Raw genomic sequence first — 99,147 nt, 5'->3', positions numbered from 1 at the left:
GGGGACTTATACTAAACCAATTTTTAGCTATATTTGAAAACAGGATTAGGATATAAATAACCTAACCCTGAAATTTTGAACTTACACACTTTTTAGGATAGTGTCCTTATGAGCGCACTTTTACGCTACCGAACAGAATCAACCTCTCGTGGTAATTTAGAAATTTTGTTTGTTATTTTTATTTTTTTAATAGAGTCTATTTTATTTTGAAGTACTTTGATCGCTGCGTTATTTTTTTCTGTTTCTTTTTGATTTCCTCTTGCATCTATAAAAAGACTACCATCATTTAATCCGTAGGTATTATCAATAATTTTTATATCTTCTACAAAATAATCTCCAATACCTTCACTAGAACGCCAAGCTTCATTTAATTGCTCATAAACATTCTTTTCCCATTGACTCGGATGCTTTACATCAATCCAAACCACATCTCTATACTCACTATCTATCAATGCTAAATCTGGAGTTGCAGCCCCATCAAAATGACCTGAACCGTCACGAATAGCCGCAATTGTTCCTAAAAAAAACAAGCGCTTTCGTCCTGCAATATGCTTAATATAAGGTCTAAATTCAACGGGCTTATTAACGGACCAATCAAATTCTTTTCGAGACTCTATAACTTTTAAAGGCATTGCCGAAACACCTGCATATCCTTGTTTTTTCGAAGCATGATCATAATAATACAATCGATCTGTCCCATCGGCTGGAACAAACACACTATAGGTTAAACTTGTGCGCTCATTACCAACGGGTTCCAATCCAAACCAATGATATAATCCACTATAAGCATCTATATTAGTGCCCGAAAAGTCAAAATCGGTTACAAATGGCTGTTGGTTTTGATCATCGGCTAAATTAGGGATCTTAACGGCTGTTTTCATATTCCAAGGTAAAGGGTCGCTAAATCCTCCTAAAAACTTTAACGATTCGGCTTGTAAACGAGACACTTTTTCTGCCACTGTATTTTGTCTTGTTAAATAGGGGTGGTTTTTCATCGCTTCAGGACTTATATATGTGCCTTTCCCTATTGTTATGCGTTCTATATAATCTTTAAAACTATGCGCACCACTTTCAATAACCATTACGCCTCCAAAAGAGGGATAAGGAAAGAAAAAGCCTTTCCATTTTATTAAACTCACCACTTCTACCCATTGTCCTGAATCGTTTTTCATATAAAAGGTATCACTAGGTTCCATATTGAATAATTGCAATATATTAAACCGTTGTACGACGGCATTGTAAGTATTACGACTAAATCTTAAAGACTCCCCTATCGAGAATGTTACAGGAATACGGTTATTTTTTGAAAATCGTGGAAATGGTGTAGTACTAGAAACAGCAAATACTTCTTCTATATTATCATTTATGCCTTGCCATACATATTTTTCTGAAGGCTGAATGGCCATCGTCCATTTGTTCTCATTTTCAACTCTAACTAAATGAGGTAGCGAAACATCTTTGGTTTCCCCTACACTCTCATTAGCCATAGAAAAAATATTCCGTAACGGTTGTATACGTTCGTTTTGCGTTAATGGCAATTCATTTATTTCTATTCTATTTAAAGTATTAAAAACATTATATGTTTTCATATAATCGTATAGCTTTAAATACCAACCTAAAACATATAAAATCACAAAAAAAAGAGACAACACCCCCAAAATTCTTAAACGTTTTCCTGATGACGGTGTTTTTCTAAATTTTCGAAAACCAAAAAATAAAACGGCAGTACTTAATAGGATTATAAAAATAAATTTTCTAACAAATAACAAAGCTGGTTGATAGTCGTCTCTTAAAAAGAAAAGCGTTATAATTATAACGAGCATTAATAATATAATGATTCGCTTTTGCTTGCTGCCTTTGTTCCAATAATTTTTTAACATCGTTTTACTATCTTTTTATAGAAATATATTTTTAATCTTTAGCCTCATACAACCTAGATAAATCAAGGTCTTACCAACGTTACTCAAAAGTAATAATTGCATAATTTTTACATATAGCCTTTATCTTTTAACCGCTCCCTAGCACTTTTTTTCTTTTGTGCTTCAGGCACTTTACTCGAGGCTTTCGCTTCTGATTTTGGCATATCACTCTGAGTTATATCGTCAATAAAACCCTTTCCTTTGTTTAAAGTATGATGTACCATATCTGATAACACTTCTGACTTATCGTCAATAATATTACTAGATTTTATTATAAACTGAGACAAATATGTTCCTGTAAGCGTTCCTACGATACCGGATACGAACATAGATATAACATTAATATGTATAGGAATTAAAAATTGAAATACGAGTATTACGATTAAAAATAGAGCAGTTATAAAAACAATTCTCAATATTAAATCTTGCTTATAAACAAAGCCTTTGGGGTCTTCTAATTTCATTTGAAGTGCTTTAGAATTAAATATTTTATTAAAAAAACGATATAATCCATTTCCCTTAGACTCTCTCCAATAGAGTAATATTCCAAACAGTATAGCTGCTATAAATACAATAAGGTCTAGTGTCATAATATTAATTTGTTTTTATTACTAAGTGCGTTTCCTATAAAATTAGTCTCCCATTTCTAAATATTGTTACTAATGATATTTATAACCCAATCTTTTAAAGAATCATCCCAAGTCTTGTACGTCTTATAAAACTGTTCCTTATCATACCAATACATAAACAAAACGTCCTTAGGAGCGACATTTACTAACAACTTCCATATTAAATCGTGATGCCTTACACTAATCGATGAGTGCGGTTTATGCAATGCCTCAAATAGTTTTGTATCTATAATATCTGTAATCTTATATTGGTTACTGGTTTCCTGCTTTTCTAGATAGCGCTCTACACTCATAACGCGCTTACGAGTATTTAAATTAATTTTATTCAAATAACTTTTAAACAACACATTATCAATCAATATTTTCTGAATAGGATGTTCTGTCTTTTCTAAAACTTTAGCAAATTCATATTTTTTAATACGTTCATATCTCGGTTGCCTTACAACTTCTTCCAAGTCATATTCTATAATATCGTGGCTTCTCAATTTATCCATTAATTCGTACTGAGAAATATGGTAAATCAAAACACCAGTAAGCGTATTTTTTATGGCTTCCTCATAATTTTTTTTAGTTTCGAAAACAACGATGGGCATAATAAAATCTCGCAACAAATATATACCTCCGAAAGCTTTAGTATAGAATGAATTTGTTGTATACTGAAGTTCATACAAATCTAAATCCCTATGTCGTAAATCGCCATAATTTTTAGCCAACTCTAATAATTGTTCTTGTAAACTTTCATCTATAAAATTATTCCCTTCTTTAAATTTCTCTATGAGATATAATTGTTGCTTTTGAATCTTATCCAAATCATTTATTAAATGAAAACGTATCGCTACTTTATCATATTTTAAAAGATCTAAGGGTTCATAAAACGCATCAATACTCTGATCAAAATCTAAACAAATAGCACAATCTCTGGTAATATCCTCAATTTTATTTCTATGCGTTTTAAACACATATTGCATCATTTCTCTATCAAAAGAATGAAATGGCTCATACAATGGCTTTCCTTTTTGTAATGGTGAAATAATAATACCATGTAGGTTCGCTTCTCCATTATTTAAATAATGAAGGTCTTCTTTTTCTGCTGCAATTTCAGGGCTCCACCCGATGCCATCTATAGAAAAGGTTTTCAGTTCTGTTTTTGTAAACCCTAGTTTTATCAAGCATTTATTATAACGTTCCACAAGCTTTCCGCTTATTGGAATTAATTCACTTCTGTATAGATTCGCTATTTTTAATTTTTGCATCGCCAATTATAAGTTGTCGTTTTCTAAAATATGGAATATTCACTCTTTAATATTGAATTTACCATTCAAAAAATATTTTTCATTATGCTTATTTATTAAATGCCGCTCTTGCCTTTAAATCTATATTCATTTGATTTATCTTTGCGTCTACTTTGCGTTTAAAATCTGTATCTGCAATGGTTGCCACTTGATCTAAATAACGCACGACTTCTTGCCTTCTAATCTCTGAAAAATTTAAACCTTTCATATTAGCCTTCATTAATTCCTGAAGCATATTAAATTTGGTCTTATAATTCTTTTTAAAATAAATTTCGGGGTTATCAAACCAATCATGTTCCAAATCAAAATCTGTTAAACGCATTGAGATTGCAGATTGTATGTTTCTAACGTCTCTAGAAGAGAAAAACGGAAATATTTTTTGTATTTCTTTGTATAAGTTGGCATAAAATAAATGATCCTTAGCCTTGTACACGCGTTCTACTTTTGAATATGCTTCAAGGACACTTGCTTCTGATGGTTTTTCGACTGCCTTTAAAATATCTCCTCTGTTTTTTGCCAAGCCTTGATCTTGTAAAAAAGCATATTTTTTTGGACTAACCATATTCACAAAATCTGGCAGTGTTTTATCTAATTTTTTCCACCATAAATAATCTTGATCCAAGAAATCGTGTGTTGTTCTTGCGCCATCGATTTTAAAGCGCCCTTGAACACGAGAAATGACAGCTTTATCTAGCGTTTCTGGTAGATTGGTAAATAAGCCAATAGTACTATTTCCATGATTAACGGCATAAGCCCCTTCTGTATAGCGTAAAAAAACACCTATTATTTCTTTAACCCCAGCAGAAACACCTTGTGTTGTGCGTTCTTGTAAATTATTTTCGGCATCATCTATTGGTGCGAATATTAATTTTGAAGACGTTTGCATTGGTTTCATCCATGCCACCATTTTCTCGGCAGAGCCTCCTTGAAAGGTACTTATTAATGTATCTGGCATAGGATGAAACAAAAAAGGAATCTCCAGGTTGTCGCAATGCGTTTTTAATCGAGTTGCAATGGCCGAAATTAACATACTTTTTCCTGTACCTGGAATTCCATATCCCATAAATACAGGCATAAAACCGCCTAATTCCTGAAAAGGGTTTTTCTTTGCTTCAAAATCATAGCTTAACATCCGTTCTGTTAAACGTCTCGCAAAATGCTTTGCGTCTCTATTTCCTACAATTTCTTCAAAATTTACCTTATTAAACACTATACTTTTTGCTGTTCCAGCGAATACATTATTCCAACCAGATATTGCAAATTCTGAATTTTCTAACTTATAGGAACGGTCCTCGATAGTTTCTACATATTCCAAACTCCCTTTGCGTAATAAAATTTCGGCTATTAAAGCCTCATAATACACTACTGTAAAATCGATAACATCTTTATCTGTATTTATAACCTCTGGATGACTCAAGTATTTATCAAAATAGAATAGACTACATGCCACGCCTTTTAATGGCGATAAGAACGAGACTTCTGGAAGGCCTGCAAATTTTTGCTTCATCACACTTAAATCCTCTGATGCAAAAGGCTTTAGATTATGTAAAATATGGTATGCTGTTGCAAATAACATAAATGCTGTTGCCGTATGTATTTTACTTTCAAATTCTCGTTTTCCATTAGAATTCAAAGTTGACTTACGTTCATTTAACGCAGACAAACCTGAGGCATCATAATAACTGTCCTTTATCCAAAGCCCTATGGTTAAGCCTTCTTGTACTGCATATAACGTTTGGTTTAAACGCATTGGTAAAGCTACAGAATCGGGTAACAAACGTTTTTTTAACGCCAGTACTGTTTTAGAAACTGAAGTCGTTGTACTTGTGCCTCTTCCCGAATTAGCTCTAGACAAGTACAGCAATATAGACTCCGCTTTAGCTTCTTTATCTTTATTTTTAGCTCGTTCCCCTTGTTCCCATTGTACACTTTTTAAATATCCACTAGCTGTCTCGCGAAGAAGATCTAATTCACTTTGTTTTATAGGAAAGGTTGAGTTATGTTCCATTTTTTATTACAGAATATTAATTTAAAGTTTATTAATTTTTAAATCCGAAATTTGAAAAGGTGGTTTAGCCAGCCCATTCATTATATTTGCGTTTTTGCTATATAATAATTGAATAATACGATGTGGTGCAAACACATAATTTTGTGTTAATACTGAATCCCATTTTTGCATAATTTGTTTTGAAAAATAGCCCCCTTCTTTAAACGCCCCTTTAGACGACACCTCATCTATTTTAAGAGATACTGCATAGGATTCAATAGGTATTTCCTTTTTAGATATACTTTCTAAAAGCGTCTGTGTCAATTCATTTTCGCTCTTTGCAAACACGTTGTGAACGGGTCCCAAATCAATACGTTTTAATTGCTTTGGTTTTACATTCTTTAATTTTCGATCGATGCCGTATGCCATTGTATCTAATGGCATTTTACGATCGGCCACTGTTTTTAAGACATCATAAATACTACTTTTTTCATTTAAAGGATCTTGACCTTCATAGTCGAAATACATAAAACAAATAAATGGCCTATTTAAGGACACATCGTAAAAACTCCAACTCGTTAAATAACCTGCTGATGTGTTTTCTACCGCTTTTATAATTTTACCTTGAACAAAACGGTTAAAAATATATTTATGTTCAACAGATGTATAATAAACGATAGATGCTGCCTGAAAAAGTTTATCTTTTCTTATAGCTTGCTTTTTTCGTAATAACTGATCTAAGAATTCTTCCTGTAACTCGCTTACATCTTTTAGCTTGTTTATATAATTATCGCGAAGGGACAAATCGTTATACAAATAACGAAACTCTAAATAGTTCGGAAATCCAGAATCTGTTAAATCCACTTTCATATTATCTTCCGCGTCATACATATACTTAATACGCATAGCTTCTATGGAATATAATAGTAAGTCACAATATTGTTTAAAGAAAATTAACTCTTGAGGGCTTCCTAATTTATTATACTGTACACTTACAATTAGCTCTTTTAATGCAAAATCTACTATTTTATGATAGAACACATATTGCTTTTTAGCATCTAAAGTAGCCGAATCTAAAGGTGTTACGATATGATTTATTGACATTCTCTATATAATAATTAAAGTAAATGGTTTCCCTTTCCTTCTATTGCTTTTAATTACAAAACAATCTCAAACCTGTTAAATATTTCTCACAAATGTTTCTTTTTTCAAAAACACAAATTAACTTAGTAAATCGCTATCTTCAGCTGTTGTCTTCTTAGGCGTAGACACCGTATCGTTTTCATTTTTATTTACCGCATAATAATCCTCAAAAAGCGCTTTCATATCGATACCATAACGTTCTGCAAAGTTCTTTTGAATAGCTTCATCTTTAGAACGAATTTCATGTAATGCTTCGGCATAACTTCCATAAACACCTTGCATAACTTTTTCGTGTACTGGAATATTATCCATCATTTCTTGTCGTGCCCTTGCACTTGCAGAATGCATAGATGCTAATGTTTCTCCTATATGCTCATCGGTTTTAACTCCTAAATGCTCTAGGATTGCAGCAAATTCTTGATCTGTTCTTGCTTTTAAAGCCACAACATAACCATCGTAATATTTAAGGCGTTCTTCTGTATCACTTTTTAGTTTAGCTCTATGTGTTTGTAAATTACTTCGCAAAGAGGTTAAAACTTTTATTGTTAAGTTGTGTTTATGCACGAAACTATCTTTTGAAGCTGCTAAAGTGGTGTAGGCATTTTTAAGGCCTTCTAATCCTTCAATTTTTTGTTCTAATCCTGTCATTTTACCAATAGCTTCCGAATACGCTGTAGATTGCTTATCGGCAATGTCTTCTAATTCTTGACGCGCTTGTTTTAACAAAGCATATTGTTCTTCTAACGTCGCTTCTACTTCCTTCTTCTTCTCTAGAGCTTTGGTATGATTTTTAGACGCCTCTACAATAGCACCTTTAAGCTTCTCCTCGACCTCCTTAATTTCTACTTCACGATTTTTCAATCGCGTTACGGCTGCTTGAGATTTATATGATAATTCACTTAACAACGTTTGTACATCTGCACTTTCTATACGCTCTTGAAACATTGATTTTGCCTTATTATCTGCACCAGACCTTACATTCTCAGCAACTTTCAATACATCTGTAGCGTTCGCTATTTTACTTTTTCTTCCCCAAAGATTGTTCCACCATGTGTTTGGCATTTGTTCTGCATCTTCTAATGCAATCTTAGCGCGTTCTAATGCCTTTTGAGCATCGTCTATAACTTTTTGTTCTGTTTCATTTAGTGCCGAGAAACGTTCAAAAAGAATACCAACCTCATCTTGATAATCTGTTAAATCTTTAATAGCATCTAAAAGAGAGGTTCTGTCTTTCTCTGCCATTTGTACAACGTCGTCTAAGGTTGCATTTAATATTTTCTGACGATTTTCAGGGTCCTTCTCTTGAGCAAGTTTAGATTTCATTGTATCTATAGCCTTTCCCCAATTTACATCTACTTTCTCTTTTTTTTCGTTAGCATTAGTTTCTAATAAATCAAAATCATCAGACATAATATATTTAATTTTAATGGTTGAACAGAATTAAGTTTAGCAATTTCGCTAAAAAATATTAGTTGTAAAATAGTTACACTCAATTTATAAGTACTCTCTTTTTATTAATTGTTACATTTTTTTCAAAGTGTTTTATTTCCTTTTGTATACTTATATAAAAGATTAAAAGTGCATTATTTAACAGTATACTTCTACCCTTTATATTAAAACAAACACGAATCAAATTGAACACATAAAGTTAAGATGAGCTGCTATTTTTACAAATGCGCTTAATTTTTAAATGAAAAAGAAATAATTTTCAAGCACTTATAAGTGCATAAAAATAAAAAAAGCAGATCTATAAGCCGGATTCTGTACTCTTTCGAGCCCTTATCATTTATCTACATGAACCATTACTGGCACACTTTAGCTGTCTACCCTCCAACAATCGCGCGTGCACGCTCAAACGTTGGTATACATGACATTGCACCTAATAGAGTTTACCTGGTTTCACTACAGCATTACCTGTACATACTTTCTGTTGCACTTTTCCTAGCCTTACGACTGGTGGCCATTAACCACTATATTGCACTACGGTGTCCGGACTTTCCTCATCTTAATAACTTATAAGACGCGATAAGGCGATCTGCTTCTTGGCAAAAGTAAGACAAAAAAAATCGCCTAGAAACAGTTTCTAAGCGATTTTTTAAAGTTAGTATTTAGCACTGTTTAATTAATTGGTATGAACGCCTGTATTTTATAAAATTCCTTACTTGTTCCTAAGTCTGTAGCCAAGTTTGGTCCTGCAGCAAATCGAAACCAAACCCCGTTGTTTAAGGTCGCCTTTACATAGCCTCCTAACCATTGGTATATATGGTCCTCATTTTCACCATTTTCTGTTCTAACTTGTGTAAAACTCTCATAGAATGCTCCAAAGGAAAAATGTTCGCTAACCTTATAACCTGGTACAATCCAATTTAATACCAGATCTCTCGTAGCATCTCCGTTCCCTTTTCTAAAAGACTTGTACCAAGCCAAGTAACTATCTAGCTCAAATCGTTTTGAATTATACAACACCAATACACTAGGTATAATAGCTTCTCCTATTGTTGTCTCTGTACTATTCGACATGAATTTACCATGACCGAATCCTAACGTAGGATTTACGTACCATTTATTCAATTTAAACCCTAATCCAACTCCTGTCTCTAAAAACAAATCGCTTCCTGTTAATCCTCCAAAACTAGGATTATTCCAAAATACACTATAAAAAGTCAAGTTTTTTTTATCGTCTAGTTCATAGTTTCCTAAAAAAACATTGGAAAAACCAGCCACACTATTGTGTATTGGCATTATAGCGAAACTTGTTTTTTTCTTTTCTTTTCCCTCACTATTAGAGTCTTGTGCATAAGTAAATTGTGCTATCAAAGCCAATGCAATAATTATTATTCTTTTCATAATCTTAATATTTAGTTTAATGGTTAATTATTTTTTAATTGTTTTAAACCCTTTAAAGTCAGGATTTCTTTTTTCTATAAAGGCTCTCATACCTTCTTTTTGATCTTGAGTAGCAAACAAACTATGAAATATACTTCGTTCGAATAGGAGGCCTTCTTTAAGTCCTATTTCTTCAGCTCTATCCACAATTTCTTTTACTCTTCGTGTTATTGGTTTACTATAACTAGAAATGGTTTTTGCTACTTTTAGGGTTTCCTCTAAAAGTGTTTCGGTTGAAAACACTCTAGATACTAAACCAGCTCTTTCGGCTTCAATAGCATCAATAAATTTCCCTGTTAGAATCATGTCCATTGCTTTTGCTCTACCAATAAGTTTTGTTAATCGTTGAGAACCTCCAATTCCAGGGATAACACCTAATTTTATTTCTGGTTGTCCAAATTTTGCATTTTCTCCAGCAAAAATTAGATCACACATCATAGCTAATTCGCAGCCTCCTCCAAGAGCATAACCAGATACTGCGGCTATTTTAGGCGTTTTTATATTTGCGAATTGCTCCCAGCCTGCAAAGAAGTCTTCAGCCATCATTTCCAGATAGGTTTTATTTATCATTTCTTTAATATCGGCTCCTGCTGCAAATGCTTTTTCATTGCCTGTAATTATAAAACAACCTATATTAGGATCTTTATCGAGCCTTTGCATAGTGTTTACCATATCGACCATTACAGCTGTATTTAAAGCATTTAGATCTTTGGGACGGTTAAGTTGTAGCACTACAACCCCTCCATAATGTTTTTCTATTATGTTCATCGTTATGTATTTGAAAAGTTAATTCTATTTAGGAATCCCAAATGGCTCCATAAGCAGGTATGCCGTGAATTTCCATACCATGTACCACCTGCCAGGTTAATTTTTTATTAGAAATACAGATTACGGCCTCTGCATTAAATTCTTTATAGGCTTTATAGGCTAATTTTACCATATCTGGCTTTCCGTGAGAATCGGTATTCCAAATAATAGCATTGGGTTGTACATCTAAAATTTCGTCTACCAAATCATCACCATACGTTTTTCTTGGGTTTCTGGTTGCCCAAACTAATCTTGAAGGCACTTCTTTTGATAATAAATGAGGAATACAAGGTCCTATACCACTTCCTGTTGCTATCCAAACAACACGTTTAAATAATTTCTCTATATTACCTACTCCCGCCGTTGGAATCCCTTTAACCCAAAGATGAGAAGGTAAATCATCTATTAAATTTCCCGTCCAGTCTCCTGCTCTAGATATAGTTAATCGAAACCCTTCCTTTCCTGGTGCTGGTACATTAGCAAAAGAATGCCATTCTCGCAATGGACTTCTGCTTATTGTTGTAGATGATCCTGCAAATGGCGTTACTCCATAATTAAAATTCACCAAAACAACATGTGAAGATGGATTTACAACCTCTACGGGTACTTTTTTAAGATGCAGCCAAGGAATTATAATACTTATTGTTATTAATAATAAGGCCCAAAACCCCATTGCAGATGTTAACGCTTCTCCATAACCTAATTCTCCTTTATGAAGTTTCACAAACACTAATGTTTGTACCCAAAATAAGGCCAATGCCATCCAACCTCCAAAGCGATGAGTTAATTCAAACCTATTATGAAACTTAGCTCTATTTTTAGGCAATGCCATAATCACCATTAAGACGAGTACTAGAATTATACTACTAGTTACTAATACTAATGCAGAGGAAACACCTTGTAAATTGTATAGCCATGCATAAAAAACCGAACCTACAAAAATGGCATACCAAATTGTTCCGGCTATATTTCCTCCCATATGAATACCTCCAAAGTGGTAAATTTTTGCTGCTGCCCACCTAATAGTTAATGGCCATGATGTTGGAATACTTGTTGCTATTTTAAACAATAGGTTAACAACATATTGCTGCCTAATTAAAATGGCTATTGTAATATTAACAATGGTAATATTCGCAATTATTTCCAATGCAATTCCGTCACTACGCCACCAATTCCCTGTTGTTAGCCCGTATATTAAAACCCCTATATTAACTATAGTTACTAATGTTATTAGCCTATTGTATTGCATTAAGGATGGTTTTTTCCATATGCGCTTATAATAAGGTTGCTTAGGAGGCATAACCACGTCTTCAAAATTAATATGCGCCCTTTCCTTTTCTTTCTTTTTTACTATATCTTTATTAATTACTTCCATCACATTTCTTTTTTTCTAGTTGTTTTTTTGCCAAATTCATTAAGAATCTCTTGTTTATTTTTCCTCTATTTGTTTTTGGCAACTCATTCAATGCGATAATCACTTCTGGAACACAATAGTAAGGCAAAGCTTTTAGCACTTTATCCTTAGCCTCTGCTTCTGATATTGTTTCTGGGCTTACAAAAGCAACTAGGGTTTTAGAGTCATATTTTAAAGCTACAGCTCGTTTACAGGTAGGAATAGTCTCCAAAACATTAGATATAGAATCTAATTCAACCCTAAAACCTTTAACCTTAACTTGATCATCCACACGTCCAAAATGTTCCAATTCTCCGTTTACAGTCCATCTTCCAAGATCGCGAGTTCGAAACATCTTATGGCCTTGTCCTAAAAATGGATCTGCGACATAACGTTCCCTATTTAAAGGGCCATTACCTATGTAACCTAAAGACACGCAATGACCGCCAGCCCACATTTCTCCGACTTCACCTATAGCGCAAGGTTTTTTATTTTTATCTAAAATATAAACGGTATTATTTGGTGTTGGCTTCCCTATGGTTAGCAATTCATCAGACGGGTAGTAACGCTGTGCTGTATTTACAATTGTTGTTTCTGTTGGGCCACATGAATTATAAAATGCGCAAAACATACTCCATTGATCGGCCAAATATTTAGGGCAAGGTTCTCCTGCTACTGCTGCAATTTTTATGTTTTTACATTTGTTTATATCTAATGTGCTAAGAATTGTTGGCGTTGCAATTATAACATCTACCTTTTCGGCAGTTTCTTGAATACTCTTACCGCGTATAACTAAACTAGCGCCATTGGCTAAACAGCCTAAGATTTCCCAAACAGCCATATCGAATGCAATACTTAAAATCTGTCCTACTTTTAATCCCGGTCGCATCCCTAGGTTTCCTGGAGCTGTTAAAAGTATATTACAAATATTGCGATGTGAAACTTGAACGCCATTAGCGATTCCTGTTGTTCCTGAAGTAAAAATAACAAAGGCTTTATCGGTATCTTCTATAGCTTCCTCAGGAGTAAACAAGACGCCTACACTCGTAGGAAATTTATAAGGTCGTTTTTTTACTTCGTCTATTAAAATACTTTGGCTAGAGTTTATTTGAGGGATTTGATCTTTAAATTTAGATTCTGTTAAAACAATTTTTATTGAGGCAATATCTATTATATGCTTCAATTGTTCTTCTGGTACGACACCTACATGCTGCGGAACATAAGCTGCTCCAACTTTTAAAATAGCAAAAATACCAATAACCATAGGAATAGAGCGTTGTAAAAACAAACCAACATTGTCTCCCCGTTTAACTCCATTTTTAACCAAAACCCCAGCCAATTTATTAGCCTGATAATTAAGTTCTTTATATGTTATGGTGTCTCCTAAATGCGATACTGCTATACTATCTGGCGTGCCTCTTGCATAGAATTCAAAGGAATGATGGATGCATCTAAATGGGAGTTCTACCTTAGGGCCAAAACCAAAGCGTTTAAAAAACACTTGCTCTTTAGGGGTTAAGGTCTGTAGCTGATTATTCAAATAATTGTTAATACTAGCTTTTACTTTAATTTTTTTTTCTGTTTTACTTTTTAAATAAGCATAATTGTCTTTTTGATCGTTATTTTTCATTTAGTATGAGGGAATTAAAATTATTACGTAGCAAAACTAGGTTCGAAAAAACTACTGTCCTGTTCGTTTAGTAACATTTAAATATTTTTTAAATGAGTACTTTGTAAGGTTTTATTAATTTTTAACTACTAAAATTAGTTTGAACTCTAGCTAGTTATTCTTAGATATCAATTATAAAAAAACACATTAAAACACTCGTTTTTAACCCTGTATCAGCATTTATATTAAATAACAATTCTGTTCTTTCAGTTATATATATGTTAATAACTCTTGATTAATTTAAATCTTAATAAGATTAAGTCTTATCGTATTTTTTTAACTTTGCTGCGTAGTAAATTCAGTAAATAACAATGGAACACTTTGTAGTATCGGCTCGTAAATACAGACCTCAAAATTTTAAGGATGTTGTTGGACAACAAGCGATCACAAATACGTTATTAAATGCTATTGAAAATAATCATTTAGCGCAAGCATTATTATTTACAGGACCTCGAGGTGTTGGAAAAACAAGTTGTGCCCGTATTTTAGCCAAAATGATAAACAGCGATGGCACAGAAACTAATGATGAAGATTACGCCTTTAATATTTTTGAATTAGATGCCGCCTCTAATAATTCGGTTGATGACATTAGAAACCTAACAGACCAGGTTCGCATCCCACCCCAAGTAGGAAAATATAAAGTTTATATTATAGATGAGGTACATATGTTATCTCAAGCTGCTTTTAATGCCTTTTTAAAAACATTAGAAGAACCCCCAAAACATTGTATTTTTATACTTGCAACTACAGAGAAACATAAAATAATTCCTACCATACTATCCCGTTGTCAAATTTTTGATTTTAAACGCATTACTGTTAAAGATGCTAAAGCGTATTTAAAATACATTGCTAAAGAGCAAGACATTACTGCTGATGATGATGCCTTGCATATTATAGCTCAAAAAGCAGATGGGGCAATGCGTGACGCTTTGTCTATTTTTGATCGTGTTGTCAGTTTTTCTGGAAACAACCTAACAAGGCAAGCCGTTACCGAAAATTTAAATGTATTAGATTACGAAACTTATTTTACAAGCACTGACTATATATTAGAGAATAAAATTCCTGAACTTCTCATTCAATTCAATGAAACCTTATCCAAAGGATTTGATGGTCATCATTATATTGCAGGTTTAGCCTCTCATTTTAGAGACCTTTTGGTTTGCAAGAATCCATCAACCATACCTTTATTAGAAGTTGGCGAACAAACTAAAGCAAAGTATTTAGAACAATCGAAAAAAGCATCGCAAGATTTTTTACTAAAAGGTATTGATCTCGCTAACGACTGTGATCTCAAATATAAAACCAGTAGAAATCAACGATTACTCGTTGAACTATGTTTAATGCAACTTTCCTCTATCACTTTTGATGGAGAAAAAAAAAATAGCAAACATTACATAATTCCACCGTCTTACTTTAGAAAAATAGGTATCACGCCTATCCCTGTTTCTAAACCTAAAAAAGACGCTAGCACTAATGCGTCTTCAATTGAAAAGGAACAAAAAAGCACTATCGTTTCTAAAGGGGGCGTAAATCCTGCTTTTCAAGCCGTAAAAACACCTCCAAAAATTGTTTTAAACAGAAGTAAAAGGCTTAGTTCCGGCCTCTCCTTAAGTAGTATTCGTGCAAAAAAAGAACACCAAATAAAACAAATGGATGTTGTGGTAGATGAAGAGAATCTGCCACGAGAACCTTTTTCTGAAGATGAACTTATAGAAGCTTGGAACACCTTTATAGAGCGTTTAAGAAAAGATGGAAAAATGAACCTTGCCTCGATTCTAGGCATTGACAGACCAAAATTAAAAGGCACCACAATACATATAGAGTTCCCTAACTCAACCAACAAAGTCGAGGTTGAGCGCCAACAATTTGATTTAATGCAGTTTTTACGTAAGACTTTAAGTAATTATGATATTAGTTTAAGCATTAGCATTAATGAAGAAATACAGAAAAAATTTGCTTATACTCCTGATGAAAAATATGAAAAACTAAAAGAGATAAACCCTAATATAGAACTCTTACGTAATCTTTTCGATTTAGATATTTAAATATGGCTTACAGAACATAAGATGAACAAATTACTAATCATATTATTAACTGCTACTATAGGATTGATTAGCTGTGATGGTAGTAAACGTGCTAAGAAAACAAACCCTGAACTTTTAAAAGCGCATCAGCTTTTAGATCGTTTTTCTGAATATGTGAAATATATACCAGATGGATATACTGAAAAAGTTACAGATACCATTTTAAATAATGGATTTAAAGTAAAAATAAAAACATATTCGGATATGGAATCCTCTGTATTACAAACCACAAAAAAAGAGACGATAACTCATAAGCATTTTTTTAGGACATTTATTTCTGAGGTCTCCATTTACAAAAACGAAACACTGCTTTTTAATGAGACCATAGACTCTCTTTTTTTAAAAAAACATACTATAGATGCTAAAAACATTGAAAAATCTATAATTAAAGAGGTCGCTGTAGATCATGAAAAATCCTTAGAAACTAATACAATATATTTAACTATTTCTAATTGCATTCCAAGAACAGCAAATTGTTCTCATCTCTATTTAATTATAGACCAAAACGGTAGCTATCAATTACAAAAAAATAATTATAATTATGCTAGGACTTAAATTACCAACAGATCCACGTTGGGTAAATATAGTAGAAAAAAACATAGAAGAGATTCTAACAGATCATGCTTTTTGTGAGCAAAAGGCCGCTAGTACAGCTATTTCTTTAATCGTTAGTTTTCCAGAGTATACAGATTTAGTACAAGAAATGATAGCCTTGGTTAAAGAAGAAATAAGTCATTTTAAAATGGTTCATGATAAAATTATAGAAAATGGCTGGACACTAGGTAGAGACCGTAAGGACAGCTATGTTTCACAGCTCATTACCTTTTTTCCAAAAGGCGGTAGTAGAACAACACAACTAGTACACAGGTTATTATATGCCGCTTTAATAGAAGCTAGAAGTTGTGAACGCTTTAGATTGCTTTCTGAAGAATTAGAAGATAAATCTTTAGCTGAGTTTTATAAAAATCTAATGGTTAGTGAAGCAAATCATTATACGATGTTCCTAGGCTTTGCTAGACAATATGGCGTAAGAGAAGAAGTAGATAAAAAATGGCAAGATTTATTAACTTTTGAGGCTGAGATTATGAAGGATTTAGGCAAATCTGAAACAGTACATGGTTAAGGTTTCATCTTAAATAAAAGCAATCATTTAAACACGCTATAATAATAATTTGTTTATATTTAATATTAATTATAACTAATTCACCCCCAAAAATGAAATATTTAACAATTATCCTACTTACAATCAGTGCCTTTTCAACAAAAAACCTCACTACAAACGACAATATAGACTTTCTTGTAGATGGTAGATGGAATGTAGAAATGATACAAAAGGGAGACCAAAAAACAAACATTCCTTTTAAAGAACAAGCTCTTTTTTATATGCAATTTAAAAGTAATGGCAAATATATTATGGCTTCTCCTAAAGGGAAAGAAACTTCAACTTGGAAATATATTAAGACCTCTAACAGCATAGCATTAAGTGATAAGGGAAATACTAAAATGAAGGTCATTTCTATTTCCAAAGATAAATTAGTCTTAAATACTTTATATCAAGATGCAAAAGTTACACTTACAATGCATCATTTGCCCAGGGACTAAAATAACGAGACAAAGTAAAAGTTAACATTATAATTCAAGATAATTTTATGTTTTATTACAAGAAATTATCTTGAATTTTTTTACAAATAATATTTTTAAATAAAACTTTGTATTGCCAATTCATAACTTTGTAAACCAAAGCCTAGGATAACACCTTTAGCATTGGGAGAAACATAAGATTGGTGTCTGAATGCCTCTCTAGAAAAAGTATTAGAGATATGAACTTCTATAACTGGAGTTTCAATTGCTTTAACAGCATCTCCTATTGCGACTGAAGTATGTGTATAAGCAGCAGCATTTAAAATAATACCATCATAATTAAAGCCTACCCCTTGTAATTTATCTATTATTTCTCCTTCTATATTGGATTGAAAATAATCTAAACTTATATTAGAATATTTTTCTTTTACTGTATTCAAAAATTCTGTAAAAGATAAGCTCCCATAAATGTTTGGTTCGCGTTTCCCTAATAAGTTTAAATTAGGGCCGTTAATAATAATTAATCGTCTCACAATACACAAATTATAATTTAATAAAAGTAAAACTATTGTTTAACCAAAAACACAAATAATAACCTTAAATAGCTTCAATTAAAATTGAAGCTATTTTTTTAGCTATAAATTTATTTACGACACGCGTTCTATTTTAGCTCCTATAGCTTGCAAACGTTCAACAATATGTTCATAACCTCTATCTATTTGTTCGATATTATGAATAGTTGATGTTCCTTTTGCAGATAATGCAGCTATTAATAATGAAATTCCAGCTCTAATATCTGGAGAAACCATAGTCGTTGCCTTTAACTGTGATTTAAAATCATAGCCCATTACTGTTGCTCTATGCGGATCGCAAAGAATAATTTTTGCCCCCATATCTATTAGTTTGTCTACAAAAAACAAACGGCTTTCAAACATTTTTTGATGTATCAATACTTCACCTCTTGCTTGTGTAGCAACCACTAATACAATACTCAATAAGTCTGGAGTAAAGCCTGGCCATGGCGCATCTGCTATAGTTAAAATAGAACCATCTATATAGTTTTGAATTTCATAGCCCTCGTTATGTTCTGGAATATAAATATCATCTCCTCTTTTTTCTAAAGTAATTCCCAATTTAGCAAATACATTTGGGATTTGACCTAAATCGTCCCAGCTTACATGTTTTATGGTTAGCTCACTTTTGGTCATTGCAGCTAAACCAATCCAACTTCCAATTTCAATCATATCAGGAAGCATTCGATGCGTTGTTCCTCCTAAATCCTTAACACCAACGATGGTTAATAGGTTAGATCCTACGCCAGAGATTTTAGCCCCCATTCGGTTTAGCATTTTACACAACTGTTGCAAATAAGGCTCACAAGCAGCATTATAAATTGTTGTTGTACCTTCGGCAAGTACCGCTGCCATAACAATATTAGCTGTTCCAGTTACAGAAGCTTCATCTAGAAGCATATCGACTCCTTTTAATCTTTCGGCTTCTACCCCATAAAAATAATCTTCACGATTATATCTAAATTTAGCACCTAGATTAATAAACCCTTCAAAATGAGTATCTAATCTCCTGCGTCCTATTTTATCTCCTCCTGGCTTAGGAATATAACCTTTACCAAAACGCGCTAAAAGAGGGCCTACAATCATAATAGAGCCTCTTAATCCTTTGCCTTCTTCTTTAAATTTTTCAGACTCCAAATAGTCTAAATCTAAATCATTAGCTTGAAAAGAATAAGCGCCTTTTTCTAATTTATTAATTTTTACACCTAAATTTCCTAAAAGCACAATTAACTTATTGATATCTATAATATCAGGAATATTATGTATTGTAACAATTTCTGGCGTTAAAAGTACAGCACATAATATTTGTAGTGCTTCATTTTTTGCACCTTGAGGTTGGATTTCGCCTTTTAATTTATGGCCTCCTTCAATTTTAAATGTTCCCATATACTATGTTAATAGCGCTTTTTATTACGATTGGAATTATTATTTTTTTTGTGTGGTCCTTTTTTAGCATTGGTATACTTTTTCTTAGCATTGCTACGCAATAAACTGGTAGAATCTCTAAGCTCTTCTTTAGCATCCTTTAAATTTATCTCTCCTTTGGACAGTTCATACAAATGATCGAATATCACATAATCTTCTACAGTATCCTTATTCCAATTGAGAAAACATTTTTTCATATGGTTTGCAATAGTATACGTTAACGCTTCTTTCATTTCCCCTTCCTCCCAAGTAATGGCAACATCGATCATTGTTTTTATGTTATTCCCATAAAAACGATATTTAGGGAAATTTTGAGGATATTCCAACACTTCTGGTCTCTCTTCCAAAGCTTCCTTTGAAGGCTTGTCGTAAGGACAGTCTGCATCTAATTCAAACTTAGACATTATAAACAATTGATCCCAAAGTTTATGTTGAAAGTCTGGAACATCGCGTAAATGCGGCTGTAAATTTCCCATTACCGCTATTATAGCCTTAGCGACTTTGTTTCGTTCTTCTTTGGTTTCGCGTGTTTTGGCAAAATTCACCATTTTCTGAACATGTCGTCCATATTCTGGAATAATTAAATGCTCGCGCTCTGTATTGTATTCTATATCGTATATCAAAATTAAAAGTGTAGAATTAATGTCTTATGCATTGAAGTCTCTATGCTTGCGCAAAATACAAAAAATTGTTTATAGTTTATGTTAATCTATAGTTATTAATAACTAATCGCTTAAAATAAACATAATAAACTAAAAAACAATACATTAAAGTGAGATTACCCCTTCTACTTTTTCAGTTACTTCTAAATATTTTTCAATCACGCCATCAGGATTCTTCATTGATACATTTATAGAAATGCTAGTATATTTTCCATTACTAGATTCTTTTGTTTTAATTACAGCACCTATATTATCGAATATCTCCTCAATTTTGGCAATTTCTTTTTTTTCAGATTTAACTATAAATTTGTATAAATATTCTGAAGGCCATAAAGAAGTCTCATACAACTGCTCTCTAAGTTTTTCATAAAATGCCTTGGGGTCTTGTTGCTTACTCATATACTTTATATTAGTCTGCAAAGATAGTATTTACTTTGCATTTTTTTTATACCATTTAAATTCCGAATTTTACAGTCAAAAATCTTACCAAAATTGAATACAAAGAAAATTGTCATAACCGGAGGTCCAGGAACAGGAAAGTCATCCCTAATTAATGAACTTATAAAAAAAGGATACACATGCTTTGAGGAAGTGTCGCGGCAGGTTACGTTAGAAGCCCGTAAAAAGGGAATAGATCAGTTGTTCTTAACCAAACCATTATTGTTTAGTGAATTACTTCTAAAAAGCAGAACACAACAACATATAGATGCGCAAAATAGTACTGCTGAATTTGTTTTTCTAGATCGTGGTATTCCTGATATTGTAGCTTATATGGATTATAGTGGTGATAATTATCCAAACTCATTTTCAGATGCATGCAATAAATACACCTATGATTGTGTATTCATTCTTGCGCCATGGCAAGAAATTTTCACAAATGATAGCGAACGCTATGAAAGCTTTGATCAAGCTGTAGAAATTCATAAAAGCCTATTAAAAACGTACACAAACTATAATTACGAGTTAATAGACGTCCCTTTTGATACTATAGAAGCACGTGCAGAACATATTTTAAATATAGCAAGAACACTATAAGTGCAACATCCTATAAACATACTGGAACGTTATTGGAATTTCACATCCTTTAAACCGCTTCAGGAAGAAATTATAAATGCTGTTTCTAATAACGAAGACACATTTGCTTTACTTCCTACTGGTGGCGGCAAATCTTTATGTTTCCAAATTCCAGCACTTTCAAAAAAAGGAATTTGTATTGTGATTTCGCCTTTGGTTGCTCTTATGAAAAATCAAGTACAATCATTACAAGACAAAGGCATAAAAGCAATGGCGCTAACGAGTGGTATTAGCTATTCTCAATTGGACACTCTTTTAGACAACTGTATTTATGGGAACTATAAATTTTTATACTTGTCTCCTGAACGCTTACAACAAGACATTGTACAAGATCGTATACGTCAAATGAATGTAAATTTAATTGCTGTAGACGAGGCACATTGTATTTCACAATGGGGTAATGATTTTAGACCTGCTTATAAAAACATTACGTTATTACGAGAAATTCAACCCAGCGTTAATGTTATAGCATTAACCGCCAGCGCTACACCCGAGGTTGTAAACGATATCGTAAAAGAATTAGATTTTATTCAACCCAAACTCTTTAAGCAATCTTTTAGTCGCTCTAATTTAGCCTATATGGTTTTTAATGAAGAAGACAAATACTATAGGATTGAAGCCATCTTAAAAAAAAACCCGCAATCCTCTATTATTTATGTTAGAAATAGAAAAGCAACATTAGACATCAGTCGGTTTTTAGAACGCAAAAAATTCTCTTCGACCTATTATCATGGCGGGCTATCGAATACAGAAAAGGACGAAAACCTAAGTCTTTGGATGACGAACCAAAAACAAGTAATGGTTGCCACCAATGCCTTTGGTATGGGAATAGATAAGCCTGATGTAAAAACAGTTATTCATATAAATTTACCAGATAGCATAGAAAGTTATTTTCAAGAAGCAGGAAGAGCGGGTAGAAATGGCAAAAAAGCTTTTGCTATTATTCTAAAAAATAAAAATGATGAACAGCTTGTACAAAATCAGTTTTTAAAAGTCTTACCAAGTATCACTTTTATAAAAACAATTTACAGGAAACTTAGTAGCTATTTTCAAGTCCCTTATGGTGAAGGGGTAGATCAAACTTATGACTTCAATTTTAATGACTTTTGCAAAACATACCAATTTAATACTATTGTAACCCATAATGCTTTACTTTTATTAGACCGCACAAGCGTTATTAACCTTTCCAAACAATTTAATAACAAAACCCTTGTTCAATTTACCGTTAGCAATACAGCATTATTTAATTATTTAGATACGCATCCAGAGATTAGCATACTCGTAAAATCTATTTTAAGAACCTATGGCGGCATTTTTGAGCAGGAAACAAAAATAAACACCAGTTTAATCGCTACCAAAACCGCTATAACAGAAGAAGCGCTACTTAATCTCTTAGTTCAACTAGAAAAAGCAGAGATTATTACATTAAAACACTCTAAAACAGATGCACAAATTACATATTTGCAGCCAAGAGAAGATGATAAAACAATTAATAGAATTAGTACTATAATAAAACAACAAAACAACTTACGTCAAAAACAAGTACAATCGGTTTTAGATTATGTGACCAACGATACTGTATGTAAAAGCGTTCAACTCCTGTCCTATTTTAAGGAAAAAAATAATGAGAATTGCGGAATTTGCTCTGTTTGTATAAAAACAACAAAACATTACGACTCCAGAACAATAAAAAGCTATATTATTAAAGCTCTTGAACATACCGACTTATCGTCTAGACAACTTTTTCAAAATTCAGCCTTCTCTGAAAAACAAATAAACGACACGTTAAAACTTTTGCTAGAACATAAGATTGTAAGTATAACCAAAACAAACACCTATAAATTAGCGCATATATAATGAGCTAATGTAGTCCAATAACGATTACAATTACTTCATTATTAAAAAATAATACCAATGAAAGATTTAAGAATAGTATTTATGGGCACTCCAGATTTTGCAGTGACCACTTTAAAAACACTTTTAGAACACGACTACAATATAGTAGGTGTTATTACAGCTCCAGACAAACCTGCTGGTCGTGGAAGAAAATTAAATGAATCTGCAGTAAAGACATTTGCAAAAGAAAAAGAATTAAATATTTTACAGCCTACCAATTTAAAAGATGAGGGTTTTCTAACGAAACTAAAAGCATTGAATGTGAATCTACAAATTGTAGTCGCATTTAGAATGTTACCAGAAGTGGTTTGGAAAATGCCAGAATATGGTACTTTTAACCTTCATGCTTCTTTATTGCCTAATTATCGTGGTGCTGCTCCTATAAACTGGGCCATTATAAATGGAGAAACAAAAACAGGAGTTTCCACATTTTTTATAGATGAAAAAATAGACACTGGCGCTATGATTCTTCAGGAAGAAATAGAGATAGAAGCTTCTGAAAATGCAGGAAGTCTACACGACAAGCTAATGAACATAGGAAGTATACTGGTTGTAAAAACTGTAAAACTAATAGAAAATAATACAGCTAAAACGACTGCTCAAGCTAACGATACTGATATTAAAACAGCTTATAAATTAAACAAAACAAACTGTAAGATAGACTGGAATGCATCAATAGATGCCATTTACAACAAAATTAGAGGATTAAGTCCCTATCCTGCAGCTTGGAGTGTATTATTAAATAATGAAACTCTAGATGTAAAAATATACTCAGCCGAAAAGGAATTAGAGTCACATAATTTAAGTATTGGAAGTATCCTTAGCACAAAAAAAGAAGTAAAAGTTGCCGTTAAAGAAGGTTTTATAAAAATAACAAATATAAAAATGCCTGGTAAACGAGCGATGGATATAAAATCACTTTTAAATGGTTATACTTTTAGAAATGATGCAAAAATGCTCTAAAGCCTTATTATTACTGATAATATAAAAAAAGCAAAAAAAAACACTTTCTTTATTAACAAATAATTAAAGTTATTAACAAATATCGCTATTTCCCTTGCTATTACTTGCATAGTAGCATAATCCGTATAAATTTGTAAAAGAATTTATGCAATTAATGTTTAACCAACTTTTTATTAATAATTAAAATTTAAATTATGAACAAAACAGATTTAATCGATGCAATGGCAGAACACGCAGGAATTACTAAGGCTGCTGCAAAGAAAGCTTTAGAATGTGCGTTAATTGAAATTGAAGGCGCTTTACAAAAAGGTAATAGAGTTTCATTAGTAGGATTTGGATCATGGTCAGTATCTAAAAGAGCTGCCAGAGATGGGAGAAATCCACAAACAGGAAAGACAATCAAAATCAAAGCTAAAAACGTTGTTAAGTTTAAAGCTGGTTCTGATTTAGCTAATGCTGTAAACTAATTTTCACATCATATAATTTACAAAAGTCTTCTGTAAAGGAGGCTTTTTTAGTTTATTCTTTAATAAAAATATTGTTTATTTAATAAATAAAGGTTACATTTAAGTATCAAACTCTCTCAAAAATGATTTTAATTAAACCAACAAAAGGAGACTTGTTAATCGCAGAACCTTCTATAATCGGAGATTTATCGTTTAATAGATCCGTTGTACTATTAACAGATCATACAGAGGAAGGCTCTATAGGTTTTATTCTTAACAAACCATTAGACTACACCATAAAAGAGCTCGTTCCTGAAATAAATGCTTCGTATAAAGTTTATAATGGCGGTCCTGTAGAGCAGGATAACTTATATTTTATTCATAAAGTGCCTCATCTTATTCCCAACAGCATAGAAATTTCTTTAGGAATTTTCTGGGGAGGCGATTTCAGCGAGGTTGCAAGTCTTATATCTGAAGGTAAAATAAATGAAAAAGACATCAAATTCTTTTTAGGTTACTCTGGATGGGAAATCAATCAATTAGAAAGTGAATTAAAATCTAACGCATGGGTTGTCACCAAAAATATTGACAAAAATGCCATAATAGAAAAGGATTACGAATACTTCTGGAAAGAAAAAATGGTTGAATTGGGTGGCGATTATAGTATCTGGTCTAATGCGCCTGAAAACCCAAACTACAACTAACTCAACCTGACTTTTACATTTAGTTTTTGTAATAATAACTTTGAAAAAGTATTGTTATATTCTTTCTTTCTATATTTTGTAATTGGCTGTATACCCACTATAACATTTGTAATGAATATCTCATCTGCTTTTTGAAGTTCAAAAGGAGATATCACCGACTCTTCTACAGTCCACTCTTGTAGTAACTCTATAATATTAAGAATTTGTTTACGCATAACACCATTTAAACACCCATCTGTTAATGGAGGGGTTTTGACCTTATTGTCTTTCACTATAAACACATTCCCGTTTAAAGCTTCTACGATATGTTTATTTGTATTTAATAGCAAACAATTATCCAAATCATTTTCTTTAGCGTAAACACTCCCTATTACATTAAGCGCTTTGTTATTTGTTTTTAAAGTAGATAACAAAGAAGGAGAAATATAAAAATCCTTAAACAGGTCTATTTCGTATTTATTCTCGTTTAACAGATAAAAATCATGCGCTAATGCTTTGGCGAAAATCAAAAAACTAACCCCTTCATTTTCTGGAAGGTACAATCCTCCAACATCACGATGAACCATCAATTTTATTCTTACCGATGATTTTAGTAAATTAGCTGCTTTTAACAATTTTAAAATTTCTTCTTCAAGAAACTCCATGGTAAAAGACATTGGAATTTCCATACGCATAATACGCATAGAGGCCATTAACCTAAAATAGTGATCTTCCCAAAACATAAGTTTTCCAAAAGATACTTTTACACTTTCAAAAAGGGCATCTCCATAAGCATACCCTCTATTATTTATATCTATAATACAAGTTTCTTCTTGTACTGTTCCATTAAAATTTACCATAAAAAAAGTCCTAAAATTTCTTTAGGACAAATATAAAATTTAAATTCTTTTTATGTTATTATGTAGACCCTAATACTTGTTTTAAATTCGAAATCATATTTTCCCATAACATTTTATTTTCCTCTGTTTCATCTTCTTCTGAAAAGTCTGTTATAATCAAGGATACATCCTTTGTTATTTCATCAACTTGAATACGCATTTCAAAATAATAAGACTCATTCTCTTCTGCGTCCCATCTAAATTTTACACGCTCTCCACTCTTTTTTGTAATTAATTTTGCTTGCTCCTCGGCGCCATCCCATATGAACTTAAATAACTCGCCTCTTGAATTAACATTATCTGCAAACCACTCAGATAATCCAGATGGTGTAGATATATATTGATATATTAATTGAGGTGAAGCATGTATGGGAAATTCTAATTCATATTTGGTTTTATCTTCCATGTAGTATGTATATTCTTTGTATTTATTTTGTTCAATATATACATTAATTTTTGGTAAAAAAAATTATTCGCCTAATCTTAAACGAAAGAAGAGTTTAAAGTTTCTATATTAAATTTTTACTGTAATAAATACAGGTTATAACTTATTTAAACCTATGTATTTCATCGTTGTTTATAGTCTAGTAATCTACAAATAAACAGTTAACCGATTAAACAAATCGCTTTATCTAAGCAGCAAAATAACTCTTAATAATATTTTACATTTTATTAGAATAAAAAATATTTTTTAGCAACTTGATTCTATTCTTTAAAAAAAACTCTTATTTACTTATAACGATCTTTATACCGAAAACAATAAAGCTATAAAAATTACCTGTGTTTTATTAACTTAGTTAGAAACTCTTAATTTTTTGTTTAAACTAAGCAGTTCTAATATTATAGGAAAGATTACAAATACTGCTTCGCAGTATAAACAGTCTATATTCATTTTTTTACACTTTAAAATTTAGTATTGCGCTATTTTTTAACGCATTAAAAATGTTACATAAAAAATACGGGAAATTCTTTTCTTTTTTATTTGCTCTATCTAAATTTGTTTATATATTTGCACTCTCAAAATTACGGCGAGGTAGCTCAGTTGGTTAGAGCGTCGGATTCATAACCCGGAGGTCGGGGGATCGTACCCCCCTCTCGCTACAAGTTAAAAAAGGTGTTTTATTTTTATTATAAAACACCTTTTTTTATGTCTTATAAAATTCAACCGTATAATGGATCAAGACTAATTGTTGGTCAATCCTAAAAGTTGTGTTTAAGCAAAAATTCTGGTTGATTTAAAGAGAAAGCACTCTGCATTTTCACTCCTCTAAAGCCTTTAATTTTAGCATTAAAAGGCTATATTAAAGCATTGATTCTTCGATTAATGAAATAGTTCAGTATTGCTCTATAATTTATAGTATTGGCTAAAGTACTGAATACTTTACATCCTGTTTGTTCTACATCTTTATACCAATCTATTAATTTAGTGTAAACTCTTTTAATGGAAGTAGCAGTATTGAAGATGTTTCTTAATTCTTGTGCCAGATCATATGCTCTTCGAATAGCCGAAGGACTATGGAATATTATAATGAGAACAGAAAAGAATCTTTCAGAGGGTATTCAGATTCTAATTTCATTTTACACAAGAACGACTCGTTATTCAATGGAACAATTACATCAAAATTTAATAATGGAGTAATAGCATGCCAACAAAATTTTATTAATGGATTACCAAATGGTAAGTGTATCAGCAGATTTGGTAATAAAAATGTAGAATATGAATTAGAATTTCTAAAAGGTAAGGAAATAGGAATTCATAAAAGATATTATCCAAACGGGAATATTCAATCAATTAAAAATTTTGACACAAATGAATATAAACAATGGGGTAAAAATAGAAACCTCGTTAAATAGAAATACTGCTGCCAACACGGAAAACCTTTACGTAGTTCTATAAAACATTCAAAAGTTCCTTTTACATAGGCTTTTACTTTGTTAAGACCAGCATTATTGAAGCTATAAAAAACATTTGAAAAATCTTTTATAGAAACATATTTTTGGATTACTTTAAGGAAAAGCAGCTTAGAAATAATTAATAAAGCTAGAAACTAATTTAATGTAAACCCTTATCTTTAAAAAGTGTAAACCATGTTCTTAACGAACATTAAAATGAAAACTCTCATACAAATAATAATCTGCATCAAATGATTTTGACAAATACAGTTTCCCTTGAACATTTTTTAACTATTTTGAGGGGAACTGTATATAACAAAGCCTCAACGGCATTAAAACATAGTTTAGCCAATCGTTGGCATTAATTAAAAATAGATGATTCATAACAAAATTATAGCGGTTGGGTTTTCTCCAGATTATTTAATCAATGAAAATATTTCAGAAGCTTCTTTTTCAGATAACTTCCGACTTGTTTCTAATAGATTGAATTATTTACCTGAGCCAAAAGATTTAATGATCGCTTTTTTTCTTTCATTTCCAAAGTCATTTAAAATTTTACTCAACACAAGAGAATTTATTGCTCAATTATTAGGATTGAAAACCGCTCCAAAATCAAAAAAGAGAACCCGAATTGAAAAGCTGCACAAGTTTGAAGGAAATGTAGGAGACAGCATAGCACTTTTTGAAGTGTTGGACAAGAATGACAAAGAATTATTAACAGGGCAGAATGATTCCCACTTAGATTTTAAACTTTCATTTATTGTTTATAAAAATAACGGCACAATTAATTTAGAAATGGCAACCACTGTAGTAATTAATAACAAGTTTGGCAATTTGTATTTTGGAATTATTAAACCATTTCATAGATTTTACTTGAAAAAAATTTTAAATAAAATGGAGTTAAGTTTAATTAACAAAAATTGGTAAGAATAACTAACGTCACAAACAGTTGTGGCAAAAAAGCAAATCAAATATATTTAATTTTTTTACTAAATTACTTCTATAGTCTTGATCATAGATAAGCTTAGATAGCAATAACTAAAGCCGCTATTAGCAAAATATAAAGGACGTTAATATCTTTTATTCAAAACGTTACCACACATTATAGCGAAGTGCTTTTCTGAAACAATTTAACTAAAAAAAGGCCTAAATCCTTCTTGAAAAAGGGGGTTTTACCCCTCAGTTATTATTTGCTACTCCCCTAATTTTGAATAATCAATTAAAACAAATACACAATCGATTGAATTAACCTGATTGTCAACTTGTAACTAATTTATATCCCTTACTGTATAAATTTATAATTGATTTAAAAACTTAAAGGAGTAACCCGAAAATCCTAATTTTATAAAGAGTAGGGAGAATTTAAATTATTTATTATGCCAAATTTAGTAGCAGAATTAAACAGTTTGGACTTCAATAATTATATTGGAGGACCATTACAAGCAGCGGTGCAAGCACAACATGCAGCGGCAATGTCACAAGTAAAATTTATTCAAGAAGTAGGGTTTAAGCCAGGTACAGGAACAAATCCATCTGAATTGCGATATGTAGATTTTAATTACAAAAAATCTATAGCAAATAGTGATTATGGAAAATCTCTAAAAAACCTAAAAGACGAAGGAAGGGTTGCCGAATCAGAAACCGCAATACCATCAACTATTGATGTTGCAAATAAGTTCTTGGAGAATGAGATTGCTATAAAAGTCCCTTTCCTTACTATGCTTACTATTCCGGCATTACGTATAGATGAAATGACCATAGATTTTAATGCAAAACTAACCTCTACAGAAACATCTAGTGTCTCTAGTGAATTTGCAGCAAGCGCCGAATTAGGAATTAACTATAAAATGGTTAATTTTAAAGCAAGCGCATCTTATAAAAGAACCTCTACAAGAGGAGTTAATGTAGAAAAAACCTATAATTTAGGCGTTAATGTAAAAGTTGTAAATGATGAAATTCCTGCTGGACTTGATAGAGTACTAACAATGCTTGAAGATAGTATTGCAAGTACAAATAGAGAGGTAGCAGCCTAACTTTAAACAACGAAAATTATGATAAAGTTAAATGATTACTTAGGAACATTAATCTCTAGCATAAATCAAGCGCGAGTAATGGCAGACATTGAGTCTGCCAAAGTCGCGAAAGCTTATGCTAATGACGAATTATTAAAACATTTTTCAATCCCAAGATTTAGAGCACAAGACATAGAATTGGATATCCCAATTGCAATAGATAGTTTGAATAAAAGCCCAGTAAAAGATTATCAACCTATTGATAATAAGTCATTCAATTCATATTCTTATAACACAATGAAAGATGTCGCAAAAGTTGCTTCTTTCACTAGAAAAACATCAAAATTACTCAATTCTGAAATAGCAAATAGTTCTAGAGAATTAGAACAAAATCTAAAAGCAAGCATTTCAAAAGAAGAAGCTTTTAAAAAGTATGAAGAAAAAATGAGTGATGTTTTTCTAAAAGCAATAGAATACGATAAACTAGAAGTTGAGAATGTCCCTAAAACTAAAGCGATATTTCAAAATTCGTTAAAAGAAAAATTATACAAAAGTATTCAAGCTAAAGAAGCAAAAAATCAATTAGAAGATGCTAATGTAGTAGTTGAGGCTTCAAAGTTACGGGAAATACCTAACGAAAATATTCTGCGAATTAAAATGAAACTATTTGAAGACGGTATGGAATGGTGCACTTCCGAAAATACTAATGGAGATTTAGAATCTCGTCTTTTACCTGAATAAATTATGAAAAAATCAGTTATTGAACCAGCAAATGTGCTTCAAGAAAAATTATTTGAAATTCCAGCTATTGTCACTTCTTTTGGAAAACAAGACAATTATATTTTAAAAACATGGCTTCATTGGTTAGAAGACCTAGAATCAATTTTTAAAAAATATAATTTTACTCAATGTGCAGAAATAGCAGGACATAGAGCTTCCATAATATCCAGCTATAGTTTACCTACTGAAAAACGCAAACAAAAACGCAAACAGATAAATCAAGCGGCTTTATTAAGTATTCAACCTGTACAACAAATTTTAAGTGATAAAAGTAATGAGCTAAACGAAAAACTAAATCAAGTAAGAACGCTTGTTAAACAAATACTTATACCCGCAAAAGATGCGGGTATGATAAATTATAATCCTAAAACTGATTTTACAGCATTTATGGAATCTCTACTTATTCAATTTAAATCGCATGAGCAAGTACGGCCTAGTATAAATAGTGCAATAGCATTAATTGGAAAATATGATGTAATAAGAATACTTGCTGAAGAAATAGAATTATAAAATAAAACAACAACAAAGCACTGAGCTAAAAACTTAATAAAACCACCTAATTTTAAACCAAAATGATTCTATGTGCATCATTATAAGCTTCTCTTGTTAACAATAGAAAATTCAGTTTTTCACTTTTCTCTTTAATAACTTTCAAAACAAACACTCATTTCTGTCGCTTTAAAAAGAAAACTTATCGATATTGAATCCATAAAAAGGCATTTGGAAAGTCTTGTATAGAACCGTATTTTTGAGTTGGTTTGATAAAAAACAGCTAAAAAAACAAACAACAATCGGAAAGATTAAAAACTAATATAAGATAAACCCTAATCCTTAGCTTGTGGAAACGATACCCCATCAACTAATATTACAGAAAATGATATACAAAATAGATACTATAGAGAAAAAAGAATATGAAAATGTAGTTAAACTTTGGGAAGCTTCAGTTCGGGCAACACATCACTTCCTAAAAGAAGAAGATATCGAATATTTTAAACCACTAATTTTAAATACTTATTTAAATACAGTTAAATTAAGATGTATAAGAGATAATAAAACAATAATTGGCTTTCTTGGAGTGGCTGACCAAAACTTAGAGATGTTATTTATTCACCCTGAATATAGAGGAAAAAGGATTGGAAAAACGCTTTTAAACTATTCAATTGACCAATTAGGTGTAACAAAAGTTGATGTAAACGAACAGAATGAACAAGCAGTCGGATTTTACAAACATTACGGATTTGAAACAATTAAGCGCTCCGAATTGGATGCTACAGGGAAACCTTATCCAACGCTACACATGGAATTAAAAAATAACCCTGAGTAAAAAAGTGAAATGTTTTGGAGTTGCTTTACTTAAAAGCATCTAATAAACAATCAACAAGGATAAAAACTAATGCCGTGTAAACCAAAATCCCTTAACTAGCATTTAAAATTAGAACTCAAAATTGAAACCCTCACTAAAAGTAACATATAAAATATTTCTTTCTATTTTTCTCACTGTATTAACTCAAATTGGTGGATTTGTTTATTTAGTAAGTTTAATAATTTCTAAAAAATGGAATACGAAATTAAAATTTAAGACTCTAATTGTTTTCATAAGCTTATATCTTGCTTCAACATTTTCAATCGTTCCGCAAATATCGCCGCTATTTAGGCGTGAAAAAATAACACATTGTAAAAAAATAAAACCAACAAATTATATGACTGTTTTATTAAACAAGGATTATGTAAAACCTAAACTGAACGAATTATTAAGCGAAACGGAAAAAGAACTATAACAAACAAACAAAAATCTGCGAGTGGTTACCGATTATTTGAGAACCTAATCAGATTGAAAAGTGTTAAAAAAATGGATATTTTCAATATGATTTTCCAAAATATTTAACTTTAGGAAAAATCAATAATGAATTAGTTTTTTCTGAAAAAGGAACAAAAAAATTAATATAAAAAATCTTAAAAAATGAGAGTTTAAGAAAGTTATTTATTGAACCACATTTAAGGATCAGAATGAATTTAATGAATAATAAAATAAGATATCATGGCTGTCGAGCAGTAAGACACGACGACCATATTCACATACAATTAAAACAAAAAACAACTATTTGAATGAATAGAATATTATTTGGAATCATTGCTTTTTTGCTAATTTCTTGCATTTCTAAAAAAGAGAACAATAATAAAATTTCTACTTTAAAGACAATTGAAATTGGTATCAATCATACAATAGAGACATTTATGATTTTAAGGTCTTTAGCTAAAAATGACATCCATTTTAAATACCGAAAAATAGATTATAAAAAGAAACCTTTAGTTTATCTCTCAAGACATTTTTTTAACGAAAGAAAGAAACATATTGCTGTAAACAAAACTCAAGAAATGATAAATGAGTTTGGCGTTGATGTTACAATACAAGGCCTTTTATATGCAGAAGAGCTTCCAAACACGAAATTAGTTTACAAAATAAAATCTCTAGATTGGAAAAAAATAAGCAAAAATTAATAAACTATTTAAAGACACTCAAAGACTTTTACATTAACGAAAATGTTTCTGATTTTATAGCACAAAATAAACCTTTTTATGATGGAGCTATAAAAGAGGCAGAATCTCATATTGATCAAAATTTAGTACAAACTATGGAAGCTTATTTCGGAAAACAAAATAACAAGTATAGAATTATTCTTTCTCCAAATCAGCCGTTTGGAATGGGGTTCGGCGCAGATGTAGAAAATAAAATGGAAAAATCCTATACCAAGTTCTTGCGCCAGCAACAGACATTGAATGGCAAGAAACAATTGAAAACTATTTTGAATTTGGTTATTCAGGGAAAAATACTGAAGAATATTACAGAGATTTAGTAGCTCATGAGTTTTGTCATTCCTTTATTACACCATTAATTGAACAAGAAGAATATAGAAAAAAAATAAACGAAACAGATTCTTTGTTTACACCAAATCTTGATTCAATTATGACTGAACAAGGTTATAATAATTGGTGGAGTTTCGTTAATGAACATCTAGTCAGATTGGGAGAAATTAGAATTTCTAAAGAAATGGGAATTGATAGTTTGGAAGAAATTATAATATTAACGATAATGGTTTTATTCTAATCCCAGATGCCGAACAATTGATTTTAGAATATGAAGCAAACCGTAACGTTTATCCGGCTTTTGACTTGTTTTTACCTCAATTAATTGAACAACTAAAAGATTATAATAAATCCGATATTGAACATAAAATAGCAACAGCTAACAAAAAACTGTAGCAAAAAAAGTAAACTATATTTAATTTCTTACTAAAATACTTCTATAATCTTGATCATAAATAAGTCCAGTTTTAGCAATTACTAAGGCTTGTTGCCCTCCTCCCTTAATTCGATCTGACCTCCTCCCTTAAATCGAACTACTCATAATTAGAAATTCTGAGTTATTTTCATTCTTTTTTATGTATTCATTGGGTGATATATCCCTCAATGAACTATGCGGTCTAAAAGAGTTATAATCTTCCCTCCAGATATCAAATTTTTCTTGTGCATCTTCAAAAAAAAGAAACCATATCTAATCCTTGTGGAGGCTACACCCTTTATTCGCATACGAAGCAAGGTATCATTACGTCCTTTACTTTGATAATAAAAAACACGTTTTGAAAGCATTATTACTTCACAGCAACGGTTAATAGGTATAGTATACTCATCGTTTGTTATCAACCATCTGTTGTTGCTTAGAAATTACCCTAAAGATCAAAAAGGTGATGTTATTAACTTTATCATAGCTGTTGCAAGTTTTAATTTTAGCAAACTAATGAATAAACTAAAACAAGCTATTTCTTGGATTCTATTTAAGGGAATAACAATAAGATGTTGGAAGCTAAACAGCTTTCTAAAAATTAATAGGCACTAAATTGAACTGATTTTGACTTTTTCAGGAGACCTATCAACATACTACTTTATAACAGCAACAAAAACAGTTAGTTAATAATGTTAGCCACTCATATTAAATTACAATTTATATAAAATATCAAAACATTATTCTAATTTAGAAATACTTAAGCTTATAAAAAAAGCTTAATATACCTTAATTCAAAATTACCTTTTTAATGATTTTTGCCCCTTTTGCGTTCTGAAAGGAAAAAAAATAGATTCCGCTTGAATATTTACTCATGTCTACATTATCCGCAACGGTAGTAATACTTCTCGTTTCTAAGTGTTTTCCCAACACATTATAAATCATTAAAATTGAATCTGCTTCTAAATTAGAGAGAGATACAATTCCTCCCGTAGGATTTGGGTAAATATCTATAGAATCAACAGGATCTAGTTTAGTTACAGATAGTGTAGTATCCCCTTCAATAATATGCAATGTCTGATTAGCAGGAATGTTCGTATACATATCTATTGTACCATCTAACCATGTTATTTTTAAATAATCTACAGTGCTTGCCGTCCCTAATCCAAACATTTTGGTATTAGAATTTTGCCCTAAATACCCTTCTCCACATAAAATATATCGATACTGCTTATCTCCATTTATTGAAATCTCTATGCGAGACCCAATACCATCTCTATTATTAGAAACTCCTTGTAATCTTACTTTCAAATAATTATTATCGTTAATGCTTTTGTTCTCCCATAAGAAATTATTTTCAGTATCATTCATTACAACAATATCTGGTAAACCATCATTATTAAAATCCCCTATAGCATCTGCGTAACTTTTCCTAGAATCATTATCAAAGCCCACTCCAAATGGAATAGTAAAACTATTCATTCCATTATTTTCATAAAAAGCTGAAGGCAATAGTCCTGTTACAGTACCATCCATATTACTACTTACATACAAATCCAAATCAGCATCGTTATCGGCGTCTAAAAAGACAGAGCCCCACGCAATTGTATTCATTTCTGTACCTGAAGCAGGAGCTAGATTAGAAAAAGTACCATTACCATTATTCTTTAAAAGATGGTTCCCTCCTGTAGTATTAGACACATAAATATCAAACCAACCGTCGTTATTATAGTCTCCAATTGTAGTAGACATAGCATCTATAGCAATACCTGCTCCACTAGAAACCGATACATCTGTAAAATGTCCCGTACCATCGTTTCGATATAATCTATTTATATTAAAAGACTTGTCGTTTGCAACATATATGTCTTGATCTCCATCGTTATCATAATCAAAAAATGCCGAACAAAAAGACAGCTGATTTCCTAAAAATACACCGGAAGACTCCGTAATGTTAACAAAAGTACCTCCATCATTTCTATATAAGTAATTGTACTGATTGAAAGTTTGATCATCCCGATTAGATATAAAGGCATCCAAGTCTCCATCATTATCAATATCTCCAAACGAGATACCGTAAGTATATAGATTTTCTGTAAAAAAGCCTATAGAGTTAGTAACATCTGTAAATGTCATATCTCCTTCATTTTCATAAAACTTGTTTAAACCAGAAAAACTTGTAGCTATAAAATCTTTATCGCCATCATTATCGTAATCTACCCATAACACTTGCTTTACAAGATAAGTATCATTAATTCCTAGATCAACTTTAGTAAATACGCCATTATTATTCTTAAAAAAATAAACTTCTTCTCCATTTGTGGTTGCATAAGTCAAGTCGTCCCAACCATCTCTATCAAAATCACAAAAAGAAACACCACCTCCATAAATAGAAGCTCCATAAGTATACCCTACTCCTTTAAGAGTAGCGCTTTCAGTAAAAGCCAATTGACCAAAACTGAACATTGAAATAACTAAAAATAGAAGTGTGTATATTTTTCTCATAGTATATAGGGTTTTAAAAAACCGTTAATATACTAATAATAAACAAATTAAAAAGAAAACAAGGGGAGATCGTTCATCATCGCATTTACTTTTATGCCTATTTGTTCTAATTTCTCTTCATCTTCATAATTTAGAATAGCTTCATCAATTAAATCAACAATGCCTTCCATATCATTTTCTTTTAACCCTCTTGTTGTAATTGCAGATGTTCCTATTCTAATACCTGAAGTTATAAATGGAGATTTATCATCAAAAGGCACCATGTTTTTATTCACAGTAATATCGGCTTTTACCAATGCCTTTTCCGCTTCTTTCCCCGTAATATTTTTATTTCTTAAATCAATAAGCATCATGTGGTTATCTGTTCCTCCAGAGATAATATCATAACCTCTTTCAACAAAGGCCTTAGCCATAGTTTCTGCGTTTTTCTTTACTTGTAGCATATAAAGCATAAACTCGTCTGTTAACGCTTCTCCAAAAGCAATTGCTTTTGCTGCAATAATATGTTCTAATGGCCCGCCTTGGTTGCCTGGAAACACTCCTGAATCTAGTAAAGACGACATCATACGTAGTTTTCCGCTTTTTAGCTTTAATCCAAAAGGGTTTTCAAAATCTTTTCCCATTAAAATTAACCCGCCTCTAGGGCCTCTTAAAGTCTTGTGTGTTGTCGTTGTTACAATATGACAATGTGGAATAGGATCATTTAATATTCCTTTTGCTATTAAGCCTGCTGGATGAGAAATATCTGCCAATAATAACGCATTTACGCTATCTGCAATTGCTCTAAATTTCTCAAAATCAATATCTCTTGAATATGCAGATGCTCCAGCTATAATTAATTTTGGTTGTTCTTTAATTGCTATCTCTTGAATCTTATCATAATTTAAAACTCCTGTTTCCTTATCCACTCCATAAAATGCAGTCGTGTATAATTTTCCAGAAAAATTTACAGGAGAACCATGTGTTAGATGTCCACCGTGTGATAAATCAAAACCTAAAATTTTATCGCCAGGTTTTAAACAAGCATGATATACGGCTGTATTGGCTTGACTCCCTGAGTGTGGCTGCACATTAGCATAGGCTGCTCCAAATAAACTTTTAGCTCTATCAATGGCTATTTGTTCAACTTCATCCACAACTTCACACCCGCCATAATAACGCTTACCAGGATAACCTTCAGCATACTTATTAGTTAAAACAGACCCTGCAGCTTCCATAACCTGATCGCTTACAAAGTTCTCTGAAGCGATTAATTCTATACCTTCTAATTGGCGTTCTCTCTCTGCTTCTATTAATTCAAATATTTGTTCGTCGCGTTGCATAATTTTAATATGTAATTATATAATGAACTTCAAAAATAAGAAATAGAATTCGTTTATTATTCATTAAATCACATATTTACTTCTCGCTACCATTACTTTTAGACGGCTTATAAAAATGCTTCTATTTTTTATGCTTTTTATCACATTTAAATAAAAAAAATATGTTAGGTTTGATATAGAATATTGATTAATTAATAAATACAACTGTTATGCCTATAACTGCTAACAATCCAGATAGAAAATCCTGGCTACACGTCGATAAAAATTCTGATTTTCCAATTCAAAACATTCCTTTTGGAGTTTTTCTAACACGAGACGACATTATTACCATAGGGACAAGAATTGGTGATACTGCAATAGACTTAGGTGCGCTTCATCAATTAGGGTACTTTGAAAACATCCCATTAACAGATGACATCTTTCTTCAAGATACATTAAATGATTTTATTGCAGATGGCAGAAAAACATGGCGATTAGTTCGAAATAAAATTGCCGAGATTTTCGATGCAGAAAATCCCATTTTAAAGGATAATAAAAAGCATAAGGAAGTGGTTTTATTTCGTTTAGATGAAATCGAAATGCAACTTCCTGTTCAAATTGGTGACTATACCGATTTCTACTCAAGTATAGAACACGCTACCAATGTTGGTACAATGTTTAGAGATCCTGAAAATGCATTATTACCTAATTGGCTCCATATTCCTGTAGGGTATCATGGTAGAAGTTCTTCTATAATCCCTTCGGGGATCCCGGTACACAGACCACAAGGTCAAACACTACCTGCTGGCGCTACCGAACCTGTTTTTGGACCTTCAAAATTAGTAGATTTTGAATTAGAAATGGCTTTCATTACGACAGATGCGAATGACTTAGGCGAACCGATTCCAATTGAAGAAGCTGAAGAATACATCTTTGGATTAGTTTTATTTAATGATTGGAGTGCTAGAGATATTCAAAAATGGGAATACGTCCCTTTAGGGCCGTTTTTAGCCAAAAATTTCGCCTCTTCAATTTCACCATGGATAGTAACATTAGATGCCTTAGAACCCTATAGAACAGAAAGCCCAAAACCATTAAAGAAACAGTTAGATTATCTTAAACAAAAGGGCAAAAAAGCTTTTGATATTAATTTAGAAGTCGCAATACACCCCGAAAAAGCTAAGGAAACTATTGTAAGTCGTTCCAACTTTAAACATATGTATTGGAGCATGGCACAACAGCTAACACACCATACAGTAAATGGATGTCCTATAAATTCTGGAGATATGATGGGTAGCGGTACCATTTCAGGACCTACTCCAGATTCTTACGGTTCGATGCTAGAACTCTCATGGAGAGGAGAAAAACCTTTAAAAATGAATGATGGTTCTGAACGTAAATTTATTAATGATAATGATACCGTAATTATGAGAGGGTATTGTGAAAAAGATGGCACTCGAATAGGTTTTGGAGAAGTCTCCACAAAACTACTTCCTGTATTTAACGCCAAAAAGAAAAAATAAACAACATATTTATTTCCAAACAAATAAACCCTCAACTATAAAATTGAGGGTTATTTGTTTTGTTTTGGCATCATAATTGGTTTTATTCCCCCATAAATCATTATACTAAAAACGCCCGTTAACCATATCCCAAAGCAAATGAAAAAACTATTACTTACTATCTCTATAAGCTTTTCTATACTAACAGCATGTGTTAGTAAAAAGCACATAGAAAGACAACTACATTCAGGCAATTATGATCAAGCAATTGCTAATGCTTTAAAAAAATTACAAAACAATAAATTTAAAAAACGCAAACACGACTATATATACATGCTTCAAAATGCTTACAGTAAAGCTGTTGAAGAAGACTTTAGTACAATAAACCACCTTAAAAAAGATGGAAACCCCGAATATTATCAAGATATTTTTAATACATATTTAAATCTTGACTCTAGGCAAAAAGCTATAAAAGCCATACTCCCGTTACGAGTTGGAAATAAAAAAATCCTATTTAAGTTTAACGACTATACTAATTTTATTATAGAATATCGCACAAAAATATCCCAATACAAGTATGATATAGCTCTAAAGTTGATGAATAGTAAAGACAAGCTAAACAATAGAAGAGCCTACGATATCTTAGGTAATATTGAAGATATTAACCCTAACTACAAAAATGTAAGACAACTTTTAAATGTCGCACACCACCAAGGAACAGATTATATAATTGTATCTATAGAAAACCAAACCAATCAAATTGTTCCAAAACGTCTAGAGGAAGACTTATTAAACTTTGACACCTATGGTTTAAATGATTTTTGGACAGTTTATCACACGAATAGCACAAACGCGAAGTATGATTACGGAATGCAATTACAATTAAGACGTATTAATATATCTCCTGAACGTGTATATGAAACACAAATATTGAGAAAGAAAGAGGTGATAGATGGATGGAAATACGCTTACGATGCCAATGGTAATGTAGTAAAAGATAGTTTAGGTAATGACGTAAAATTAGATAATATTATAACCGTACAAGCACGTTTACTTAAGTTTAACCAGAAAAAATCAACACAAGTTATTGCCAAAGTGGTATACAATAATTTAAATACAAACCAAACATTAGAAAGTTTTCCCATAGACAGTGCGTTTATTTTTGAAAATAACTTCACAACGTTTACAGGTGATGAAAGAGCATTGACTACAGAAGATTTAAAAACTTTAGAAAATGAAGAAATCCCTTTCCCTTCTAATGAGCAAATGGTTTTTGATACGGGCGAAGATTTAAAACTTAAACTAAAAGCGATTATAAATTCTTATTCCTTTTAATATTAAAAACGAAAACTCCCGAGTACATTCGGGAGTTTTTTTATCTATATGTTAATTATTTTTAAGCGCGTAAAATTAAACAAAACTATTGAGATCGATCTCATTAATAGCGCCATGAGAAGCACTAGCAACTACAACACCATTTTTTATAACTAATATTTGTGGGGATTGATGCATGACCTGAAAAGTATAGCCAACTTCATTCGATACCGCTCTGTAACTCAACAAATCTAAGTAATACAAATCCAAATCTTTTTCTGTAAGTTCATAATTAGCAACGAACTGATTTATTACCATTTTACTAATCCCACATCTTGTGGAATGCTTGAAAATAACTTGTGTTTTCGTTTTTGATTTATTCGTAATAAATTTTAATTGTTGCAATTCACTCAAAGGTATCCAAGGTAATGTCTTCGTTTCCTTTGGTTCACTAGAACCACCAAATAGCTTATTTATTAATCCCATATACTTTTACTTTCATTTTATATTTTAATAAGTCGCTAAGAAATAAAAAACTTACAACCTGTCTAAAAGGCAGTGTGTTTTTGTTAAAATAAGACATTTTGTCTTATCTATTGCATTGGTAAAGTTATTGTTTTAATAGATTCGTAAACAAAAATTAAACACAAGTTATGAACTTTAACAATTATACCATAAAATCCCAGGAAGCAATACAACAAGCACAACAATTAGCACAAAGCTTAAAACACCAGTACATACAAGATGAACACATTTTTAAAGCCATTTTAGATATAGATGAGAATGTTTTACCCTTTCTTCTAAAAAAACTAAACGTAAATATAGTAATACTTCAACAAATACTGGATAAGCAATTGGAGAGTTTTCCTAAAGTTTCAGGCGGTAACCTTATGCTTTCTCCTGAAGCTAGCAAATCCTTAAATGAAGCAGCTATCATTGCGAAAAAAATGAATGATGATTTTGTATCTATTGAACATTTAATTCTTGCCATTTTTAAATCAAAAAGTAAAATAGCTCAAGTTTTAAAAGACCAAGGCGTCACAGAAAAAACGCTAAATGCAACTATAGAAGAGCTAAGAAAAGGAGACCGTGTAACCTCACAAAACCAAGAAGACACATACAACTCTCTTAACAAATACGCCAAAAATCTAAATCAATTGGCTAAAGACGGGAAGTTAGATCCAGTCATTGGTCGTGATGAAGAAATTAGAAGAATACTTCAAATTCTCTCCCGAAGAACAAAAAATAACCCCATATTAATTGGTGAACCTGGAACTGGTAAAACAGCCATTGCAGAAGGCTTAGCACATAGGATTATAGATGGTGATATTCCTGAAAATTTAAAAGACAAGCAAATATTTGCTTTAGATATGGGCGCCCTTATTGCTGGAGCTAAATTTAAAGGAGAATTTGAAGAACGACTTAAAGCCGTAATAAAAGAAGTAACAACTAGTGATGGCGATATTGTTTTGTTTATAGATGAAATCCACACCCTAGTAGGTGCTGGTGGCGGACAAGGAGCTATGGATGCCGCAAACATTTTAAAACCAGCATTAGCACGTGGAGAATTGAGAGCTATAGGTGCCACAACTTTAGATGAATATCAAAAATACTTCGAAAAAGATAAAGCGTTAGAACGTCGTTTTCAAAAAGTAATCGTAGATGAACCCGATACAGAAAGTGCCATTTCTATACTTAGAGGGATTAAAGAAAAGTACGAAACACATCATAAAGTACGTATTAAAGATGAAGCTATTATTGGAGCTGTAGAGTTATCAACAAGATACATTACAAATCGTTTTTTACCAGACAAAGCGATAGACCTTATGGATGAGGCAGCCTCAAAGCTTCGTATGGAAATTAATTCCAAACCAGAAGAGCTTGATGTTTTGGATAGAAAAGTTATGCAATTGGAAATTGAAATTGAAGCTATTAAACGCGAAAAAGACGAAAACAAATTAAAGTATTTACGCTCCGATTTAGCAAATATAAAAGAAGAACGCAATGCTATAAATGCCAAATGGAAGAGTCAAAAAGAAGTTGTAGATAACATACAGAATACAAAACAAGATATAGAAAATTTCAAATTGGAAGCTGAACGCGCTGAGCGTGAAGGAGATTATGGAAAAGTAGCAGAACTAAGATACGGAAAGATTAAAGAAGCCCAAGAGCAACTAGAAATTTTTCAAGAACAATTAGAAGCACAGGCAGAAACCTCTTTAATAAAAGAAGAAGTTACTTATGATGATATTGCAGAAGTTGTTGCTAAATGGACAGGGATTCCTGTTACAAAAATGCTTCAAAGCGAGCGTGAAAAATTATTAAAACTTGAAGATGAATTACACAAACGTGTTGTTGGTCAAGAAGAAGCTATTATAGCTGTAAGCGATGCCGTAAGACGCTCTAGAGCAGGATTACAAAATCCAGAAAAACCTATAGGAACCTTCTTGTTTCTAGGAACAACAGGAGTGGGTAAAACCGAACTTGCGAAAGCACTTGCCGAGTACTTGTTTGATGATGAAAGCGCTATGACAAGAATAGATATGAGTGAATATCAAGAACGTCATGCGGTAAGCAGATTAGTTGGAGCACCTCCAGGATACGTTGGATATGATGAAGGCGGACAATTAACCGAAGCTGTTAGACGTAAACCTTACTCTGTAGTGCTATTAGACGAAATTGAAAAAGCACATCCAGATACGTTTAATATTCTATTACAAGTGCTAGATGAAGGACACTTAACAGACAACAAAGGAAGAATTGCTGATTTTAAAAATACAATCATAATTATGACTTCAAATATGGGAAGTCAAATAATACAAGAACGCTTTGATGCTTTAAAAGATATCGATTCTGCAATAGAAGCTGCAAAAGTAGATGTTTTAGCGCTATTAAAGCAAACTGTTAGACCTGAATTCTTAAATAGAATAGACGACACCGTTATGTTTACACCGTTAAGCAAAGAAAATATTACGAATATTGTAGAATTACAATTAAAGAAAATCACAAAAATGATAGCGCAACAAGGCATTACATTTGATGCGACAACTGAAGCGATAAAATATCTTGCAAACAAAGGATACCATCCAGAATATGGAGCTCGCCCAGTGAAACGGGTCATTCAAAAAGAAGTCTTAAACTTACTGAGTAAGGAAATTCTAGCAGGCAAGGTAACGACAGATAGTATTATTTTACTAGATGCCTTCAATGATAAGTTAGTTTTTAGAAATGAAGAAAACTTAGTTTCAAAATAATTAAAAACTATTAGTATTACCTTAAAATCACAAAGTTATGTTAAAGCAAAATAAACCTAAAAATAGTACGTTTTCATAAATGATAGTTAGTTAGTTTGGTAAAAAGCAACGCAAGTCTACAAAAGAAGACAGCGTTGCTTTTTTAGGTGTACAGCTTACTTATACAATAACTAAACATTTGTATTAATAGAAACAGACGATGATCTTAAAATAAAGTGTTACTCATTTTTATTATACTCTCTAAATAGAATATTTTATTCAAATTAAAACAGGAACAACTAGATACTCTAATCTAAAAAACGATAATACCCACATTTTAAATAAGCGCCTTCTGGAAAACCAATTGGGTGGTCTGTATCATGTGCCGTTTTTTTTACAATTTCAAACTTACGCATAGCCTTCATTAATGCTTGTGAATTAATATCGAAAAATGTTTGAGCTACAACTCTTGAAGAACAAGATGCTAAAACCAACAGCCCTTTTTTAGCCGTTAATTGCATCCCTAAAGTAGCCAATTGTGCATACTTCTTCTTGGCAAGTTCTATTTCTGCTTGTTGTTTCGCAAAACTAGGCGGATCAATAACAACAACGTCAAACTTCTTATTTCGTTTTATTAATTTTTTAAGCGCCTCAAAAGCATCGCCAGCAATAGTATAATGATGGCCAGTATAATTATTCAGCTTTCCATTTTGCTTTGCTATTTGCAAAGCTTGCTTACTAATATCTAAGCTTGTAACTGCTTTTGCAGCATTCGCCAAAGCGTGTACAGAAAAACCTCCAGCATAACTAAATACATCTAAGACTGTTTTTCCTTTACTCCACGCCCCTACTTGCTTCCTATTATGTCTATGGTCTAAAAAATAACCTGTTTTATGCCCTTTTATAACATTTGCTGAAAAATGAACATCATGCTCAACAAATTGCACAACTTCATTACTTAAAACGCCATAAACTACCGCGCCATCTTTTAGTTTATGCGCTTTAGATTGCTGTAAATTACGACTTAATCGTATAACCACAGTTTTACACCCTGATGTTTTTTGTAAACTATGTAAAATGCTTTCCAAATAAGGCAACCATATTTCAGAATATAACTTCACAACTAATACGCTAGCATAAACATCTGCTATTAACCCTGGAAAGCCATCATTTTCTCCAAATAAAAACCGATAACTATTGGTATTTGTTGCCAACAATTCAAATCGTTTTGAATAAGCGGCTTCTATTTTATTATGAAAAAAAGCGGCATTAATTTGAACACTCTTATTCTCACTATGCAACATTTTTATTCTAATGGGAGACGCTGCATCAAACAAGCCCAAACCAATGACTTTGTTTTTGTTCTTTCCAAAAATAATAGCTAAATCTCCTGTTTTTGCATCAGTATTTAGTTTTATGATATTATTAGAAAACACCCACGGGTGGCCATTTACTACAAACTGCTCTCCTTTTGCATTAAGTTTAACAGCCAATCGTTTAGGAACGTATGTTGCGGATATTATACTAGAAAATGACATCATAATAATTAAATTTTATAAAGTCATCGCTTTAAATTTTATCTCAAGGGTCTTTTCGATAGACTTAATACGCTGTAATTCATTAGACAAAACTAAAGCTATAGATTCTCCCTTTTTTCCCGCTCTTGCTGTTCTACCCGATCGGTGTGTATAATACTCTATATGTTCTGGTAATTGGTGATGGATTACAAAGCCTAAATTATTAACATCTATACCTCTGGCCGAAACATCGGTAGAAATCAATATTTGCAAGTTTGTATTCTTAAAAGCTCTCATTACTTTATCGCGCTCTCTTTGTTGCATATCGCCTTCTAGAGCATCTACATTAAACCCTTCTTTTTGCAATAATTGCTTTAAGGCTTGCGCTCCCGCTTTAGTTCTACAAAATACAATACCACGTTCTTCTGCCCTATCTTCAAGCAAAGCAATTAATGTTTGTGGTTTACTAGCAATCGTTGTTTCTACAAAAAAATGTTTAATATTTTCATTTACTATTTTTTTTCTATTGACTTCAATTCTAGCAGCAGCATTAGAGATGTAACGCTTTACTATTGTTTTTAGCCCTTCTGGCATTGTTGCCGAAAATAACCATGTGTTTCTAGATTTAGATGTTGTTGCTTCTAATATTGTATTTAGATCTTGCTTAAACCCCATACTCAACATTTCATCGGCTTCATCTAGAATCAAAGTATTAACATGTTTAAGATTTATAACCCTTTTATCTAATAAATCTACTAAACGACCAGGCGTTGCTACAATAATATGTGTGGTTCGTTTTAAATTTTTAATTTGGATATCTATTTTTTCACCGCCATAAACACCTTCTACAAAAATTTTAGCCGCATTATATTTGGTAAACTTAAATAATTGCTTCTTTATTTGTTGTACCAATTCACGTGTAGGTGCTATAATAAGCCCCTGGACTTCATTTTTTTTAGTATCAACTTTATGTAATAGTGGTAAGCCGTAGGCTGCTGTTTTACCTGTTCCTGTTTGTGCCAAACCTATAAGATCGGTAGCAGCAGCTAGTAAAACCGGTATCGCTTGTGCTTGTATTTCGGTAGGCTCCTTTATATCCAGCTCCTTTAACGATTTTATGTAATTTTTATGAATTCCTAGGTCTCTAAATGTGCGCATTGATTATAATTTTAAAATCACTTATCTACAAGATAGGTATTGTAAATAAAATATCTGTGGTTGAACGCAATCGAAACCCCTTAAATAAAACAATCCATTGCAAAGCCTCGACTGCGCTCGACTTAGCAATGGTTTTATATATCATGTCTTTAATCTTCTGGTGGAAACCCGTGTATCTCTTCAAAAACACGATCAAAATTAGTACGCAAATAAGCGTTTAATTTCTTTTTATAATCATCTTTTAACCACTCTACAAAGTTAAAGGTACTTTTACTAATACATTTCGTATAGCGTTGGATACGGTAGTCGATATCGTCTTTTAATATCTTAGCCAACCCTAAAGCATCCCATAAATCTTCACTATTCTCGATACATATTTTAGCATGGTGTTGTATAGAGCGTTCCAAAATCACTTTTGAAGATTCTCCATTTCTTACAGACTCTATGTACATTTTTTTAACATCGAAATATACATTTTCACTCTTTGAGAATTCTGCCCGTAAATCTTCAGGCATTTCATATTTAAAATTGCTCTCTAAATCTTCGTCATTTAAAATCCCATCGAGATAGAAATTTGGTGACCTAAAAATTTTATGCCAATCTAAATCACTTCCCCAAGGACCAAAACGATGTAAGTTATTTCCTAAATCAATCACTGCAAATTTAGATTTATCTTTTAAAATACGTGATCCACGACCAATCATTTGGTAGTATAAAGTCAAGGACTTTGTTGCTCTATTTAAAATAATACAATCTACAGTAGGTTCATCAAAACCAGTTGTTAAAATACTCACAGAGGTTAAAATCGCATCTGGAGTTTCCTTAAACCATTTTAAAATAGCTTTACGTTCCTTTTTAGAATTATTATTATCTAAATGTGCTACAGGATAACCGGCACGTCTAAATGTATCATAAACATGTAATGACGTATTAATCCCATTATTAAATATTAGTGTTTTCTTGCCTTTACATCGTTCTTCATAAGCTTGAATAAGCTTTGTAAGCATGTCGGTATTAGTATAAAGATCTTCAGATGATTTTACTGTATAATCCCCATTAGCTCCTACTATAAGTGAAGTTAACCCAACATTATAGGAGTAAATTTCGGCACGTGCTAAAAATTCATTTTCAATAAGCGATTGTATAGTCTCTCCAACAATAAGCTCATTGTAATTATCTTTCATTGGTAAGTTTATATTACTACTCAATGGTGTAGCTGTAACCCCCAAAACAAAAGATTTCTCAAAAAACTTAAATAATTTGGTAAATGAGTTATAATGCGCTTCATCAATAATAACCAATCCTATATCTGAAATATCTAATTTATTATCGTTAAGACGGTTATTCAATGTTTCTACCATTGCCACAAAACAATTGAAATCTTTTTGATCTGATAAGTCAGCCTTACTATCTACAATTTTATTAGACACACCAAACTCTGTAAGCATATTAGAGGTTTGCTTGCACAGCTCTATCCGGTGAGTCATTACTAAAACTTGCTTCTTGTGAATCCTTAAATATTGTCTAACTATTTCAGAAAAAATAACTGTTTTACCACCACCTGTAGGCAATTGATACAGTAAATGATAATCTTTAGGCGCATCTTCAAAACACTTAAAAATCTTATCAATAGCTCCCTTTTGGTAACTATATAAACTTTTTCCTTCTTTACGTTCTTCTAATTCTAAAGTTGTAACTGGCATTCGTAAGTCTTTAATTTTGAGATTCGCAAAAATACAACGAATTAAAGGGTTACAACAAATAAATTCCTTATTTTTTTTTATCCGTACTTTTATCAAACATTATGATAAACAACACAGAAGATTTTCAGCAACAGTTTAACGGTTTTTATAATACTCCTCATTTATTTTTAAATAAAATTTATGGCATGCAACCGTTTTTACCCACAGTGCAAAAAACACCTGTTTTCCAAGGACATATCCCTAAAAACATAAGATTAGGGCAGCGTGTAGAACGCTTTGTTAGTTCTGAATTACGCCTATATAACAACATAAAAATCTTATCAGAAAATCCACAAATAAAAAGAGACAAAATTACTATTGGTGAATTTAGATTGTTTATTATTGAAAGACAAAATACCCATACATTTAGAAATTCAATTCAAATATTATTTATTCGCTCCGCATTATGGAAGCTCAGAAATAGAACATTGTGTAGGTCCTATGCGAAAGGATTCTTTAAATGAAAAATTAAAAAAATTAAAAAACAAACAATTACCACTACTCTATGCCCCAGAAACAAAATGCCTTTTAGATAAATTAAATTTAACTCCAAATGCTTTTAAACAAAACATCTATTTTAAAGCGCAACTTTTTATGCCATTAGGCAAAAATATTTCGCTTAAAATCTTAAATCCAGATTGTGTTTACGGGTTCTACTTTAACTATAAAGCATTAATACAATTCAAAGAACATAAATTTTACATCCCCAAAAAAACAGATTGGCTTCTAGATGTAACCCCGCATGTAAATTGGCTTACTTATGGCAACATTCTTCCTTTATTAAACCGTTTTGAACATGAAAACTATTCGCCATTGTTATGGATCAAAGCTCCAAATGGCTTAATACAAAAATATTTTGTTGTAAATTGGTAATACGCTTTAAAACGACATAAATAAAATAACTCCAAAGGGGCTTTCACAGCTTTAAAACTTACCTTAATTTTACATTTTCTAAGCCATACCCTATGTCCTCTTTATTACAATCTCAACTAATCCCAACACTTAAAACAAATTTTGGTTTCGATAGTTTTCGTGGTCAACAACAAGCTATTATTGAAAATGTATTAAACAAAAAGGATACATTAGTTATTATGCCTACAGGTGGTGGAAAATCTATTTGTTTTCAATTACCCGCTATTTTACTGAAAGGCATAACGCTAGTCATTTCCCCGCTCATTGCCTTAATGAAAGATCAAGTGGATGGATTAAATGCTAATGGTATAAAAGCATTCTTTTTTAATAGTAGCCAAGACCTAGAGGAACAGCAATACATTATTGAGAAAGTTATCAATACAGAATTAAAACTACTTTATGTTGCTCCTGAAAGTTTGGGCAGTTTGGAAAACATTTTAAACGAGAATTACATTAGCTGTATTGCTATAGATGAAGCACATTGTATTTCCTCATGGGGGCACGATTTTAGACCGTCATATCAACAATTAGGCTTTCTAAAAAAACAATTACCTAATACCCCTTTTATAGCCCTAACTGCTACAGCAGATAAAGCCACACGGCAAGACATAGTAAACCAATTAAAAATACCAAATGCAGATCAATTTATATCCTCTTTCGACAGAGAAAACATAACGCTAGAAGTACGTCCTGCAGATGGTCGAGTAAATCAAATTGTACAGTTTATTAAACAAAGACCTAACGAATCTGGTATTGTATATTGCCTAAGTAGAAAAAATACAGAGCAAATTGCCAAAAAACTCAACGAAAACGGAATTAACACAGATGCCTATCATGCTGGATTAAGCTTCGATGATCGTTCTAGAATACAAGAAGATTTTATTTTTGACAAAACACAGGTTGTCTGCGCTACCGTTGCTTTTGGTATGGGAATAGACAAATCCAATGTGCGTTGGGTAATCCATCATAATATGCCTAAAAACATAGAAGGTTACTATCAAGAAATTGGACGTTCTGGACGCGATGGGTTAAAAGCATATGCCTTATTATTTCATAGTTATGCAGATGTTATTCAGTTACGAAAGTTTGCCTCTGGCGCTTCTAATGAAGCGGTTCAAATTGCTAAGCTAGACCGAATGAAGCAATTTAGCGAAGCCACAACTTGTAGACGAAAAATACTCTTAAGTTACTTCGGGGAACTATTAGCTGAGAATTGTAATAACTGCGATGTTTGTAAAAACCCTCCAAAATTTTTCGACGGTACAACGATTGCTCAAAAAATACTTTCTACCATTACTCGTGTTAAAGAACAAGAAGCAACAGGAACCCTAATCGATATTTTAAGAGGTGCTAGAAATTCTAATATTTTAGAAAAAGGACTAGATAAGGTAAAAACCTTTGGTATTGGTAAAGATATTTCATGGAAAGACTGGCAACATTATATTGTTCAACTCATAAACCAAGGGGTTTGTGAAATTGCTTTTCACAAAAACAATAACCTACAACTCACAGCGTTTTCTAACAACGTACTATTTAAAGGATTAAAAGTTCACCTAACACATCCTGTAACGATTAAGGCACAAGAAATTAAAGCAATTAACAAACCAAAACGCGCTACTAATAATAGTTTATTTGAACGTTTACGCAAATTACGTTATCGCATTTCATTAGAAGAAAACATTCCTGCATACCTCATTTTTAATGATGCAACACTAAAAGAAATAGAGCGAGAAAGACCGATGAGTACAAGTGATTTTTTATCAATTTCTGGCGTTGGGCAACGTAAAGCGGAGGTGTATGGAGACGAATTTATCGCTGAAATTTTAGATTTTATAGGCTCCAAAATTAAAAAACCTAAAAAAACAGAAACACATTTATTAACCTACGAACTTTACAAACAAGGCTTATCTATAGAAGATATTTCTATTCAAAGACGATTAAAATCACCTACCATTTATTCTCATATAGCCAAATTATATTCTGATGGTAAAGCCATTAATATTTTTGATTTTATCTCAAAAAATGACGTAGAAGCTGTACATATGGCTAAGGTTGAGTTAGAAGGGAGTAAAACGTTAAAAGACTATTTCGAGTATTTTAATGAACAAATGGATTATTTTAAAATACGTTTGGCGTTAAGTGTTATTGAAAAAGAAGGTTTTTAATGAGTGTTCTACTTTAAGTTTTAGCCCTGGTTTTATTTACATTTCGTTAATAACTCCTTACAAAACCACTTCTATAAGGCTTTCAAATTTCTTATTTTGCACCCTTATAAATAATGTGTAAATTTTAAAGAATAGCGTGAAAGTCTGTATCGCTGAAAAGCCAAGTGTAGCCCGAGAAATAGCTTCTGTTTTAGGAGCCAATACAAAGCGTGATGGGTATTTTGAAGGGAATGGGTATGCTGTAACTTATACTTTTGGCCACTTATGCACACTCTTTGAACCTAAGGATTACAAAGCATATTGGAAAAGTTGGGACTTAAATAACTTACCAATGCTCCCCGAAAGGTTTCAAACCAAAGTGGTTAACAACGATGGGATAAAAAAACAATTTAACATTGTTAAACGTTTATTTGACCAAGCTAATTTAGTTATAAACTGTGGGGATGCCGGACAAGAAGGAGAACTTATACAACGCTGGGTTTTAAATCAAGCAAATTATAAAGGTGAAGTGAAACGGTTATGGATTTCATCCTTAACCACTGAAGCTATAAAAGAAGGCTTTCAAAATTTAAAACCTTCTAAAGATTATGACAACCTGTATTATGCAGGGTTCTCCAGAGCCATAGGCGATTGGTTATTAGGCATGAATGCGACCCGATTATATACGGTAAAACATGGCGGCTATAAGCAAGTATTATCTATAGGACGTGTACAAACTCCCACATTAGCAATGCTAGTAACACGCTTTAAAGATATTGAAAACTTTAAGCCACAACCGTATTGGGAATTACAAACATTGTATAGAGAAACTCTTTTTAGCTATGAAGAAGGACGCTTCTTAAAAATGGAAGACGGCGAAAAATTGGCCGCTATTGTAAAGGAGCATGATTTTGAAATTGTATCTATTGCTAAAAAGAAAGGTAACGAATACGCTCCTAAGCTATTCGATTTAACTGGATTACAAGTGTATTGCAATACCAAATTCGGGTTTTCTGCAGACGAAACTTTAAAAATTGTTCAAAAACTATACGAACAAAAAGTAGTGACCTACCCAAGAGTAGACACCACTTTTTTACCCAATGATATTTACCCAAAAGTCCCTAGTATTCTTCAGAAACTAACAAATTACATGACTTTAACCCAACCGCTTCTAGGCAAACCTATAAAAAAGTCTAAAAAAGTGTTTGATGATAAAAAAGTTACCGATCACCACGCTATCATCCCTACAGGTATTCAAATAAACTTGCAATACAATCAACAGCAAGTTTACGATATCATTACAAAGCGATTTATAGCCGTATTCTATGATGAATGTAAAGTCTCTAATACCACGGTAATAGGAAAAGCCGAATCGGTAAACTTTAAAACAACAGGTAAAGAAATCTTAGAGAAAGGATGGCGTATTGTTTTCGAAGATCCAAAGGCAAAAACTAAAGAAACAGGGTTATTACCACCTTTTGAAAAAGGTGAAAAAGGGCCTCATGAGCCTTCGTTTTTAGAAAAGAAAACAAGTCCTCCCAGTCAATATACAGAAGCCTCGCTCCTACGCGCAATGGAAACAGCTGGTAAACAAGTCGATGATGATGAAATGCGAGAGCTTATGAAAGAGAATGGTATTGGACGTCCCTCTACACGAGCCAATATTATTGAAACCTTATTTAAACGTAAATATATTAAACGAAATAAAAAACAAGTATTACCCACAACTATTGGCCTTCAGCTTATTGGAATTATTCAAAATCAGTTATTAAAATCGGCTGAACTTACAGGCTCTTGGGAAAAACAGTTAAAGGAAATTGAAAAAGGGAACTATAATGCAGGCCGTTTTATAAAAGAAATGAAGCGTATGGTTGACCATTTGGTTTATGAGGTCCGTAGTGAAACTAAAAAAGCGAATATCTCCCACGTTACTGCCAAACCCACTGTTTTAAAAAAAGCACCAAAGAAAAAAACATCTAACATCACGACCAATACCTGCCCCAAATGTAAACAAGGCCAGCTTGTAAAAGGGAAATCTGCTTATGGTTGTAGTCAATTTAAAGCAGGTTGCCATTTCGTATTACCCTTTAAATTTAATAGTAAAACAATTTCAGAAAAACAATACATCCGCTTGCTAGAAAAAGGGTCTACTGTAAATCTAAAAGGCTTTAAAACAGAAGAAGGAACAATAGAAGGCTTGATTCGTTTTGATGCTGATTTTAAACTGAAATTAGAACCTAAAAAAACGCCTCAAACCTCAAAAACCAACACCGTAGAGGTACTAACTTGCCCAAAGTGTAAAACAGGTACCCTTTTAAAAGGCAAAACTGCTTATGGGTGTTCCGCCTATAAAAGCGGATGTGATTTTAGGTATAGTTACGATGCTATTCGTGAAAAAGCAAAAGGCAAACCAATGTCTAAAGACATTGTTTACAGCATTATCAATGGAAAATAAAACACATCATCATTTTAAAATTTACAAGCCTTATGGCATGTTAAGTCAGTTTTCCAGTAATTCTACGCAACAACAGCGTAAAAAATTCTTGGGCGAACTTAAACAATTTCCAGAAGGTACAATGCCTATAGGTAGGCTTGATGAAAAAAGCGAAGGCTTACTACTTCTTACCACAAATGGCAAACTCAGTAATGCTATTAATAGCTCCAAATTTGAAAAGGAATACTATGCACAATTAGATGGAGACATTTCGGAAACAGCGGTACAAGAACTACAAAATGGTGTAGAAATAGGTTTTGATGGCAAAAAATACCAAACCAAACCTTGTAAAGTATTCAAATTAAAAACGCCTCCTAATCTCCCCGAACGCTGGAAAAAAATTAGAGATGAGAGACATGGGCCAACCACATGGATCTCTATAACTCTTACCGAGGGAAAGTTTAGGCAAGTTCGAAAAATGACTTCTGCCGTTGGTTTTCCTACATTACGACTCGTAAGAATTAGAGTTGGCAACATCTTTTTAGAAGAATTATTACCCGGAGAAGTTATTACTATACAATTACCACTCCCATTAAATTAAATCAACTTATTCCATATAATCGCTGTAACTTTACAAATAAATTATTTATCATTATGAATAATATCACACACTGGTTTTACGACTACTTTTTATCCTTAGGACTCTCCGAAATCACTTCAAAGTATTTAAATATGTTAGCTTTAATGCTAGCAATGCTTATAATTGTGTTTGTTGTAGATTTTATAGCAAGATACCTTTTACTTAATTTATTTAGTACTTTTGCTGAACGTACGAAATCAAATTTCGATGATCTATTAGTAAAAAATAAAGTCCCTAAAAATATAGGTCATATTATTCCATTAATTATCGCATTAGAATTTATACCAATAATATTCTCTGATTTCTTATATGTAGAAGGCATTATAGAAAAAATATTTAAAGCCTTTGGTATTGTTTTAGCACTTTGGATCGCTAGAAGCCTTCTAAATACATTAAAAGATTATTTTAAAACCGTGCCATCTTTAAAAGACAAACCGGTAGACAGTTACATACAAGTATTTATGATATTTGTATGGGTAGCAGGTTTCATTTTCGTATTTGCTATTATTGCCGAGATAGAATTTTTGAAACTTATCACTGGACTGGGCGCCATTTCCGCAGTTATCATTTTAGTTTTTAAAGATACCATACTTGGTTTTGTAGCTAGTATCCAAGTTTCTATTAATGATATCGTACGTATTGGAGACTGGGTAACCTTCGTGAAATATGGTGCAGATGGAGATGTTATAGAAATTAACCTTGCGACCGTTAAGGTTCAAAATTTTGACAATACAATCACCACAATTCCTACCTATGCACTAATTTCCGACTCCTTTAAAAACTGGAGGGGAATGACAAATTCTGATGGGAGACGTATAAAAAGAGCTTTAATTATAAAACAATCCAGCATCGATTATTTAACTTCAGATAAAGTAAATGCATTAAAAAAAATCGCATTAATTTCTGATTACCTGGAATTACGTCAAGAAAAAATAAAAAAGCATAATACAGAACATAATATTGACAAAACTCTACCTATAAATGGAAGACACTTAACTAATATTGGCGTTTTCAGAAAATATATTGATAGTTATGTTAATCAGCACACTGGAATTAATAAGGAAATGATGATAATGGTGAGACAACTAGCGCCAACAACACAAGGTATTCCCTTGGAGATTTATGCCTTTAGTAGTGATAAACGCTGGGCCAACTATGAATATATTATGGCGGACATTTTTGATCATATTATGGCTGCGGTTCCCTATTTTGATCTGGAGCTGTTTGAATTACCGAGCCATTTAACTGTAGTGGAATAACAGAATTATAATCCTACAACAACTAAAAAACCTCGATTACAATTATTGTAATCGAGGTTTTTTAATATTATATAGAAACTAAATTAGATTTTCTTAACACGAACGGCGTTTAAACCTTTCATCCCTTTTTCTAATTCAAATTGTACCTTGTCATTTTCTGCAATTTCATCAATTAACCCACTAACATGGCAGAAGTATTTTTCACTATCAAGTGCATCAATAATAAAACCAAATCCTTTTGAAGAATCGTAAAACGATACTTTTCCTTTGTGAATAGGATCAACTTCTTCTACATCGCTATCATCCTTTTTAGGCACGCCTAAAACGATATTCTTAGCTTTCACTTTGATTTTGTCTTCTGGGTTTGGTGGAGTATCTGTAAGATTCCCATTAAAATCCACATAAGCAAATTGAATACCTTGTTTCCCGTTTTCAGCAGCTTCTGCTTTACGAGCTTCCATTTTTTTCTTTTTGTCTTCTCGCTTTTTAAGGCGTTTCTTTTCTTTTTCTAATTTGTTAAATGTCTGTTGCGACTTTGCCATTCTATTTTTTTAATATTAATTTATTTAGACAGGTTATAAAATAATTTATAGCCCATTTTTACAAAAGTACGGATTTGTAATGATTTTTCGAAAGAATATGAAGAATTTACTAATTTTCCTCTTTTTCTTTTACAATAGTTATTGTTGCTTTCACTCCAGTCGCAAGATTCCATTGATTTGTTGAAATGGCATACCCTTTATCATCTAAAACCTGAAACTCCGCAGTATTTGGCCCGCTAGAGCCTTGATTAATCGCTTGAAAATCAATAACATTATCACCTTCTTCCAAACTCAAGAAAAAACCTTTAAAGCTTGTTTCTAAAAGCACTCTATCTTTTACAACATTTCCGTTAACATAAACTTTAATTAAATCCCCATCTGGATATTGATGGTCTCTATAAATAATATTAACCCGTTTCGATTTGGTGCTATATTCTCCTAAATATTGTGTTGTCGTATTTCCATTGTGCCGTCTTTCATTTTCTTCTTCGAATTGCAGACTTCTTTGAAGTTGTTTATTAAATAATTCGGCAGGATTTCTAAACTTGGTTTCATTTTCTATAGAAAAATCTTTACGCTTAGCTACGGGTAATTTTTCAGACTCAGATATAACTATATCATTTTCTACTGCTTTAGGACTGTCTTCTTCCTTAATAGACGGTTTAATAATAAGCTCATTATCTTCCTTTGGGTCCTCTGTATCTTCTGCTGGAATTGCTATAGATTTTCTTCCATTATCAATTTGTGCACTTATTCCAAGTACAAAAAAAAATGCTATGATTGAAAAAAAATGCAATTTCATATACGGCGTGATTGTTTTAGTTATCTAAAATAAACCAAAAACTATACCTAAATGCTAAAATTATTATAATCTCTTTAAAAATAAGCATTTTTTCGCAAAAAAAGAATCAAATATTAAAATAGCTTTATTAAATCAAAAGCAGTTCTTAATATTTAAAAATAAGTTCCCACTCTAAAACACCTGCAAACATATAAGCGTTGCAGGTGTTCTTTTTTTTATAATATTAATAGGCTAACAATTTCAATAATTCCCCTTCAAACTTATCTCTTGAAAGGTATTGATCTTCTAATTGGTTTATAAAAGGTATAGGGGTTTCCATACTCGCTACACGCTTAATTGGCGCATCTAGAAACTCAAAACAATGTTCCATTATTAATGCTGAAATATCACTTGCTATACCTCCAAATAAAGAATCTTCTTGTAAAATAATCGCTCGCCCTGTTTTTTTAACAGAATTATAAATCGTTTCGGTATCTAATGGTTGAAGAGAACGTAAATCAATTAGATCGGCGCTAATATCTGGATGCTTATCTAAGGTGTTTAATGCCCAGTGCACAGCTGCCCCATAAGCAATAACTGTAATAGCTTCTCCCGTTCTTAACAAGGCTGCTTTCCCTAACGGAATTGTAAAATAATCTGTAGGTATTTCTTGGCGAATGCTTCTGTATAACGCTTTATGTTCAAAAAACAATACAGGATTAGGATCGTTAATTGCAGTTGCTAATAATCCTTTAGCATCTTTTGGAAATGCGGGATACACTACTTTTAGTCCTGGTGTTTTTGTAAACCATGCTTCGTTGGTTTGCGAATGAAATGGCCCCGCAGCAACGCCTGCACCACAAGGCATACGTAATACAACATCGGCGTTTTGATTCCATCTGTAGTGTGATTTTGCTAAATAATTAACCACAGGGTTAAATCCAGAAGTCACAAAATCTGAAAATTGAAGCTCCACAACACTCTTTATTCCAGCAATAGATAGTCCCATTGCTGTTTCTATAATAGACGATTCACAAATGGGAGTATTACGGACTCTATCTTTACCAAATTGTGCTACAAAACCATCTGTAATTTTAAAGACCCCGCCGTATTCAGCCACATCTTGCCCCATTATAACCAGATCTTTATGCAGCTCCATAGACTGTTTCAAGCCCTCTGAAATGGCATCAATCATGCGGCGTTCTTTTCTATTGTCATTCGCTTTAAACTCACTATAAGAAAAAGGCTTGTATACATCATTTAACTCCTCTGTTTCTGAAGCTGTAATAGCGACTTCCGCATTGGCAACTCGTAATGCGTCATTAATTTCTGCTTTAATTGCTTTTCTATAGGTTTCGATAATTGCCTCTGTTAAAACACCTTCTTGTATTAAATAAGCCTTAAAATTATCTAAAGGGTCTTTTTTTGCCCACGCATCCATTAATTCTTGAGGGACATATTTAGTCCCACTAGCCTCTTCATGCCCACGCATTCTAAACGTTTTAAATTCTATTAGAATGGGGCGTGGAGTTGTTCTTATACTCGCTGCTAATTCAGAAACCTTAGCATACACTTCTATAATATTGTTTCCATCTATTATATGCGACTCCATACCATAACCTAAAGCTCTATCTGCTAAATCTTTACAATTATACTGTTCAGTCGTTGGGGTTGATAGTCCATAACCATTATTCTCAATACAGAACAACACTGGAAGTTGCCATACAGATGCGACATTTAAAGCTTCATGAAAATCGCCTTCGCTTGTTCCTCCTTCACCTGTAAAAACAGCTGTAGCTTGGTGCTTCTTTTTAAGCTTACTAGCTAAGGCTATCCCATCTGCTACACCTAATTGTGGTCCCAAATGCGAAATCATTCCTACAATATTATATTCTTGAGTTCCAAAGTGAAAAGAGCGGTCACGGCCTTTTGTAAACCCCGAAGCTTTTCCTTGCCATTGTCCAAACAAACGTTGCAATGGAATGTTACGTGTTGTAAAAACACCTAAGTTTCTATGCATAGGTAATATATATTCCTCTGCTTGCATAGCTAATGTTACACCTACCGAAATAGCTTCTTGACCAATACCAGAAAACCATTTACTGACCTTGCCTTGTCTAAGAAGAATAAGCATTTTTTCCTCGATCATACGTGGTTTTAACATGCTTTTATATAAATGTAGTAATGTCTCTGAATCTAATGTGTGTTTGGGGTACTTAATATTGCTTTTCATCAAGATTATTTAGTGTGTGAAAATGATTTGTCAAATATAGCATAATTGAATAATAATTATAAAAAGACCCTTAAAATTATCGATTATAATTTGTGCGATGTTTTCGTTACTTTTGTGGTACAAGATTTATTAAATATTTAGTACCATGAAGAGTATTCCTAGTGTTAATTTAAAAGACTTTCTCTCTGATGCCCCAGAAAGGAAGCAGAAGTTTATAGATGAAATAGGTAAAGCCTATCAGGAAATTGGGTTTGTAGCGCTAAAAGGTCATTTCTTAGATGACGCCCTAGTAGACAACCTATATAAAGAAATTAAAAACTTTTTTGACCTCCCTGTAGAAACTAAACGTAAATATGAAATCCCTGGTATTGGCGGACAACGTGGTTATGTTTCGTTTGGAAAGGAAAGTGCTAAAGGCAAAAAAGAAGGCGATTTAAAAGAATTCTGGCATTTTGGACAATATGTAGACGACAACCCTACTTTAGAAGCAAAATACCCTCCTAATGTAAACGTTTCTGAACTTCCTGCATTTAATGACGTTGGGAAAGAAGCCTATAAAATGTTAGAAAAAACGGCTAAATACGTCTTACGAGCTTTAGCATTACACCTACAATTAGAAGAAACTTACTTTGATAACTACATTCATAACGGAAATTCTATTTTAAGACCCATTCATTACCCACCTATTTTAGAGGAACCAAAAGCTGCTGAACGTGCCGCGGCTCATGGTGATATTAACTTAATCACACTATTAATGGGAGCGCAAGGACGCGGGTTACAAGTACAAAACCACGACGGTGAGTGGATTGATGCTATTGCAGAACCAGATGAATTAATGATTAATGTGGGGGATATGTTATCCAGACATAGTAACAACAAATTAAAATCAACAATACATAGAGTAATCAATCCGCCAAGAGAACTTTGGGGAACATCCCGTTACTCTATTCCTTTTTTCATGCATCCAGTAAGTGAAATGAAACTAGATGTTTTAGAAAGTTGTATTAGCGAAGATAGCCCTAAAGAATTTGAAGATATTACTGCTGGTCAATTCTTAAACCAACGTTTAATTGAACTCGGGTTAATTAAAAAATAATAAATCAGTATTAGCATTCAGCTGTGAGTTAAAAAAACTAACAGCTGAATGCTTTTATTCGTAATAACAATGGATTTACAAGACCAATTAAAAAAACTATTCCCCGACCATATTGAAAAAGAGGTCACAGCTGCTGAACCAAAATCTAATCTTTGGACACAGGACACTCCTATTATATGTAAATACGAAAAACGAAAAGGCAAACCTATAACTATTCTAGAAGGTTATACTGGAGCAACTCAAGATTTTAAAGCATTGGCTAAAGAATTAAAACAACAATTAAGTGTTGGTGGAAGCTTTAAGGAGGATAAAATTATTATTCAAGGCGATTACAGAGATAAGATAATGGAAATATTAAAATCGAAAGGGTTTAATGTAAAACGCGTTGGCGGGTAAGTTTAAATGGCACAAAATAGTTCCTTACATATTACCAATGGATCAAGTCTAACATCTTTCCTTAAAAAGCTAGAAATAAAAGGCGATATAATGACCTGGAATGAAATGTTATGTGAAGGGCCTGCTATAGAGGTTATAGATTCTGATATCTTTTTTGAAACACGAACAGCTTTTTTTAAAAACACTTACAATACCAATTATAAGGCTGGCGGATTTAAAACCGAAATACTTAAACTAAACACACTTGCCGATTATTCTGAAGTTATCCTATGGTTTGAATATGATTTGTTTTGCCACATCAATCTCATGGCTGCAATTAGCCTACTAAAACAAAAAAAAAACAAAACACCTTTATACCTCGTATGTAGCGGTCGAGAGGAAAATGAAAAAACGCTAAAAGGATTATCGGAATTAACAGCAAAACAGCTTAAAAGACATTATAAAAACAAAATAAAATTAACTGTAGACGATGTTGCACTTGCCCAAAAAATATGGCGTATTTATTGTAGTAATGATCACAATCTATTAAACTCTCTTATATTAAGAACGTCAAGTTTTAAATACTTAAGCAACTGTTTAAAAGCGCACTTAAGACGTTTCCCTGATGTAAGGAGTGGATTAAATACATTAGAGTACAATATATTAAAATTAATTAAAGAGCACGCTATAAAATCACGTCATCACCTATTGGGATACACTTTACACTACCAAGGGTATTATGGCTTTGGAGAGATACAATTAGAGCGAATGGTAAATACATTAGTCTTATTTTATAATGAAACAGAAACAACGTTAACCTTAAATAGAAATGGGCATTTGGCTTTAGAGCATCAAAAAAACTTTTTAAACGAATTACGATGTGATTTTTATTTTGGAGGTGTAAATAAAGCCGACTTCCTTTACCATAAAAAAGAAAACCAACTGATTAAAACAAATATAAATGCCGATTAAAAATTCTGAATTAATATTAAACCCAGATGGTAGTGTATACCATTTAAATTTGCGTCCCGAACATATAGCAGGCACTATAATAACTGTTGGAGATCCCGATCGATTAGATAGTGTAACGATGCATTTTGATACTGTCGATTTTAAAATACATAAAAGAGAATTCCATACACAAACTGGAACCTACAAAGGCAAGCGCTTAACCGTAATTTCTACAGGCATAGGCACAGACAATATTGATATTGTCTTGAATGAATTAGACGCATTGGTAAATATCAATTTAGAGACTCGAGAAATAAAAAAAGAACTCACATCGCTTGATATTGTTAGAATAGGAACTTCAGGTTCTATACAAAAAAACATTCCAATCAACTCCTTTTTAATTAGTGAATATGCTTCTGGGTTTGATAGCCTTTTACATTTTTACGATAGCCAACATATTCAATACAAAGCCATTTCTAATGCATTAATGGAACATACGCATTGGTCCTCTGATAAATCAAGTCCTTATGTCGTAAAATGTGATGCTGCTTTATTTTCTAAATTAAGTTCAGATAAAACATTGAAGGGGTTTACAGCTACTAATTCCGGGTTTTATGGCCCTCAAGGTAGAATCTTACGCTTACCTATACTAGACAACACCTTAAATGACAAATTAGCCAGTTTTAATTTTGAAAATAGACCCATCACTAATTTAGAAATGGAAACAGCTGGTATTTATGGATTATCAAATCTATTAGGACACAAAGCACTATCAATGAACGCTATTATAGCCAATAGAGCTACTGGAGAATTTAGTAGTAACCCTAAAGCAATAGTAGATGCCCTAATTATCTATACGTTAAATAAATTGGTAGAATAGACTATAATTATGAAAACAATTAAAATTGGAGGTGTTCCAGAACATTTTAACTTAGCCTGGTATTTAGGTTTAAAAAATGGCGAGTACAAAGCTAAAGACATAAATTTACGTTGGAAAGATTATTTTGGTGGTACAGGAGAAATGTGCAAAGGCTTGCGTAATGGAGACATTGATATGGCTGTTATTTTAACCGAAGGTATTATTAAAGATATCATTGAAGGAAATAAAAGTAAAATTGTACAAACCTTTGTAAAAACACCTTTAATTTGGGGAATACATGTTGATGAAAAATCGGATTATAAAACAATTCCGGAACTAAAAGGACGTAAAGCTGCCATAAGTAGGTATGGCTCCGGCTCGCATTTAATGGCTTATATAAATGCACAAAATAACGCCTGGGATTTAAATAAAGATCTCAATTTTGAGGTTATTAAAAACTTAGAAGGTGCTGTTGATGGTTTAACCCAAGGTAAGGCAGATTATTTTATGTGGGAAAAATTCACAACCAAACCCTTAGTCGATAATGGTACATTTAGACGCATCGGCAACTGCCCTTCCCCTTGGCCTTGCTTTGTTATAGCCGTAAGCGAGGCCTTTTTAAAAACCAATAGAGAAGCTGTTAAAACCATTTTAAATATTGTAAATACAACAACGGCTGACTTTAAAAACATTCCAAGTATTGATAAAATGATTGCCAATCGTTACGAACAAGAACTTAAAGACGTTCAAGAATGGTTACGTTTAACCGAATGGTCTCAAGAACTTATTGATGAGAAAACCATAAACCATGTTCAAAATCAATTGTTAGCTTTGGACATTATTTCTGAAAAATGGAACTATAAAGACTTAACTGAAATATTATAAAAGGCTTCAAGCGTATTACATAAAAAATGTACTACCAATTTATTTCTTTTTGAGCTTTCTCTTTCAAAATAGCATTAACCGCCTCAAAATGCTTGTTACCAAACCAATACCCTCTATTAGCACTTAACGGAGATGGGTGCCCCGAAGTTAAAATATGATGCTTAGAAGCCTCGATTAATTTGGCTTTCTTTTTAGCAAATCCTCCCCATAATAAAAAGATCACATTATCCTTATGATCGCTTATGGTTTTAATAACACAGTCTGTAAATGTCTCCCAGCCTTTTTTTTGATGACTCCCAGCATGGTGTGCACGAACCGTTAATGTTGCATTTAATAAAAGAATACCTTGTGTTGCCCAACGCTCTAAATTTCCGCTTTTAGGGTAAACAACACCTACACTCGCTTCAACTTCTTTAAAAATATTGATTAAAGATGGTGGATGTGAAACGTGTTCATTCACAGAAAAGCACAACCCATTAGCTTGGTCATAATTATGATAAGGATCTTGCCCAATAATAACCACCTTTAAATCATCAAAATGACATTTTTCAAAAGCATTAAAAATAAGTGCTTCAGGTGGAAAACATTTAGCTTGTAAATATTCTTCTTTAACGAAAGTCATTAAATTTTTAAAATAATGCTTATCAAATTCCTCTTGTAAATGTGTTTTCCAGCTCTTATGTAGCTCTATATTCATTATTATTTATTATTAGCTATTATTTTTCAATGTAAAATAATACTATCTTTAATAGTATTAAAATTTAATTTGTTTTTTGTTATTACCATTAATTCTAAATACATTTCAGCAATTGTAGAAATGTAAAAAAAGGAGCCCGCCTTTCGGGAAAAATTATGAAACTATTTAAATTTCCAACTGCTCAAACCATTTTATTAGTTATTGCCGGACTTGTAACACTTCTTACGTGGTTTGTCCCTTCTGGTAAATACGATACATTAGTTTACAATAAAGCGGACAATACATTTACTCAAATTAATGAAAAGACGAGTAAAACACTAGAGGCATCTCAAGCAACTTTAGACGCGCTTACCATTAAGATCCCATTAGAAAAATTTACTAGCGGCGATATATATAAAGCCATAAACATCCCTAATACTTACAAAAAACTAGAGGCCAAACCACAAGGATTTACCGATTTTATAAAATCGCCAATCCAAGGTATTATTGCGGCGTCAGACATTATTTTTTTGGTGCTTATAATTGGCGGGTTAATTGGAATTATAAACAGCACAGGCGCCTTTGATGCGGCCATTGCTTGGTTAGCAAATGTTCTTAAAGGATATGAATTTTTACTTATTATATTGGTAACTGTACTTATTGCAATTGGCGGCACAACCTTTGGTTTAGCAGAAGAAACGATTGCTTTTTATCCCATTTTAATTCCTGTATTCTTGGCTGCTAAATATGATGCCATGGTACCTCTAGCTTCAATTTACCTTGGGACTAGTATAGGAACCATGTGTTCTACAGTAAACCCTTTTAGTACCATAATCGCTAGTAATGCTTCTGGAATAAACTGGACAACAGGTCTAACCGGAAGACTAATTATGCTAGTATTATGCATGACCATTTCTATTATTTACATTATGCGCTATGCGAAACGTGTTAAAAACGATCCTACTAAATCGATTATTTATAATCAAAAAGAACAAATAGAATCGCTTTTTGGAAACTCAACAGCGACAACAATACAGTTTACAACGCGGTTACGCTTGGCTTTATTAATTTTTGCGCTGTGCTTTATTATAATGATTATTGGGGTTTCTTTATTAGATTGGTGGTTTGTTGAAATGACTGCTGTATTTCTAGTAGGAGCTATTTTAATAGGAATTATTACAAAAATAAAGGAATCCACATTTGTAGACATTTTTGTAAAAGGAGCTGGTGATTTATTAGGAGTCGCTTTAATTATTGGGATTGCTAGAGGGGTTTCTGTGATAATGGAAAACGGGTTAATAAGTGATACCATGTTGTATTATGCGAGTGACTTAACCCTTGGCATGCACAAGGGCATCTTTGCTAATATTATGGTTTTTATTTATGGTGGGCTTTCCTTTTTTATTCCCAGTTCTTCAGGAATGGCTGTATTAACAATGCCTATTATGTCTCCTTTAGCAGATACTGTTGGGATTGGGCGAGAAATTATAGTAAATGCCTATCAATATGGAATGGGTTTATTTGCCATAATAAACCCTACAGGTTTAATACTCGCTTCTCTGGCCATTGTAAAGGTTGGCTATGATAAATGGTTAAAATTTGTACTTCCGCTATTACTTATCTTAATAGTATTTACAATGTTAGTAATGACTATTTCTATTTATTTATAACTTAAAAAAACCAACCACTTCATTATTTTACCCATTCATTAAAATCTCCTTTTAAAAATAACATCCTTTTTTTGCAAAGTTATACTTTAAAATAATTTTGGCTGGTCGTCATCTGTATCATCGGTAACGTTACCTGCTTCACTTGTAATATTTACCTCGTCAACCACTTCTATATCTTCTGCATGAACTGCTTCTGGTGCTTCAAAAGGAATAGGCTCCAATAAATTAACTTGATTTAACCTTTCTTTGGTTAATTGATTTCCTAAAGCAGAAATTCCTTTAACAGCAATAAATGCTTCCATATTTATAGTTTCGTTATCTTTCCTCTCTTTCCCTCTTTCTTTAGCAAAAACAATCTCAGCCATAGGTTTCCAATCGGTAGAGACTATTTCTAATTGAGATTTTTCATGACCAGAAATAAACACATCTTCTTTATTTTCATTTTCTACTAAGAAACGTTTTACATAATACCGTTCTTTTTCTCCATCAAAATATATAGCAGAAATTGGTTTTTTAGGAACCCACTTTTCCATTACAATCATATCATTACCAAAGTGCGTCGTTACTTCTGGGATTATGGTTTTTACTATTCCTTTTTGGGTGATTATTAATATGCGATCTTCCCCTCTAAATTCTCCAAGCAACTCACCTCTTCCATCCACATTTAAACGTCGTACTGTTTCATCAAACCATATTTTACGCGGTTTTAGTGTAGACACACCTTTTTCTTTAAGCTCTATTTTTTTAATCGGGTATTTAGTTACCAAGTTTCCTTTTGAAGCTCTTCCTTTTATTAAAACATTAGCAAAATCAATATCCCATTTTAGCTTTTTCACACTACCAACTTGCCTCAAATATAAACTTATAACCTCTGCTTCTCCGTTCGGATTTGCAGAAAAATACCACAGTTTAGAGCTCTTGTTTCCGTTTGTTAAATCATAATGTTTATCTCTAGTTATTGCGGTAACAGCAAATCGTTTTATATAAGACGGCCCTTTGGCTGCATCCCTATAAATCATATTGTAGATAGTACGTTTATCTTTCTTTTTAAAAACGGCCACATGAATAATATGTTTTCCTATAAATGTTTTAGTTCCTACTTTTGTTATCATCATTTTACCATCTCCAGTAAAAGCAATAATATCATCGATGTCACTACAATCACAGACATATTCATCTCTACGTAATGAAGTTCCAATAAAACCTTCTTCTCGATTTACATAAAGCTTTGTATTTCTAATCACAACTTTTGTGGCATCAACATCTCCAAAAGCACTAATTTCCGTTTTACGTGCTCTTCCTTCACCATATTCTTTCTTTAAACGTGTAAAGTAGGCAATAGCATAATCGATAAGATTTGCTAAATGGTGTCTTACTTCTGCAATTTGTTCTTCCAAAGCATCAATTTTCTGTTGTGCTTTATCAATATCAAACTTAGAAATGCGTTTAATTCTAATCTCTGTTAAGCGGGTTATATCGTCTACAGTAACGGCTCGTTTTAAGTGTTTTATATGTGGCGCTAAGCCCTTGTCTATTGCTTGTATAACGCCTTCCCATGTCTCCTCCTCTTCTATATCTCTATAAATTCTATTCTCTATAAATATACGTTCCAAACTAGCAAAGTGCCATTGTTCTTCTAATTCCCCTAGTTTTATTTCTAACTCTTGCTTTAACAACTGAACCGTATTGTCTGTACTACGGCGTAACATCTCGGAAACCCCTATAAACAAAGGTTTATTATCTTCTATAACGCAACCTAAAGGGGAAATTGAAGACTCACAACTTGTAAAGGCATATAAAGCATCTATGGTTTTATCTGGCGACAAACCGGAAGGTAAATGCACTAATATTTCAACCTCTGCGGCTGTATTATCTTCTATTTTTTTTATTTTAATTTTACCTTTATCATTTGCTTTTAGAATAGAATCTATCAACGATGTTGTAGTTGTTGCAAAAGGAATTTCGGTAATAACCAATGTGTTCTTATCGCGTTGTGAAATTTTTGCCCTAACCCTTACTTTCCCACCTCGTAAGCCATCATTATAATTAGAGAAATCGGCTATCCCAGCTGTTGGGAAATCTGGTACTAAAGTAAAGCGTTTTCCTTGTAAATGTTTTACCGAAGCCTCTATAAGCTCTATAAAATTATGAGGTAATATTTTTGTTGACAAGCCTACGGCTATCCCTTCTCCGCCTTGTGCTAGTAATAAAGGAAACATTACTGGCAAATTCACGGGTTCTTTTCGACGCCCATCATAAGAAGCCTGCCATTCTGTGATTTTTGGATTATAAACAACATCTAATCCAAACTTAGAAATACGCGCTTCGATATAACGTGAAGCGGCAGCCCTATCTCCCGTTAAAATATTCCCCCAGTTTCCTTGGGTATCTATTAATAAATCTTTCTGACCTATTTGTACCATAGCATCTGCAATACTGGCATCTCCATGTGGGTGATATTGCATCGTATGACCAACAATGTTTGCGACCTTATTGTAACGCCCATCATCTAAATCTTTCATAGAATGCATAATACGGCGTTGCACAGGTTTAAAACCATCTTCAATCGCTGGTACTGCACGCTCTAAAATAACGTACGATGCATAATCTAAAAACCACTCCTTGTACATTCCAGTAATTCTGGTAATGGTTTCTTGTGGTTCTTGTGGTTCTAAGTTCTCGTTTGTTAAATTTTCTAAATCGTCGTTTTCTTCTGCCATATCGCTTTTATCATTCCCTTAAGGATAGGAAATCTATTCTTTATTTTTATGAAAGCTTATAATAATGTAGGTTATATAAAAGTAACCTAAATCATTTTAATTATTTATTGTCTTCAATTAAATCCATTTCAACCTTCAAGTTTTCTATAATAAACTCTTGCCTTGATGGTGTGTTTTTCCCCATATAGAATGCTAATAAGTCCTCTATAGACATTTGCTCATCTAGCATTACGGGATCCAACCGAATATCATCACCAATAAAGTACTTGAATTCATCTGGAGAAATTTCACCTAAACCTTTAAATCGTGTAATTTCTGGTTTTGGCTTTAACTTTTCTATTGCATGTATTCGTTCTTCTTCAGAATAGCAATAAATAGTTTCTTTCTTATTTCGAACTCTAAATAGCGGGGTTTGTAAAATATACAAATGCCCTTCTTTTATAACCTCAGGAAAAAATTGTAGAAAAAAGGTTATTAGTAATAATCGAATGTGCATCCCATCAACATCGGCATCGGTAGCAATCACGACATTATTATAACGTAAATCTTCTAAAGATTCTTCAATATTTAATGCCGCTTGTAATAAATTAAATTCTTCATTTTCGTAAACAATTTTTTTAGTCAGCCCATAACAATTAAGCGGCTTTCCTTTTAAACTAAATACGGCTTGTGTATTCACATCGCGAGATTTAGTTATACTACCTGATGCAGAATCTCCCTCTGTAATAAACAATGTAGATTCTAGGTTTCTAGGGTTTTTAGCATCTCCAAAATGTACACGACAATCTCTTAGCTTCTTATTATGCAGGCTTGCTTTTTTTGCTCTGTCTTTCGCTAGTTTACGTATCCCTGATAATTCTTTACGCTCGCGCTCTGCTTGTAATATTTTACGCTGAATTTTCTCTGCTGTATCTGCATTTTTATGCAAATAATTATCGAGATGTGTTTTTAAGAAATCGTTAATGTAGGTTCTTACAGTAGGGAGATCGCCTCCCATATCTGTAGATCCTAATTTTGTTTTTGTCTGACTTTCAAAAACAGGTTCCATCACTTTTATCGCAATGGCAGAAACTACAGATTTTCTAATATCTGATGCTTCATAATTCTTTCCATAAAACTCACGAATAGTCTTTACCAATGCTTCGCGAAAAGCAGCAAGGTGTGTTCCTCCTTGTGTTGTATTTTGACCATTTACAAAACTATTATATTCTTCGCTATATTGCGTTCTACTGTGTGTTATAGCAACTTCTATATCGCTTCCCCTTAAATGAATAATCGGATATAACAAGTCTGTTTCCACTATTTTCTCAGACAGTAAATCTTTTAATCCATTTTCACTATAAAATTTTTCTCCGTTAAAAATAATAGTCAGCCCTGGATTAAGGTAGACATAATTTTTAAGCATTTTAACAACATATTCACTTCTAAATTTATAATTTTTAAAAATGATTTCATCTGGAATAAAGGACACTTTTGTTCCCTTTCTCCGTGTTGTTTCTTCTAAAAACTCTTGATCAATAAGGTTTCCTTGCTCAAAATCTGCTGATGCACTTTTTCCTTCACGAGACGATTCTACTCTAAAATAAGAGGATAATGCATTTACGGCTTTAGTACCAACCCCATTTAATCCTACTGATTTTTTAAAGGCTTTGGAATCGTATTTTCCTCCGGTATTCATTTTAGAGACCACATCGACTACTTTCCCTAAAGGAATACCACGCCCATAATCCCTAACAATGACTTTACTTCCTTGTACTGAAATCTCTATCGTTTTTCCAGCCCCCATAACAAACTCATCAATAGAGTTATCGAGTACTTCTTTTAAAAGAATATAAATTCCATCATCTGGAGAAGACCCATCTCCCAATTTCCCAATATACATTCCTGGTCGCATACGAATATGTTCTTTCCAGTCTAGTGAGCGTATGTTATCTTCGGTATATTTGGTTTGTTCAGCCATAGAATTCAAATAAGATTTCGTGATTGGATGCTAATATAATATAACCTCTTATAAAATGAAATAGCACGCCCATAAAGTAATTAACAATAAAAGGTTAGCATTACATAAAACACTATTAAGCAACTTCTTAAACGCAGGTTTTATCTAACATTATTTGACACTCATTTTCCCACTTGCCCTTTGAATAGCGTCCATAAAAAGGAATAAAAATACGCTTAATTCTTTTATTATAATGGTTTCTAATTTGATATGAGCCTGTTATGATTTGTTATTAAAGAAAAAGAAAATAACTACCTAAAACGATTTAATTAAATAGCCTGAAAAAAGGCTTTATAAATGTATTCACCAATTTAGGATTACGAGACCTACAAATATTGTTACTACTTTATTTTTTATTTAATAGTGTTAGCTCCTACTTAAAACAGTTAATCTACAAGCTGTTTTAAATCTACAACCAAACCGCTCGTGTTATGAGGTTTGCATTTTCTCCCCATAGTTTGAAAACACAAAAACTACTTGCTCTGCAAATGGCTTTCCGTATTACTTTTCTTTGCCGTCGCTAGCAAATGCTTTCGATTTTTATTTCTTGCCATATCCTTACTCTTTCCACCATAAGCAAATGCTAGCGGTAGCTGTGACGTAAACTAGCTCCATCAGAGGTTTTAAATATCTCTCTTGACACTTTAGTATTTGGTCAACAAAATATCGAAGATGGTATTGATGATACAGAATTAGCCACTTTATTTAAAAAAACATAATCCCTTACCGACAAAGAAAAAGAAACTATTAAAAACCTTATTTCCGCTTTTATCTTTCAAAAAGATATACAAAAACAGCTTACATAAAAAAAGCCTCTACATCTCTGTAAAAGCTTTATATTCTTTATTTATTAATTACTCTTTACGGCACGGATTACAAATCCGTACTATCGGGTAATTTTATTTCTGGGTTGGCTTACTCGTAACGCTACTAAGCTAAGCTTAGCAGTAGCGACACGTAGTTACCGAGCGGGGAAGGAACATTAATCCTATCATCATCGAAAGAAATTGTTTTAATATTTAGCTCACCTAAATAATCTTTCTCACTAACTGTTATTTCTTCTATTACCCATATTCCAGATATCTTTTCTTGTAGTGTTTGACCACAACCTGTTAATAGTAAAAATAAAAATAATTTACTCACCGTCATCTGAAACCTTAACGTTTTCTTCTCTTTCATCTTTTATTTCAAATTTTGGTTTAGGCATTATTACTTTCCCAATTTCTTTCATTGATATGTTTTTATATTCCTCAATTCCTTTCTCTGTATATTCCCAATATATTTGATAGCCTAAATTGTTTATTTCCCAGCCTTCATCACCATTTCCACCAAATAAAATTATTGAGTTACACGCTTAGTTTCTGTTTGATGTTTTTATGAAATATAGGTTTTGCTATCACCATTCTTTCTATGGTTTTATGGAAAATACTTTTCTTGAATTGAGATCTGTTTATTCTAAAACAAAATTCATCAAAATAAGCTTGAATATGCCATTTACTTACATGAGTTGGTATAGCTCTTAACCAAGATTTAACTTGCATAATCACAATATGTAATTGTTTAAAATTAACTCCATTATTGCTATATATTTGTTCAATGCCATAAATCTCTTTTAAAGGCTCGTATCCTCTCCATTTATCTGTTACTATTTTAGCAGATGTGCTGATATGTTCTTCGAATATTGGTGTCAATGATTTTGAAGAATAGTCTTTGATTGACTTGATATAAACTCTCTTTACTTTATTGTTATCTGTTAATTCTACTGCTATCACTGCCTTTTTCTTTTTCGTATCATAACTTCTTCCTTGTTTTCCTTCTTCTTTTCCTCCAACAGTAAATTCATCTACATGAATTAATTTTTCTAAAGGATATTTTTTACTACTCTTCATAGCTTTACGTACTTTTTGCATAAAATACCAGGCGGTTCCTTGACGAATACTGAAGCGTTTTCCCATTTGAATACTTGATATGCTTTTACTACTTGTACTCATTTCAAAAACAACACAAAAGGCTTTTTGTAAACCAAATTTCACCTTATAAAAAAGGGGGTTTGCTGTGGCACTTTCTACATGATGACAGCCATAACAATGATAGTTATAGCCTGATTTCTCACAACCTCTAGTACCTCCGCATTTAATACAGGTAAAACCATCTTGCCATTTTATTTTTGCTAAATAAGCTTTACAAGATTCATCATTTGGTAGTTCTTTTATAAAGTTTAGTATATCTTGTCCTTCAAATTGTTCCATATCCCTTATATTAATGGTAATAAGATACGGAAATTAAATGACTAACTCAATAAAATTATATTGGCTAAATGAGAGATATCTTTAGCGTTTTTAAATTTATCAGGTAAATCACCATTTTTAATTGCAGAATCAATTGCGCCAAGAACATTCGTAAATAATATTGACCCGTGACTAGCGATATCATCACTATCATTCGCTTGATCAAAAACAGTATATGTATTATAAACCTCTGCTAATGCTGCCACTGCTAAGAACCCTTTAGCTGAGTTTCTCATTTTCGTAGGGTAGCCGTTTTCATAATTCAAAACTCTTTTATTTCTCTTTTTTGAACGATTACTTTCTTCTCCTCTTACATTCGTTCCTGTAATAATTCTTATCGCAAAATCATTATATGTTAAAATAGCTTTAGAGGCCGTTTTTTTACTTCCGAAATCAAATATTGCGTCTATTTGAGACTTTTTAGCGTCATTAATATCAACTTGGAATCCTACTCCTAACTCAGTATTATATCCAAAAACTTCTTGCCCCCAAGGATTATAAGAATTTTTACCTTTTAAATTGAAAAGATTAATTCTATCCCTATTAGGCCTTGACAGATTTTCAACCTTTATATAGGTTCTACCAAATCTAGATTCTACCATAGCTTCATCTTTAGATAAGTACTCTAATCCTTCTAATTCAATTCCATCAATAACTCTATTCTCTGCAAAAGCATAAGGCGAGTTATGCGGGTATTGAGGTGCAAGCGGGTCTAGACTTAAAAACCTTCCTACTCTAGGGTCGTGCATTCTAAACATAAAATCTATACTATTCCCTTCACCCTTAATCTCATCATCTTTTTCTTGTCCTTGGAACCCATAACGGTAGCTATCACTTGAACCATGCCTATTAGGCAGCAATTGGCCAAAAGGATAGTAATCAGTAAACTAAGAAGGACTATCATTTTCTTTGGTTACTACAGCCCTAACATTCCCTAAATGATCTGTTAACGGGTAATTGGTCGCTCCATTTTTAGAATACACCCCTAAATCGCTAGTTCTTCTCATTTCACTAAACTACAAAACGATACGTTATAATAGCATTCTTTTGTTTGTTTTTTTATTTATACACAAATACTAATTACCAAACATAATCTAGAAATAACAATACGTGGTCAAAGAATACAACTAGTTTACTATTCCTTAATATAAAAAAAAGCCAATGTTTTTTTAATGACATTGGCTTTAACTTTTATGAAATCTATGTTTATTCAGACCAATATTCAAGTTCTATTACTATAAAATTATCAGCACCCACCAGATCATCTTGTAGCGTTACTATTTTACTCGACGCTCCATCAAAATACCCATCATAAGCTCCAAATCTATAAGTTCCTGGCTCCAAATTAAATTCACTAATCGCTTGACTGTATTGGTCTGGATAAGTAATCTCCCCTGTTGCTTCATTTACCGCGTAATAGCCCGGCAATGTTTCTACAGTAACGGGCAATCCACTTTGCCAATCTACCAATTCTATTCTAACATTATAGAGCTTAAAAGTATTTTGTAAAGCTTCTGTTTTTTCTTGAATTGTTTGAACGAAAAAAATAATGGCATTTAAATGTCTTTTTATTTTATTTGTAAAAAGTAAGGCATCATCGGTACGCCCCTCTGCAACAGCTGTTTTTAAGGAAAGACTACGCGTTAATACCAAAGCAACTTTAGCTTCTATTTCCCTTGTCAAATCCTGCAACGCTTCTCCATCTATTTCAGAATTCATTTCTGCTGCTTGTCCTATTTCATAATAAATGTCATCATTATACGCTTCTATCATTTCCATTTTATCATTCATATTAGAAATGTATCCCTCCATATTAGGGTTAGGATTATCATTAACCCAATAATCAATAATAAACGTACGCAACACAGACTTCCCTTCCAAGGCGGTCGTTTCCAGTTCCGTTGCATATTCATAAATATCATCTAATGTACTATTAACTTGTTGTGAGTAATTTACAGAGCTAAACAACAAAGCTAAGGTTAATAATAAGTAATTAATTGTTTTCATAATAACGTGTTTTAAAATTAAGGTAAAGTTCTTTTTTTATAATATTCTATTGGTTATACTCTTATTATTTCTATGTTAAATAACTATTATACTTTCTTTTCTACCATTTGCTTTAACAATAGATTTCTTTTTATTAATAATCGTCTCATATAGCGCTTTAATACTAGCATATTAATTACCTTTCCTATAATTCCAAAAGGGGATTCAAAGTCAAAACGATCTATCATTAAAGTTCTTTTTGCGTTGCTTTTATCACAAAAGGATGTTTTAAAAATATGTTCGTGTTTAAAAGACAGGAAAGCGCCCGACACCATTTCGTCTACAAAATAATTAGGGTATTCAAATGCTGTTATCTGTGATGTTAATTTTTGCCTAACTCCAAAGTGAGTTGCCTCCCAAGTTACCCATTCATTAAAACCAATTAGCCCAGAGGTTTTTCCTGCAATCGCTTTTTCATTAGAATTTGCCATAGATTCCTTATGAAAATCTATGTTTCTAGACCAATCAAAACAGGTTTCAATATTGGCGTTTATTATCGTTTTAATTTCGATTAAAGGCATAATTATTTTAAATTTAAAGATAACTATTTAACCTTTAATTTAACATAAACCACTCTGAATTTATGGTTAATAATTACTACATCCTTTTACGTGAAATAGTTACATAATGATACCGTGCATAAAACATATTATTTCCTTCAAGTTTTTACAATATTCTTTTTTTGTATTTACAGATCGAGATAAGAATACTCCATCAAAAAGCACTAACAATGCCATTCATACTATAGAAAAACATTCTAGTCCCTAGAAATTCATTGTTAACAAACGTTGCTTCTACTTATAATACTATCGTTCATAAATTTAATACGATTGTAGTGTACATCGTATATCAACGTGATACTGCTTTTTGTTTTTTTTTGCAAATCGTAAACAATAATTAATAGTATGCGAATCACTTGAACTTAGAAAAAGTAAAAAACTATATTATAATTATATATCTTTGACTAAGCTAACCTTAATAAACTTTGAAGACGCTTCAAACGCCAATAGATTACCTTAAAGGTGTTGGACCAAATCGAGCTGATTTGCTCCGCAAAGAATTGGGTATCCATACTTATCAAGATTTAATAAACCTATTTCCTAATCGCTATCTAGACCGTACGAAGTATTATACGATTAATCAATTACAACGAAACGCTGCAGAAATACAGATTATTGGAAAAATCATAAAATTCCAAGAAGTAGCACAAAAAAGAGGGAAACGACTGGTCGCTACTTTTCAAGATGAAACAGGGACCATGGAATTGGTTTGGTTTAGAGGCCAAAAATGGATACGAGAAAGTTTAAAATTAAATACGTCCTATGTCATTTTTGGAAAGACAAACTGGTACAATGGAAAATTTAGCATGCCACATCCAGACACTGAATTGTTAACCGAACACCAAAAGAATTTACGGTCATCGATGCAGGCTATTTACCCTTCTACAGAAAAGCTATCTAATAAAGGAATAACCAATCGTGTAATGACAAAAATCATGCAAAACCTCTTCATAGAAACCAATGGGAGATTCGCAGAAACTCTGTCTGAAAACTTACGCTCAGAATTAAATTTGGTTTCTAAATCTGAAGCGCTTTTTAATATTCATTTTCCAAAAACAACAGTACTATTTTCTAAAGCTCAATTTCGACTAAAATTTGAAGAATTATTTTATATACAACTACAATTAATTTTAAAAAATCTAATTCATAAAACAAAAATAAAAGGCTTTCCTTTTAATAGTATTGGAACCCATTTTAATTCCTTTTATAAAAACAATCTTCCTTTCGAATTAACAAATGCTCAAAAAAGAGTACTCAAAGAAATAAGGCAAGATTTAGGTCAAAATGCTCAGATGAATCGCTTATTACAAGGTGATGTTGGTTCTGGTAAAACTATTGTTGCGCTAATGTCAATGTTAATGGCGATTGACAATGGTTTTCAAGCCTGTTTAATGGCTCCTACTGAAATTTTGTCAGTCCAACACTTTAACGAACTAAACAAACTATGCAAGTCACTGAAAATCAGCATTAAAATACTCACAGGATCAAGTAATACTTCAAGCAGAAAAGAAATCCATAAAATGCTTGAAAATGGAGATTTAGACATTCTAATTGGCACACATGCTTTGATTGAAGATAAGGTGAAATTTAAGAATTTAGGTCTTGCGGTTATAGATGAACAACATCGGTTTGGAGTTGCCCAACGTTCAAAACTGTGGAAAAAAAATAGTCTACCACCACATGTTTTAGTGATGACTGCCACTCCAATTCCACGCACCTTAGCAATGTCTGTTTATGGCGATTTAGACATCTCCATTATAGATGAATTACCTCCCGGCAGGAAGGCTATAAAAACAGTGCACAGATTTGATGCCAATCGTCTCAAAGTCTTCCGCTTTATTCGTGATGAAATTACTAAAGGACGACAAGTGTATATTGTATACCCTTTAATACAAGAAAGCAGTCAAATGGACTATAAGGATTTAATGGATGGTTATGAAAGTATTGCTCGAGATTTCCCTGCGCCAAAATATCAAATCTCAATAGTTCATGGCAAAATGAAACCTGCTGATAAAGAGTTTGAAATGCAACGTTTTATTAAAGGTGAAACTCAAATTATGGTCGCAACTACAGTCATTGAAGTTGGTGTAAATGTACCAAATGCTTCTGTAATGATTATTGAAAGTGCAGAGCGTTTTGGACTCTCGCAACTGCATCAATTAAGAGGTCGGGTTGGCCGCGGAGCCGAACAAAGTTTTTGTATTTTAATGACTAGCCATAAACTTTCGGAAAACAGTAAAACACGACTAGACACGATGGTACGCACTAATGACGGATTTGAAATTGCAGAGGTTGATCTTCGTTTACGTGGACCAGGAGATATTATGGGAACACAACAAAGTGGTGTTTTAAACTTACGTATAGCAGACATTATAAAGGATAATGACATTTTACAACATGCGCGCTTTCATGCTAAAGAGGTCTTAAAAAGCGACCCTTCTCTTAAACTACCGCAACATGCAGTTATCCTAGAAACCTATAGGCAAATGAGTAAGTATAAAAATATTTGGAATTATATTTCTTAAAACCCAATAAAAGATTTTAAAAATATAATTAGAATGCCTCTAAATGTTTAATTGAGACCGCGTTTAACAAATTTAGCACTGACTCCAGAAGTTTGGTGGTTTTAAATAAAAGTCAAATCTAAAAACAATAATACTTCCCTTTTTTTAGTCAAGTGGATATATTGAATCACAACTATAAAGTACACTATTCAAAAAAAAGAACAGGAATAGTATTTATAAACGCCTACTTCATTAAAAATTCCACTACCATTTGTTCGTTCAATAAAAGCTTATAATTTAAGAGTACCCCCCATTCTAAAACAGGTATAAATACCTAAAAAAGAATAAAAAAAAACCGTTAAGTTTGTGTTAAAGGCTTTTTATCATAAAATAAAACCTTTTAAAAACAGCAAGTTAAAGCAACTCTCCCTAAAAATGCTTTTCGTATTTCTAAGTAAAAAACCACGCTTAATCTTTATAAAAATGAATACTTATTCTACAACCAACTCCGTTAAAACAGGCATTGTTTTTCTAATGTTATTTTTAGGAACTACAATTTTTAGTGAAGCACAAACACAAACAAGAGATACTGTATATGTAAATATGGCAGCCATTAATCAGCCATTTATGTATAATCGTTTGGGTGCAGCACAACCTACAGGAACTATTTTTGCACTTGTGCGCGATTTAGACACATCAATTCCAAAAGAAATCCCTGCTAACATACTAGGAAAAGTAAGGTTAAAAAAAAGCAAACGCCCTAGACCCATTGTTTTAAGAGCCAATGTGGGCGATGTATTAAAAATAAAATTCACAAACCTTCTAGCTCCTTATGATAGTCTAGCACCTGTTGACGCATTCAATACCAATAAACCAGGTATTGTTACTCAAGCACAAGCAGCAGCTTTTGGGCCAAGCGGCCCAACGGCTAGTGTATATCCAAAAACTAGACATGCAGGCGTTCATATCCTTGGAACCGAAATGGCAGAAAGTATAAATGATGACGGTAGTTACGTTGGAATCAATAGTTCTAGTCTTGTTGCTCCAGGCAAGACAATAACTTATACATTAAACGTTCCTAAAGAAGGGGTTTATATGCTATATAGTACCGGAGCAACCGTTGCGCCTGGAGGGCAAAAAGGCGGACAATTAAGTAATGGTTTATTTGGTACACTAAATGTCCAACCCAAAGGGGCGGAATGGTATAGAAGTCAAGTTACAGAGGCCGATTTAAATTTAGCGATTACACATTATGAACAAATCCCAGCAGATGGTAATGGCCCGAATACCGTGCTAACAAAAAATGAAGTTCCCGACATATACGACACTAAAAGCACATTTCCTGTTATTGATTATGATGCCAAATACCCAGATAAAAGCCCAATCATAAAAATGTATCAAGAATTCCCAGAGAAACCAAATTACAAAGAACTAATACACACAGACTTAACAGCTATAATAACAGGACCTAATAAAGGTGATTTTATTGGAGAAAGCCCCTCTTTTTTAAAAGTACCTGCTTCCCCAAATAGAAGACACCCATATAGAGAGTTTGCAATTAATTACCATGAATCACCATGGACCGTACAAGCTTTTCCAGCGTCATATACCGATGATATAAATAGTGCTGGCCTTAATTTAAAAAATACACTAGCAACTGGTAATGATGCCTTTTCTATTAATTATGGTTCTGGTGGAATCGGTGCAGAAATTTACGCCAATAGAATTGGGGTTGGTCCTATGGCCGATTGTGATGATTGCGCTTATGAAGAATTCTTTTTAAGCTCATGGTCTGTTGGAGACCCTGCTATGGTAGTAGACATTCCTGCAAACGCAGCAAGCACTACAACTGTAAATAAGACACTTCAAAATCAATTTTTACACCAACAAGGAACTAGCAGTATTGATACAACATTAACACCAGAACAAGGCTTTAAAGCAACCAAAGCAATATATCCAGATGACCCTTCCAATGTATACCATAGCTATATGAATGATCATGTTAAATTTAGAATCACACATGCAGGAGCAGGTTTAACCCATGTCCATCATCAACACACACACCAATGGTTACACTCCCCCGACAATTCTAATGGGCATTATCTAGACAGTCAAACCATAAACCCTGGATCCTCATACACATTAGAAATGGTATATGGCGGCAGTGGTAATTTAAATAAAACGGTTGGAGATCAAATCTTTCATTGTCATTTCTACCCACATTTCGCTGCGGGTATGTGGGCATTATGGAGAGTACATGATGTTTTAGAACTCGGAACAAAAATGGATTCTACGGGTATCGCTGCAGCAAAGGCAAGAGCTTTACCCGATGGAGAAATTGATAAAGGGACCCCCATTCCAGGTTTGGTCCCAATACCGAAACGAGCCATGGCACCTGTACCGTCTAAAATACATATAAAAGAAGGTCAAATTATAGTAGACAACAGCTCCAAAAACCCAGGATATCCGTTTTTTATCCCTGGCCTTTCTGGCAGTAGAGCACCACATCCTCCTCTAGATTTTGCCGTTGGTGATATTTTCGATGAAAACGGTCAAAAAACAGGAACAGGCCCATTAGATGGGGGATTACCAAGAAATGTCGTTTACAAAGCTAAAGTTCCTTTTGAAAATCACACACAATATGATTGGACAAAAATAGTAGACAGCATTCAAATCATAGAACTACCAAATAATGGAACAGCAATTGAAAAAGTGGCTATGGCAGCACATGCAAAACGTAAGCACAGCACACTAACACCAGAAGGTAAAAAAGATTATTTTATACTTAATGGCTTACCTCCTGTTCCAGGTGCTCCATATGCAGACCCTTCAATTAACTTAGAAGGTCAAGCAGTTGGCACCAAAAGAACATACAAAGCCGCTAATATTCAATTAGATGTTGTATTAAACAAAAAAGGATGGCATTACCCTCAACAGCGTATTATCTCCTTATGGGGAGATGTTAATGCTAATATTGAAGGCATTAAACCACCAGAACCCTTTTATTTCAGAGCACAATCTAATGAATATGTAGAATATTGGCACACTAATTTAGTCCCAGAATATTATGAATTAGATGATTTTCAAGTCAGAACCCCTACCGATATTATTGGACAGCATATTCACTTAGTTAAGTTTGATGTGACCTCGTCTGACGGTGCGGCGAATGGATTTAATTATGAAGATGGAACACTCGCACCTGATTTAGTAAGAGAACGTATTAAAGCTATAAATGATGGCGGAAAACGCTACATCTATAAATATACTGATGGAAAATCTTTAGCCGATGTGAGTAATTATAGTGTGAATGACACCTTATTAAAACCTCATGCTCCTAACCCTATCTGGGGCCCCGCTCCAGAAGGTCAAAATTGGACTGGAGCACAAACAACCATTCAACGATGGTTTGCAGACCCCTTACTAAATGACAGAGGAGAAGATAGAACCTTAAGAACAGTCTTTACGCATGATCATTTCGGCCCATCAACACACCAACAAATTGGCCTTTATGCTGGTCTATTAATAGAACCACAAAATTCTACTTGGTATAATCCGGCTACAGGAAAACAATTGAGTAGAGCATACAATGGCATCACACGATCTGTAACTGTAGATGGTCAATCCTTACCCGTAAGTGATGGTGGTCCAACAAGCTGGCAAGCCAATATTGTATTAAATGACGATATAGAAGGTAGCTATAGAGAGTTTATGTTAGAATTTCAAGATACCCAACAGGCTTATTTACCGACTAGTAAAACGGCCTTAGATCCTTATCCTGAATTTCCTGAAAATTTCTCAGGTGCTGATTCTTTAGAATTTATTGCTGCTGTTGATAAATATAGAGGCTGGATGGATCCAGACCATGCCATACACAATAACAAATATCCAGAATTAATCTCATTTGGGTTTAGAGGGACTTATTCTATGAACTACAGAAACGAACCTCTTCCATTAAGAGCTGCACAAAATAATAACGGCAGTTATACTCAGGCCACTGGAGCGGCAGGTAATCTATCTAATGTGTTTAGTTCTAAAGTAAAACGTGCCGACAATGTATTTAACACCCAACCTGTTGGTGGTTCGTATATCCCAGGAAGTGACACCTTTACCTTTCCTATAAATGCTATAGGTCCCAATATGCAACCTACAGATCCTTACACACCTTTGTTTAGAGCTTATGAAAATGATAAAATACAAATAAGAACATTGGTAGGAGCGCATGTTACCTCTCATTTCTTTAACGTGCATGGTGTTAACTGGTTGTTTGAGCCTTCTGCAGAAAACTCAGGATTACGCTCTACTCAAAATATGAGTCTTTCTGAACATTTTGAAATGAATTTTAGGTTTCCTGTAACCAAAAGCCCAAAACCATTTACAGATTACTTATACCAAGCGAGTGCGGATGCTGCTGGATTACAAGCTGGTCTCTGGGGAATGATGCGAGCATATAGCACTAAGCAAGACAGCTTAATGCCACTACCTAATAATGATATTGAGAAATACCCAATAGCAAACAAACCTAAAAATTGCGGTTGCCCTACTGGAGCAGATACCCCTAAAAAAACTTTTTATGTTACCGCATTTTCAATAGATCAATTAGGCGATGGATATCTCACTTATAATAAGAAATTTGGGAATAAAGAGGATGATGCCATTGTTTTTATAGGTAGTGAAAAGAAATTGAGTGAAAAAAACATGAAAGCCTTATGGAAAGGAGAACCTATGGTATTAAGAGCCAATGCAGGGGATTGTATTAATATTAACTTAACCAACGCCATAACCAAAGGGTTTTCTACCAATCCCGGTGTTTATGATTACCAAAGCGCTAATAAAACAGGAGTTATTGTTGAGTTAGCTGCATCATCAGATATTGGTTTACATGCCGAATTACTATCATACGACGTTAGTAAGTACGACGGCGCCAATGTAGGGTTTAACACTCCACAAACAGTCGCTATAGGAGAAACGAAATCGTATGAATGGTATGCTGGAAAATGGGAAAACGACAGACCCGTTCCTGTTGAATTTGGCTCCGTAATCTTATCTTCTTCCGATCGCTTAGAGCAGTATGTAAAAGGGCTTTTTGGCGCTCTAATTATAGAACCCAAGGGCACAACTTGGAAAGTCGATGAAAACCTTAACCAATCGGCAAACATTTACGATGAAAACAAAAAATTACTATTTCGTGAATTTGTATTCCAATTCCAAGACAATATAACGGCCACTAGTAATGATTCTATAAACGGTGTTCCTAACGCTACCGTTAATTATGCTGTGAATTATAAATCGGAACCTTTACTTAACTTAAGAAAGGATATTGGGCTTACTCTAAACCAAAACAATATTGCGAATATCAATTCTATTTCTGCCAATGGGTGGGCTTACCCAGAAACCCCACATTTTATTGCAAAAGCAGGGACACCTCTACGATTACGGTTATTACACCCTGGTGGCCTTGGTGATGGAGAAACATTCACATTACATGGACACTCTTGGCAAGAAGAACCTTATAAATATGATTCTACAGTATTAGGTCACAATGAAATGTCGCAACAGTTTGGTTTTAGAGATCAATTAGGACCTCTTAATAGTTTTGACTTATTAATTAACAATGCTGGAGGCCAAAATACTATAAAAGGAGATTATTTATACAATGATATGGTGAACCTAGGATTCCAAGGTGGCGTTTGGGGAATTATGACAGTAAATAATGGCGTTTCACAAATCACAATAAATAAAATTGAGACCTCAGTTGAAGATATTACGCTGCGATTAAAATTTAAAATTACAATCCGTGGTAAAGTTAGCGTAAATCCTGTTAGTGGCCAATTGCCTGAAAAAATAACACTACTAACAAACAGCTACAGAAAGAGCTCATCTATAAACAGCGATGGAACATGGCATTTTACAACAAATTATAAAAATTTAAAAAACGGCTTTATACTAACTACGCCAGATGGAGGTGTTTTAAACTTAACTTCTGAGCATATTGAGGATCTTCTAAGTACACCATTAACAGAAGCCCCTAAGCTTCCACAAAAAAGCGTAGTAGCTCCAGCGCCTATAAAAGAAGAGACCAAACCACAACGTGTGGAAGGCAAAAAAGTAAAAATGAACTAATACCGCACCCTTAAATAATGCATATTAATTTGAATCCATTTAAATACATAGTCTTTTGCTGCTGCTTTTCCTTGTTAACAACAATACAAGGAAAGGCACAACAAGACTATCATAAATCTATTATAAAAGAAGGTATAAAAATAGATTTCACCATTTCTCATTTAGATATAAACAAACCTAATACTGAGTTTAGAGAAGGTGATGATGTTTTATTTCGCTTCAAAATAAAAGATACGATATCAAACAAACCACTAACAGGAGCTTTTCCCGCTGCTTGGATGGGAAAAATAAATCCAACTCTAAATGTAGAATGTGGCAAAAAAATAGTCTCGTATATTGAAGGGGGCTTTCAATATAGACCTGAATTAGACCTCAACAAATACTATGTTTTAACATTAAATCATGATAATACTATTAATGTTGTAGACCCATTGTTTGGTTATGGTGGCTCTCAACTCCTTACTCAAATACAATTAAAGGGCTCTGGTTACGATTGGGCAATAACTCAAAACCAATCCTTAGTTTGTGTATCTATTCCAGAAGCTAGTGAGGTTACTTTCATAAACACCTCAAATATGGCTATAGATGTCCATATTCCTATCCCAGGAATACCTAAAGAAATCGCTTTTCAAAACGACGAGCACTACTTATGGGTAACCTATGAATCATTAGGACATTTTGAATCTAAATCAGGGGTTTCCATAATAGACACCAATACCAAAACACTTTTAAAAAATATAGAGACAGGAAAAGGAATGCATGATATTGTTATGGATGAACAAAACCAATCGGTTTTCATCTCTAACAAAAGTGATGGAACTATTTCCATAATAGATTTACAAACCCTAAATAAAAGAAAAGATATCAATATTAACGGCACACCTGTTGCTATGGCTTTTTCTAAAAAAGCAAATGCTCTATATGTGATAAACAAAGAAGAATCAACAATATACGTTATAAGTAATGCTACAAATGAAATTATAGATAAAATCCCATGCGCTCATGGTATAAACAAAATTGAATTTGCTCCTGATAATAGATTGGCTTTCATTGCTAACCCAAAAGATAATACCGTATTAATTCTGGATAGTGCTTCAAATAGTATTATACAACGAGCCGATGTAGAAGACCATCCTGATGAAATAAGCTTTTCGGATGAATTAGCCTATATAAGACACTTAAAAAGCGATACTGTTTGGATGATTCCGTTGGATATTATTGGAACAAAAGATGAAGCGATTTCACTTATCGATTTTAGTGGAGGTCAAAATCCTCCTGCTCTAGGTAGTGAAATTTGTGGTGCAAAAGGTATTGTACAAGCTCCTGGCGCCAATGCTGTTCTCGTTTCAAACTATTTAGACCATTCTATTTATTATTATACAGAAGGTATGGCTGCGCCAAGTGGTCATTTTAGCACGTATGGAAAAAAACCTAAAGCAACACTAGCCGTAGACAAAAGTATAGAAGAAATCGCCCTAGGGACTTACCAAACCACAGCTAGATTAGGCACTCCAGGAGATTACGATATTAGTCTGTTTTTGGACACTCCTTCTTTTATGGAATGTTTTCCGTTTACTGTTTTAATAAATAAAGAAAAAGAAAAAGAACGGTTAACCCAACTCATTGGACCTTTAGCTATAAACTACTTAACTCCAAAATCATTAACCACTGTTGGAGAAGAAATAACCATAACCTTTGAACTCATCGATTCTAAAACCAAAGAGGTTGTAACCCATTTAAAAGATGTTAGGTTAATGTCTATGGACAGTTTTGGTAAAGGGGACAACATCCCTGTTAAAGAAACCAAAACAAAAGGCACCTACTCTACTGTTCTAAAACTTAAAGATGAAGGCGTACATTATATCTATGTAGCTTGTAATTCTAGAGGTTTAAACTTTAATAACCCGCAATTCTTAGTACTACACGCTTCAAAAAACTAAACTAATTAACTATGAAAACAATTAAGGATTCAATAATCACTTTAACATTCCTCTTCCTTTTACAAATTGCTTATACGCAATCCAAAAGTACCTGTTGTACTACTAAAGCAAAAATAGAGCCCTGCGAAAGTGCAGAAAACTTCTCGCTAGGAGCGATGAAAAACATTCCTAATGTCTCTCTTATAACACAAGAAGGAGAGCCTGTTAAATTTTACGACCTCATAAAAGACAAGGTTGTTGCTCTAAATTTCATTTTTACAAGCTGTAAAACGATTTGCCCGCCCATGGGAGCTAATTTTTCTAGTTTAAAAAAAAGAATGGAAAAGCGTGTTAAAAACTCAGAATTAGTCATGTTAACAATAAGTATAGACCCTGTAACAGATACCCCTGAACGCCTAAAAGCATGGAGTGAAAAATTTGAAGCAGGAGAAGGTTGGACATTACTTACAGGAAAAAGCAAGGATATTAATACACTTCTTAAAAAATTAGAAGTTTATACCGCCTTAAAAGAAGAGCACGCACCTCTTATTTTACTAGGAAAAGAAGGCTCCAACAAATGGATTAGAACAAACGGACTTGCCAATGTAAACGAACTAGCCTCTACTTTAGAAACATTCTTTGATAAAAAAGTAAGTCAGGTTGAATCGAAACCTAATAAAGACGAACAGTATTTCACTAATGTTGTTTTAACCGATCAATCTGGTAAAAACAAACGCTTATATAAAGATTTAATGGAAGATAAAATAGTAATTATAAATCCTTTTTTTTCTGAATGTACTGGTGTTTGCCCAATTATGAGTTCTAATTTAAAAAAAGTTCAAGAGCATTTAGGAGATAAATTAGGAAAAGAAGTGCACATATTATCATTAACAGTTGATTACAAAACAGACAGCAAAAAAGTATTAAATGCCTATGCTAAAAAATATGGCGCAAAAAATGGATGGCATTTTCTTACAGGAAACAAGGAAAACATCGAATTAGCCTTAAAAAAACTCGGAAAATATGTTGAGAATAGAGAGGCACATGATGCCATATTCTTAGTGGGAAACCTAAATACAAAATTATGGAAAAAAGTCAACGGTTTGGCTAATGTAAATGACATTATTAGTCAAATAGATAGCGTGATCAATGATTCTATTAACTAACCCCATTTATGAAAAAGACCTACTATACATATTTACTATTTTTATTAATACTATTTATAGCCTCTGCTAAACCTATATCCTATTTTAATGAGTTAACCGCTAGTCAAAAAATAGGAAAAAAAATATATACCAAAGGTATTGGATCCTCCAACATAAAGATAACCGCAAATATGTCTGGGGTAAAGGTTCCTGCTACGATTATGCCTTGTATGAATTGCCATAATCCAAAAGGCACTGGTAACCCTGAAGGCGGAATTACACCTTCTAATATTACCTGGAAGTCCTTAACCAAAAACTATAGTGTTAAGCGCCAAGACGGAAAAACACGTCCTCCATATACAGAAAAATCATTACGCAAAGTAATTACCACAGGCATAGATCCTGCAGGAAATACTTTACATTCTGCAATGCCTAAATACAACATGTCTAGACAAGATATAGAGCATCTTATTACGTATTTAAAAGTTATTGGTACAGATTATGATATTGGAATTTCTAAAAACAATATTAAAATAGGCTTTATGCTACCTGATGCTAAAAATTCAAAAAAGAATACAGTAATCAAAAATATAGCCAAAGCCTATACCAATGAAATCAATCAATCTGGAGGGATCTACAACAGAACAATCGAGCTTGAATTCATTTTAAAAAACACATCAAAAAAAGAAGATGATATTTTCTTATTAACTGGTTTTGATACGACTTACAAAACAACAAACCAGACAATGCCTTCACTACTTCTACATTCTAAAAATACAGTAACTAACAACTTAAACACTAGAAACACCTTTTACATATACCCTAGCCTCATTTCTCAAAGCCTCTCTTTAATTACATCAAAACATTTAAAACAAAACATTAATCCTCCAGTAATCTTATACAGTGACAATAAATTCCATAAACAAATTGCTCAAAATATGGAAACAAAACTAATGGTCGAATACAATTTAACTCCTTTCATTTCAGAAATAAACGAATCTAATCTTGACAATATCAGTAAAAACAACGCTATAAAAAACGATCAGCCACTCTATTTTATAGGCTCACATCAAATAGGACACAGCCTTTTAAAGGCATTAAATAATGCAAAAAAAACACCATCCATCTATTTAGCAGGCAGCATTTCGAGTCTCAATATTTTAAAAGCACCTCAACGTTTTAAAGATAAAATATTTATTAGTTACCCAACTTGGATTTCAGAAAGAACAGGTGCTGGAATTAAACGCTATAAACAATTAAAAGAAAAATACGGATTAAGTACACAATGGAAAAAAAGTCAACTAGACAGTCTTATTATGCTATTAATACTCGAAGAAACTTTAAAACGTTCAGGTCAAAACCTAAATAGAGAATTATTTATTAATGAATTAGAAAACGTTTATGATTTTTCAACAGGTCTCATTCAACCTATAACATTTACGCCAAGTAAACATATTGGAAGCACGACCATGTACATTACTAATTTCGATTCTAGCAGCAATCAAATGCAGTTAATTGCCACAACCAATAGCAATGAAAAACAATATGAATAGAACAGTAAAAATAGTAACATCAATTTCTAATCAGGAAGCATTATTACAACTTCCCGATACTGTTGAATTAGTAGAAATAAGAGCTGATTTAATGGATATTTCAACCTTGCCACTAAAACAAATTAACCAGCCTTTAATTTATACACTTAAAAGTATTGAAGAGGGTGGTTCTTATAAAGGAACAAGTAATGACAGAAAACAAAGGCTCATAAATGCCGTTAAAATATTTGATTTTATTGAATTAGAAGGAGAACGCGATCTTATTCCAGAAATATTAGATCATATTCCTATTGAAAAACGTAGAATTACTTACTACGGCTCCTATAAAGGCCCTAAAACATTAAAACAACAATTAGAAAAGTATATTCAAGTTAACGCAAGTCTATACAAGTTAGTTATTTATGCAAAAAACCATAAAGAAACAATAGCGACATCATGTTTAATACAATCGTTTAAAGAGATTCCGTTACTTTCCTATGCTGTTGGCCCTTTTTCAAAATGGTCTCAAATTATTGCGCCATATTTAGGAGCTCCCGAAGTTCCTTGCGCTCTAAACAAAGACACTAATACCTCTTTCTTTTATACTCCAGAGCAATTAATAGAGTCTTTTGGCTTACCTTCTGTTTATGATTTGAAAACTATTTTTGGTATTGTTGGCAATCCTATTTCTAATTCTATATCTCCAAAATTACACAATAACGCTTATCGTGAACTAAAGCTTCCTTACCTTTATTTACCCTTTCATGCAGAGCATTTTAAAGACTTTGTAAAAGCATTTCTTCAAAATAGTACTTTCCCCATTCCTATTAGCGGTTTAACCGTAGTTTCACCATTCAAACAAAAAGGGCATGCCTTTTCAAGGCAAATCAAGATTAATGCCTCTTCAAATTTAAAGGCCTGTAATGGGCTTATTAAAATAAAAAATAATTGGAAAAGTTTTAGTACAGATGCTTCTGGAGCATTAGAAGCATTACATACTATTGAAAATTGGACTAAAAAACGAATAGCAATAGTAGGATGTGGAGGAACAGGGCAAACCATTGCCACTGCGCTCAAAAAGCTTGAAATACCCCTTACCCTTGTCAATAGAACCTTGAAAAAAGGCAAAAACATAGCCAATGCGCTCAACTATCCATTTGTGCCGCTACAGCATTTTAAACCTCGCTTTTTTGATATTATCATACACACCACTCCATTAGGTAAAAATAAGGGAGAAATTCCCTTCGATTTAACTCAATTAACCCACACTAGTCTTGTCATAGATCATGTATATCCCAAAAAAGACAAAACAGAACTCGTTAAATATTGTGAGTTACTTAACATAAAAGTTATTGACGGCAAAGCTATTGCCAGAATACAAATAAATAAACAATTTAAAGCAATGACTGGATTAGAATATCCCAAAAACATCGCCATTGAAAATTTACACAAAATAAAAACAAATTAGATGCAAGCAACAAACTTAGCACATTCAAAAAAAGACGATATCATTTCTGAATTTTATCATGAATGGGGCACGAACATAAAAACGCTTATAGGAGAGTGGAAAAATGTAAATCCAAAGACAGGTCAGATCTCTCGCATACAAATCAAATCAATCAAAAATGAAATATACTTATACGCTTATGGAAAAGTAGACAAAGGTGAACAAGATTGGGGTAATGCCTTATGTGAATTATTTAGTGACAATGTTAGCTCCTCCCTTATTGAAGGTTTTATAGCAAATTACAATCTAGGCTTTATACAGATTAAAATTGTTGGTAATATTAAATATGGTGTTATGGTTATACAATCCTACAACACATTCAAAGATGGCAGCCCTCGTAACAATTACATTGCTCGCGAATTTTTTTGTAAAAACAATAATTAACGAAAAAACAATATGAAAATAGCCGAACAAAAAAGCACTATAGATTTTTCATACTATACCGGAGTATGGGTAAACTCTTATGAAAAAGCAAGAGTTTTTGCATCACTTACCATTAGAGAAAATAATGGAAAAGTAGAAATTTCACTTGAAAATTCTGAAACTGGTTTTTATAAAAAACCCTGGGGTTCTAGCCTGTTAAAACCACATGCTTACGCCCCAGATATGAATGACATTGTTGCCTTTCAAGCTCACTTTAACCTTGAAGATATAACTGCTTTTTTAGCGATAAATGAAAATAAAGGCCTGCTCATTATTGCTGGATATTTCAGTTTCAAAGAATTAGATAACAGGTCGGATTGTTTTGTCCGCGAATTCTTTTATAAGATATGATAACACAAGAATTAAAAATAAACCTAAACGAAAGCTTAACAAAATTAAAAGCATTAGCAAAAGAACGCTTTACCGCGCGTGCAAAGCATTATGATGCAACGTACTGTTTTCCTAAGGAAAATTTTAACGATCTATTTTCTGAGGGATTTTTAGCTGCTACTATCTCTAAAAACTATGGAGGTCTTGGCATAGGCAATAACAGAAAAAACATTCGTTACCTCTGGTCTATGACAACAGAAATAGCTAAAGCCGATATGGCTACTGCACGTTGTTGGGAAGGACATAATAATGCTTTAATGCTTATAGACAACTTAGGCAATTTAAGTCAGAAGGAACGCTGGTGCTCTGGCGTGGTAAATAATGGCGACCTTTGGTCTGTTTGGAGTGGAGAACCGTTATTAAAAACACCCAATCAAAAAGAATCATTAGGTACAACAGTTACTAAAACAGACAAAGGTTATATTCTAAATGGCTCTAAAGTATTTTGTTCCTGTGCTTCTGAAGCTTCATGGGCCATTCTATTAGTTAATACCGCAGGTTCTGGTGGCGCACGCCATGCTAATGGTTCTCCCGAATCGCTAATTATGTTAGCTTGTAAACTTTCAGACCCATCAGTCTCATTCGACGATTCTTGGTGGAAACCCATAGGTATGAGAGGCTCTGTAAGCTATCGCGTTTCTTTTAACAATACTTTCATTCCATTTGAAAACCAAATAGGCACACCAGGAGAATTTTTATTAAATGATTGGCAGACCAGGTGGACTCCGCAATATGCTGCAACATTTCTAGGAGGCGCAGAAGCTGCTTATGAATATACCCTATCGCATATTAGAAGTCAAAAAAGAGACAACGACCCATACATTCAACATCGAATTGCAAAAATGCTCATTAATATTAAATCGGCCCATATGTGGTTAGATCATGTAGCCGAGCTTTGGAACAAAGAGAATATTGATGAAGCCATCTCTTCGGGTAATATAGCACGCTATCAAATCGAGCAGTTAACCACAGACACCATAAACCATGCTATTCATGCTTGTGGAGCTAGAGGCTTAATACAACCTAGTAACTTAGAACGTATTGTAAGAGATTTAACCATTTATACAAGACACGATAATGACGATCAATTATTGGCAACCATAGGGAAGTCTATTTTAGGAGAAACTCACGATTGCTCATTCTTTAATCCAAAATAACGACTATGAAAAAACTTAGCAAAAAAAAACGACTTAGTATTTGGGCTTTAGCTTTAGGCTACTTTATCTTTTATGTACCGTATAGTGGTATGACCAAAAGCCTTTCAAAAGGACTATTCTCAGAAAAGGAAATCGTTATTTCAGGATTCGAAATGCTTCCCATTGTACTTATGGGTACGGTTTTAGGCTTTTCTTCTATATTATTAATTACTGGATGGTGGAGACATGCAGGGACTATTTCTATCTTAAACTTTAAGATTCCCTTTGCTTCCAACAAATACACCTTTCTATCTGGTGTTGCAACAGCTGTAATTATTGCAACAACAACCTTAGCTTACAGTTTTACAGGCATTTCTATCGTTTTTGCAGCATTATTAATGCGTGGAGGTGTTTTAATTATGGCCCCTTTTATAGACATTGTATATCGTAGAAAAATACAATGGTATTCTTGGCTCGCTTTTGGTTTAACCTTATTCTCTTTATTAATAGCTTTTTCTGAAAGTATTGGTTTTACATTAAATACGGCAGCTATTATAAATATTGCAGCTTATTTATGTGGCTATTTTTTTCGTTTACAATTTATAACCTATCGTGCAAAAACAGATGACAATGCAAGTAATAAAAAATATTTTATAGAAGAAATGATGGCAGCCATGCTTACAATATTTATCATCCCTCCGCTTTTAGCATTAATAGGTATAGGAGAGATTATGCTCTCTTTAAGAAGCGGTTATACTCATTTTTTAACATCAGGTTTAGTTATACCAACTCTAATTATAGGCTTATTATATTCCTGTTTATACATATTTGGTTCAAGAATATATCTCAATTATAGAGAAAACACATTCTGTATTCCTATAAACAGATGCGCCAGTTTATTAGCTGGTGTTACCAGTGCAATCCTTTTGTCTTTTATTTTTAAAGCACAATTCTTTACCAATCTTCAACTTATAAGTGCTGTTATATTAATATTGGCAATATTTACATTAAATACTCCAAAAATAATTGAAGCCATCAAGCAACAAATAATCGAAGAACAACGCACCTATGTCTTTGTATGTCCAGGTAACACGGGAAGATCTCCAATGGCACAAGCCATTTGTATGGATAAAATGATTACATATTATAACACTCACAAAAAGACAAAAAGAAAACGCTTTATTAAAATATTAAGTGCTGCGATATCTGGAGAAGAAGGAAAGCCAATACAAACGGATGCATTAATGGCTTTAAAAGAACTAGAATACAACTCCATTAACCATAACTCTAATTCCATGTCCAACATCAACATAGAAAAAACAAGCAAAATACTATGTATGTCGTCTGAACAAAAGGAAGAAATTTTACAAAAGTTCCCAAAAGCAAAAGGTAAGGTCTATGCCCTAGATGTTGAAAGCGCTATTCCTGTTCCACATGGGAAAGGGAAAAAAGCATATATAGAATGTGCTAAGAAATTAGAACATGTTATTGACCAATTAATAACTAAAAAAGAAATTGCCTTTTCTTAATAAGTTACTCAATATTACTTTAACGTTTTAAGAACACAACCCATGAATAAAACGACTCTTAATTACAATACATTTAAAAAAGAAGGTGTTATATTCCCCATTCCTGTGCTATCCAACGAAGAACTTTTAAACTATCAGGATGAAATTAAACATATGGAACAGGCTTTTAATGGCCGTTTACCTTATGCTGGTAACTTACATTTTTCCTTACCATGGGCTTATAAGCTAGTCACACATCCAAAAATATTAAACTTAATCGCTCCAATATTAGGGGAAGACATTAGCGTAGTAGGCTCTCTAGTGCTTACTAAATACCCAAAAACAGAAAGTTATGTTTCATGGCATCAAGATGGCATGAACTCTAAATGGGATCAAAACCACTCATTAACTGTTTGGCTAGCGTTAACTAATAGCAGTCTTGAAAATGGATGTATGCAGGTAATCCCCAAAAGCCATAAAAATGCATTACAAGAACACGTTTTCTTTTCCGATCAAAAAAATATGATTAGAAAAGGACACAAAATTGCAATAAATGTCGATGAAAAAGAAGCGTTAAATCTAGAACTACAACCTGGTGAGTTATCCATACACCACAATAGTATTATTCATGGTTCTAAACCTAATACATCTTCATATAAAAGAACCGGTTTTATTATAAGGTATATTAATACACAACATGTAAATCCAGGAACTTCTGTTATTTATGCTAAAGGCAACATTAAACATCACTATCTCAACAAAATAAACGCCCCTTTACCTTTTAATTCTAAACAAAACCCGCAAAAATACAAAGCCTTTTTAACTAAAAATATTGTTATAAAATGAGAATTTTATTATCATGTAATCATGAATACCCTTCATACAGGCATTACGGTTCTGGAAAAAAAACAACAGCCTTTCCATCGGGTTCAAGCCATCATCAACACGATTTATTAGCCAGAGGTTTAGCTGAAAAAGGTCATAAAGTGTATTATCATGTTAACCACACCTTACCTTCTAATACAGATAAAGGAATAAATTTTGTAAAAGAACTTGTGGACGATGTTGATATTGTTCATTTAAATGCCAGACTTAACGAAGAGTTTTTCACTTATTACAATGCTAGAAACATCCCTGTTATTGCCACTAATCACCTGTATGTAAATAATGAGCAACCGCCATTTAAATGGGTACATGTCTCTAAAACAATGGCCGATCTATATCACGAAGATTCTTTTGTCTGGTGTGGCTTAGACCCCAAACATTACCTTTACACAGAAAAAAAAGCTGATTATTACTTATTCATAGCCAATATTAGTAGACATTTAGAAAAAGGCCTTGATATAGCACTTAAAATAAGTCAAAGACTAAATAAAAACTTAATTGTAGCTGGATCTAGTAAAAACCCTTTAGACATTGCTATAGTCCAAAACCTATGTTATAAATTTAATGCAAATTATATTGGAGACATTCGAGGCTATGAAAAAGCAAAAATATTTGCCAATGCTAAAGCCCTTTTTTCACCTTCTAAATTACCTGAAACTTTTGGCATTACGCTTATTGAGGCTTTATTTTCTGGCACACCAGTAATTTGCAGTAACAATGGGGCGTATGGAGAGATTATACCGAAAAATGTAGGTTTTGTTTGTGATACTGAATCCGATTACATCCACGCCTTTAAAAATATAGACTCTATAAAGCCTGCTGCTTGCAGATTATATGCCATTAATAATTTCCATTATTTAAAAACTACTGAAAAATATATTGACATCTACAATAAAACCTTAATACCACAGAATCAAATAAGTAATTGAATGAGAACAAAACCCATACTGCTAGAAGATAGTATAGATGATATTTGGTCCATAAGAATATATAATGGAAAATCACCATTAAAAATAAAGGCTTCCGAAAAGACTTTTATAGCCGCTATAACAAAAGAGGATGTCACAGATATTCCTGCAGCATTTGTTGCAGATCCGTTTATGCTTTACTCTAAAAAAAAATGGTTCTTATTTATGGAAATTATGAATGCTGAAACAGAAATTGGAGAAATCGGATTAGTAACCAGTAGTGACGGCATAAAATGGGAATACCAACAGGTTGTACTTAAAGAAAACTACCATTTATCTTACCCGTTTGTATTTAAATACAAGAAGGCCTTTTATATGATTCCTGAAACATTAAACGCCAATGCGGTTCGTTTATATAAAGCCAAAAATTTTCCTTACAACTGGGAGTATCAAACTGATCTTATCAAAGGTAAATATGCAGACCCAACACTTTTTCAACATCAGAATAAATGGTGGATGTTTACCTATAGCTTTACATTGGGTAATTTAAATTTATTTTCATCAAATAATTTAACAGGCCCTTACACAAAACATCATAAAAGTCCCTTAATAATAAAAAACAGAAGAATAACCAGACCGGCTGGTAAAATAATAAAAATTAACAATAAATTAATTCGGTTATGTCAAGACGGTTACCCTAAATATGGCTCTAGTGTAAGAGCCTTTGAAATCACCAAGTTAACAGAATTAGAGTATAATGAAATAGAGCTAATCGAAAGCCCTATATTACAAAAATCAAGATTCAAAAATCAATGGAATAGTAACGGAATGCATCATTTAGATTCACATAAAATCGCACACAATAAATGGATGCTATGTGTTGATGGATGTTGTACAAATTTTTAAGCAGATTATGAAAAATAAAAATATAGTAGTATTATCTAGCTCTATACGAAATGGTCGAAAAACACATACTATCGCGGAATGTGTAATACAACAATTAAATCAACTAGAAGCTATAGATGTGCATCTCATTGATTTAAAAAAAGTTAAACTACCTATGTTTGAAGAATCTATAGAAAATGAAGCTCATTACCCTAATAATTTAAAAGTATTTAGCTCCAAAATTGATAATGCAGATGGTATTATTATCGTTTGCCCAGAATATAAAAACAGTATTCCTGGTGTTTTAAAAAATGCTTTAGATTATCTAAAACCACAAATTTTTAAACATAAACCTATAGGTAACATCACTATTGGTTCCAATAATTTTGGGGGACTAAACTGTTTAGCTCATTTAAGATTAATTGAATTAGCTATGGGCGGTTTACCAATTCCTGAAAAATGTTGCATTTTCAGTGTTAATGATTTTTTTAATCCAGACCATACTTTGAAAGAAGCTTTAATTCTAGAAAAAATCACTGATTTTATAAACGCGTTTCTATGGTATGTAAAACGTATCGCTCCATAATGTTTACCTCTAATATTAGAAGTTAAGAATATGTTTTATTTTAAATGCAGTTTACAGTCATCAAATGTTAATTGACATTCTTTATCAAAGACGAAGAATAATTATCTTTACAAAAAAATAAAACTATGTTACATTTAAAGTTAGAAACAGACCCACGTTGGGTAAACATCGTAGAGTCCAACATAGAGGAGATTCTAACAGATCATGCTTGGTGCGAACAAAAAGCCGCCACCAATGCCATTACAATTATTACCTTGAACTCTGAACATGAAGAACTGGTTACAGAACTTCTCTTACTTGCACAAGAGGAATTAGAGCATTTTCAAATGGTACATGATATCATAAAAAAAAGAGGATATAAACTTGGTAGAGAACGTAAGGACAGCTATGTCAACGAACTCTATAAATTTATGAATAAAGGCGGCAGCAGAACACAAAGTTTAGTTGATAGGTTATTATTTTCTGCGATGATTGAAGCTAGAAGTTGCGAACGCTTCAAAGTGCTTTCTGAAAACATAGAAGACCAAGAATTAGCTGTATTCTATAGAGAACTAATGATTAGTGAAGCTGGGCATTATACTACTTTTATCACCTTTGCTAGAAAATACGGTAAAGATATTAATGTAGAAAAACGCTGGCAAGAGCTTGTTGCATTCGAAAGTGACGTTATTAAAAGATATGGAAAATCAGAAACCGTCCATGGATAATAGAAATTACATTTTTTATTAAACGCACGCTTTGTTATATTATCTAAAAAATAAAGCTCTTGTTTTTATTCAAAGCCTGTCTAATGAAACAACTACAAACAATAGTTTAGATTTTAAAAAGGCCACCTTATTATAAAGGAAGAACTATCTATAATAATAGATCTTCCTTTTTTCGACATAGTAAAATTAAAATTTCACAAAAGGATATTATAACGCGCAAAGCTGTTATGCTATTAATTCCAAAATTTGAGCGGCATGATCTTTCGTTTTTACTTTATCTATAACATGACTTACAATCCCGTTTTCATTAACTAAAAAAGTTTTCCGGTGGATACCATCATATTCTCTTCCCATAAACTTCTTCAAGCCCCAAACACCAAAGGTATTAATAACCACCTTATCTTCATCTGCTAAAAGCGGAAACGGAAACTCATATTTTTTCTTAAAATTAGCTTGTTTTTTTTCAGAATCAGCACTTACTCCTAATAATTCATAACCTTTGTCTTGCAATATTTTATAATTATCTCTAAGATTACACGCTTCCGCTGTACAACCAGGAGTATTAGCCTTTGGATAAAAGAAAATAATAAGTTTCTTTCCTTTATAGTCACGCAATGCAATCGTATTTCCGTCTTGGTCATTTACGGTGAAATTTGAAACTACATCACCTTGTTTTAATGTATTCATAATTGTAAATTTGATTTTAAATAGATAGTATTCAAAAATACAACTAATGACGAAACAAGAGAAGGTAAATTTTGTAATAAAAACATTAAATAAAATATACCCTGAAATCCCAATACCATTAGATCATAAAGATCCTTATACGCTTCTTATTGCTGTTTTATTATCTGCGCAATGTACCGATGTTAGAGTTAATCAGATTACACCTTTGCTCTTTGCTAAAGCAGATAACCCTTATGATATGATAAAGATGTCTGTGGAAGAAATTAGAGCTATTATTAGACCTTGCGGTCTTTCCCCTATGAAAAGTAAAGGTATTTATGGGCTTTCTCACATTTTAATAGACAAACATAATGGGGTCGTTCCACAAAGTTTCGAAGCATTAGAAGCCTTACCTGCCGTAGGCCATAAAACGGCGAGTGTTGTTATGTCTCAAGCTTTTGGCGTTCCTGCTTTTCCTGTAGACACCCATATTCACAGATTAATGTACCGTTGGAATCTAACCAATGGAAAAAGTGTTACTCAAACAGAAAAAGACGCTAAGCGCCTATTCCCTAAAGAATTATGGAATGACCTACACCTCCAAATTATATGGTATGGTAGAGAATACTCGCAAGCTCGCGGATGGCATCTAGAAAAAGACATCATTACTAAAACTATTGGTAGACAATCCGTTTTAAACGACTATAAGAAAAATAAGTCGTAAATTAAACAAATTTAATTTTCAAATATTATAATACATAAGCACTTATAAAAAACCCATTTTAAAAGTTTTATAAGTTATTTATACCTATAACCCGTTTCCTCTAATTTAATTTTGAAGCGACTCAAACATCATTTCATTATAGTTTATAATGCTTAATGCTTTAGAATAGCTAAGTATAAAATCTATTGTTTCCTCTTTTGGATTCAAATTAATCTCTTGTTTACATTTCTTAGAGTAAAGTTTTGCCATATCTATTTTTAACGGTTATAATTTAATAACGCATCA

Annotated in this window: 85 protein-coding genes, 1 tRNA gene, 1 other RNA gene and 1 pseudogene; 50 read left to right on the top strand and 38 right to left on the bottom strand. The window is 32.7% G+C overall.

Translation table 11 applies throughout. The features are described 5' to 3' along the window. Positions 1-125: 125 nt before the first annotated feature. The 11 genes from AC2D8I_RS07400 to AC2D8I_RS07350 form a co-directional block, all read right to left on the bottom strand. The gene (locus AC2D8I_RS07400; RefSeq protein WP_484705350.1) at positions 126-1,880 is read right to left on the bottom strand and encodes a hypothetical protein; all 1,755 of its coding nucleotides are present in this window, start codon (positions 1,878-1,880) and stop codon (positions 126-128) included. Between the two features lie 107 nt (positions 1,881-1,987). Continuing rightward, positions 1,988-2,509 carry a hypothetical protein gene (locus tag AC2D8I_RS07395; RefSeq protein ID WP_484705349.1) on the bottom strand — a complete coding sequence of 174 codons (522 nt, stop codon included), beginning with the start codon at positions 2,507-2,509 and terminating at the stop codon, positions 1,988-1,990. Between the two features lie 56 nt (positions 2,510-2,565). Then, complete coding sequence (locus tag AC2D8I_RS07390; RefSeq protein WP_484705348.1) at positions 2,566-3,801, bottom strand: DUF6638 family protein; 1,236 nt, start codon at positions 3,799-3,801, stop codon at positions 2,566-2,568. An 88-nt stretch (positions 3,802-3,889) separates the two neighbouring features. Then, a complete protein-coding gene (locus AC2D8I_RS07385; RefSeq protein ID WP_484705347.1) occupies positions 3,890-5,848 on the bottom strand; it encodes an AAA family ATPase in 1,959 nt (652 codons plus the stop codon). Between the two features lie 21 nt (positions 5,849-5,869). Then, positions 5,870-6,931 (bottom strand): hypothetical protein, encoded by a 1,062-nt coding sequence (locus AC2D8I_RS07380; RefSeq protein ID WP_484705346.1) that lies wholly within the window; start codon positions 6,929-6,931, stop codon positions 5,870-5,872. A 117-nt stretch (positions 6,932-7,048) separates the two neighbouring features. Further along, positions 7,049-8,380 (bottom strand): microtubule-binding protein, encoded by a 1,332-nt coding sequence (locus tag AC2D8I_RS07375; RefSeq protein WP_484705345.1) that lies wholly within the window; start codon positions 8,378-8,380, stop codon positions 7,049-7,051. Positions 8,381-8,704: 324 nt separating this feature from the next. Next, positions 8,705-9,012: RNase P RNA component class A (rnpB, locus tag AC2D8I_RS07370), an RNA gene on the bottom strand. Between the two features lie 76 nt (positions 9,013-9,088). Next, a complete protein-coding gene (locus AC2D8I_RS07365) occupies positions 9,089-9,817 on the bottom strand; it encodes a DUF6733 family protein (protein ID WP_484705344.1) in 729 nt (242 codons plus the stop codon). A 27-nt stretch (positions 9,818-9,844) separates the two neighbouring features. Beyond that, positions 9,845-10,624, bottom strand: a complete 780-nt coding sequence (locus tag AC2D8I_RS07360) for an enoyl-CoA hydratase-related protein (RefSeq protein WP_484705343.1) — start codon at positions 10,622-10,624, stop codon at positions 9,845-9,847. 28 nt (positions 10,625-10,652) lie between these two features. Further along, entirely contained in the window at positions 10,653-12,038 is a 1,386-nt protein-coding gene (locus AC2D8I_RS07355) for a ferredoxin reductase domain-containing protein (RefSeq protein ID WP_484705342.1), read from the bottom strand. Beyond that, positions 12,025-13,686, bottom strand: a complete 1,662-nt coding sequence (locus AC2D8I_RS07350) for an AMP-binding protein (RefSeq protein ID WP_484705341.1) — start codon at positions 13,684-13,686, stop codon at positions 12,025-12,027. Before AC2D8I_RS07350 ends, AC2D8I_RS07355 begins: the two co-directional genes overlap by 14 nt. Positions 13,687-14,036: 350 nt before the next feature. Between AC2D8I_RS07350 and dnaX the strand changes: the two genes are divergently transcribed. From dnaX to AC2D8I_RS07330, 4 genes are all read left to right on the top strand, one after another. Continuing rightward, on the top strand, positions 14,037-15,770 hold the full coding sequence (gene dnaX / locus AC2D8I_RS07345; RefSeq protein ID WP_484705340.1) for a DNA polymerase III subunit gamma/tau: 1,734 nt from the start codon (positions 14,037-14,039) through the stop codon (positions 15,768-15,770). Between the two features lie 21 nt (positions 15,771-15,791). Continuing rightward, positions 15,792-16,364: a hypothetical protein gene (locus AC2D8I_RS07340; RefSeq protein WP_484705339.1), complete on the top strand. Its 573-nt coding sequence runs from the start codon at positions 15,792-15,794 to the stop codon at positions 16,362-16,364. Next, positions 16,351-16,932 (top strand): MiaE family protein, encoded by a 582-nt coding sequence (locus AC2D8I_RS07335; protein WP_484705338.1) that lies wholly within the window; start codon positions 16,351-16,353, stop codon positions 16,930-16,932. Before AC2D8I_RS07340 ends, AC2D8I_RS07335 begins: the two co-directional genes overlap by 14 nt. 92 nt (positions 16,933-17,024) lie before the next feature. Continuing rightward, on the top strand, positions 17,025-17,411 hold the full coding sequence (locus AC2D8I_RS07330) for a hypothetical protein (RefSeq protein WP_484705337.1): 387 nt from the start codon (positions 17,025-17,027) through the stop codon (positions 17,409-17,411). A gap of 95 nt (positions 17,412-17,506) precedes the next feature. Here AC2D8I_RS07330 and aroQ read toward each other — a convergent pair whose 3' ends face one another. The 4 genes from aroQ to AC2D8I_RS07310 form a co-directional block, all read right to left on the bottom strand. Then, the gene (gene aroQ, locus AC2D8I_RS07325; protein ID WP_484705336.1) at positions 17,507-17,923 is read right to left on the bottom strand and encodes a type II 3-dehydroquinate dehydratase; all 417 of its coding nucleotides are present in this window, start codon (positions 17,921-17,923) and stop codon (positions 17,507-17,509) included. 114 nt (positions 17,924-18,037) lie between these two features. Next, complete coding sequence (murA, locus tag AC2D8I_RS07320) at positions 18,038-19,348, bottom strand: UDP-N-acetylglucosamine 1-carboxyvinyltransferase (RefSeq protein WP_484705335.1); 1,311 nt, start codon at positions 19,346-19,348, stop codon at positions 18,038-18,040. 8 nt (positions 19,349-19,356) lie between these two features. Then, positions 19,357-20,010 carry a DUF4290 domain-containing protein gene (locus AC2D8I_RS07315; RefSeq protein ID WP_484705334.1) on the bottom strand — a complete coding sequence of 218 codons (654 nt, stop codon included), beginning with the start codon at positions 20,008-20,010 and terminating at the stop codon, positions 19,357-19,359. Positions 20,011-20,154: 144 nt separating this feature from the next. After that, positions 20,155-20,448, bottom strand: a complete 294-nt coding sequence (locus AC2D8I_RS07310) for a DUF493 family protein (protein ID WP_484705333.1) — start codon at positions 20,446-20,448, stop codon at positions 20,155-20,157. 93 nt (positions 20,449-20,541) lie between these two features. Between AC2D8I_RS07310 and AC2D8I_RS07305 the strand changes: the two genes are divergently transcribed. The 5 genes from AC2D8I_RS07305 (at position 20,542) to AC2D8I_RS07285 (ending at position 25,132) form a co-directional block, all read left to right on the top strand. Next, positions 20,542-21,084 (top strand): AAA family ATPase, encoded by a 543-nt coding sequence (locus tag AC2D8I_RS07305; RefSeq protein ID WP_484705332.1) that lies wholly within the window; start codon positions 20,542-20,544, stop codon positions 21,082-21,084. Continuing rightward, on the top strand, positions 21,085-22,980 hold the full coding sequence (locus AC2D8I_RS07300; protein WP_484705331.1) for a RecQ family ATP-dependent DNA helicase: 1,896 nt from the start codon (positions 21,085-21,087) through the stop codon (positions 22,978-22,980). It begins immediately after the preceding gene. Between the two features lie 57 nt (positions 22,981-23,037). Further along, a complete protein-coding gene (fmt, locus tag AC2D8I_RS07295; RefSeq protein ID WP_484705330.1) occupies positions 23,038-23,982 on the top strand; it encodes a methionyl-tRNA formyltransferase in 945 nt (314 codons plus the stop codon). Between the two features lie 194 nt (positions 23,983-24,176). Then, entirely contained in the window at positions 24,177-24,449 is a 273-nt protein-coding gene (locus tag AC2D8I_RS07290; RefSeq protein WP_452598299.1) for an HU family DNA-binding protein, read from the top strand. 122 nt (positions 24,450-24,571) lie between these two features. Continuing rightward, positions 24,572-25,132, top strand: a complete 561-nt coding sequence (locus AC2D8I_RS07285) for a YqgE/AlgH family protein (RefSeq protein ID WP_484705329.1) — start codon at positions 24,572-24,574, stop codon at positions 25,130-25,132. Here AC2D8I_RS07285 and AC2D8I_RS07280 read toward each other — a convergent pair. Next, positions 25,129-25,971, bottom strand: coding sequence for an aminotransferase class IV (locus AC2D8I_RS07280; protein WP_484705328.1), 843 nt, complete (start codon positions 25,969-25,971; stop codon positions 25,129-25,131). The two genes, AC2D8I_RS07285 and AC2D8I_RS07280, sit on opposite strands and share 4 nt — an antisense overlap. Positions 25,972-26,029: 58 nt before the next feature. Then, complete coding sequence (locus AC2D8I_RS07275; protein ID WP_484705327.1) at positions 26,030-26,416, bottom strand: START-like domain-containing protein; 387 nt, start codon at positions 26,414-26,416, stop codon at positions 26,030-26,032. 621 nt (positions 26,417-27,037) lie between these two features. On the opposite strand from AC2D8I_RS07275, the gene AC2D8I_RS07270 reads away from it, so the two are divergent. Beyond that, positions 27,038-27,111, top strand: a tRNA-Met gene (locus AC2D8I_RS07270). Positions 27,112-27,306: 195 nt separating this feature from the next. Here the strand turns inward: AC2D8I_RS07270 and AC2D8I_RS07265 are convergent. Next, a complete protein-coding gene (locus AC2D8I_RS07265; protein ID WP_484705356.1) occupies positions 27,307-27,474 on the bottom strand; it encodes a hypothetical protein in 168 nt (55 codons plus the stop codon). A 51-nt stretch (positions 27,475-27,525) separates the two neighbouring features. On the opposite strand from AC2D8I_RS07265, the gene AC2D8I_RS07260 reads away from it, so the two are divergent. From AC2D8I_RS07260 to AC2D8I_RS07220, 9 genes are all read left to right on the top strand, one after another. Next, a complete protein-coding gene (locus tag AC2D8I_RS07260; protein WP_484705326.1) occupies positions 27,526-27,864 on the top strand; it encodes a toxin-antitoxin system YwqK family antitoxin in 339 nt (112 codons plus the stop codon). 414 nt (positions 27,865-28,278) lie between these two features. Then, positions 28,279-28,830 (top strand): DUF2867 domain-containing protein, encoded by a 552-nt coding sequence (locus AC2D8I_RS07255; RefSeq protein WP_484705325.1) that lies wholly within the window; start codon positions 28,279-28,281, stop codon positions 28,828-28,830. Positions 28,831-29,279: 449 nt separating this feature from the next. Further along, complete coding sequence (locus AC2D8I_RS07250) at positions 29,280-29,936, top strand: DUF2589 domain-containing protein (RefSeq protein ID WP_484705324.1); 657 nt, start codon at positions 29,280-29,282, stop codon at positions 29,934-29,936. A gap of 18 nt (positions 29,937-29,954) precedes the next feature. Further along, positions 29,955-30,656 (top strand): hypothetical protein, encoded by a 702-nt coding sequence (locus tag AC2D8I_RS07245; protein ID WP_484705323.1) that lies wholly within the window; start codon positions 29,955-29,957, stop codon positions 30,654-30,656. A 3-nt stretch (positions 30,657-30,659) separates the two neighbouring features. Next, complete coding sequence (locus tag AC2D8I_RS07240) at positions 30,660-31,205, top strand: hypothetical protein (RefSeq protein ID WP_484705322.1); 546 nt, start codon at positions 30,660-30,662, stop codon at positions 31,203-31,205. Between the two features lie 328 nt (positions 31,206-31,533). Beyond that, on the top strand, positions 31,534-32,019 hold the full coding sequence (locus AC2D8I_RS07235; protein ID WP_484705321.1) for a GNAT family N-acetyltransferase: 486 nt from the start codon (positions 31,534-31,536) through the stop codon (positions 32,017-32,019). 782 nt (positions 32,020-32,801) lie between these two features. After that, positions 32,802-33,194, top strand: coding sequence for a hypothetical protein (locus AC2D8I_RS07230; RefSeq protein WP_484705320.1), 393 nt, complete (start codon positions 32,802-32,804; stop codon positions 33,192-33,194). Further along, positions 33,170-33,550 (top strand): hypothetical protein, encoded by a 381-nt coding sequence (locus AC2D8I_RS07225; protein ID WP_484705319.1) that lies wholly within the window; start codon positions 33,170-33,172, stop codon positions 33,548-33,550. Before AC2D8I_RS07230 ends, AC2D8I_RS07225 begins: the two co-directional genes overlap by 25 nt. After that, complete coding sequence (locus AC2D8I_RS07220) at positions 33,436-33,801, top strand: DUF4932 domain-containing protein (protein ID WP_484705355.1); 366 nt, start codon at positions 33,436-33,438, stop codon at positions 33,799-33,801. Before AC2D8I_RS07225 ends, AC2D8I_RS07220 begins: the two co-directional genes overlap by 115 nt. Positions 33,802-34,083: 282 nt before the next feature. On the opposite strand, the gene AC2D8I_RS07215 is transcribed toward AC2D8I_RS07220, so the two are convergent. The 3 genes from AC2D8I_RS07215 to glyA form a co-directional block, all read right to left on the bottom strand. Continuing rightward, positions 34,084-34,248, bottom strand: a complete 165-nt coding sequence (locus tag AC2D8I_RS07215) for an integrase core domain-containing protein (protein ID WP_484705354.1) — start codon at positions 34,246-34,248, stop codon at positions 34,084-34,086. Between the two features lie 516 nt (positions 34,249-34,764). Beyond that, entirely contained in the window at positions 34,765-36,480 is a 1,716-nt protein-coding gene (locus AC2D8I_RS07210) for an FG-GAP-like repeat-containing protein (protein ID WP_484705318.1), read from the bottom strand. 47 nt (positions 36,481-36,527) lie between these two features. Continuing rightward, complete coding sequence (gene glyA / locus AC2D8I_RS07205) at positions 36,528-37,802, bottom strand: serine hydroxymethyltransferase (protein ID WP_484705317.1); 1,275 nt, start codon at positions 37,800-37,802, stop codon at positions 36,528-36,530. Positions 37,803-38,011: 209 nt separating this feature from the next. On the opposite strand from glyA, the gene fahA reads away from it, so the two are divergent. Continuing rightward, complete coding sequence (fahA, locus tag AC2D8I_RS07200; protein WP_484705316.1) at positions 38,012-39,304, top strand: fumarylacetoacetase; 1,293 nt, start codon at positions 38,012-38,014, stop codon at positions 39,302-39,304. Positions 39,305-39,442: 138 nt separating this feature from the next. Further along, entirely contained in the window at positions 39,443-40,618 is a 1,176-nt protein-coding gene (locus AC2D8I_RS07195) for a hypothetical protein (RefSeq protein WP_484705315.1), read from the top strand. A 75-nt stretch (positions 40,619-40,693) separates the two neighbouring features. Here the strand turns inward: AC2D8I_RS07195 and ytxJ are convergent, their stop codons facing one another. Beyond that, positions 40,694-41,083, bottom strand: coding sequence for a bacillithiol system redox-active protein YtxJ (gene ytxJ, locus AC2D8I_RS07190; protein WP_484705314.1), 390 nt, complete (start codon positions 41,081-41,083; stop codon positions 40,694-40,696). A gap of 167 nt (positions 41,084-41,250) precedes the next feature. Between ytxJ and clpB the strand changes: the two genes are divergently transcribed. Further along, a complete protein-coding gene (gene clpB / locus AC2D8I_RS07185) occupies positions 41,251-43,851 on the top strand; it encodes an ATP-dependent chaperone ClpB (RefSeq protein ID WP_484705313.1) in 2,601 nt (866 codons plus the stop codon). A 287-nt stretch (positions 43,852-44,138) separates the two neighbouring features. Here clpB and AC2D8I_RS07180 read toward each other — a convergent pair whose 3' ends face one another. The 3 genes from AC2D8I_RS07180 to AC2D8I_RS07170 form a co-directional block, all read right to left on the bottom strand. Further along, positions 44,139-45,368, bottom strand: a complete 1,230-nt coding sequence (locus AC2D8I_RS07180) for a class I SAM-dependent rRNA methyltransferase (RefSeq protein ID WP_484705353.1) — start codon at positions 45,366-45,368, stop codon at positions 44,139-44,141. Between the two features lie 15 nt (positions 45,369-45,383). Further along, complete coding sequence (locus tag AC2D8I_RS07175; RefSeq protein ID WP_484705312.1) at positions 45,384-46,505, bottom strand: DEAD/DEAH box helicase; 1,122 nt, start codon at positions 46,503-46,505, stop codon at positions 45,384-45,386. Between the two features lie 149 nt (positions 46,506-46,654). Further along, entirely contained in the window at positions 46,655-48,208 is a 1,554-nt protein-coding gene (locus tag AC2D8I_RS07170) for a DEAD/DEAH box helicase (protein WP_484705311.1), read from the bottom strand. 101 nt (positions 48,209-48,309) lie between these two features. On the opposite strand from AC2D8I_RS07170, the gene AC2D8I_RS07165 reads away from it, so the two are divergent. From AC2D8I_RS07165 to AC2D8I_RS07140, 6 genes are all read left to right on the top strand, one after another. After that, positions 48,310-48,711 (top strand): DUF1853 family protein, encoded by a 402-nt coding sequence (locus tag AC2D8I_RS07165; RefSeq protein WP_484705310.1) that lies wholly within the window; start codon positions 48,310-48,312, stop codon positions 48,709-48,711. Next, the gene (locus AC2D8I_RS07160) at positions 48,602-49,120 is read left to right on the top strand and encodes a DUF1853 family protein (protein ID WP_484705352.1); all 519 of its coding nucleotides are present in this window, start codon (positions 48,602-48,604) and stop codon (positions 49,118-49,120) included. Before AC2D8I_RS07165 ends, AC2D8I_RS07160 begins: the two co-directional genes overlap by 110 nt. A 92-nt stretch (positions 49,121-49,212) precedes the next feature. Beyond that, entirely contained in the window at positions 49,213-51,324 is a 2,112-nt protein-coding gene (recQ, locus tag AC2D8I_RS07155) for a DNA helicase RecQ (protein ID WP_484705309.1), read from the top strand. A 136-nt stretch (positions 51,325-51,460) separates the two neighbouring features. Then, the gene (locus AC2D8I_RS07150; protein ID WP_484705308.1) at positions 51,461-53,758 is read left to right on the top strand and encodes a type IA DNA topoisomerase; all 2,298 of its coding nucleotides are present in this window, start codon (positions 51,461-51,463) and stop codon (positions 53,756-53,758) included. After that, positions 53,748-54,338, top strand: coding sequence for a pseudouridine synthase (locus tag AC2D8I_RS07145; protein WP_484705307.1), 591 nt, complete (start codon positions 53,748-53,750; stop codon positions 54,336-54,338). The genes AC2D8I_RS07150 and AC2D8I_RS07145 overlap by 11 nt, the downstream gene beginning before the upstream one ends. 53 nt (positions 54,339-54,391) lie before the next feature. Further along, on the top strand, positions 54,392-55,636 hold the full coding sequence (locus AC2D8I_RS07140; RefSeq protein ID WP_484705306.1) for a mechanosensitive ion channel family protein: 1,245 nt from the start codon (positions 54,392-54,394) through the stop codon (positions 55,634-55,636). Between the two features lie 83 nt (positions 55,637-55,719). On the opposite strand, the gene AC2D8I_RS07135 is transcribed toward AC2D8I_RS07140, so the two are convergent. The 3 genes from AC2D8I_RS07135 to AC2D8I_RS07125 form a co-directional block, all read right to left on the bottom strand. Beyond that, positions 55,720-56,178, bottom strand: coding sequence for a cold-shock protein (locus tag AC2D8I_RS07135; protein ID WP_484705305.1), 459 nt, complete (start codon positions 56,176-56,178; stop codon positions 55,720-55,722). Between the two features lie 109 nt (positions 56,179-56,287). Then, positions 56,288-56,980 (bottom strand): hypothetical protein, encoded by a 693-nt coding sequence (locus AC2D8I_RS07130; protein ID WP_484705304.1) that lies wholly within the window; start codon positions 56,978-56,980, stop codon positions 56,288-56,290. 223 nt (positions 56,981-57,203) lie between these two features. Continuing rightward, positions 57,204-59,192: an alpha-ketoacid dehydrogenase subunit alpha/beta gene (locus AC2D8I_RS07125; RefSeq protein ID WP_484705303.1), complete on the bottom strand. Its 1,989-nt coding sequence runs from the start codon at positions 59,190-59,192 to the stop codon at positions 57,204-57,206. Positions 59,193-59,337: 145 nt separating this feature from the next. Between AC2D8I_RS07125 and AC2D8I_RS07120 the strand changes: the two genes are divergently transcribed. The 5 genes from AC2D8I_RS07120 (at position 59,338) to AC2D8I_RS07100 (ending at position 63,358) form a co-directional block, all read left to right on the top strand. After that, a complete protein-coding gene (locus AC2D8I_RS07120) occupies positions 59,338-60,288 on the top strand; it encodes an isopenicillin N synthase family dioxygenase (RefSeq protein ID WP_484705302.1) in 951 nt (316 codons plus the stop codon). A 69-nt stretch (positions 60,289-60,357) separates the two neighbouring features. Beyond that, positions 60,358-60,684 carry a translation initiation factor gene (locus AC2D8I_RS07115; RefSeq protein ID WP_484705351.1) on the top strand — a complete coding sequence of 109 codons (327 nt, stop codon included), beginning with the start codon at positions 60,358-60,360 and terminating at the stop codon, positions 60,682-60,684. 6 nt (positions 60,685-60,690) lie between these two features. After that, complete coding sequence (locus AC2D8I_RS07110) at positions 60,691-61,635, top strand: DUF1835 domain-containing protein (protein ID WP_484705301.1); 945 nt, start codon at positions 60,691-60,693, stop codon at positions 61,633-61,635. Then, the gene (locus AC2D8I_RS07105) at positions 61,625-62,494 is read left to right on the top strand and encodes a nucleoside phosphorylase (protein WP_484705300.1); all 870 of its coding nucleotides are present in this window, start codon (positions 61,625-61,627) and stop codon (positions 62,492-62,494) included. Before AC2D8I_RS07110 ends, AC2D8I_RS07105 begins: the two co-directional genes overlap by 11 nt. A 9-nt stretch (positions 62,495-62,503) precedes the next feature. Next, positions 62,504-63,358, top strand: coding sequence for a substrate-binding domain-containing protein (locus tag AC2D8I_RS07100; RefSeq protein ID WP_484705299.1), 855 nt, complete (start codon positions 62,504-62,506; stop codon positions 63,356-63,358). Positions 63,359-63,389: 31 nt separating this feature from the next. Here AC2D8I_RS07100 and ung read toward each other — a convergent pair whose 3' ends face one another. Then, complete coding sequence (gene ung / locus AC2D8I_RS07095; protein WP_484705298.1) at positions 63,390-64,055, bottom strand: uracil-DNA glycosylase; 666 nt, start codon at positions 64,053-64,055, stop codon at positions 63,390-63,392. Between the two features lie 155 nt (positions 64,056-64,210). Here ung and AC2D8I_RS07090 point away from each other — a divergent pair, with 155 nt between their 5' ends. Further along, positions 64,211-65,704, top strand: coding sequence for a YfcC family protein (locus tag AC2D8I_RS07090; RefSeq protein WP_484705297.1), 1,494 nt, complete (start codon positions 64,211-64,213; stop codon positions 65,702-65,704). A gap of 86 nt (positions 65,705-65,790) precedes the next feature. Here the strand turns inward: AC2D8I_RS07090 and AC2D8I_RS07085 are convergent, their stop codons facing one another. The 7 genes and pseudogenes from AC2D8I_RS07085 to AC2D8I_RS07055 form a co-directional block, all read right to left on the bottom strand. Next, positions 65,791-68,424 (bottom strand): DNA gyrase/topoisomerase IV subunit A, encoded by a 2,634-nt coding sequence (locus AC2D8I_RS07085; protein WP_484705296.1) that lies wholly within the window; start codon positions 68,422-68,424, stop codon positions 65,791-65,793. A 100-nt stretch (positions 68,425-68,524) separates the two neighbouring features. Continuing rightward, complete coding sequence (locus AC2D8I_RS07080; RefSeq protein WP_484705295.1) at positions 68,525-70,384, bottom strand: DNA topoisomerase IV subunit B; 1,860 nt, start codon at positions 70,382-70,384, stop codon at positions 68,525-68,527. 969 nt (positions 70,385-71,353) lie between these two features. Beyond that, the gene (locus tag AC2D8I_RS07075) at positions 71,354-71,572 is read right to left on the bottom strand and encodes a hypothetical protein (protein WP_484705294.1); all 219 of its coding nucleotides are present in this window, start codon (positions 71,570-71,572) and stop codon (positions 71,354-71,356) included. A gap of 197 nt (positions 71,573-71,769) precedes the next feature. After that, on the bottom strand, positions 71,770-72,672 hold the full coding sequence (locus AC2D8I_RS07070) for an IS1595 family transposase (RefSeq protein ID WP_484705293.1): 903 nt from the start codon (positions 72,670-72,672) through the stop codon (positions 71,770-71,772). Positions 72,673-72,713: 41 nt separating this feature from the next. Then, positions 72,714-73,577 (bottom strand): annotated as a pseudogene (locus AC2D8I_RS07065) (RHS repeat domain-containing protein); the annotation flags it as partial. 340 nt (positions 73,578-73,917) lie between these two features. Further along, on the bottom strand, positions 73,918-74,718 hold the full coding sequence (locus AC2D8I_RS07060) for a hypothetical protein (RefSeq protein WP_484705292.1): 801 nt from the start codon (positions 74,716-74,718) through the stop codon (positions 73,918-73,920). Positions 74,719-74,804: 86 nt separating this feature from the next. After that, on the bottom strand, positions 74,805-75,278 hold the full coding sequence (locus tag AC2D8I_RS07055; protein ID WP_484705291.1) for an SRPBCC family protein: 474 nt from the start codon (positions 75,276-75,278) through the stop codon (positions 74,805-74,807). Positions 75,279-75,742: 464 nt separating this feature from the next. Between AC2D8I_RS07055 and recG the strand changes: the two genes are divergently transcribed. The 15 genes from recG to AC2D8I_RS06980 all read left to right on the top strand — a co-directional run bounded on the left by recG (position 75,743) and on the right by AC2D8I_RS06980 (position 97,472). Next, positions 75,743-77,842: an ATP-dependent DNA helicase RecG gene (gene recG, locus AC2D8I_RS07050; RefSeq protein WP_484705290.1), complete on the top strand. Its 2,100-nt coding sequence runs from the start codon at positions 75,743-75,745 to the stop codon at positions 77,840-77,842. 462 nt (positions 77,843-78,304) lie between these two features. Beyond that, positions 78,305-83,941, top strand: coding sequence for a hypothetical protein (locus AC2D8I_RS07045; RefSeq protein ID WP_484705289.1), 5,637 nt, complete (start codon positions 78,305-78,307; stop codon positions 83,939-83,941). Between the two features lie 71 nt (positions 83,942-84,012). Then, positions 84,013-85,881 (top strand): YncE family protein, encoded by a 1,869-nt coding sequence (locus AC2D8I_RS07040; protein WP_484705288.1) that lies wholly within the window; start codon positions 84,013-84,015, stop codon positions 85,879-85,881. Positions 85,882-85,892: 11 nt separating this feature from the next. Beyond that, positions 85,893-87,026 carry an SCO family protein gene (locus tag AC2D8I_RS07035; RefSeq protein ID WP_484705287.1) on the top strand — a complete coding sequence of 378 codons (1,134 nt, stop codon included), beginning with the start codon at positions 85,893-85,895 and terminating at the stop codon, positions 87,024-87,026. Positions 87,027-87,034: 8 nt separating this feature from the next. Continuing rightward, positions 87,035-88,558: a c-type cytochrome gene (locus AC2D8I_RS07030; protein ID WP_484705286.1), complete on the top strand. Its 1,524-nt coding sequence runs from the start codon at positions 87,035-87,037 to the stop codon at positions 88,556-88,558. Next, a complete protein-coding gene (locus AC2D8I_RS07025) occupies positions 88,539-90,005 on the top strand; it encodes a type I 3-dehydroquinate dehydratase (protein WP_484705285.1) in 1,467 nt (488 codons plus the stop codon). The genes AC2D8I_RS07030 and AC2D8I_RS07025 overlap by 20 nt, the downstream gene beginning before the upstream one ends. Then, on the top strand, positions 90,006-90,428 hold the full coding sequence (locus AC2D8I_RS07020) for a hypothetical protein (RefSeq protein ID WP_484705284.1): 423 nt from the start codon (positions 90,006-90,008) through the stop codon (positions 90,426-90,428). Positions 90,429-90,440: 12 nt separating this feature from the next. Continuing rightward, positions 90,441-90,818, top strand: coding sequence for a hypothetical protein (locus AC2D8I_RS07015; RefSeq protein ID WP_484705283.1), 378 nt, complete (start codon positions 90,441-90,443; stop codon positions 90,816-90,818). Continuing rightward, positions 90,815-92,014 (top strand): acyl-CoA dehydrogenase family protein, encoded by a 1,200-nt coding sequence (locus AC2D8I_RS07010; RefSeq protein WP_484705282.1) that lies wholly within the window; start codon positions 90,815-90,817, stop codon positions 92,012-92,014. The genes AC2D8I_RS07015 and AC2D8I_RS07010 overlap by 4 nt, the downstream gene beginning before the upstream one ends. Before the next feature lie 5 nt (positions 92,015-92,019). Then, positions 92,020-93,522 carry an arsenate reductase/protein-tyrosine-phosphatase family protein gene (locus AC2D8I_RS07005; RefSeq protein ID WP_484705281.1) on the top strand — a complete coding sequence of 501 codons (1,503 nt, stop codon included), beginning with the start codon at positions 92,020-92,022 and terminating at the stop codon, positions 93,520-93,522. Between the two features lie 42 nt (positions 93,523-93,564). Continuing rightward, positions 93,565-94,347 (top strand): phytanoyl-CoA dioxygenase family protein, encoded by a 783-nt coding sequence (locus AC2D8I_RS07000; RefSeq protein WP_484705280.1) that lies wholly within the window; start codon positions 93,565-93,567, stop codon positions 94,345-94,347. After that, positions 94,344-95,315 (top strand): glycosyltransferase, encoded by a 972-nt coding sequence (locus AC2D8I_RS06995; protein ID WP_484705279.1) that lies wholly within the window; start codon positions 94,344-94,346, stop codon positions 95,313-95,315. Before AC2D8I_RS07000 ends, AC2D8I_RS06995 begins: the two co-directional genes overlap by 4 nt. After that, positions 95,316-96,200: a glucosamine inositolphosphorylceramide transferase family protein gene (locus AC2D8I_RS06990; RefSeq protein WP_484705278.1), complete on the top strand. Its 885-nt coding sequence runs from the start codon at positions 95,316-95,318 to the stop codon at positions 96,198-96,200. A gap of 7 nt (positions 96,201-96,207) precedes the next feature. Further along, complete coding sequence (locus tag AC2D8I_RS06985; protein WP_484705277.1) at positions 96,208-96,765, top strand: NADPH-dependent FMN reductase; 558 nt, start codon at positions 96,208-96,210, stop codon at positions 96,763-96,765. 125 nt (positions 96,766-96,890) lie between these two features. Beyond that, the gene (locus AC2D8I_RS06980) at positions 96,891-97,472 is read left to right on the top strand and encodes a MiaE family protein (protein WP_484705276.1); all 582 of its coding nucleotides are present in this window, start codon (positions 96,891-96,893) and stop codon (positions 97,470-97,472) included. Positions 97,473-97,697: 225 nt separating this feature from the next. Here AC2D8I_RS06980 and bcp read toward each other — a convergent pair whose 3' ends face one another. Further along, entirely contained in the window at positions 97,698-98,159 is a 462-nt protein-coding gene (gene bcp / locus AC2D8I_RS06975) for a thioredoxin-dependent thiol peroxidase (RefSeq protein ID WP_484705275.1), read from the bottom strand. 46 nt (positions 98,160-98,205) lie between these two features. Between bcp and AC2D8I_RS06970 the strand changes: the two genes are divergently transcribed. Then, positions 98,206-98,862, top strand: coding sequence for an endonuclease III domain-containing protein (locus AC2D8I_RS06970; protein ID WP_484705274.1), 657 nt, complete (start codon positions 98,206-98,208; stop codon positions 98,860-98,862). Positions 98,863-98,967: 105 nt separating this feature from the next. Here the strand turns inward: AC2D8I_RS06970 and AC2D8I_RS06965 are convergent, their stop codons facing one another. Beyond that, positions 98,968-99,111, bottom strand: a complete 144-nt coding sequence (locus AC2D8I_RS06965) for a hypothetical protein (RefSeq protein WP_484705273.1) — start codon at positions 99,109-99,111, stop codon at positions 98,968-98,970. Positions 99,112-99,147 lie beyond the last annotated feature (36 nt).

It is taken from the genome of Lacinutrix sp. YIN62, from assembly GCF_057219185.1.
This window is presented reverse-complemented; position numbering and strand designations above follow the sequence as displayed.

Bases quoted from the DNA above. Each gene is read 5' to 3' on its own strand.
- AC2D8I_RS07105 (WP_484705300.1), top strand. From the start codon at position 61,625: ATGCCGATTAAAAATTCTGAATTAATATTAAACCCAGATGGTAGTGTA.
- AC2D8I_RS07075 (WP_484705294.1), bottom strand. From the start codon at position 71,572: ATGACGGTGAGTAAATTATTTTTATTTTTACTATTAACAGGTTGTGGT.
- AC2D8I_RS06980 (WP_484705276.1), top strand. From the start codon at position 96,891: ATGTTACATTTAAAGTTAGAAACAGACCCACGTTGGGTAAACATCGTA.
- AC2D8I_RS07165 (WP_484705310.1), top strand. From the start codon at position 48,310: ATGATAAACAACACAGAAGATTTTCAGCAACAGTTTAACGGTTTTTAT.
- AC2D8I_RS07395 (WP_484705349.1), bottom strand. From the start codon at position 2,509: ATGACACTAGACCTTATTGTATTTATAGCAGCTATACTGTTTGGAATA.
- AC2D8I_RS07015 (WP_484705283.1), top strand. From the start codon at position 90,441: ATGAAAATAGCCGAACAAAAAAGCACTATAGATTTTTCATACTATACC.
- AC2D8I_RS07365 (WP_484705344.1), bottom strand. From the start codon at position 9,817: ATGAAAAGAATAATAATTATTGCATTGGCTTTGATAGCACAATTTACT.
- murA (WP_484705335.1), bottom strand. From the start codon at position 19,348: ATGGGAACATTTAAAATTGAAGGAGGCCATAAATTAAAAGGCGAAATC.
- AC2D8I_RS07250 (WP_484705324.1), top strand. From the start codon at position 29,280: ATGCCAAATTTAGTAGCAGAATTAAACAGTTTGGACTTCAATAATTAT.
- AC2D8I_RS07135 (WP_484705305.1), bottom strand. From the start codon at position 56,178: ATGGCAAAGTCGCAACAGACATTTAACAAATTAGAAAAAGAAAAGAAA.
- AC2D8I_RS07025 (WP_484705285.1), top strand. From the start codon at position 88,539: ATGAAAAACAATATGAATAGAACAGTAAAAATAGTAACATCAATTTCT.
- AC2D8I_RS07085 (WP_484705296.1), bottom strand. From the start codon at position 68,424: ATGGCAGAAGAAAACGACGATTTAGAAAATTTAACAAACGAGAACTTA.
- AC2D8I_RS07170 (WP_484705311.1), bottom strand. From the start codon at position 48,208: ATGCCAGTTACAACTTTAGAATTAGAAGAACGTAAAGAAGGAAAAAGT.
- AC2D8I_RS07210 (WP_484705318.1), bottom strand. From the start codon at position 36,480: ATGAGAAAAATATACACACTTCTATTTTTAGTTATTTCAATGTTCAGT.
- AC2D8I_RS07005 (WP_484705281.1), top strand. From the start codon at position 92,020: ATGAAAAAACTTAGCAAAAAAAAACGACTTAGTATTTGGGCTTTAGCT.
- AC2D8I_RS07310 (WP_484705333.1), bottom strand. From the start codon at position 20,448: ATGAGTAAGCAACAAGACCCCAAGGCATTTTATGAAAAACTTAGAGAG.
- AC2D8I_RS07255 (WP_484705325.1), top strand. From the start codon at position 28,279: ATGATTCATAACAAAATTATAGCGGTTGGGTTTTCTCCAGATTATTTA.
- AC2D8I_RS07035 (WP_484705287.1), top strand. From the start codon at position 85,893: ATGAAAACAATTAAGGATTCAATAATCACTTTAACATTCCTCTTCCTT.
- AC2D8I_RS07350 (WP_484705341.1), bottom strand. From the start codon at position 13,686: ATGAAAAATAACGATCAAAAAGACAATTATGCTTATTTAAAAAGTAAA.
- AC2D8I_RS07390 (WP_484705348.1), bottom strand. From the start codon at position 3,801: ATGCAAAAATTAAAAATAGCGAATCTATACAGAAGTGAATTAATTCCA.
- AC2D8I_RS07090 (WP_484705297.1), top strand. From the start codon at position 64,211: ATGAAACTATTTAAATTTCCAACTGCTCAAACCATTTTATTAGTTATT.
- bcp (WP_484705275.1), bottom strand. From the start codon at position 98,159: ATGAATACATTAAAACAAGGTGATGTAGTTTCAAATTTCACCGTAAAT.
- AC2D8I_RS07335 (WP_484705338.1), top strand. From the start codon at position 16,351: ATGCTAGGACTTAAATTACCAACAGATCCACGTTGGGTAAATATAGTA.
- ytxJ (WP_484705314.1), bottom strand. From the start codon at position 41,083: ATGGGATTAATAAATAAGCTATTTGGTGGTTCTAGTGAACCAAAGGAA.
- AC2D8I_RS07195 (WP_484705315.1), top strand. From the start codon at position 39,443: ATGAAAAAACTATTACTTACTATCTCTATAAGCTTTTCTATACTAACA.
- AC2D8I_RS07100 (WP_484705299.1), top strand. From the start codon at position 62,504: ATGAAAACAATTAAAATTGGAGGTGTTCCAGAACATTTTAACTTAGCC.
- AC2D8I_RS07045 (WP_484705289.1), top strand. From the start codon at position 78,305: ATGAATACTTATTCTACAACCAACTCCGTTAAAACAGGCATTGTTTTT.
- AC2D8I_RS07030 (WP_484705286.1), top strand. From the start codon at position 87,035: ATGAAAAAGACCTACTATACATATTTACTATTTTTATTAATACTATTT.
- AC2D8I_RS07175 (WP_484705312.1), bottom strand. From the start codon at position 46,505: ATGCGCACATTTAGAGACCTAGGAATTCATAAAAATTACATAAAATCG.
- AC2D8I_RS07125 (WP_484705303.1), bottom strand. From the start codon at position 59,192: ATGAAAAGCAATATTAAGTACCCCAAACACACATTAGATTCAGAGACA.
- glyA (WP_484705317.1), bottom strand. From the start codon at position 37,802: ATGCAACGCGACGAACAAATATTTGAATTAATAGAAGCAGAGAGAGAA.
- AC2D8I_RS07140 (WP_484705306.1), top strand. From the start codon at position 54,392: ATGAATAATATCACACACTGGTTTTACGACTACTTTTTATCCTTAGGA.
- AC2D8I_RS07010 (WP_484705282.1), top strand. From the start codon at position 90,815: ATGATAACACAAGAATTAAAAATAAACCTAAACGAAAGCTTAACAAAA.
- AC2D8I_RS07280 (WP_484705328.1), bottom strand. From the start codon at position 25,971: ATGGTAAATTTTAATGGAACAGTACAAGAAGAAACTTGTATTATAGAT.
- AC2D8I_RS07060 (WP_484705292.1), bottom strand. From the start codon at position 74,718: ATGAAAACAATTAATTACTTATTATTAACCTTAGCTTTGTTGTTTAGC.
- AC2D8I_RS07400 (WP_484705350.1), bottom strand. From the start codon at position 1,880: ATGTTAAAAAATTATTGGAACAAAGGCAGCAAGCAAAAGCGAATCATT.
- AC2D8I_RS07290 (WP_452598299.1), top strand. From the start codon at position 24,177: ATGAACAAAACAGATTTAATCGATGCAATGGCAGAACACGCAGGAATT.
- AC2D8I_RS06995 (WP_484705279.1), top strand. From the start codon at position 94,344: ATGAGAATTTTATTATCATGTAATCATGAATACCCTTCATACAGGCAT.
- AC2D8I_RS07120 (WP_484705302.1), top strand. From the start codon at position 59,338: ATGAAGAGTATTCCTAGTGTTAATTTAAAAGACTTTCTCTCTGATGCC.
- AC2D8I_RS07380 (WP_484705346.1), bottom strand. From the start codon at position 6,931: ATGTCAATAAATCATATCGTAACACCTTTAGATTCGGCTACTTTAGAT.
- AC2D8I_RS07070 (WP_484705293.1), bottom strand. From the start codon at position 72,672: ATGGAACAATTTGAAGGACAAGATATACTAAACTTTATAAAAGAACTA.
- AC2D8I_RS07230 (WP_484705320.1), top strand. From the start codon at position 32,802: ATGAATAGAATATTATTTGGAATCATTGCTTTTTTGCTAATTTCTTGC.
- AC2D8I_RS07110 (WP_484705301.1), top strand. From the start codon at position 60,691: ATGGCACAAAATAGTTCCTTACATATTACCAATGGATCAAGTCTAACA.
- AC2D8I_RS07020 (WP_484705284.1), top strand. From the start codon at position 90,006: ATGCAAGCAACAAACTTAGCACATTCAAAAAAAGACGATATCATTTCT.
- fahA (WP_484705316.1), top strand. From the start codon at position 38,012: ATGCCTATAACTGCTAACAATCCAGATAGAAAATCCTGGCTACACGTC.
- AC2D8I_RS07000 (WP_484705280.1), top strand. From the start codon at position 93,565: ATGAATAAAACGACTCTTAATTACAATACATTTAAAAAAGAAGGTGTT.
- AC2D8I_RS06985 (WP_484705277.1), top strand. From the start codon at position 96,208: ATGAAAAATAAAAATATAGTAGTATTATCTAGCTCTATACGAAATGGT.
- fmt (WP_484705330.1), top strand. From the start codon at position 23,038: ATGAAAGATTTAAGAATAGTATTTATGGGCACTCCAGATTTTGCAGTG.
- AC2D8I_RS07355 (WP_484705342.1), bottom strand. From the start codon at position 12,038: ATGGAAGTAATTAATAAAGATATAGTAAAAAAGAAAGAAAAGGAAAGG.
- AC2D8I_RS07130 (WP_484705304.1), bottom strand. From the start codon at position 56,980: ATGAAATTGCATTTTTTTTCAATCATAGCATTTTTTTTTGTACTTGGA.
- recQ (WP_484705309.1), top strand. From the start codon at position 49,213: ATGTCCTCTTTATTACAATCTCAACTAATCCCAACACTTAAAACAAAT.
- AC2D8I_RS07375 (WP_484705345.1), bottom strand. From the start codon at position 8,380: ATGTCTGATGATTTTGATTTATTAGAAACTAATGCTAACGAAAAAAAA.
- AC2D8I_RS07180 (WP_484705353.1), bottom strand. From the start codon at position 45,368: ATGTCATTTTCTAGTATAATATCCGCAACATACGTTCCTAAACGATTG.
- AC2D8I_RS07360 (WP_484705343.1), bottom strand. From the start codon at position 10,624: ATGAACATAATAGAAAAACATTATGGAGGGGTTGTAGTGCTACAACTT.
- AC2D8I_RS07245 (WP_484705323.1), top strand. From the start codon at position 29,955: ATGATAAAGTTAAATGATTACTTAGGAACATTAATCTCTAGCATAAAT.
- AC2D8I_RS07145 (WP_484705307.1), top strand. From the start codon at position 53,748: ATGGAAAATAAAACACATCATCATTTTAAAATTTACAAGCCTTATGGC.
- AC2D8I_RS07080 (WP_484705295.1), bottom strand. From the start codon at position 70,384: ATGGCTGAACAAACCAAATATACCGAAGATAACATACGCTCACTAGAC.
- AC2D8I_RS07240 (WP_484705322.1), top strand. From the start codon at position 30,660: ATGAAAAAATCAGTTATTGAACCAGCAAATGTGCTTCAAGAAAAATTA.
- AC2D8I_RS07260 (WP_484705326.1), top strand. From the start codon at position 27,526: ATGGAATATTATAATGAGAACAGAAAAGAATCTTTCAGAGGGTATTCA.
- dnaX (WP_484705340.1), top strand. From the start codon at position 14,037: ATGGAACACTTTGTAGTATCGGCTCGTAAATACAGACCTCAAAATTTT.
- AC2D8I_RS07340 (WP_484705339.1), top strand. From the start codon at position 15,792: ATGAACAAATTACTAATCATATTATTAACTGCTACTATAGGATTGATT.
- AC2D8I_RS06965 (WP_484705273.1), bottom strand. From the start codon at position 99,111: ATGGCAAAACTTTACTCTAAGAAATGTAAACAAGAGATTAATTTGAAT.
- AC2D8I_RS07115 (WP_484705351.1), top strand. From the start codon at position 60,358: ATGGATTTACAAGACCAATTAAAAAAACTATTCCCCGACCATATTGAA.
- AC2D8I_RS07275 (WP_484705327.1), bottom strand. From the start codon at position 26,416: ATGGAAGATAAAACCAAATATGAATTAGAATTTCCCATACATGCTTCA.
- AC2D8I_RS07285 (WP_484705329.1), top strand. From the start codon at position 24,572: ATGATTTTAATTAAACCAACAAAAGGAGACTTGTTAATCGCAGAACCT.
- AC2D8I_RS06970 (WP_484705274.1), top strand. From the start codon at position 98,206: ATGACGAAACAAGAGAAGGTAAATTTTGTAATAAAAACATTAAATAAA.
- ung (WP_484705298.1), bottom strand. From the start codon at position 64,055: ATGAATATAGAGCTACATAAGAGCTGGAAAACACATTTACAAGAGGAA.
- clpB (WP_484705313.1), top strand. From the start codon at position 41,251: ATGAACTTTAACAATTATACCATAAAATCCCAGGAAGCAATACAACAA.
- AC2D8I_RS07330 (WP_484705337.1), top strand. From the start codon at position 17,025: ATGAAATATTTAACAATTATCCTACTTACAATCAGTGCCTTTTCAACA.
- AC2D8I_RS07055 (WP_484705291.1), bottom strand. From the start codon at position 75,278: ATGCCTTTAATCGAAATTAAAACGATAATAAACGCCAATATTGAAACC.
- AC2D8I_RS07385 (WP_484705347.1), bottom strand. From the start codon at position 5,848: ATGGAACATAACTCAACCTTTCCTATAAAACAAAGTGAATTAGATCTT.
- AC2D8I_RS06990 (WP_484705278.1), top strand. From the start codon at position 95,316: ATGAGAACAAAACCCATACTGCTAGAAGATAGTATAGATGATATTTGG.